Origin of the sequence: Streptomyces sp. NPDC006923, from assembly GCF_040635655.1 — a bacterium.
Taxonomy (GTDB): Bacteria; Actinomycetota; Actinomycetes; order Streptomycetales; family Streptomycetaceae; genus Streptomyces.
Window position 1 is genome coordinate 1 of the sequence record NZ_JBEYIF010000017.1, and the last position, 111,601, is coordinate 111,601.

Below are 111,601 nucleotides of genomic sequence, written 5' to 3' on the forward strand. Positions count from 1 at the left end.
CCATAGTTCGTCCGGCACGAGCCGACGCGACAGATCAACCCTCACGGTGCAACATCATGCCGCACCAGCACACGACCACGTGAGACATCCTCTAAAATCTTCGCTTCAGGGCTGTCCACTTCATACCGGGACTTTCGATTTCAGGCAGCGTACAATTCCTTTCCCACACCACGGAAACTGGAAAATTCCAACAGCCGACGCAATCGTCGACGGGAAGCTGCCGCAACATGCCCTCCGTAGAAAAATGTCAGCGCGCATAAATCGTCAAGAGCAGAGTGAGGGCACTTCGCACGCCGCAACAAAAAGGGAGAGAACCATGTCCACTCAATCGACCGCTCCGGCACATGTGGCCCCTCCTCTGGGGAGTTGGGTAGCACCGGACTACGAGGTAGTCGCGGAGTTCACCGACCTGATGCCGACGGGCGTCACCGTGACCGACGAGGGGCGAATCTTCGTATCCTTCCCTCGATGGGGCGACGACGTCCCGTACACGGTCGCCGAAGTCGTGAATGGCCAGGCGGTGGCGTATCCGAGTGCCGAGATCAATAAATGGGCTCCGGAGGGCAGTGCCGACAGCCTCGTTTCCGTGCAGAGCGTGATCACCGATCCTCATGGACATGTGTGGCTGCTTGACACGGGGAGCCATTCCTTCGCACCGTGGGTCGAGCACGGGCCAAAGCTCATGGAGGTCGATCCGGCCGACGATCAGGTCGTTCGTATCGTGCGCCTCGACGCCGAGGCGCTGAACCCGACGACCTATCTCAATGATGTGCGTTTCGATTTCTCCCGTGGAACGGACGGATACGCCTATGTCACCGATTCTCAGCCCGAGGGCGCACTCATCGTGGTCGACCTCGGATCGGGGCGGAGTTGGAGCCGGCTGAGGGGTGACACGTCCACCAGGGCGACGGACGGCTTTCGCGCGATCGTCCAGGGAATAGTGCGTGAAAATTACGCGGTCGGCGCCGACGGTATCGCGCTCAGTGCGGACGGTTCCGTTCTGTACTATTGCCCGCTTTCCGGCCGGCGTCTCTACAGCGTGCCGACCAGTGCGCTGATCGACCGCTCGCTCGGCGACGAGCAGGTGGCCGCGACCGTCGTGGACCTGGGTGACAAGGGTGCCTCCGACGGGCTGGAGTCGGACACCGTCGGCAACGTGTATGCGACAGCCTACGAACACAGCGCCGTCCTCAGGCGTGCCCCGGACGGTGGCTGGTCGACGCTTCTGCACGGCCCCGCTCTGCTGTGGCCGGACACACTGGCCCTGGCCTCGGACGGCTACCTCTACGTCAGCGTGAACCAGTTGCCCAGAACGCCGCTGTTCAACAACGACGTCGACGACCGCGTACCCCCGTACCAGATCATCCGTGTCCAGGTCGGCGCGCGCCCCATACGCCTGACCCGAGGCAGCGGAAGAAGCTGATCGCACAGTGCCAGGGGCAACGAGATCAGCTCGGCTCAGCTCTCTTCATCGGCTTGCTCGGCGCGGGCACGCAGAAGGTCCTCGATGACGACGAGTCGGCGTTCCAGTTCTTCGATGTCGCTCCGAGTCGCATTCTTCTCCCCCCGCCGAAGTACGACGACAAGCCGTCCGTCCGGCTCCAGCCGGGAGTGGGCCACACTGCTGATCTCGCTGCCGGTCTGTTCGCGTACGGCGTCGCCCAGTTCATCGGAACGCAATCCGAGACGTCTGATCGCCTTCTGCACGGGCTTTCCGTCCTCGATGATCGTGGTCGGTGTCCCTTCGACAACATGAGCCACGCGCTCGTCGACCACCAGCCAGCGGTTGATGGCAGCGTTGGCCGCGACCAAGGTGACAGCACCGATCGCGCCGCCCGTAACACTTTGATCGTCCCCGATGATCGCATTCTGGACGACATTCGACAGAAGAAAGATGACCACGAAGTCGAATGCGTTGAGGCTGGCGAGACCACGCTTTCCCGTGAGGCGGAACAGTATCAGAATAAGGACATACACCATCAGCGTCCGAATTACTTTTTCGGCGACCGGGATGTGTAGTTCGAAGATATCATCCCACATTTCAGACGCCTCTCTGCTCACTTCGACCGGCTGCGCACACAGGTGACCGTCGTTGAGACGGGGAACGCACCGCACCACAGTGCACCATGCCGCTCCGGCCAGGGGTGCAGCTCGCCAATAGCGGGGCCCGAATCACACGCAGCCGGCCCCGAGATCACTGCCGACGGCCATCACCCGTTTGCGTGCGTGGCACTCGCCTCTTTAGATGGATAGATAGGGAAAAAGCGCCAGCCACCCAGCACACACGGACTGAAGGGCCGACATACCACGCTGCTCAGGACCTGTCCGGTCGGCCTCTTCACCGGCATCTTCCGCTACGGCCCGCACGCCTTGGACAAGGCACTGTCGGGCTGACGGTCAAGGAGACCAGCATGTCCAAAATCGTATGCGTTCTGTACGACGACCCCGTCGACGGATACCCCCCGGCATACGCCCGGAATTCGATCCCCGAGATCGAGAGGTATCCGGGCGGGCAGACAGTCCCGACACCGCACGACATCGACTTTGTGCCGGGCCATCTCCTGGGCTGCGTCTCAGGTGAGTTGGGCCTGCGCCCCTTCCTCGAAAAGGAGGGCCACACCCTGGTGGTCACCAGCGACAAGGAAGGGCCCGACTCGGTCCTCGACCGCGAACTGCCCGACGCGGACGTCGTGATTTCCCAGCCCTTCTGGCCCGCCTACCTGACGGCCGAACGCCTGGCGAGGGCCCCCCGGCTCAAGCTGGCGATCACGGCGGGCATCGGCTCCGACCACGTCGACCTGGACGCGGCCATGGAACACGGCGTCACCGTCGCCGAAATCACCTACAGCAACAGCATCAGCGTCGCGGAGCACACGGTGATGCAGATCCTCGCGTTGGTACGCAACTACATCCCCTCCTATGAGTGGGTGGTCAAGGGCGGCTGGAACATCGCCGACTGCGTCGAACGCTCCTATGACCTCGAAGCCATGAACGTGGGAATCTTCGCGGCCGGACGGATCGGCCGGGCCGTCATGCGCCGGCTCAAGCCGTTCGGTGTGAAACTCCACTACAGCTCCCGCCACCGGCGTACCGAACTGGAGGAGGAGCTGGATCTCACCTACCACCAGGACATCCGCTCGATGGTGCAGGTGTGCGATGTCATCTCCATCCACGCACCGCTCGTACCCGCCACCGAGGAGCTGTTCGACGACGAGCTCATCGGTTCGATGAAGAAGGGCTCCTACATCGTCAACCCGGCTCGGGCGGAGATTGTCGACCGTGACGCGGTAGTCCGCGCCCTCACCAGCGGTCAACTCGCCGGCTACGCGGGCGACGTGTGGTTTCCCCAGCCCCCGCCGGCCGACCACCCCTGGCGCACCATGCCCCATCACGGGATGACACCGCACATGTCGGGCTCGTCGCTCCCGGCACAGGCCCGGTACGCCGCCGGAACGCGGGAGATCCTGGAGTCCTGGCTGGAGGGCCGACCGATCCGTGACGAGTACCTCATCGTCGAGGGCGGCAAGCTCGCCGGCACAGGGGCGCTCTCCTACAGCACGGAGAACAACAGGACGTGACGGCCCTCGCGGCTCTACGGATTCAGGGGCCCTCGTAGCGCCTGGAATCCAGGTCCCCGGCCACCGGGATGATTCCCTGGGCGGCAAGGGCGGTGGCGGCCGTGCCGGTGCGGGCCAGGCCGGTGACCACATGCCCGAGGCCGGCCATGTACCGTGCGACGGCGCCGCCCACGAAGCCGGTGGCGCCGATGACGAAGGTGTTCATCGGCCGGTTCCTCAGCCGGGCAGGGCGCTGAGTTCGCCGCCGTCGGCGAAGAGGATGGCGCCGTTGACGTAGCTGCTGGCCGGGCTGACCAGGAACGAGACGATGCCGGCGATCTCGCCGGCATCGCCCGCTCGCCCGCGCGCGTTGGTCTTGTCCAGGACCCCGCTGTGCTCCCCGAACAGCGCCGAAGTGCCCTCGGTGTGCACAGGGCCCGGGGACACGGCGTTGACACGCACGCCGGACGGGCCGAACTCGGTTGCCCAGTAACGGGTGAGAATCTCCACCCCGGCCTTGGAGGCGCCGTAGGCCGCTCCGATCGGTGCGGGCATACGCGCCGCGCTCGACCCGATCAGCACGATCGAGCCCTGTCCACGCTGGACCATGCCGGGCGCCAGCGCGCCTACCAGCAGGAACGGGGCCCGCGTATTGACCGACATCTGTCGGTCGAAGCTCGCGGCGTCGGTCGCGGAAGTCGGCGCGAACTCGTACAGGCCCGCGTTGCTCACCAGGACGTCCACATCGCCGGCGCTTGAGGCCAAGCGCAGTGTGTCCTCGGCGTCGGTGAGATCTGCGGCGACAAAGCGGGCGGTGCCCCCCGCTGCCGCGATCTCCTTCACCAGGGCCTCCCCCCGGGCCTGGTCCCGCCCGTGCAATACGACCCGGGCTCCCTGCCGGGCCAGGTTCTGCGCGACGGCCTTGCCGATGCCCGACGTCGCCCCGGTCACCAGTGCGGTGCTGCCCTGCAAAGCAGTGCTGATGCTCATCGCCATCTCTCTTGCCGTTGTCACGACGCGCACCGCGCGGACACACGCGGGACGCCCTTGCCTCATCACTATGCATGGCAGATGTTCTGTTTGCAAGAACATCTGTCGGGTAACGCCTAGGTGCTAGATTGGCCGGGTGAGCGAATCCACTCCCGACACCAAGAAGCGGCGCGGCGAGACCGAGGATCTGGCGCTGGAGACCGACCTGGGCTGGTCGATCCGCATGGTTTCCGCCGCGTTCCGCCGCGTCGCCACCGAATCCGTCGCCGAGCTGCCGGGGGGCCCGCGCGGATATCTCGTACTGGTGGCCCTGGCCAGTGGCGAGCCCCCCTCACAGCTCGCACTCGCCAAAGAGATCAGCCTGGACCGCACGGTGATGACCTATCTGCTCGACGACCTCGAAGCGCACGAACTGATCTCTCGCAGGCCCGACCCGCGCGACCGGCGCGCACGCCAGGTACTCATCACCGACACCGGACGCACCCGCCTGAAGCGCGTGCGTCACAGCCTCGCCGCCGCCGAGGCGCGGCTCCTTGTCGATCTCGGCGCCCAGGACGCCGACCAACTGCGCACCCTGCTCTCCCGCGTCGCACGGACCGCCCAGCGAGACGCGGTAGCGCCGGAGGAAGCGGACTGCTGAACAGCAGCGTTCGTCGGCCTCCCAAGACCGTGAAGAACCGGCTTCACCCCGACGTCAGCCCGATCGACGGGAGCACCGAGAACGAGGTGACCAGATTGCTCGGCCTCGGCGCCACCAGGACGGACAGGCGCCAGGGCTCAGACCGGCGAAAAAGAGCGCCGCACCCGGTCTCGGCATGGGGACGCGGGTGCGGGACGGTCAGCCGGTGGCCGTCCGGGATGCCCCGAGGTCGGAGCGGTGCCGATCAATGATCCCCTCGACGATTCTCATCAGCCGCTCCCCCACCTGATCGATGCTTCCGTTCTGCGCGCTGACCTGCGCGCCTTCGAGCACGAAGGTGATCTCGGCCGCCGCCTGCTCGGGGTCGGGCAGCCCGGCATCGGCGCACATTCCGACCAGTCTGCGGGTCTGGTGGGCCTTGTGCTTCTCGATCACTTGCCGTGCGGGATGGGAGCGGTCGGGCAGTTCGGCGATGGAGTTGATGAACGGGCAGCCCCGGTGCGAGATCGCCGGCAATCCCTCGGCGATAAAGCGGGCCAGGCCAAGGATCTGCTCCCTGGGCCGGCCGGGGTATTCGGCCTCGACCCGGTCGAAGGCCGCCTGGTAGTCGGCGGCGACGATCCGCAGCCACTCCGCGACCAGCGCGTCCTTGGTTTCGAAGTGCCGGTAGATCGCCATCTTGGTGGTCTCGGCCCTCTCGGCGATCGCCTGGACACCCACTCGCCGGATCCCCTCGCTCTGGAAGAGCTCTTCCGCCGCGTCGAGGATGCGCTCACGGGGCGGCAGTTTCGCCACCCTGCTCGGCCTTCTGGCGATCGCTGCCATGACTGCTCCGTGACGTCCGGTCGGGCAGGGCCCCTCCACGCCTGCTACGGTACCAGTCCGTTCCTTGCGATACCGTTGGGTATCATCAGGTACCCAACGGTATCGCTCCTTCCGCTGGGAGTGACAGTGAGAGTTACCGAGTACGTGAGCTTCGACGCGGTCGGGCTGGCGGAGCTGGTGGCCAAGGGCGAGGTGGCCCCCGCCGAACTGGAAGCAGCCGCACGCGAGGCCGCGCAGGCGGTCAACCCGCGGATCAACGCCATCGTGGAGACATGGCAGGCCGACGACGAACCCGCCCCCGGGGGCGCACCCCTCGCCGGGGTCCCCTTCCTGATCAAGGACATCGGGGTCTCCATGGCCGGGAGGCGAATGGAACTGGGCAGCCGTCTCGCGTCCGGCCATGTCGCCGGCGCCGACTCCTCCCTGATGCTGCGCTTCCGTCGCGCCGGCCTCGTGACGTTCGGTCGTACCGCGACACCGGAAATGGCCTACAGCATCACAACGGAACCCGTGCTGTACGGCGCGACCCGCAACCCCTGGGACCTGGAGCGGAGTGCGGGCGGATCCAGCGGGGGCTCCGGTGCGGCGGTCGCCGCCGGAGTGGTCCCGATCGCCCATGGCACCGACGCCGCCGGGTCGCTCCGCATCCCCGCTTCCTGCAACGGCCTCTTCGGGCTGAAGCCCACCCGTGGCCGGGTCTCCATGGGTCCCGACTTCGACGAACTCTTCAACGGCCTGGCTGTGCACGGCAGCGTCAGCCGCACAGTTCGCGACAGTGCCGCGCTGCTCGACCGGATGCGCGGCCCGGAGCCGGGCGACCCCTACTTCGCCCAGCAGCCGTCCCGGCCCTACGCGGAGGAAGTCACCCGGCACCCGGGCTCACTGCGGATCGGTGTCCTCCCCCACGCATGGGGCGGACGCCGCACCACCGCGCCAGTGGCCGACGCCCTCTCTCACACCGTGCGTCTGCTCGAATCCCTCGGTCACCAAGTGGAAGAGGTCAAGGTCGGCCTCGGGGCCGGCTGGGAGGAGTTCGTCCTGGCCAACGCCCGTCTGACGACGGCGAATCTCACGGCCTCGGTCGACGCTCTGGCTGCCGCCTTCGACCGGCCCATCGACGCCTCGACACTCGAACCGTCCACCCTTGCCGGCTACCACTACGGGCAGCTTGTCACCGGCGCCCAGTTCGTCACCGCTCTCGCGATCCGGAACCGGGTCGCTCGAAGCCTGGCACGGTACTTCGAGGCATACGACGTCCTGCTCACCCCGACTCTGCCGGAGCTTCCCATGCCGTTGGGCAGCTATGCCGAGGGCGCGGAGGCGCTGGACGGCCTTGGCTGGATCGACCGCCTCAACGACCGCTCGCCGTTCACCATGCCGTTCAATGTGGCGGGCACGCCCGCCATGTCCGTGCCCCTGACGGCCGACGCCGGGACGGGGCTCCCGATCGGTATGCAGTTCGCTGCCGGTTTCGGGCTCGAAGGCCGCCTCTTCCGCCTCGCCGGCCAACTCGAACAGGCAGCTCCCTGGTCGGGCCGGACCCCCGGGGTGTGGGCAGGGAACCACGCCGGCCACTGAGGGGGTCCGTACCGTACGCGAACGTCCGGTCAGCGCACCCGTCCTCGGGGCTTCAGCGCCACCGGCGGGAGGTGCGGGGCCGACAGCCGGCCGCCGTCGTAGCCCGTCACCTCGCCGAAGCGGGAGCCCTCCATCCAGTCCTTACGGGCCTGCTCGACTTCCTCGTGGGACCGCCCGATGAAGTTCCACCACATCACGATCTCCTCCTCGAAGGGCTCACCGCCGAGGAGCATCAGACCCGCGTCGGACTCGGCGCGGAGCGGGAGTTCGGAGCGGCCGCAGCCGAGGTAGAGCATCGAGCCCGGCGCCAGGGGCACGCCGTCGACCTCGGCCTCGCCGGACATCGCCAGCACGGCGTACTCGAAGTCGGGATCGAGCGGCAGGCGTGCCTCGCTGCCCCGGGCGAGGGCCAGATCGGCACCGACGAGCGGGGTGTATGCCGTGCCCGGCGAGGCGGCGCCGTCCAGCGTACCGAGGATGACGGTGGCCGCCAGGCCCGGCGCCGTGACGACAGGCAGTTCGGTGTGGTGCTGGAAGTGCGGCTGGACATCGCGGTGCGCGCCGGGGAGTGCCACCCAGAGCTGGGCGCCGTGCAGGAAACGGGCGTGCGAGCGGGGGCTCTCCTCGGAGTGGGAGATCGCACGGCCCGAGGTCATCAAGCCCAGTTCGCGGGGGCGGACGGTCTGCAGGCTGCCGAGGCTGTCGCGGTGCAGCACTTCGCCGTCGTGCAGCCAGCTCACGGTCTGGAGCCCCATGTGCGGGTGGGGCGGCACCTGCATTCCGGGCTCGTCGGCGATGTCGTCCGGGCCGTAGTGATCGACAAATGCCCACGCGCCCACCATGCGGCGGCCGAGGTTGGGCAGCAGCCTCCGGACCTCGGTCGACTCGCCGAGCTGGACCCGGCGGGGGCTCAGCAGCTCACGTACGGGCTCGGCGACGACAAAGCCCCGGCCGCCGCAGACGGTGAGAGGGGCCTGACGGTCAAGATTGCTCATGGTGCCCAACCTAGATCCTGTGGCGTGCGGAGATGGGGTACCCACGCCATAACAGTAGTGGAATGTTCAACCACCTTGCGCTGTTGACAGCCTGTGCGGGGCGCGGACCGCGGTGATACCGCGGAGCGTCCCACCGGCAGGACGGGAACAAGGAGGGCAAGTGGAGAGTACCTACTACGAGTTCGGAACGGCCGCCGAGCGGTGGGACCGCGCGCGGCTCTTCTTCGACACCAAGGAGTACGGTACGGCCGCGCGCATCCTCGAAGGGCTGGTGGCCGAGGTCCCGGAGCAGACCGCCACGCGTCTGCTGCTGGCCCGCGCCTACTACCACTCGGCGCGGCTGGGCAAGGCGGAGACCGAGCTGCGCGCCGTCCTGGAGCGCGACCCGGTGGAGCACTACGCCCGGATGATGCTGGGCCGCACGCTGGAGCGGCAGGGCCGGGCCGAGGAGGGGGCGCCGCATCTGCGGATGGCCGCCGCGATGTCCGGCGACTTCCCGGAGGCCGGGTCCTCCCGGGCGTAGCCGACGACGGAGCGGGTCAGCCGCGCGTCTCGCCGGCCCCTCGCAGGGCGGCGAGACGACGGCGTGCCGGGCCGAGGGCGCGGCCCCGGCTCGGCACCCCGGCCCAGGGCCGGGTGCGGGCCTGCTCCAGCACATTGGCCACCGTCCAGCGGCGGGCGGTGACCTCGGGGTCCTTGAGCTGATCCCAGCTCATCGGCGTGGCGACCGGGGCCTCCTCCCTGGCGCGTACCGAGAAGGGAGCGACGGCCGTCTGCGCGTAGGCGTTGCGCTGGATGTCCAGATAGAGGCGCCCGCCGCGCGCCGCGGTCCGGACTTCGGTGGTCAGCCGGTCCGGATCCCGGGCCGCCAGAGTGCGCGCGGCCCCGGAGGCGAAGTCGCGCACCTCGTCGAAGCCGGTACGGCCGTCCAGCGGGACGATCACATGCAGCCCGCGCGATCCGGTCGTCATCAGGGCGCTCGGCAGTCTCAGTTCCCCGAGCAGCTCCCCCAGCAGAGCGGCCGCCCGGCGTACCGTCTCGAAGTCGTCCTCGGCGGGGTCGAGATCGAAGACCAGCCGGTCGGGAAAGTCCGGCCGGTCCGCGCGCGACTGCCAGCGGTGGAACGTCAGAGTCGCCTGGTCGGCGAGGTACACCAGGGTCGCGGTGTCGTCGCACACGGGATGGGTGACGGTCCCGCCCTTCTTGGCCAGCTCGACCGTGCGGATCCAGTCGGGACAGCTCGCCGGGGCGTTCTTCTGCATGAACTGAGGGCCGCCGAGCCCGTCCGGGTGGCGCTCCAGCATCAGCGGTCTGCCCCGGAGCTCGGGCAGCATGAAGGGCGCGACGCTCCGGTAGTAGTCGACCAGCCCGGCCTTGGTGAGGCCGGGGCCGGGGAAGAGGACCTTCTCCGGCCGGTGGATCTCGACGGTCCGGCGCCCGGCCCGTACGCGTCGCGTGCTCATGCGTCCGCCGCCTCTCGGTGATCAGCCGGACCAGGTCCAGTCGGCGACTTCCGGCAGGTCCGTCCCGTGCTCGCGGATCCAGGCGTGGTGACGGGTGCGTACGTCCGCCATGGCCTGGCGTACGGCCGCCGACCGGACGCCCAGTCCCGGCACCCGGTCGACCACATCCATGACCAGCCGGTACCGGTCGAGATCGTTGCGGACGACCATGTCGAACGGAGTGGTGGTCGTCCCTTCCTCCTTGTAGCCGCGCACATGGAGGTGATGGTGTCCCTCACGGCTGTACGCGAGGCGATGGACCAGCCAGGGATACCCGTGGTACGCGAAGATCACCGGTTTGTCCGTGGTGAACACCGAGTCGTACTCGAAGTCGGTCATCCCGTGCGGGTGCACCTCGTGCGGCAGCAGCCGGGTCATGTCGACGACATTGACCACCCGGACGGCCAGTTCCGGCAGATACCGGCGCAGCAGGTCGGCGGCGGCCAGTGTCTCCAGCGTGGGTACGTCCCCGGCGCAGGCCAGCACGACGTCCGGCTCCCGGGAGCCGTCCTCCGTACCGGCCCAGGTCCAGACTCCCGCTCCCCGGGCACAGTGCGCGCGTGCCTCGTCGAGGGTGAGCCAGTCAAAGCCGGGCTGCTTGCCGGCCACGATCACATTGACGTAGTCGCGGCTGCGCAGCGCGTGGTCGGCGACGGACAGCAGGGTGTTGGCGTCCGGCGGCAGATAGACCCGGACGACCTCGGGGCTCTTGTTGAGCACATGGTCGACGAAGCCGGGGTCCTGGTGCGAGAAGCCGTTGTGGTCCTGGCGCCAGACATGCGAGGTCAGCAGGTAGTTGAGGGAGGCGACAGGGCGGCGCCAGGGCAGCCGCCGGGAGGTCCTCAGCCATTTGATGTGCTGGTTGACCATGGAGTCGACGATATGGGCGAACGCCTCGTAGCAGGAGAACAGACCGTGGCGGCCCGTGAGGAGATAGCCCTCCAGCCAGCCCTGGCAGAGATGCTCGGAGAGCACCTCCATCACGCGTCCGTCGTGTGCGAGATGTTCGTCCGTGTCCAGGGTTTCGGCCTGCCATGCCTTGCCGGTGACCTCATAGAGGGCTTCCAGCCGGTTGGAGGCGGTCTCGTCGGGACCAACGACCCGGAAGTCCCGGCGTTCCGCCGTGGCTTCCATGACGGACTCCAGCAGCGAGCCGAGCACCCGGGTGGGTTCGTGCATGACGGTGCCGGGTTTGTCGACGCGTACCGCGTGCCGTTCCAGTGGCGGGATCGGCAGGTCTCTGAGCAGCAGACCGCCGTTGGCGTGCGGGGTGGCCCCCAGCCGCCGCGTGCCCTCCGGTACGGAGTCGAGTACGGCGGGGTACGGCGCGCCGGTCTCGTCGAACAGTTCGCCGGGACGGTAGGAACGCAGCCATTCCTCGAGCTGGCGGAGGTGGCCGGGGTTGTCCCGGACGCCGCTCAGCGGGACCTGGTGGGCGCGCCAGGTCCCCTCGACGGGCACTCCGTCCACCTCGCGGGGGCCGGTCCAGCCCTTGGGCGTACGCAGGACGATCATGGGCCAGACCGGCCGTTCGGTGATCCCGTTCTCGCGTGCGTCCCGCTGGATGGCGGCGATACGGTCCAGAGCGCGGTCCATGGCCTCGGCCATCGCGCGATGGACGGTCAGGGGATCGTCGCCGGTGACATGGAGCGGCTCATGGCCGTAGCCGCGCAGCAGCGAGTCGAGTTCGGCCATGGGCAGCCGGGCGAGCACGGTCGGGTTGGCGATCTTGTATCCGTTGAGATGCAGGACCGGCAGCACAGCGCCGTCGTGCACCGGATCGAGGAACTTGTTCGCGTGCCAGGACCCGGCCAGGGGGCCTGTCTCCGCTTCGCCGTCGCCGATCACACAGGTGACGAGGAGCCCCGGATTGTCCAGCGCGGCGCCGTAGGCGTGGGCGAGCGAGTAGCCGAGTTCGCCGCCCTCGTGGATGGAGCCCGGGGTCTCGGGTGCGACATGGCTGGGTACTCCGCCGGGGAAGGAGAACTGCTTGAACAGCCGTTCCATGCCTGCCCGGTCCCGGCTCACGTCCGGATAGGTCTCGGAGTAGGTGCCGTCCAGCCAGGAGTTGGCCAGGACGGCGGGCCCGCCGTGTCCGGGGCCCCAGACGCAGAGGGCGTCGAGGTCCCTGGCCCTGATGACCCGGTTGAGATGGGTGTGCACGAGATTCAGGCCCGGTGAGGTGCCCCAGTGCCCCAGCAGCCTGGGCTTGATGTGTTCCGGCGCCAGCGGCTCCTGGAGCAGCGGGTTGGCCATCAGATAGATCTGGCCCACGGCCAGGTAGTTGGCGGCACGCCAGTGGGCGTCGAGTGCGGCCAGTTCGGTATCGGTGATGCCGGCCGGGGTCGGTGCGGTGGTCGCCTCGCGCATGCTCATCTCCTGGTGGTCCCGCCTCCGGGTCTCAGCCCCGGTCGTCGGCCGGGTCGGCGCCGTGCCACACGGTGGTGACATTGCAGAACTCGCGGATGCCGTGCGCCGACAGCTCGCGTCCGTATCCGGAGCGCTTCACCCCGCCGAAGGGAAGCGCGGGATGCGAGGCCGTCATGCCGTTGAAGAAGACTCCGCCCGCCTCCAGGTCCCGCACGAAGCGGCGCACGTCCTCCTCGTCCCGCGTCCACACATTGGAACTCAGTCCGAACGGTGTGTCGTTGGCGAGTGCCACGGCCTCGTCCAGACCGGCGACGCGGTAGAGCGTGGCGACCGGGCCGAATGCCTCCTCGTGGTGGATCCGCATGGCGTCGGTGACGTCGGCGAGGACCGTGGGCGCGTAGAACCAGCCGCGTTCGTGCTCCTTCGGCCGCTGTCCGCCGCAGAGCGCGGTCGCTCCCCGGCTCAGGGCGTCGTCGACGAGTTCCTCCAGATCGGCGCGGCCCTGTTCGCTGGAGAGCGGCCCCACGTCGGTGGACTCGTCCAGCGGGTCGCCCACGGTCAGATCGCGCATCCCGGCGGTGAAGCGTGCCGCGAAGGCGTCATAGACGTCCTCGTGCACGATGAACCGCTTGGCGGCGATACAGGACTGGCCGTTGTTCTGCACCCGGGCCGTGACGGCGGTCCTCGCCGCCCGCTCGATGTCCGCCGAGGGCATGACCACATAGGGATCGCTGCCGCCCAGTTCCAGGACGGTCCTCTTGACCTCGTCCCCCGCGATCGCCGCGACCGCGCGACCGGCCGGCTCGCTGCCGGTGAGAGTCGCCGCGGCCACCCGGCGGTCACGCAGGATGTCCTCGATCGCGCCGGAGCCCACCAGCAGAGTCTGGAAGCACCCGGCCGGGAATCCGGCCCTGCGGAACAGGTCCTCCAGATACAACGCGGTCTGCGGGACGTTCGAGGCGTGCTTGAGAAGGCCGGTGTTGCCGGCCATCAGAGCGGGCGCCGCGAACCGTACGACCTGCCAGAGCGGGAAGTTCCACGGCATGACCGCGAGGACCACACCCAGCGGGCGGTAGTGGACGCTCGCCCGCGACGCCCCTGAGTCCTTCACATCGGCGTCCGACGGATGCTCCTCGGCCAGCAGTTCCGCCGCGTGCCCGGCGTACCAGCGCATCGCCTTCACACACTTGGCGGCCTCCGCGCGGGCCGCCGCGATCGGCTTGCCCATTTCGACGGTCATCGTGCGGGCGATCTCCGGCTCGTCCTGTTCCAGCAGGTCGGCGGCCCGGTTCAGCAGCCGTGCCCGCTCGTCGAAGCCGGTGAGCCGGTACTGCCGGAAGGCGGCGTCGGCGGTCGCGACACGGCGCTCGATCTCCTCGGCTCCCAGCGCGTCGAAGGTCTTGAGCGTCTCTCCGGTGGCGGGGTTCACCGTCGCGATGGACATGGGCGATTCCTCCTCGACTCGACAGTCCGACCCTTCCGTGACCTGACCACCCGCGCAACACGGGAGTCGCGTGTCCGGTGATCGGCCGCGACGAGGTCCTGTCCGCGCGGTCTTCGGTGTGTTCGTTGCACGGCACCGCCCGCCCGGTCGACGGAGGCGGGCGCTGACCCGCCGCGGTGCCGTCGTTCAGGGGCGCCGCGAGCCGTCGGACGTGGCGGGCCGGCGTCCACGGGACTGGGGGTTCCCCGGCGCCCTGCGCCGCTCCGCCCGGCGCCGCAGCAGCCGGCGCTCCTCCTCGTCCGTACCGCCCCACACTCCGGCGGTGCGGCCGGTGTTCAGCGCCCATTCGAGGCACTGCTTCTCCACCGGGCAGCCGTGGCACACCGCTTTGGCGCGCTCAGCCTGTTCGGCGGCGGGCCCGGATTCACCGACCGGGAAGAAAAGCTCCGGGTCGGCGTCGACGCAGGCCGCGTTCCGCAGCCACTCCCAGGTGTCCGCGTCCGGGTTCATGTCCAGCTGGGCTGTTGTCAGCCGCACGGTCGATCAGTCCTCTCCTCGCACCACGTTCCAGTCCTGGTCTGCCTTCTCCTGCCGTTCCCGGCCGTCTCTCGGCCGGCGCTCCCACCGTGTGGTCCGCGCGGGAACGCAGGTACGTATGCGCTCTGCGCGTCCGACGCGTGCCGCCGGGGGCCGAGGCCCTGGATCGTCGCTCATCTCCGCCTCCTTCCGCTTCCCTCTGCCGGTGTACGCCCGCCCTGGCGGGCCCTCGCCCTTCGGGTACCCGATGACTCGCTCCGAAACAGCGAGGGCCCGTTCCCTTTCCGGGACGTGCCTGCGGCCGGGGCGTCGAAGCCGTCCGGCCGCAGCGAAGACAGGGGCGGGTGGCGGGGCTCGACGCCCGGCCACCCGCCCCTTGGTCCGACAGACACGTCCGACAAGTACGTCGGACGTCGCTCAGCGGACTGCCTGTTCCATCAGCAGCCGCAGTCCCGCGGCGATCGATTCGGCGTCGATGCCCGCCGCGCGGAGTTCCTCCTCCGGCGTGGCCGAGCCCGGCATGTTGCGCACCGCCAGCCGTACGAACCGCTTCGGCGCGGGACGGCCGTCCGAGAACACCTCGGCGACCGCGTCCCCGATACCGCCCTCCGGGTGGTGGTCCTCCACCGTGATCAGACAGTCCGTGTCGGACGCCGCCGTCTGGATCGTACGTTCGTCGACGGGCTTGACCGAGTAGAGGTCGACGACCCGGACGGGGATGCCCTCCTGGGCCAGCAGGTCGGCCGCCTTGAGGCATTCATGGACGGTGGTACCGGCCGCGATCAGCGTCGCGCGGTCCGCGTCCGACCGGCGCAGCACCTTGCTCCCGCCGACGGGGAACTCCTCGTCGGGGCCGTAGATGACCGGGGTCTTACCGCGCAGCGTGCGCAGATACCGGACGCCCGGCAGCGCGTGCATCGCCGCCACGAGCCGCGCCGTCTGGTTGGCGTCGCACGGGTGGAGCACCGTACTGCCGTGCACGGCACGGAACATGGCCAGGTCTTCCAGGCCCATCTGGGAGGGTCCGTCCGGACCGATCGCGACTCCGGCATGCGAGCCCACCACATTGATCGAGGCCCGGCTGACGGCCGCCATGCGCAGGAAGTCGTGCGCACGGGTCAGGAAGGCCGCGAAGGTCGACGCGTACGGGACATGTCCCAGCGCCTGCATGCCGACGGCGGCCGCCACCATCTGCTGCTCCGCGATGTAGCACTCGAAGAAGCGCTCGGGATGTTCCTTGGCGAAGAACTCGCTGCGGGTGGAATCACTCACCTCGCCGTCCAGCACGACGACGTCGCCGCGGGCCGTGCCGAGGGCCGCGAGGGCCTTGCCGTACGCGTCGCGAGTGGCGACAGAGTCGCCCAGGTCGTAGCGGGGCAGATCGACGGCGGCGTTGTGTCCGCCGCCGGGGGCCGGTGTGGCGAGCGGCTCGGGCTTCGCCACCCGCACCCGGATCGACCGCCGGCCGCCCAGCTCCTCGATGGCGCTCTCCGCGTCGGGCAGCGGTTTGCCGTGCATGCCCTCGCGGTCCTCCACGGCGGCGACGCCCCGTCCCTTACGGGTACCCGCGATGATCGCGGTCGGCCTGCCGGACGTGGACCTGGCCTCGTTGAACGCGGCGTCGACGGCGTCCATGTCGTGTCCGTCGATCTCGACGGTGTGCCAGCCGAAGGCCCGCAGCCTGCGGCCGTACGCGTCCAGATCCCGCTGGTGGCGGGTGGGTCCGCGCTGGCCGAGCCGGTTGACGTCGATGACGAGGGTCAGCGAGTCGAGATGCTGGTCCCCCGCGTGCTCGGCCGCCTCCCAGATGGAGCCCTCGGCCATCTCGCTGTCACCGCACAGCACCCAGACGCGGAACGGAGCGGGTCCGAGGCGCTGCCCGGCGAGCGCCATCCCCACGCCCTCGGGCAGGCCCTGGCCCAGCGATCCGGTGGCGACATCGACCCAGGGGAGCCGGGGCGTCGGGTGGCCTTCGAGCCGGCTGCCGAGCGTGCGGTAGGTGAGGAATTCCTTTTCGTCGATCGCGCCCGCCGCCAGATACATGGAGTACAGCAGCGGCGAGGCATGGCCCTTGGAGAAGATGAGCCGGTCGTTGCCCGGATGGTCGGGGCGGTCGAAGTCGTACCGCAGATGGTTGGCGAGCAGGTCCGCCATGAGGTCCGCCGCGGACATCGAGGAGGTCGGGTGGCCCGACCCCGCCGCGTCCGCGACACGTACGGAATCAACCCTCAACTGCTGCGCCAGCTCTGTCAGTTGTTCGCTGTTCATGTCACTCCTTACCGGCTCCGCCGGGAGACCTCACGAGTTCGGGCGACGACGATTCGAGCGGCACCGCGCCGGATCTGACGAGGCCGAGCTGCACGGCCTGCCGCGGCAGAGCCGCTTCAAGAAGCCAGTCGGCGGCGACGCGCGCCCGGTTTCCCGGCATGGCCGCCAGGTGGTAGCCGCGTGTGACGGCCGCCGCGAGCGGTCCCGACAGCGGCACGCCGAGCGGGTTGGCCGCCGCCTTGACTCCTCCGAGGTCCACGACGAACCCCAGGTCGTTGTGTTTGTAGGTCCCCCGCTCTCCGTGCCCGAGGGAGGCGGCCACATTGCGGCCCGCCATCTTGCCCTGCCGGCCGGCGTGCTGGGCGGTCATCGGGGTGAACTTCCCGGGCCTGGAGAGGTCCGGGACGGCCGCCGCGTCACCGCACGCGAAGACCTCCGGGTGGCCCGGCACATTGAGCTGCGGGTCCACCAGCAGCCGGCCCCGCTCCACGGGGAGCCCCAGCTCGGACACGAGTGGGTCCGGCCGTACGCCCACACACCAGACGAGGGTGTGTGTTTCGATGAACTCGCCGTTGTCCAGTGTGATCCCGGTCGGGCCCGCCTCCTTCACAGAGGTACCGGTCCGTACGTCCACACCGCGGGCGCGCAACACCCGGTCCGCGGTCTCCGACAGCCTGCTGTCCAGCTCGGGCAGGATGCGCGGAGCGATGTCCAGAAGCAGCCAGCGCGGTCTGGGTTCGTGCTTCCAGATCAATTGTTTCCGGACCAGCGCGTCAGTCAGAAGTTTACCCTGAGCGGCGACTTCGGTCCCGGTGTAACCGGCGCCGACCACGACGAACGTGCAGCGCGCGGCACACTCCCCGCGGTCGCGGGCGGTGGCGGCCAGCTCGGTCTGGCGGATCACGTGGTCGCGCAGATAGAGCGCTTCCGGGAGCCCGCGGAACCCGTGCGCGTACTCGGCGACGCCGGGGACCGGCAGCAGCTTGTTGACACTGCCCACGGCGAGGACAAGACGGTCGTACGCCAGCTCACCCCGCTCCCCCTCCGGCCCGGTGTAGGAGACGCGCCGCGCGTCCAGGTCCACCTGACCGGCCTCGCCCAGCACGAGCCGTACCCGCGGCAGCGCCCCGGTGAGAGAGACCGTCACCCGGCGGGGCTCCAGGATTCCCGCCGCCACCTGGGGCAGCAGCGGGACGTAGAGGAAGTAGTCGGTCGGGTTCAGCAGGACGATTTCGGCCTCGTCCCGTACCCGGCGGGAGAGTGTGCGGGCGGCCTCGAAGCCGGCGAATCCGGCCCCGACGATGACAACGCGTTCTCGGCTCACGTTCGACTCCGGAGGGTGACATATCGGGTCGTACGGATGGACTGATCCCGTGCCCGCCGATGGCGGTGACAAACACCGGAGGCGCCCGAATACGCCGTGCGCACCGTGCGGCACCACGCTTCACCTGCGGTTTGACACGGCTGCGATTGGTGGGAGGGTGGTGGAAACGGACAAGCCGCCTCCGGGCAGGACGACGACGCGGATCGTCTCCCGTGGACTGTCGGTTGCCGACGCCCCGGACGGGTACCGGCACTTCGACGCCCGCGACGGTGGCCGGACGGGAGTCATCCCTCACCCGGCCGCCTGAGCGTTCGCGGGAGACAGGCGAAGGCAGGAGAACGACGTGAGCGGCGACAGCGGCGAAACGATGGGCGACGAGGTCTACCAGCCGGACGACGAGGACGTCATCGAGGACGAGGGCATTCTCGATCCCGAGGACACACTCATCGACCGGGGTGCGGACCCGTTCGACGAGGGCTGGTCCCCGCCGGAGCGCCCCCTGGGTGTCGAGCACACCGGGACGACCGCCGCCGAGCAGCGCGAGGGCGAATCGCTGGACCAGCGGCTCGCGGAGGAGATCCCCGACACCGAGGTGCCCGAGGGGGACGGCATCGGTGATCTGGCGTACGGAGACGGCGAGACCCGGGACGACGAGGTGGGCTACTACCGGTCCGGCCGGCTGGTGGCTCCGGACGAGGGTGCCCACGAGGACCGCGAGAAGGACATGATCGCCAGCGATGTCGGAATCGACGGCGCCGCCGCGTCGGCCGAGGAGGCGGCGGTGCATCTCATTCCCGATCCTGACGACGTCAACGACATTGATGACATCGACGGCATCAACAACACCGACACCCCACTGGCCTGAGGCACGGGCTGCCGTCGGGTGCGCCGCACACCTGGCAGGGGCGAAAGCCCCGCCGGTGTGCGGCGCTTCGGCGTCAGACAAGGGCCGGGGCGGGGGTGGGCGCGGGCTGGTTCTGCGCCGCGTCGGTCCCGGTGAGAGGGATCCAGGGCCGCCTCGGGATGTTCTGAGGAGCCAGCACACTCCTGGTGAACCAGATGACTTTGCCATGGGCGGTGGCGCAGGTCCCCCAACTGTCGCTCAGTGCCCCCACACGGGCGAGGCCCCCGCCGCCCGCCGTCAGCAGCCGGGGCATACGGGGGCCGTTGTCCTCGACCGACGCGGTGAGGCGACGGCCGGCCCAGCGGAGTTCCACCACACATCTGTTGTCGTCGCCGACATGGCGGACAACATTGTTCAGGAGTTCGTCGATGCCCCTGCACACGGGCTCGACTTGCAGTTCGAGCTTCCAGTGCCGAAGGTGCGCGGCGACGATGCGCCGGATCTGCGGAACGCGCTCCGGAGAGGCGTGCAATTCCACCACGTAATGCTGGTCGAGTGGAACTGTCATGGTCCAGGCTCCTCACAGAGAGGCCCACATGCTTCACCACGTTGTGCCAACGACCCCCGAGCACGAAGCGTGAGCTGACGACACTTCTGGGTCTCCAACAGATTGCCTCCGCCGGACGGCACCCGCAACACGGGCGCACAGGCGCGCGGCCGGCGCCCCCACCGCCGTCGCGACCGCCACGCGAACCACCGTGCTGCCGGCCCGCGCGGCTACCTGCTCTCCAGCCGTAGCTGGACTTCTTCCTCCTGGTCGCCGGAGGCTGTGCCGACAACACGCACCGCGAAGGCGGAGGTCAGAGCCTTCCGCAGGCTCTCCACCGCCGTGTAGCCGCCCTGGAGGGTGGCCGTGACCGGCTCCGTCAGCCGCGCGGGACCCGGCTCGGTGCCGACGTCGGACACATCGAATGTCGCGGTCCACACGGTCGGGCGTTTGCCCGGTACGTCCTGTGGCACGTCGTCGGCGGCCCGGTCGCAACCGAACGCCGTCCTGAGCACGCCAAACACCGCGCGCGCGTCCTCTTTCGCCTGTCCGCTGATCGCCACCACGACCTGGGCCTCGGGATGGTCCGCACTGTTCACGTAGATCTTTCCTCTCTTCACGGGCGCGAGGACCCCGGCCATCACAAGATCGCTGCCGGGCGTTTCCCGCGCCTGATCACTTCCAGGCTCTCCCCGGCGCGCCGAGTGTGCGACTGGAGCGGTCACCCGGAGGCTTCATCCGGAACGGGCTGCTCCGGGTGCACGCCGCCGGAGTTCGGGCTCCCCCGCCGGCCCGCTCCGGACTCGTCCGCGTCGGGGACACTCCGGTCGTCCTCGTCCGGCTCGTCGGGCCGGACCGGTGTGATGTCCAGCGGGTCGGGACCGGGCTGGTTCTGCTGGTCGGGCATGTCCCTCGGTATGGCGGTGCCATGCTCGCCGGGACCTTCCATCCGCCGATCACTCACGGCTCTCCTTCCCTCATGACCTGGGGTGTCGGTCGTCGCGGCGAGGCGGGTACCCGCTCGCCGCGCGGGCAACCACGTGACGCGCCGTGTGCGAGCCGGAGCAGGGGGTAGACGGAGCACATGACCGTCGCGAAGACCAGCGTTCTCGTCCTTGACTCCGCAGAACCCGTGGAGCTCGCGGAGTTCTACACGACGTTTCTCGATGCCGAGTCCCGGATCGGCAAGGATCCCGACTTCGTGGAGATCGTCGGCCACCACGGAGTTCATCTGGCGATCCGCAGGGATCACGGCCACGCGCCCGCGAGCTGGCCGCGCCCCGAGAGCTCCCAGCAGGCTCATCTGCGGATCCTGGTGGCGCGGGAGGACATCGACGAGGCGGAGCGCGAGGCGATCAGCCTCGGAGCGAGGCCGCTGGAGACCAAGGACAACGGCGGTCCCCGCGATGTGCGTATCTACTCGGATCCGGCCGGCCACTCCTTCACCCTGGCCGTCCAGCCCTGACCCGAACGCCGCCGTGGGGCGGTGCCCCGGAGGTACGGGCACCGCCCCACGGCGTCGGCGGCGGAAGGTCCCGGCCGCACCCGGCCTGCTCTCAGCCGCTGAAGTCGCTGAACTCCTGGACGAGCGCGGCGCAGAACGCCTTGAGATCGTCCGGATTGCGACTGGTGATCAGGGTGCTGGGCGCCGACGTGCAGACCTTGACCTGCTCGTCCACCCAGGTGGCGCCGGCGTTGCGGAGGTCGGTCCGCAGGCTGGGCCACGAGGTCAGCGTCCTGCCGCGCACCACATCGGCCTCGATCAGCGTCCACGGTGCGTGACAGATCGCCGCGACCGGTTTCCCCGCCTCGAAGAAGTCCTTCACCAACGCGACGGCCGCCGGGTCGGTGCGCAGGAAGTCCGGGTTGGCGACCCCACCGGGCAGCACCAGCGCGTCGTACTCGCCGACGGTGCTCGCCGCCACAGTGCGGTCGACGGGGAAGGTGTCGCCCTTGTCGAGGTGGTTGAACGCCTGTACCCGACCGCCTTCCGTGGAGATCAGCGCGCGTTCGCCGCCCGCGTCACCCACCGCCTGCCAGGGTTCGGTCAGCTCGACCTGCTCCACACCCTCGGGAGCCACGAGAAATGCCACTCGCATGTGATCCACGTCCTCTCTCGTACGCCGCGGCGTCCTCCGCCTGCCCCGCGTCACCTTCTTCACACCGGGACCCGGACGGCCGCCCAGAAGATTCTCGCCCATATGGGGCATAGAGGCGCGCCGAGATCCCGGGCGGCGACAGCGCGGGATCCGGTGGTCTCAGCGAGGAGCCGCGTCGGCGGCGGTCGCGGTACGCAGCCGTGCGCTCAGCGCCGCCACCTGCCGGCGCAGACGGCCCAGCGGGGTGGGCGGCAACTCACGTGCCGCGCCACGGGCGTAGTACCGCTCGACATAGAACTGTCCGGCGGACAGGACCGTGGTGACGATGATGTACCAGATGGTCGCCACCATCAGCAGCGGGATGACCTGGTAGGTGCGGTTGTAGACGAGCTGTACCGAGAACAGCAGGTCCTGCACCGCGAGGACGCTGACGATACTGGTCCCCTTGAGCGTGCCGATGAGCATGTTGCCCGCCGTGGGCACGATGGAGCGCATGGCCTGCGGCACGATGATGCGGCGCAGTACGCGCCACCGGCTCAGCCCGAGCGAGGCCGCCGCCTCCGTCTGGCCGGCGTCGACGGAGAGGATGCCGCCGCGTACCACTTCCGCCGCGTACGCCGCCTCGTGCAGTGTGAGGCCGACCAGAGCGGTGAGACCGGCGCCGAAGAGGTTGACGGTCTTGAAGGTGAGGAATTCGGGCCCGAAGGGGATACCGAGGCCGAGTGTGGGATAGAGAGCGCCGATGTTGAACCAGAACAGGAGCTGGACCAGCAGCGGGGTGGACCGGAAGATCCATACGTAGCCCCAACTGATCGTGCGCAGCACGGGGTTCGCGGACAGCCGCATCACGGCGAAGAGGGTGCCGATCAGGAAGCCGAGCGCCATCACGGCCGCCGTCAGCCAGAGGGTGAGCAGCAGTCCGTCCAGTACGGCGGGTGTGGTGAAGTACTCGCCGACCACGCTCCACTGGAACCGCTCGTTGCGTATGACGGAGTTGACGACCATCGCGAGGACGAGCAGGGCCACGGTGGCCGACAGCCACCGCCCGAGGTGGCGGCGGGGCACGATGCGGGTGAGCTCGTCGCTCTCCGGCGGGGACGTGGCCCGTCTCGGGGATCCCGGCTCTGACGCGGGCAGGACATCGGGCGACACGGTCATGAGGGCTCCGGCGGGAGATGCGGACGGCGGTGGACAACGACGAGCGGCAGGCGCCGCACCTCTCGGTGCGCCGGCCGGCCAGGACGTCATCACGCGTACCGCGTCCCTCAACACGGCAGAAGCGACTCGGTGTTCACTCCGGAGTCGCATGCCCCCTCATCGTAGGTGCGGGGACCGAACGTCTGTCAAGAAGGACCGATCCCGCGTTCCGCAGGAGCGACCGGGAGGCAAGGGCCACAGTGCGAACGGCTGTTGACTTCGCCGGACGACCCGTGCTCAATTGGCTGCATGCAGAAGCAGCTACCGTTGGTCACACGCGGTCACATCGACTTCGGTCGAGTGTGGTCCGCCTCCTGTTGCGTCTGACCCGGCAGCGGGCCGCCTGACCGGCCCTTCCCTCCCTCGGTGACCCCGTCGCGGGCCGTTCTCACCGCTCCCACCGGGCGCACGCTGCCGCTCTCCCGTTGATTCCGACGCTTCTCGTGTCATCACGCCTGCCCCGGTCCTTCATCGGTTTTGCCGTGTCCGCGCGGTGTCCGGAGTGCCTTCGGTGTGCCTTCCGCCGGCGCTCGGCCTCCTGTTCCCGGCTACTTCGGCCTGCCCGGCTTCCGGGCTTTCCGGGCTTCCGGGCTGCCCGTCTTCTCGCCTTCTGACCTCTTGGCTTTCACACCGCACGAAAGGCCCGTCATGCCCGCTGGTGTTTCCTCGCTCTCTCCGCCGACGGAAAGGTACGGCCCCGTGCGCGGCCCGGCCCCGAAACGCCGCCGTGTCCCCGGTCGCGTCCGGCATACGGCCGCCGTACTCGCGGCCGCCCTGCTGCTGCCCGTCCTGGCGGCCTGCGGGACGGACCCGGCTTCCGGGCAGGTGGCCGGCGCCCCCGCCGCGCCCGCGCCCTCGGACGATGTCACCGCCTCACTGGGAAAGAGTGCGGCGCTGGCGGAGCTGCTGCCGGAAGACGTCCGTACACGCGGCAGTCTGCGGATCGCCAGCTCCGTCGGAGCACCGCCCAGCGCCTATCTGCCGAACGCGTCGAGCCGGCGACCGGTCGGACTCGACATCGACATCGCCGACGCGGCCGGCAAGCTCCTGGGGCTGCGGCTGGAGCGGGAGGAGGCCGGATTTGAGACCATCCTCCCGGCGCTCGGCAGCGGCAAGTACGACCTGGGGACAGGGAACTTCGGCGTCACCGACGAGCGCCGCAAGACCATCGACTTCGTCACCTACATCAATGACGGTCAGGGCTTCGCCGTCGCCAAGGACGACCGGAGCCTGGACAAGGTGACCAGCCTCGGCCAGTTGTGCGGCAAGACCGTCGGGGTGAGCGCGGGCACCACCTTCGAGGCAACCCTCAACGCCCAGAAGAGTGTCTGCGCGGACGCCGGCAGGAAGCCGTACACCGTCAAGGTCTATTCGGAGAACGGCACCCTGCTCACCAGCCTCCAGCAGGGCCGTGTCGATGTGGTCATGTCGACCATCAACGGGCTCCGTTACCAGGCGGCGCAGCCCGCGGCGGGCGTCAGGTTCCTGGGCGAGTTCCACCGGCTCGATGTCGGCTTCGCCTTCAAGAAGGGCTCGCCCCTGCTCAAGGCGTTCCAGGCCGCCGTCAATGAGCTGATCAGCGACGGCACCTATGACCGGATCCTCAAGAAGTGGGGCACCGGCGATTCCGCGATCGAGGAATCCCAGATCAGTCCGCCAGAGCAGCACTGACCGGCAGGAGCCCCGATGCCAACGACAACCGGCGCGGATCCCATGATCGACGTGCGTGGCGTCCACAAGAGTTTCGGCGCGCTCGACGTGCTGCGCGGGGTCGATCTCCAGGTCCGCGCCGGAGGGGTGACCGTGGTGCTCGGTCCCTCCGGCTCCGGCAAGTCGACGCTGCTGCGCAGCATCAACCACCTCGAAAAGCTCAACCAGGGGTACGTCAGCATCGACGGCGAGCTGATCGGTTACCGCCGGTCCGGCTCCAAGCTGCACGAACTCAAGGAGCGGGAGGTCCTCAAGCAGCGTCTGCGCATCGGCTTCGTCTTCCAGAACTTCAATCTCTTCCCGCATCTCACCGTGCTGGAGAACATCATCGAGGCCCCCGTCCAGGCGCTGCGCAGACCTCGTGGGGCCGCCGTCGAACAGGCCGGACGGCTGCTGGAGCGGGTGGGTCTCGCCGACAAGGCCGACGCCTATCCGCGGCAGCTCTCCGGTGGCCAGCAGCAGCGCGTGGCCATCGCCCGGGCCCTCGCGCCGGAGCCGAAGGTACTCCTCTTCGACGAGCCCACCTCGGCGCTCGATCCCGAGCTGGTGGGTGAGGTGCTGGACGTCATCAAGGATCTGGCCCGTTCCGGCACCACGATGATCGTCGTCACCCATGAGATCGGCTTCGCCCGGGAGGTCGCCGACACCGTCGTCTTCATGGACGCCGGTGTGATCGTCGAGCAGGGTCCGCCGGCGGAGGTGCTCGACCGCCCGCGGCACGAGCGCACCAGGGCCTTCCTGTCGAAGGTCCTCTGAACCGGTCCGCGTCCCGCCCGCCTCCCCGTCAAGGAGCCTCCGTGAAGTTCTCCGTCCTCACGATCGTCGGGCACTCCCCGCACCCGCTCACCGGGGAACTCGCCTCGGCCGCCGACCGTCTCGGTGAGGTGGTCGAGCTGGGCGTCGAAGCCGAGCGGCTCGGTTTCGACGCGTATGCCGTCGGGGAGCGGCACGCCGGGCCGTTCCTCTCCTCCAGCCCGACGGTGATCCTCGGCGCGCTCGCCGCCCGCACGTCGCGCATCCGGCTGCTGACCGGTGTGACCGTGGTGGCGATCCTGGATCCGGTGCGCGTCGCCGAGGACTACGCGACGCTGGATCAGCTCTCCCGCGGTCGTGTCGAACTGGTCATAGGCAAGGGCGCGGAGGCCGGGCACTTCGACCTGTTCGGTCTCGACGAGGAACGGCAGTGGGAGTACCAGGCGGAGAAGTACGAACTGCTGCGCAGGCTCTGGCGGGAGGAACACCTCGACTGGGAGGGCCGGTTCCGCCCGCCGCTCAAGAACGTCACCACGGTGCCCCGTCCGTACGACGGTCCGCCGAGGGTGTGGCACGGCTCGGCCACGAGCCTCAACTCCACCGAACTGGCCGCCAGGCACGGCGACCCGCTCTTCACCGCCAATGCCATCCAGCCCCGGGAGGCGTACGCCAGGCTGCTGCGGCACTATCGCGAGAAGTTCGAGGAGTACGGACACGATCCGGCGCGCGCCCATGTGGCCGCGGGCTCGGGCGGGCTCTATGTCGCGAACACGACGGAGGCGGCCGTCTCCGGTTTCAGGGAGCAGTACGAGGCCCGGGTGCGTCAGTCGTTCAAACCGCACCTGGTGGGAAAGGCCGGCTACAACACGCCCTTCCGCACGATCGAGGAGGCGGTGGAGAGCGGGCCCCAGCTCATCGGCAGTCCACAGCGGATCATCGACAAGATCCTCGGCTACCACGAGGTCTACCGGCATGATCTGCAGTCCGTCACCGTCGACGGATTCGGGCTGAGCCTGCCCGAGCAGCGCGAGCAACTCCAGCGCTTCGCCGAGGAGATCGCCCCGGTGATCCGCCGGGAGGCACCCACCGCGCTGTGGGAGGAGAGCGTCACGCCCTGATCGCCGGGCGGCCCGGACCGGCCCGCCCGGCTCGTACGCCCGAAAGGGTTGTCGACGCCTCCACGCGTGTGTCGTACGCGGCAGGTCGGACACGCGAGAGGGTTCGCCGAAGAGACTCGCGGGTGTGACGGACAGCCACGGAGAAGACGCGCGGGACGGTCAGGATTCAGGCGAGACCGCCAGTGTCCCCGTCGTCGTGCCCAAGCTCGACGCGGAACAGTCGGCGCTGCTGCGGACGGTGGGACGCGAGTGGGAGCGGGTGTCCGGCCCCCCCGGCAGCCGGCACCACGCGCTGCCGGTCGATCCGGAAGCCGTGAGCTATCCGGAACCCGCGCAGGTCGTCCCGGCACGCTTCGGCCGTTTTGTGAGCGTCACCACGCTCGGCGCGCAGCCGCACAGGCCGGAGGCGGGCGGCGCGGCGAAGCACGGTCACGAGTCCGTCTGGGAGGACATGGCCCTGTCCGGCCGTATCGCCCTCCGGCTCCGTCGTGTGCTCCTCGGGGCGCCACTGGAGAGCACGGCGGTGGCGCGGGAACGCATGCGCAAGCTGGTGGCGCTGCCGGTGCTCTCGGCGGACGCGCTGTCGTCGGTGGCGTACGGCCCGGAGGCGCTGCTGGTGATTCTGGTGCTCGGCGGCGCCGCGGGACTGGCCTACTCGGTGCCGGTGGCGCTGGCGATCGTCTTCCTGATGCTCGCCGTCGGGGTCTCGTACCGTCAGACGATCCGCGCGTATCCGCACGGCGGCGGCTCCTACATCGTCGCCACCGACAACCTCGGACGCGTGCCGGGGCTGATGGCGGCGGCCGGGCTGATGACCGACTACATCCTCACGGTGGCCGTCTCCGTCTCGTCCGGGATGGCGGCGGTCACCTCGGCGCTCCCCTGGCTCGCCGACGATGTCGTGCCGATCGGTCTGCTGGTCATCGCGCTTCTGCTGGCGGGCAATCTGCGGGGAGTCCGGCAGGCCGGCGCGCTGTTCGCCGCGCCCACCTACGCCTTCATCATCGCCGTGCTGTCGCTGGTGGTCGCCGGGCTGTACGACGCCTCGGACCGCGGCTTCGAGCCTGTCCCGCCGCCCGCGCTGCCCGCCGTCGAGGGGGTCGGCGTACTGCTGGTGATGCGGGCCTTCGCGTCCGGAGCGACCGCGATGACCGGTATCGAGGCGATCTCGAACGCGGTGCCCGCGTTTCAGCCCGTGGCGTGGCGCAACGCGCGTACCGCGTTGACCTGGATGATCGGACTGCTCGTTGTGATGTTCGCCGGCACGATCGCCGTCGTCCACTTCTCGGGTGTCGTCCCCGAGGCCGGCGAAACGGTCCTGTCGCAGCTCGCCCGCCGCACCTTCGGCTCCGGCGGAATGTATGTGTTCATCCAGGCGGCGACGGCGCTGGTGCTTCTGCTCGCGGCCAATACGGCGTACAACGATTTCCCGCGCGTGCTGTTCCTGCTGGCGCGGGACGACTTCGCGCCACGGATCTTCCTGCGACTCGGGGACCGGCTGGCCTTCAGCAACGGAATCATCGTGCTCTCGGTGGCGGCGGCGTTGGTCTATGCCGTCTTCGAGGGCAGAACGGCGTCGCTGATCCCGCTGTACGCCGTCGGTGTGTTTCTCGCCTTCACACTGTCCCAGAGCGGAATGGTGGTCCACTGGTGGCGCGGGCGCGAGCGGCACTGGCGCAAGAGCCTGTGCTTCAACGCGATCGGCGCGCTGCTCTCGGCGGCCGTGTTTGTCACGGCGGGCATCACCAAGTTCACCCAGGGGGCGTGGCTGGCCATTCTCACTGTCGGTGTGTTCCTCCTGGTGACAACACGGATCCACCGGCACTACGACACGGTGCGGGAGGCGCTGCGTCTGCATCCCCAGTCCATCGAGATCCCCGGCCGCACGATGTCGCCGCGGCCCGACGGCGATCCCTCGGCGCTGCCCGCCGCCGTGGTCCCGCCGCGCGAGCAGCAGGACGCGGAGGCCGAGACCACGCCCGAGGAGATCCGCCATCTGTCCGTCGTCGCGGTCGATGTGCTGCACCAGGCCGGTATGCGGGCACTGGCCTACGCCGCCTCGCTCCAGCAGCCCGTCCTCGTCCTGCATGTCAGTCCCAGTGAGGAGGACGCCGAGCGTTTCCGGGAGAGCTGGCTGCTGTGGGGCGGCCATCTCCCGCTCAGGATCATCATTTCCCCTTATCGTGCGATCGTGGCGCCGCTGATCAGCTACATCGAGTCGCTGCACCACCAGCGGCCGGATCTGACCATCACGGTCATCCTTCCCGAGATCGTGGTACGCCACTGGTGGCACCGGATCCTGCACAGTTGTCTGGCGGGGCGGCTGCGGCGCGCGCTGCGTCCGCTGCCGAAGATCGTGGTGACGACCGTCCCCTTCCATGTGCAGGACTTCCCCGGGTAGGACCGGGTATGGGCCGCCGGACGGTCCTGCGGCGCCCGGCCTCAGCCGGTGGGCGCGGGCAGGTCGGGGCCGATGGTGAGGGTCACCGAGCCGGCGGCCGCCTCGGCGGAGAGGGCCGGCTCCAGGCCGGGGAATCTCTCGGCGAGCGCACCGGCCTGGGCCGCCAGGCCCTCGGGGTAGGTGAGGGTGGTACGCCCGGACGGCTCCGGTGCGTTGCCGGTGGCGGCGATCACGAAGCCGAGCGCGCTCAGCCGGGCGGCGGTCTCGCGGGCCCTGCCGGGCACGCCGGTGCCGTTGAGGACGGTGACCCGGACGCTGCTCGCCGACGGGGGCAGGCGGCCGGCCGCCCTCCTGAGCCGGTCCTCGGTGATCTCACGGTCGTGGCTGAGTGCGGTGAACAGCGTCTGGGAGGCGGACGGGTTCCAGACGACATTGGCCTTGTCGCTGGGGACGTCGCGTTCCCGGGGGTAGTTGGGGACGGTCAGGAAGGTGATGCGGTCGGTGGGCATGCCCTTGAGGCCGGCTGCCAGTTCGTACAGGGGCTTGAGGCCGGCCAGATCAGGATCGGTGGTCAGTGACTTGGTCGCCGAGTTCATGAATCCGTAGAGGGCCTTGGGGCTGTACAGCTTGGACTTGGCCTTGGCGGCGAGGGCCCGCATGAACTCCTGCTGGCGGCCGATGCGTCCGATGTCCGTGCCGTCGCCGAGGCTGTAGCGGGCACGTACATAGCCCAGTGCCTGGTCGTCCTTCACGTTCTGGCACCCCGCCCTGAGGTCCAGGTGCGCCTTCTCGTCGTGTATCGCCCGCTTGGGACAGACCTCGACGCCGCCGAGCGCGTTGACCATGCCGGTGAAGCCACGGAAGTCCATGATCATGAAGTGGTCGACGCGGACCCGGGTGTTCTGCTCGACGGTCTTGATCGCGCAGGCGGCGGCCTTGGCGGTGTCGCCGGTGGAGCCACCGATCGCGAACGCTTCGTTGATCTTGAAGTGATGCGGTAAGGAGGAGCGTCCGTTGCCCTGGGCGCAGGCCGGGATCCGCACCCAGGAGTCCCGGGGGAACGACACCACCGTGGCCCATTTCCCGCTGCCGCCGACATGCACCAGCATCAGGGTGTCCGACTGCATGGTGGTCAGCTCCTTGCCATAGGAACCGTTCAGCCCCTTGCGGCTGTCCGAGCCGATGACCAGGATGTTTTCCCCGCCCTGGGTGGCTCTGGGCCGGTTGTCGCCGAGTTCGCCGTCCACACCGGCGCCGTGGATGTTCCCGCTCAGCCGGGTGTAGAACCAGCCGCCGGCGCCGGCCGTACCCAGCACCAGGGCGGCGGCCGACAGACCGAGCAGGCGTCCGATCCGGCGTCGCGGCGGCCGTCTGCGCTGGTTGCCGCCGTGCGGTGAGGCCGAGCCGTGTGCCGTCCTCAGGTCTGCTGCGTCCACCGCGTCAAGCTCCTTGCTGCGTGCCGGGCACGGGATGAGGTCGGGCCGGGGTGCGCGGGGGAGCCGCGGTCCGGCCCCGGGCGCCCGGCGCCGACGGGCGCGCGAGTATGACGTGGGGACCTGTCGCGGCGGCGAGGCGGGCGGAGTTGAGTCTGTGGGCGTACATCGTCAGCAAAAGGTAGACGATCCCGGGCGCCGCGATCAGCCGTTGCCCAAAGCTGCTGTCGAACTGTCCGACGGTGAACGGCCGACCGGGGCCGGGGAGTACGCCAGGACTCCCCCGTACATCGGACGGCTCTGCCGGGTGGCCCGGGGCCGGGGGGTGCCGTGTAGTGGGTGGTGCGGCCGCGATCGGCGGTCGGCGCGCTGCCGTTGGGGCGGCCGGACATGAGGAGTCCCGATGAGGATCGGCACCAGGACAGCGGCCGGCGCGGCCGTTCTGTGCGCCGCGGCCGTCGCCGGATGTTCCGACAACGGAAACGCCGGATCACCGGCCTCCACATCACCCGCTCCGGTGGCCTCGGTGGCTTCGGTGACCGCGTCGTCCTCCGCCGAGAGCGCGCGGACGGTGTCCGTCCACGCCGGGTCGCTCGGGAAGATCCTCGTCAACGGGAAGGGCCACGCGCTCTACCTCTACGAGGCGGACAGGACAAAGAAATCCACCTGTTCGGGAGAGTGCGCGCGGACCTGGCCGCCGCTGATCGTCACCAGAGCGCCGAAGGCGGGCGGCGGCGGTGTCAAGCAGGCCCTGCTGGGCAGCGTCAGCCGCAGCGACGGCAGCAGGCAAGTCACCTACAACGGCCACCCCTTGTACACGTTCAAGGGCGACAAGAAGGCGGGCGTCGCGAACGGCCAGGGCGACCTCTCGTTCGGCGCCAAGTGGTACGTCCTCGACACCGCGGGCAAGAAGAACACCACCCCTCAGCAGAACAGCGGCGGCTACTGACCTGCGGCACCGGGCAGGGGCCGACGGCTCGGAGACACCCTCATCGTCCGCTGCCCCTCGGCCCATGGTGCAACAGGAGAAGCGATGTCATCAGACACCTCCGCCGCGTCCCCCCGCCCCCGGCGGCCCCTGCGTCTCCTGCGCGGCGCGGCGCGGCTGCTGGCCGCGGCCGGACTCGCGGTGGACGCCTATCTGCACGCCCACCTGGCCGACCGGTACGACGAGGTGTCCGCGAGCATCAGCCAGGGCGACCTGTTCCGTATCGAGGCCGGCCTGGCCGCGCTCGCCGCCCTCCTGGTCCTGGTCTGGCGCCGAGTCCCGTCCGACGCCTTCGCCTGGCTCGTCGCCGCGGGCGGGCTGGCGCTTCTGCTGATCTACCGTTACGTCGACGTCGGCCGGCTGGGCCCGGTCCCGGACATGTACGAGCCGGTCTGGTTCGGCCAGAAGGTACTCGCCGTTGTCGCCGAGGCGGTCGCTGTGCTCGCGACCACGTTTCTCCTGGTCACGTTCCGTCACCGCCGGAGTCGCCTGAGCCGTCGAAAGCACCGGAGCGGCCGCGCCTGAGCGCGAAAACCCCGGCTGAGTGGCGGCGGCGCCCCGGCGGGCGTGGAATGGATCAGGAGAGACCGGTCTCTGTCAGGAGGGCCCGGTCCCCATGGGGTGAGCCCGAGCCCGGGAGTACACGTGTCCGTCGTGCCGCTGACCGACATCTTGTCCGACGCCTTCAAAGAGCGTTACGGCGTGCCGGCCATCAATGTGTTCAATGACCTCACCCTGGAAGCGGTCCTCGCGGCCGCGGTGGAGAACGCGTCACCACTGATCGTGCAGACGTCCGTCAAGACGGTGAAATCAATCGGCAGTGATGTGCTCTTCGCCCTGTGGACGTCGATGACAGCCGGTATCGAGGTGCCCGTCACGCTGCATCTGGACCACTGCCCGGAGCGCGAGGTCATCACCGAGTGCCTGCGGCGGGGCTGGAACTCCGTCCTGTTCGACGCTTCCCATCTGCCGGTGGAGGAGAACATGCGGCAGACGGTCGAGGTCGTCGCCGAGGCCCGCCGGCACGGCGCCCATGTGGAGGGTGAGATCGAGTCCATCACGGGGGTCGAGGACGACATCGGCACCGACAGCGTGGCTCGCCAACAGGATCTGGAGGTCACTCTGGAGTTCCTCAGAACGACACAGGTCGACGTCTTCGCACCCGCCATCGGAAACGCTCACGGCAGCTACAAGCACGCCCCGGTACTCGATTTCCAGCGCGTCTCCGACATCGTGGCGGCCCATCCGCTGCCGATCGCACTCCACGGCGGCAGCGGACTCTCCGACGAACAGTTCAGCGATCTCATCTCCCGGGGGTGCGCGAAGGTCAATATCTCGACCGCGCTCAAGGAGACCTTCATGAAGTCGGGCCTGGCCTTCCTCGAATCGGCTGCGGAAAAGCAGAAATGGGACCCGCCCTCCTTGTTCCGGTCCGTCCGCCAGGACGTCATCGGTATGACCGGCTCACTCATGACCCTTTTCGGCAGCGCCGGCCGGGCCGGGTGACACCGTGCCCGCCCTGGTCTTCGACTGCGACGGTGTCCTCGCCGACACCGAGCGTTACGGGCATCTGCCCGCGTTCAACCAGACGTTCCAGGAGTTCGGCCTGCCCGTGCGGTGGAGTGACAGCGACTACGCGGAGAAGGTGAAGGTCGGCGGAGGCAAGGAGCGTATGAAGACCCTCCTCACCCCCGACTTCATCGCCGCGGTGGGCCTGCCCAGCGACCCGGAAGCGCTCGACGAGCAGGTCGCCCGGTGGCACCGGCGCAAGACCGAGATCTACACCGGGATCATCGCCGGTGGGCAGATTCCGCCCCGGCCGGGTGTACGACGGATCGCCGCCGAGGCGGACGCCGCCGACTGGACGCTGGCCGTCGCGTCCACGTCGGCCGAGCCCTCCGTACGCAGCGTGCTGACGCACGCCATGGGGCCCGGCCTGGCCGCACGCTTCAGCGTGTTCGCCGGTGACATCGTCCCGCGCAAGAAGCCGGCGCCGGACATCTACGACTACGCGGTGGATCAGCTCGGGCTGGACCCGGCGGACGCCGTCGTGATCGAGGACAGCCGCAACGGACTGCTCTCGGCGCTGGGCGCGGGGCTGGGATGCGCCGTCACGACCAGCGCCTACACCGGGCTGGAGGATTTCACCGGAGCGTGGCTGGTGGTGTCGTCCCTCGGCGACCCGCCGCCGGAAGCGGTCACCACGGAGGTGCTGAGCGATCCGTTCGGTTCGCGCCCGCGCCCCTTCGTACGGCTCGCCGATCTCGAATCCCTGCGCGCCGCCGCAGGCGCGAAGTGAAGATGTCAGGAGAGTCAGGAGCCGCCATGTCATCGACAACAGACAGTGATCTTGAGTTCGTTGTCAGAACCGTCGCGCGGACGGCGGTGGACCGGGAGCGCGAATTCAGCGAACTCGACGCCGTCGTGGGTGACGGGGACCTCGGATACTCGCTCGCGCGCGGCTTCGAGATCGTTCTCGCCGACTGGGACTCGCTGGACCGCAGCTCTCCCTCGGCGTTCCTCAAGAAGGTGGCACTGGTGATCTCCAAGCGGGTGGGCGGGACGTCCGGCCCGCTGTGGGGTACCGCGTTCCTCCGGGCGGCGGGCGCCGTCAGCGGCCGTTCGGAGCTGAACGGTGAGGACGCCGTCGCCATGCTGCGTGCCGCCGCCGAGGGCATCAAGGCCCGGGGCAAGTCCGACCTCGGCGACAAGACGCTGCTGGACGCGCTGATCCCGATGACCGACGCGCTGGAAAAGGCGCTGACGACCAGCGAGGGCCCGGCGGCGGCCGGTGGCGCCGGGCTCGCCGAGGTCGTGGCCTCGGCGGCACGTACCGCCGCTGAGGCGACCACCCCGATGCGGGCCAGGCGAGGCCGCCCGAGCTACACCGGCGAACGCAGCATCGGGTCCCCCGACGCGGGAGCCATGGCGATCGCCATCATGGCGGAGCGCGTCGCCGCCGAATGGGCGGAGCGCGCGTGAACCGCTCGTGGCCCGTCCCCGCCCGCCGAGATCCAGGAGCGATCGCATGAAGAAGTTCGTCAACGACCCGAAGAACTATGTGCCCGAGATGCTGCAGGGGCTGGCCCTGGCCAACCCCGGCACCCTGCGGTACGTGCCGGAGTTCAACCTGATCATGCGCGCCGACGCGCCCCGGCCGGACAAAGTCTCCCTCGTCCAGGGATCGGGCTCCGGACATGAGCCGTCGCACGTCATGACGGTGGGACCGGGGATGCTCGACGCCGCGTGTCCGGGCGACGTCTTCTCCGCGCCGCCCACCGACTACGTCTATGAGACGGTCCGGCTGGTCGCGTCTCCCCAGGGCGTCCTGTTGCTGGTCAACAACTACACGGGCGACCGGATGGCCTTCGAGATGGCCGAGGAGCTGTCGGCGGCCGACGGAGTCACCGTCCGTACGCTGTTCATCGACGACGACGTGTCCGTACAGGACTCGACCTACACGGTCGGCCGCCGCGGAGTGGCGGGCAACTTCTTCGTGATGAAGGCCACCGGCGCGGCGGCCGAGCGCGGCGCCGGGCTCGACGAGGTGTACCGGATCGGCGAGAAGGTCAACTCCGTCACCCGCACCATGGGCATGGCGCTCACCGCGTGCACACCCCCGGCCAAGGGATCCCCGCTGTTCGATCTGCCCGACGACGAGATCGAGATGGGCGTGGGAATCCACGGCGAGCCAGGCCGGCGGCGCGAGAAGATGAAGCCCGCGGACGCCATCGTGCGCGAACTCCTCGACGCTGTCGTCGAGGATCTGCCCTATGTCTCCGGCGACGGGGTCGCGCTGATGGTCAACGGCCTCGGCGGCACTCCGATCGGCGAGCTCTATCTCGTGTACGGGCTTGCCCACAGGCAGCTCGCCGAACGCGGCATCGAGGTCCGCCGCAGCTATGTCGGTGAGTACTGCACCTCGCTCGACATGGCCGGCGCGTCCCTCACCCTGGTCCGCCTGGACGACGAGATCACCGATCTGCTGGAGGCCCCCGCCGAAATCCCCATCCGGGTCTTCTGAGGGTTGTGCCGTAAATTCCCGGTGGATCAACGCGTCGCGGCAGCGGACGCGTCGCGGGACCGGGGGCGGGACGCTGTGCCCCGGTGCTGCCGTGCCGCCACCCGGCAGCCATGGCCGGAGCGGCACCGGTGAGCATCACACCGCTCCATCGTGACCCGCTTCGGGGTAGCCTGCTGTATCAGAACGCGGCCGGAGCACCAGGTGTGTCTGCCTTGGGACATCGGCCGGCGTGTGCGGCTCGTCGTTGTGTTCCGACCGGTCAGTTACGCGGCACACGCCGGAGGGTCCTTCCTGTTCCCCCAATAATCCGCCCCCCTCTCGCAGACGTTCTCGCGGCTCGTCCCGGCCCGTGGATCCGCCGTGACGACCTTCTCTCCCCGTCCCCGGCGCGCCGACGGGACCCCTGGTCCGACCCGAGGCGCGGTGCCGGGCACGCGAGCCCGGCACGATCCAGACGAGAGGCCCGAACAGCGACATGGCACGCACCCGGGCAAGGCCCTTCCGCACCGACGAGACGGCGAACAGATCCATGCCGGAACTCCCGCGGGGCATCGCCGTCGCGTCGGCGGTCTTCCCCTATGTGCTGGTCGCCGCCTATTCCCTGGCCGCTCTGCTGACCGGCCCCGGGCTGCGCTGGCTCTCGATGCTGGCCACGGCACCGGCGCTGGCGGCCGCGCGTTACGGGCCCCACGGCGTGGTCGCGTTCGGCGCCGCCTCGTTCGTCATCGCTGCGGTCCTCGGGCTGCGCCCCGGATCACCGTCCGTGGAGGACCAGGCCGTCGCACTGGCGGCGCTGGCCGTGGTCACCACGGCCAGCGCGCTGCTGAGCGCGCTGCGGCAGCGCAGGGAACGTGAACTGGTCGCGGTCAGATCCGTGGCGGAGGCGGCGCAGCAAGCCATCCTCGCGCCTGTGCCGGAGCGCGTGGGCCCCCTGCGCATCGCCGTGCGGTACAGCGCGGCGGCCGCCGAGGCCAGCATCGGAGGGGACCTGTACGGAGTCGTCCTGACCCCGTTCGGGCCGCGCGCCATCATGGCCGACGTACGGGGCAAGGGGCTGCCCGCGGTCAGTACCGCCGCACTCGTACTGGGCATCTTCCGCGAGGCCGCGCACAACGAACCGAATCTCCTCCATGTCGTCGACCGGATCGAGCGAAGCCTGCGCCGCAATCTCGCCGGCGACGACTTCGTGACCGCCGTCATCGTCGGATTCCCCTCCCCGTGCAGGCTCCAGATCGCCAACTGCGGCCATGTGCCTCCGCTGCTCGTCCACGAGGGGACCGTCACCACCATCGACGCGGAACCGCCGGTGCCACCGCTGGGGCTGCTGGAACTCAGCGACGCCAAGCCCTGTCTGACGACCCTCCCCTTCACGGAGGGTGACCAGCTTCTCCTGTACACGGACGGGGTGTCGGAGGCCCGCGACCACAACGGCGCGTTCTTCCCGCTGGAGGAGCGGCTGCGGCAGCATCTCTCGGCCGACTCGACCGAGATGCTGGACGCGCTGCTGGACACGCTGCGTGATCACAACGCCGGCCGGCTCGACGACGACGCCGCGCTCCTGCTCATCCAGCTCCCCGCCCGGTGAGCGGCCGGTCCGGGCGGCGGCTGCCGCGCGGTTGACTCCGTGTGCGGTGCTCCCGTACCGAGCACCTCATAAGGCCCCGCGGCGGCGCGGACTCACCGGTGGCGGCGACCGGCCGGGCGGTGTTCACTTTTATCCGGACGGCTTACTCGACGGATGTCCGCCGCAACGGATCCACCCGGTCCTGGAGGCTACTGACGTGTTACGCGCACTGTGTCGTCACAAGGCCACGCGCCGTGGAGCGGGCGGGGCCGGCGGGGCGCTGTCGGCCGCCCTGCGGGGGGCCGCGGCGGGTATGGCGGGTACCACCGCGCTCGACATGACCAGTTATCTCGACATGGCTCTGCGCGGCAGGCCCGCGAGCAGCACGCCGGAGGTCACGGTGGAGCGGCTGTCGGAGAAGTCCGGGATCCCCGTCCCCGGTTCCGGTGAGACACGGCAGAACCGGATCGCCGGTCTGGGTCCGCTGACCGGTCTCGCGGCGGGTGTGACCATGGGAGCGCTCATGGGCCTCGCCCGGAGCGCGGGATGGCGGCCCGGGTTCCTCGCGGACGGTGCCGTGGCCACGATCGGTGCGCTGATCGGCACCAACGGGCCCATGACCGTACTCGGCGTCACCGACCCGCGTACCTGGACCGCGAAGGACTGGGTGGCCGATGTCGTGCCTCATCTCGCCTACGCCGTCCTGACCGTGGCGGTCCTGGACGGTCTGGACCGGCCGGGGCAGAGGCCGGGCGCGAGGCGACTCCGCTGCCGGACGGCCCGGAGGTAGCACGTTCAGGCGGCCGGTGGTCTTCTCCCGTCCGACGGGGTGAAGGAGAGCACCAGGGTGGCCGCCAGCAGAGCGGCCGGCAGAACGGGTGCGAAGGGGCGTGCCCAGGTGACCAGGGCTCCGCCCAGGGCGGCGCCCAGCGGCAGCACACCGATCAGGACGAGGTTCGACCGCTGCAGCCGCCGTGTGGTGACCAGCTCGGCCAGGATCCCGGTGAGTGTGCCGGTGAGGTACGTGGTGGAGACATCGGGGGCCCCCGCGACACGGATCAGCCCGCTCTGACAGCCCATGGCCAGGGACGCCGTGGCCAGCAGACCGAGCTGCGCCGCCGTGTCGGGGGTGCCGCCGACCGCGAGCCAGCCGGCGAGGAATCCGCAGACGAGCAGAAGCTCTCCGGCCAGTGCCGTTCTGGCGCCGTCCCAGCGGAACGGCCTCTCCCGTGCGGGCCGGATGCCGCACCAGGCCCCGGCCAGGATGCCGCACGCGTATCCGGCGAGCGCCACCACCACATGCCAGGCGAGCGTCAGATTGTCGGACCCCACCGCCAGGCCGAGCAGGGCGAGGTTCGCGGTCATCACACTGGTGAAGACGCCTCCGAGAGCCATAAAGCTGATCGCGTCGACGGCGCCGGTCACCAGCGTGAGCGCCACCACCGTCGGCGAGGGCACGGAACCCTTCTGACGCCTCAGCCAGCCGGTTGTCGTCGCGCCGCCGGCCGCACCGGGCTCCGCTGCCATACACGGCTCCAATCCCTGATTGTCGAGACCCGGTCGCCGGGCGTCGGCGTATGCGCCGCGCGCCGCTCTGACCCGAATGCCAGCAGCGTTGGCGCCGCCCAGGAGACATTCATACGTTAAGGACTGTCCCGTAATCACCGGCAGGCGCGCGACGACAACCAGGGCGTCCCGCCGCGTTGTCGGAACGCCCGAAGACATTCAAGTATGCGGGCCCCTCTCCGCCTTGCGGCGCACCGCGTCCGACACCACGCGCTGATTCACCGGGGATGACAGGCCGGCCCTTGGGGCTGTCTCACAGAAAAGGAGCATGCCGTGATACCCGTGGGTCTCCCGTCCCGAATTCCGGGAGGGTCTCATCCGTGTACGACTGAATCCCCGGACGAGCGGATCGACCTCCGCGGCCCGGGCATACCGGGCCCACCGGTCTCCAAAATCCTTGACCAGGCTGTCGACCCCGGCTCCTCCCGGCGCCCGGTGACACCACGGGTCGTCCATCTCGTCGGTCCGGCCTTCGTCGCCGCCCTCGCCTATGTGGATCCCGGAAACGTCGCGGTGAATCTCACCGCGGGCGCCACCACCGGATATCAGTTGATGTGGGTCATCGTGTCGGCGAGCGCCTGCGCGATGCTGTTGCAGTATCTGTCCGGGAAAATCGGACTGGCCACCGGTAAAAGCCTTCCGCTGCTGTGCCGTGAGCGCTTCGGCTCAACGGCGCGACGCCTCCTGTGGTGCCAGGCGGAACTCGTCATAATAGCCACCGAGATCGCCGAATTCGTCGGCGCGGCGATCGGTATGTCCCTGCTGTTCTCCACGCCGGCCTGGCTCGCCGTGCTGCTGGCCGCCGCGGCTTCGCTCGCGGTGGTGACGCTGCGGCGCCGCGGTCACTCCCGCGGCTTCGAACTGGGCGCGGCAGCCGCCCTGATCCTGGTCGGCGGCGGCTTCCTCTTCGACATCCTGGCCGTCGGCCACCAGTCCCCGGCCGGGCTGACGGCCGGTCTGATACCGGGCCGGCTGGACGGCGAGACCCTTCCGCTGGTCCTCGCGATGATCGGCGCGACGGTGATGCCGCACGCGCTCTATCTGCACTCCGCCATGGTGCGGCCGGGCCGGGACGCGCACACCGCGCGCAGCGACCCGGGCGGTGTCCGGCGGGGCCTGCGCGTCGACTGCCTGCTCGGGCTGGGGACGGCGACCCTGGTGAGCGTCTCGATGGTCGTGCTCGGCGCCGGACTGGCCGTCGCCGGCGGCGCCTGGCAGGGAGATCTGTACGGGGCCCACGCCGAGCTGACCGCGCAGGTGGGCGGGGCCGCCGCACTGGCCTTCGCCATCGCGCTGCTGGCCTCGGGGGTCTCGTCCTGCGGTACCGGCGCGCTCGCCGGTGATGTGATCGTGGCGGGCCTGCTGACCCGGCGCGTCCCGCCCACGCTGCGCCGGACGGTCACTCTGGTCCCCTCGGTGGCGCTGATGCTGACGGGGGTACCGATGACCGCGCTGCTGATAGCCAGTCAGGCTCTTGTGTCGCTCGGTGTCCCGGTCGCGGTGCTGCTGCTGGTGCTGTTCAGCCGCGACCGAGCGCTGATGGGGCCGCTGGCGAACCGGCGGTCCACCACTCTCGCCGCCGCGTCGATCGGAGTAGCGGTCACCGTCCTGGCGTGCGCCACTCTGCTGATGCTGCTCTGAGCGGCCGGTGTTCCCGTACCACGTACCGGCCGGCAGCGGCCCCTTCCGACACGGCCGCCGTGAGCGCGCCATCCACCACCCCAGCAGGAGTACCGTCATGGCCCAGTCCCCGCACGTACGGTCCCTGATGGCGCAGCCGCACACCACGAGCACCGCGGCCGGCACCATAGGCGAGTTGACGCAGGCGAACTTCACGGCGCTCAGCCGTCTCTCCATCCGCCGCCTCGTACTGGCGCCGCTGGCGGTGCGCGAACCGCACTGGCACGCCAACGCGAACGAGCTCAGCTACTGCGTACGGGGCGAGGCGCTGGTCTCGATGTCCGGCAACGGAAACGAACACCACAGCTTCACCATCGCGGCGGGCCAGATGTTCTTCGTCCCTTCTGGCGCTCTGCACCACATCGAGAACACCGGCCGCGAGGAGGCCGAGTTCATCACCGGCTTCAGCCACGAGCGCCCGGAGGACTTCGGTATGTCCGGCGCCTTCGGAGCGATGACCGACGCGGTGCTCGGAAACACCTACGATCTGCCCGCGTCGGCGTTCAGCGGGCTGCGGCGCGGACCGGCCGACACGAACATAGGCACCCGGCAGGCCCCCGCGCAGATCCCTCCCGACGCGCGCAGAAAGGATCCGTACAAGTTCGACGTCGACGCGATGCCGGCGCCGGTGGCCTCCGCCGCCGGTTCCGCGAGAATCGCGAAGACGCCGTACTGGCCGGTCCTGGAGAACATCTCCATGAACTCCCTGCGCATCACCGACGAAGGCATGCGTGAACCGCACTGGCACCCGCTCACGGCGGAGATGGGATATGTGCACGAGGGCCGGGGACGCATGACGCTCCTCAGCCCGGGAGGGGAGGTCGACACCTATCTGCTGAGCCCGGGCGATGTCTATTTCGTCCCGAGGGCTTATCCCCACCACATCGAGGACATCGGTGAGGGAGAGCTGCACTTTCTGGTCTTCTTCGACCGGAGCACCCCCGGCAACATCGGCTACAAGGCGTCCGTCGGCGGATTCAGCAAGGAGGTCCTCGCGGCGTCGTTCGGCATCACGCCGGACGACATGGCCGATCTGCCGTTCACCCCGGAGGATCCCCTGCTGGTCTCCCGCCGGAATCCGGTCGACCCGGTCCGCTGACCGGCCCTCGCCGGTCTCCCGTGCGCAGCGCGGCCGAACGGGTGGTGGTCACCGCCCGGCCCGTGTCACCGGCGGCCCGGACCCGTCGGGCACATGAAAGATGCGGAGATGCCGTACTCACCTGATGCTGCCGGGATCCTGCTTCAGGCTCTGGCTTCGGCTGACGATCCGCCGCAGTTGCTGCCCGCCCGCGAGCAGATGGCCTTCACCCTGGGATTCCACATCATCCTCGTGCCGTTCGGCGTGGCTCTCACGGCTCTTATGCTCATCGCCAACTACCGCGGTCTGCGCCGCGGTGACGAACAGGCCCTGCTTCTCGCACAGCGCTGGTCGAAGGTGGCGGCCGTACTGTTCGCCGTCGGAGCGGTCACCGGCACCGTACTGAGCTTTGAACTCGGGATTCTCTGGCCCGGCCTGATGGGCCGCTACGGCGCGGCCTTCGGCTTCCCCTTCGCGATCGAAGGCATCTTCTTCTTCCTGGAAGCGATCTTCGTCTCGATCTACATCTACGGCTGGAAGCGGCTTCCGCCCTGGGTGCACTTCTGGACCGGCGTGCCCGTCGTCCTGGCGAGTATCGGTGGCACCTGCGCGGTCGTGGCGGCCAATAGCTGGATGAACCAGCCTGGCGGCATCACGATGCGCGACGGCCGTGTGGTGGAGGTCCGTCCGGCGGAGGTGTTCTTCAACGGGGCCTTCTGGTTCGAGAGCATCCATATGCTGCTGGCCGCGTACATCGTGGCCGGCTTCTCGGTGGCGGGCGTCTACGCCGTGGGAATGCTGCGGGGCCGCCGCGACAGCTACCACCGGCTCGGGTTCCTCATCGGTTTCGTTGTGGCCGCCTGCGCCATGCCCGTACAGATCTTCGTCGGCGACATCGTCGCCCGCCAGGTGTTCAACAGCGAGCCCGCGAAGTTCGCCGCCATCGAACTGCTGCCCACCACCGGCGATCATGTCCCCGAGACGCTCGCCGGGGTGCTGATCGACGGTGAGGTCCGCTACGGCCTTCAGATCCCGGACCTGGCCTCGCTGCTGGCGGACTTCAGACCGTCCACCGAGATCCGGGGGCTCGACGCGATCCCTCCCGCGGTGCGGCCCGAGGACGCGGCGGTGAGCATCGTCCATCTGGCCTTCGACATCATGATCGGGACGGCGTTCGCGCTGTTCGCGCTCTCCCTCTGGTTCGCCTGGCTGTGGTGGCGCCGGCGGGAGGTCCCCACCAACCGCCTGTTCCTCCGGTGCGTCGCCGTGAGCGGAGTCGTCGCGGTGGTGTCACTGGAGAGCGGCTGGGTGGTCACCGAGGTCGGACGGCAGCCCTGGACCGTTGTGGGCATGCTGCTGACCAGGGACGCCGTGGCGACCCAGGGCAATCTCTGGCCCTTCTTCGCCGCGGCCCTGGCCATCTATCTCGCGGTGGGCATCGGCGCCGTACTTGTGCTGCGGTCTCTGACACGACGCTGGCGGGACGGGGGCGACGACGCGGTCGACGTCCCCTACGGCCCCGACCGGCCGCTCACCGGCGCGCACACGGGAGAGGACCGGTAGACATGAGCGATGCGATCGCGGTCATTCTGTTCGTCGGCGTCATCGCCTACGCGCTGTTCGGCGGGGCCGACTTCGGTGCCGGTTTCTGGGACCTGACCGGCGGTGGAGCGGCACGCGGCAGCAGGCCCCGCCGTCTGATCGATCTGACGGTCGGTCCTGTCTGGGAGTCCAACCACACCTGGCTGATCTACTGCCTCGTCGTGCTGTGGAGCGGCTACCCCGCCGCGTTCGCGGCCATCACCACGACGTTGTACATTCCGCTGGGCCTGGCCGCGCTGGGTATCGTGCTGCGCGGAGCGGGCTTCGCGTTCCGCAAGGCATCGTTGCGTACGCCGGAGCAGCGGGTCTACGGAGCGGTGTTCGCGCTGTCGTCGGTGGTCACCCCGTACTGCTTCGGAAGTCTGGCCGGGGCGATCGCGTCCGGGCGGGTACCGGCCGGCGGGAAGGGCGACCCGCTCGGGAGCTGGCTCAACCCGACCTCCGTGCTCGGCGGGGTGCTGGCCGTGCTGGTCTGCTCCTACCTGGCCGCGGTGTTTCTGACCGCCGCCGCGCGGCAGAGCGAGAGCCCCGACCTCGAAACGTGGTTCGGCCGGCGCGCGCTGCTCGCCGGAGCCGTCACGGGTCTGGTCAGCCTGGCCGGGATCTTTGTGCTCCAGGCGGACTCGCCCCGCCTCTTCCACGAGTTGAGTCACCGTGGACTGCCACTGCTGATCATCTCCGCGCTGAGCGGCCTGGCCAGTCTCTTCCTGCTCAGGACCAGAAGAGCCGGCGCACTGCGCATGCTGGCGGCGCTGGCCGTGGCCGCCGTCGTCTGCGGGTGGGGCGTCGCCCAGTATCCGTATCTGCTGGGTACGCATCTCAGCCTCGCCGAAGCCGCGTCGCCCACACCCACGTTGTGGGTGCTCGCGGGTGTCGCCGGCGCCGCCGCACTGCTCATCGCCCCGTCTCTGGCGTTCCTCTACGTCCTGCACAACCGCGGCAGGCTCGGCACAAGGAACTGACCGCGGCGATGAGGGGCGGCGCCGGGACCGGTCCCGGCGCCGGACTCAGGACGCTTCGACGGCCGTCTTGATGCGGTTGCCGAAGGCGGGCGCGTCCTTGCGGGAGGCGCTCAGGGCGAGACCGACGAGGAGCTTGCCGAGGCCGTGTCCCTCAAGGACGTTGTAGATCCGCACCCTGGTTCTTCCGTCGGCGAGGGATTCCAGGTCGTAGCCGCCCTCGCTGGCGGTGATGAGGTTCTTGGAGACCTCGGTCCAGCGCAACGTGCGGGGCGCTTCGAACTCGGTGATACGGAACTCCCGCCCGGTCGTCATCCCGGCGTCCTTGACGGTGCTGCGGAAGACGGTCCCGACGGCGGTGGGGCCTTCGGGGGTCTTCACGATCTCCTTCACCCGGGGACTGAACTTCGGATCGTTCCTGCCGTCGGCGAGGAAGGCGAAGACCTCCTCGATCGGCCGGTTGATCTCCGTGGTCGCCTCGAACTGTCCTGCCATGCCCACTCCTCGATTGGAAAGTCAACGTAGGGTACGCGGACGCCCACCCGCTCGGGTGTGTTTTGGCAGGAGCGTCAGCACACTTCCCGCGAACGTCTCAGGCCGGACGCTCAGTGCGGGACCAGCCGGGTCAGCCCCTCGGTCAGGATCTCGACGAGGCCGGACAGCGATTCCTCGAAGTAGAAGTGTCCTCCGCGCAGCACACGTGCGTCCGCCTCGCCGGTTGTGCAGTCCTTCCACAGGGCCGCGTCGTCGGGCGTGACCGCCGGGTCACGGTCACCCGCGATGCTGACAACGGGGCAGGTCAGCGGAGCGCCCGGCGCGTAGCGGTACGCCTCCGCCATCCGCAGGTCGCCGCAGATCACCGGGAACGCGAACTCCCAGAGCTCGTCGTTCTCCAGCAGTGCCGCGCCCGAGCCACCGAGATGTCTGAGGTAGTCCCGGATCTCGTTCTCCTCGAACGTGAGGCCCCGGGGAGTGCGGGCCGGCGGGGCCTTGCACGCGGACACGAAGAGCGCGGCCGGCGGTGAGGAGGTACGCCACTGGAGCCGGCGGGCGACCTCGAAGGCCACCAGGGCGCCCATGCTGTGTCCGAAGAAGGCGGTGGGCCGGTCGAAGCCGGTGATGTCCTCGGCGCCACGCAGAATCTCCTCGGCCAGCTCGGGGATTCCCGCCGGGATCGGCTCGCCGTAACGGTCCTGCCGGCCCGGATACTGGACGGCGACCAGCTCAATCCACTCCGGCAGCAGCTCCGCCCAGCCGTGAAAGGCACTGGCGGCCCCGCCCGCGTGCGGAAAACACACCAGCCGCAGCCGCGCCGCAGGGCGCGGGACGAACCGCCGGATCCAGTCCTGCCGGGGCACACGGGTCATCGTCCGCTCCTTCGCCGTTCGAACCCGGCCATCACGCCGTGCGGGTGACTGTCCATCCGATCGGAGACGATATCCGGTCGCGCCTCCGGGGACCCGGTCAGCCGTACCCCGCCGGGCCCGGCGCCCGGCGGGCGCGTCCACCCGGACGAAGGTGGCGCCCGGCCGGTTTATCGAAACGGCCCTCTGGTGACTCGTAGTCGAGGCGAACGGTCGGCGGAAAGGAACAGAGATGAACGAGGCAGACGCGGAACGCGTCCAGGCGGCGGCACTGCCCGAGGACGACGTGGTGGCCATCCTTCTGCGCCAGCACGCCCGCATCCGGGACCTCTTCGCGGAGGTGAGGAGCACGCGGGGGGAGACCAAGCAGCAGGCGTTCGACGAGCTGCGGGCGCTGCTCACCGTGCACGAGACGGCCGAGGAGATGATCATGCGCCCGGTCGCGAAGGACACGGCGGGCAAGGAGGAGGCCGACGCCCGCAACCAGGAGGAGAAGGAGGCGAGCAAGGCACTCGCGGCGCTGGAGAAGATGGACATCGGCAGTGCGGAATTCGACGCCCGGTTCGTTGAGCTGGAGCGGGCCGTGTCCGACCACGCCGAACACGAGGAGCGGGAGGAGTTCCCCGCTGTGCGCGCCGCGCGCTCGGAGGCACAGCTCAGGGAAATGGGCGCACGGCTCATGGCGGCCGAGAAGATCGCGCCCACCCGCCCGCACCCGGCGGTCGCCGGTTCACCGATGGCGCAGTGGACTGTCGGCCCCTTCGCCTCGCTGGTCGACCGGACCAGGGACGCGATCACGGGCGGCGGCATGCCGGGCAGGTGACCCGGCCCGGCGCCCCTTCCCGGCGTCTGTCCCCCGGCGGCGGACCGGGGGACATCGGGAAGGGCGGGGCGGAGAGCCGTGTACGGACGGGACGCCGGGAGGCCGGAGAACTCGGCACCGAAAACGAGACGGCCCGCCGACGCCTCAAGCACCTGAGGATTCCTCTAGGGCCCTCAGGCGCGCACAGCCCGCCAAAAGGCTGGAAAGCGCTCCAGAAAGCCTACGATCCCGAGCGCGCCCCGAGAACACTGTGTTCCACCGCGCCCGAGGGAAGATCGCTCCTTCCCGCGGACCGGGCAGTCAACTCCACGAGACCGGCCCGGAGCTCGGCGGCGGGCTCTCCCAGGACGATGGCGCTAATGATCAGCTCCATCATCAGGCAGTCATACTCATCGCCCATGCCCCGATAACGCTCACCATCGGCCTCTACCACAGCAGAGACGATCCTCCTCCCGCCACCAGCCAGGGGAGCAAAGGTCGCTTGATAGACACCGTGACCGGTCCAACTCCGATGCATGAACAGGACAGCACCTTCAGCGAAGACGTTCCACTTCTCATCCATGTCCCGGGCTCGATAACCATGCCGGATCCGGTCCCAGTCCTCGTCAGTCCAGACACGATCCGGCAACTGGGAGACCCGGCTGGGCACGTTCATCGGCTGGAGCCGCCGGAACGACTCTCGGGTGAGCGGGACTTCGGCAGTCATCACGCCATCCTACGGACGCACCGCTTCAACAGGACGGCGACCACCGCCTCTCAGCCAAGGCCCCAGCTTCGGACGCGTCATGGGGTCGGCGGCACCCGACACCTCCCCATCGCCGGCCCGGGCCATGACGTGCCCGCCGACAGCCTCGACTGCGGCGAGCACGTTGTCCCGTTGGCGTTCGGGAGAGGTGGCGGCGGCGGACATCTGCGAGAGGGGCGGAAACCCGCCGGGCAACGACCGCATCCGTCATAGGCTCGTTCGATCACTCTCTCCGCCGTACCACACACCTCCGCCGTACGCCTCAGCCTCGATAGGTCTCCAGCAGTCGCAGCCACACCTCGCTGATCGTGGGGTACGCCGGAACGGCGTGCCAGAGGCGGTCGATGGGCACCTCGCCGACCACCGCGATCGTCGCGGAGTGGAGCATCTCCCCGGCGGCCGAGCCGACGAAGGTGACGCCGCGGAGGATCTCGCGGTCCAGGTCCACGATCATGCGTGCGTGGCCCGTGTAGCCCTCGGCGTAGAGGCTCGCGCCCGAGACGGCGCCCATGTCGTAGTCGACCGCGCGGACGCGGTGGCCCGCCGCCTCGGCCTCGGCGAGGGTGAGGCCGACCGAGGCGACCTCCGGATCGGTGAACACGACCTGCGTGACGGCGGCATGGTCCGCGGTGGCCGCGTGCGCTCCCCACCGGTCGCTCTCCAGTACGGGTACTCCCTGGGCCCTGGCGGCAATGGCGGCGCCCGCGATACGGGCCTGGTACTTGCCCTGGTGTGTGAGCAGCGCGCGGCGGTTGACGTCACCGACGCCGTAGAGCCAGGTGCTGCCCTCGACCCGGCAACTGTCGTCGACCGTGAGCCAGGAGCCGGGCTCCAGCCCGACCGACTCCATGCCGAGGTCGTCCGTGCGCGGGGCGCGACCGGTGGCGAAGAGCACCTCGTCGGCCTCGATCCGCTCGCCGTCCGCCAGCACGACGGTCACGGGTCCGGTCCCGCCGTCGCGTTCTACCGCGGCGACCGACGCCCCGGTACGGACCGTGGCGCCGGCTTCCCTCAGCGCCGCGACGACCAGATCACCGGCGAAAGGTTCCATCCGGGGCAGCGGACGGCTGCCCCGGACCAGCAGTGTGACCTCGGACCCGAGCGCGTGCCACGCGGTGGCCATCTCCACACCGACCACTCCCCCGCCGACGACCACGAGCCGTCCCGGGACATTCTGGGAGCTGGTCGCCTCACGGCTTGTCCAGGGCTTGGCATCGGCGAGTCCCGGCAGGTCGGGCAGCAGCGCCCGGCTGCCCGTGCACACGGCGACGGCGTGGCGGGCGGTCAGGGTCCGCTCGTCGCCCTCCGGACCCGTGACCGTCACCTTCTTCGTCCCGGCCAGCCGTCCCTGCCCCCGGTAGACGCGCGCGCCGATGCCGTCGAGCCACGCGACCTGGCCGTCGTCCTTCCAATGTGCCGCTATGTCGTCGCGGTGGGCCAGCACGGCCGAGGCGTCGAGCGGTCCCCGCACGGCCTGGCTCAGCCCCGGGACGCGGCGGGCCTCCGCACGCGCGATCGCCGGGCGCAGCAGCGCCTTGCTCGGCATACACGCCCAATACGAGCACTCGCCACCGACCAGCTCGCTCTCCACGACCGCCACGCTCAGCCCGGCGGCTCTGGCGCGGTCGGCCACGTTTTCCCCGACCGGTCCCGCGCCGAGCACCACAACGTCATATTCCATCGCTTCCGTCATGCGCTCAGTCTGGTGCGGGAGGGGTCGCATGGCCAGACGATCTTCGGGAATGGGCGAGGAATACCGAGTGGACACCGGCGGTTGTCGCAGTCGGCTCACCACGGAATGGGAAGAGGTAGCGGTCATGACCACCATGGAACTCACCAAGGAAAACTTCGACCGGACGGTGTCGGAGAACGACTTCATCCTGATCGATTTCTGGGCTTCCTGGTGCGGCCCCTGCCGCCAGTTCGCCCCGGTCTACGAGAAGGCCTCGGAGCGGCACGAGGATCTCGTATTCGCCAAGGTCGACACGGAGGCACAGCAGGAGCTGGCCGCCGCGTTCGACATCCGCTCGATCCCCACGCTGATGATCGTCCGGGACAATGTCGCGGTGTTCGCCCAGCCCGGCGCACTGCCCGAGGCGGCGCTGGAGGACGTGATCGGCCAGGCGCGCGCCCTGGACATGGACGAGGTCCGCAAGTCGGTCGAGGAGGCGGAGGCGAAGGCCAAGAGCGCCGGATCGGTCGGCGGAGCCGATGGCGCGGACGGCGCCGTCTGACCGGACGGACACGGTCCGGTGCGGCCCTCGCCGTACGACGGGCGCCGGGTACTGCCCGGCGCCGGGCCGGCGGGGTCGAGGCGCGCGGCATGCGGGCCGCCCGCCGCACCCGCCGCGGCGCCAACTCCGCGTAGGAGTCCAGCAGTCCGGGCGCATCTCCTCTCAGCGTTCGAGAACGAGCGCGAGGCCCTGTCCCACACCGATGCAGAGCGCCGCCAGGCCCGTCCCGGCTCCCGCCGCGGCGAGCTGATGGGCGACGGACCCGGCGAGGCGGGCACCGGAGGCGCCGAGCGGATGGCCGATGGCGATGGCGCCGCCGCGCGAGTTGACGACGGCCGGGTCGAGATCGGGCCACTCGGCGAGACAGCCCAGCGACTGCGCGGCGAAAGCCTCGTTGAGCTCGAATGCGGTCAGGTCGGCGAAGGTACGTCCGGCCTTGGCGAGGGCCCGCTGTACGGCGTCGACCGGGCCGAGGCCGAAGAGCTGCGGCTCGACACCGGTGACGGCGGAGGTACGGATCCGGGCGAGCGGCTCCCGGCCCGTCTCGCGCAGCCCGTCCTCGTCGGTGAGAAGCAGTGCGGCGGCGCCGTCGTTGAGCGGTGAGGCGTTCCCGGCCGTGACCGTCCCAGTGCCGTCGGTGCGGAACGCCGGTTTCAGCTTGGCCAGGGCCTCCATCGAGGTGCTGTCACGGACACACTCGTCGCGTGGGAGCTCCACATCGCCGTACTGGACCACCTCGCCGTCGTACAGACCGGCGGCCCACGCGGCGGCGGCCTTGCGGTGGCTGGCGAGGGCGAACGCGTCCTGCTGCTCGCGGGTGATCGCGTGCTTGTCGGCGATCAGTTCGGCGCCCTCCCCGAGCGGGACGGTCCATTCGGCGGGCATCTTCGGGTTGGTCATCCGCCAGCCCAGCGTGGTCGAGTGGAGCTGCTCGTGTCCGGCCGGATAGGCCCGCCCCGGCTTCTGGAGGACCCAGGGCGCCCGGGACATCGACTCCACACCGCCCGCCACGACGACCGACGCGTCACCGAGGGCGACGGCGCGGGCGGCTTGGATGACCGCTTCGAGCCCCGAGCCGCAGAGGCGGTTGACGGTCACACCCGGTACGGACACGGGCAGCCCGGCCAGCAGGACCGCCATCCGCGCGACATCGCGGTTGTCCTCCCCGGCGCCGTTCGCGTCACCGAAGACGACATCGCCGATCCTGGCCGGGTCGAGATCGGGGGTGCGCCCGACCAGCGACCGCAGGACATGGGCGGCGAGGTTGTCGGGCCGCACGGAAGCCAGGGCGCCCCCGAATCTGCCGATCGGGGTACGGACCGCGTCGACGATGTAGACGTCGCGAATGCTCATCGGGTCTCCGGCTCCTCTGCCACGGCGGCGACGTGGTGGTTCGCGTGGTGAACGATGGTTCACCACCGTCCGGGCCCGAGTCTCTGCCCGGCGCGGGACCCTGTCAACGGGCCTCCGGCGGCCGCCGTCACCGGGGCGGACCCGTGGGCGCGGGCCGCCGGCGGATCCGCGCGCCCCTCCCCCGGTCAGGCCGGCGGGGCGGGCACAACGCGGACCGACAGGCCGTAGTCCAGTTCCTCGCCGTCGATCAGCAGCGCCTCCACCGTGCGGGTCTCGGGATCGATGTCCGCCTCCACGCCATTGCCCGCGTAACGCGGGTAGCCGGACGAGCCGGTGTCACCGGTGGCTTCGACGAGGGCGGAGCGCAGGGCGTTCTCCGAGGCGGGCGGGCCCTCGTGGTCCTCGGTGAACTCGGCCACCAGCAGAATCTCGAAGCGGCGCGGAACGGTAGTCATAAGGCTGACGCTAACCAGGCCGGGGCGGCGGCGCACCTCGCCGCACCCTCGTCCCGGCGGGCTGCGGCGCCCGTACGGCGACCCGCTCCACGGGCCCGGCCGTGCGGGTTCTAACGTCTTGCGGATGACGTCCTTCATCGATGCCGGCAACGGCGGCACCCACCGCGACCTCGACTTTCCCGGCCGCAGCGGACCGACCGCCACAACCGAGGCAAAGCCCCGCGAGGTGGGCCCGGTCCGCACCTCGTACGCCCCGGAACACGACGGCGACCCCGATCCCGGCGAGATCGTCTGGACCTGGGTGCCCTACGAGGAGAACGACGGGCGCGGCAAGGACCGTCCCGTGCTGGTGGTGGCCCGTGAGGCGGCCGGCACACTGCTGGCCGTACAGCTCTCCAGCAAGCGCCATGCCCACGACCGGGAGTGGGTGCCGATCGGGGTGGGCCCCTGGGACCGGGCCGGCCGGGAGTCCTGGGTGGCCGTGGACCGGGTGCTGCGGGTCCACGAGAAGGGAATGCGGCGCGAGGCGTGTGCCCTGGACCGGGGCCGGTTCAATCTGGTGGTGAACCGGCTGAGGGAGCGCTACGGCTGGCAGTGAGCCGTCCCCGGCCGTGAACCCCGGCCGGCGCCTTCGCGCCACCGCCGGGGTTCGCGACGGGCCCGGGCCTGTCCGACGGGGCAGCCGGGGGCCGTTTCAAAAGTCCCGTCCGGTTCGCGGCGCCCGGCACATACGCTCGCCGCGTTGTGGTGGCCGCAGGCGTCAAAAACACGCCCTACGGCCCGATCCGCCCCGCGAAGACCTGGTGGAACGCTCCCAGCGTCGGCGCGCCGGCCGTCCGGTCCAGCACCGCGAAGACCACCTCGTCGAAGTGGTGCGCGAACCGTCCTTCGCCGGTGAGCGGCGTCCGGAACGCCTCCGCGACCCGCACCGGGTCGTTGCGGAAGACACCGCAGCCCCAGGCGCCCAGTACCAGTCGGCGGTAGCCGCGCTCCACCGCTGTCTCCAGCACTCGCTCGGCGCGTGCGGCCAGTGCGGCCGGGATCCGCGGCACGTCCTCCGGGGCGCGCTGCGCGATCACCCCCGCGTTCGGCGCGGGCGAGGTGAGAAAACCGACCTGGAACGGCGTGTCGAGCAGCCGGCCCCGGTCGTCGCGGAAGACCGGCACACCGGGCGAGTGAATCACCCGGTCGGTGTAGAACGGACTGGGATCCGCTCGGTGGTGCGCGTAGAACCCGGGCGCGCGCAGGAGGGTGACATACAGGGCGGAGGCCCGGCACAGCGCCTCCTCCTGGGCCTGGGCGCCATTGAGATATCCGCCGCCGGGATTGCGCGCGGAGGCGAAGTTGAGGACGGCCACCCTCTCCGGTCCGGCCGCCGTCAGCCGCCGGGCCGCCTCCAGACTGCTCTCGCCGGTCACCTCGACAATGGCGCCCGGGCGCGTCGTGCGGTCCGTGTCGGGGGTGACCGGCACCGGCTCGGGGCCGTACATCCCGGTCCCCGCCAGAGCCGCGTCGCGGGCCTCATGAATCGCCACGTCGCGGCCGTCCGGCGCACGGTACTTCCCCGTTCGGACGATCTCCTCAGTTTCCTTGGCGATGCCCCGCAACCGCGCGCTCATACGGGAATGCTGCGTGAACGATCTCATCCGGGGCAACCGCTTTTCTGACGAAATACTGACCGCAAGGGCACTCTTGTGCGAAGCAGCAAGAGTCCCGTTAGGTTGGACGGAGCGCTCCACTCCGACCCCCGGAGCGGAGTCGGTCACGGTCTTCGACAGGAGGATCCGGCCATGCCCACCGACAGTTTCAACGACGACGGACCAGTACTCGGCGAGAACGACGCCGAAGATCTTTTGCGTGGCATCTGTTTCAAGACGGGCCCGCCCAAAACCGTGGGTGTCGAACTGGAATGGCTCGTCCACGACCTGCACTCCCCCGAACGACCCGTCCCGGCCGGCCGTCTCAAAGAGGCATTCGACGGCCTGCGGACCCTGCGCCTGCGATCGGCGCTCACCTTCGAACCCGGCGGCCAGCTCGAACTCAGCTCGGCGCCCGCCGCGTCGCTGATGGAGTGCATCACCTCCACCGCCGCGGACCTCGACACCGTACGCCCGGCACTGCGTACGGCCGGACTCGCTCTCGCCGGTCTCGGACAGGATCCCTGGCACTCACCGGAACGGATGCTGCGCGAGCCGCGCTATGACGCCATGGAGGCATATCTCGACCGGATCGGTCCCGCGGGCCGCGCCATGATGCGGACCACCGCCTCCATCCAGGTCTGTCTGGACGCGGGCCACGAGGAGCCGGGACCCCTCGGCTACGGCAGACGCTGGCAACTCGCGCATCTGCTGGGCGCGGTGCTGGTGGCCGCGTTCGCCAACTCGCCGATACGGGAGGGCAGACAGACCGGCTGGCGCTCCACCCGGCAGGCGATGTGGGCGCAGTTGGACCCGGCCCGCACGTCCGCCCCGTCAGGACGGCGCGAGCCGCGTGCCGCCTGGGCCGCGTACGCCCTCGACGCGCCCGTCATGTGCGTCCGGGCCCCGGAGGGTCCCTGGACGGTGCCCGAGGGACTCACCTTCCGGGACTGGATCCGGTCAGGGCTGCCGCGGCCGCCACGCCTCGCCGATCTCGAATACCACCTCACCACGCTCTTTCCGCCCGTCCGGCCGCGCGGCCATCTGGAACTGCGGATGATCGACGCGCAGCGCGGAGAGGACGGGTGGATGGTGCCGCTCGCCGTCACCACGGCGCTGTTCGACGATCCGGCGGCCTCCGAGACCGTCTACCGCGCCGTCAAGACACTCGCCGAGACGGCGGGCTCCCGGCCGGCGCCGCGCAACCTGCTCTGGGTCAACGCCGCGCGGTACGGGCTGGCCGACCCCGAGCTGCACGCCGCCGCGACGGCCTGCTTCGCCGTCGCCATGGAAGCACTTCCACGCATGGGCGCTTCAACGGCCGTGCAGGAAGCGGTCGCCGCCTACAACGACCGCTATGTCCTGCCGGGCCGCTGTCCCGCCGACGATCTGCGCACGCCTGTGACCGGGAAGGACCTCCGCACATGACCGACACCGCCGAGACCGCCGAGACCGTCCGGGCCGCCGATATGACGGCCGATCAGCTCCGGCGGCGCGCGGTCGACGCACTGACGGCCGCGCGGGACCGCACCGCGCTGCTCACCTCCTGCGTCGACGACCACGATCTGACCGCGCAGCACTCGCCGTTGATGTCCCCGCTGGTCTGGGATCTGGCACACATAGGCAATCAGGAAGAACAGTGGCTGCTGCGGACAGTCGCGGGCCGCGACGCCGTCCGGCCCGAGATCGACTCGGTGTACGACGCCTTCGAGCATCCCCGGTCCGCACGGCCCACACTGCCACTGCTGCCGCCCGCCGAGGCACGGGCGTACGCCTCCGACATACGGGGCCGCGTCCTGGACGTCATCGAACGCACCCCCCTGCACGGCGGTCCGCTGCTGGACGCCGGCTTCGCGTTCGGCATGATCGCCCAGCACGAGCAGCAGCACGACGAGACGATGCTCATCACCCACCAGCTCCGCCAGGGGCCCGCCGCGCTGACCGCGCCACCGCCGCCGGTCGGCGACACCGCCGGGCTGCCCGCCGAAGTGCTCGTGCCGGCCGGGCCGTTCACCATGGGCACCTCGACCGAGCCCTGGGCGCTGGACAACGAACGCCCCGCACACCAGCGGCTCGTTCCCGCCTTCTTCATCGACACCGTGCCCGTGACCAACGGCGCCTATCAGCACTTCATGGACGACGGCGGCTACACGGACGAACGCTGGTGGGCCCCGGAGGGCTGGGCCCAGATCCGCGAGCACGGCATCGCAGCGCCGCTGTTCTGGCGGCGCGAGGGCGGGCAGTGGCTGCGCAGGCGCTTCGGAGCGGTGGAGCCGGTACCGGCGGACGAGCCGGTGCTCCATGTGAGCTGGTACGAGGCCGACGCGTACGCCCGCTGGGCGGGGCGGCGGCTGCCCAGCGAGGAGGAGTGGGAGAAGGCCGCCCGGCACGACCCGGTCTCCGGCCGGTCACTGCGCCACCCGTGGGGTGACGACGACCCCACTCCTGAGCGGGCCAATCTGGGCCAGCGCCATCTCCAGCCGGCCCCCGCCGGAAGTTATCCGCGCGGCGCCTCGCCGCTCGGCGTACGGCAGTTGATCGGAGACGTCTGGGAGTGGACGTCGAGTGACTTCCTGCCCTATCCGGGCTTTGTGTCCTTCCCGTACCGCGAGTACTCCGAGGTGTTCTTCGGCAGCGCGCACAAGGTGCTGCGCGGCGGCTCGTTCGCGGTGGACCCGGTGGCCTGCCGCGGCACGTTCCGCAACTGGGACCTGCCGGTCCGCCGTCAGATCTTCTCCGGTTTCCGTACCGCGAGGGATGTCTGATGTGCCGTCATATCGCTTTCCTGGGGCCGCCGTCGGCGCTCGGCGAGGTGCTGGTCGCGCCCGCGCACGCGCTGTACCGGCAGTCCTGGGCGCCGCGCCGGCAGCGGAACGGGACCGTCAACGCGGACGGTTTCGGTGTCGGCTGGTACGCGGAGGGCGATCCGTCGCCCGCGCGCTACCGGCGCGCCGGCCCGATCTGGGCCGACCTCGGCTTCACCGACCTGGCGCGGGTAATCCGTACCGGCGCCCTGCTCGCCGCGGTACGGGACGCGACCGCGCCGGGCGCGGACGGGGAGGCGGCCGCGGCGCCCTTCGCCGACGGCCCCTGGCTGTTCAGCCACAACGGCGCGGTGGGCGGCTGGCCGGGGAGTCTCGCGGCGCTGGCCGTGTCGCTCCCGCCGGAGGAACTGCTCTCCCTGTCCGCCCGCAATGACTCAGCGGTGGTGTGGGCGCTGCTGCTGCACCGGCTGCGGGCCGGCGACGAGCCGGGGCAGGCGCTGGCCGACACCGTTCTCGATGTCGCGACGGCCGCCCCGGCGTCCCGGCTCAATCTGCTGCTGACCGACGGCGACCGTATCGCGGCGACTGCCTGGGGGGACTCGCTGTGGTACCTGGCCGGCCCCGGCCACCGCTCCGTGGTGGCCTCGGAACCGTACGACGACGATCCGGACTGGCGCGAGGTCCCCGACCGCACCCTGCTGGTCGCGACCCGCACCGACGTATCGCTCACCCCCCTCAAGGAGCCACCCGCGTGAGCCCGTTCCTGTTGACCCGCACCCTGCCCGAGGACGCCACCGACGCCGCTCTGCGCGCCGATGTGCTCCAGGGGCTGACCCGTACCCCCAAGACACTGCCGCCGAAGTGGTTCTACGACGCCCGGGGCAGCGAACTGTTCGAGGAGATCACCCGGCTCCCCGAGTACTACCCGACCCGTGCCGAGCGGGAGATCCTGGTCGCCCGCGCGCCGGAGATCGCCGCGGCGACCGGCGCGCGCACCCTGGTCGAGCTCGGGTCCGGATCCTCGGAGAAGACCCGTCATCTGCTGGACGCGCTGACGGCGCTGCGCAGCTATGTGCCGGTGGATGTCAGCGAGAGCGCGCTGACCGGGGCCGCGGAGTCACTGCTCGCCGAGCGGCCAGGACTCCATGTGCACGCGCTGATCGCCGACTTCACCGAGTCGCTGGTACTGCCGGAGACCCCGGGGCCGCGGCTGGTCGCGTTCCTCGGCGGCACGATCGGCAATCTGTTGCCCGCAGAGCGCGCGGCCTTCCTGGCCTCGGTCCGGGCGCTGCTGGCGCCCGGCGACGCGCTGTTGCTCGGTACGGATCTGGTGAAGGACGAATCCGTACTGGTCAGGGCCTACGAGGACGCGGCCGGTGTGACGGCCGCGTTCAACAAGAACGTCCTGCTGGTCATCGACCGGGAACTGGGCGCCGATTTCGATCCGGGCGACTTCGACCATGTGGCGCTCTGGGATCCCGGGCACGAGTGGATCGAGATGCGGCTGAGGGCGCGCCGGGCGCTCACCGTGAAGGTCCGCGAACTCGATCTCGTGGCGCACTTCGAGGCCGGTGAGGAGGTCCGTACGGAGGTGTCGGCGAAGTTCCGTCAGGACGGCGTCCGGGCCGAGCTGGCCGGTGCCGGGATGGAGCTGACGCACTGGTGGACCGATGAGGCGGGCAGATTCGCGCTGTCGCTCGCGACGGCGGTCTGAGCGGCCGTGAGCCACTCCGCGTCCTGAGCCGCGGTGCTCCGGGCGGCGGCTGCCGCGCCCTGGACCATGGCGGTCCGGGCGGCATGGGCCAGTGCGCGGCGGTCGGTGTGGCGCCCGGCGGGGATCAGCGGCAGGACCGTGATCTCCGCCGTGAGCCCGCCGGCCGCCACGACCCGCCACAGCGAGGCGGGCAGGGTGTCGTCTCCGACGAAGGAGGGCGCTCCGGAGGGCCGGCCGTCCGCCGCGCGGTAGGTGATGCGTACCGGCCGGACGGCGGTGCCCGCGTCCAGCGCGGACTGGAAGACGGCCGAGGTGAACCGGCCGTGGTCCTGACCGCACCAGGTGCATGCCTCGGGGAAGACGATCACCCGTGATCCGGCGGAGAGCGCGGTGGCGAGGGTCCGTACGGTGCCCGGCAGGGCCCGCAGCCGCTCGCGCTCCACGAACAGCGTGCCGCCGCGGGCGGCCACCGCTCCCAGCACGGGCCAGCGGCCTATCTCGCTCTTGGCCAGCATCCGCCCCGGGAAGACAGCGGCGATCAGCGGTATGTCCAGCCAGGAGATGTGGTTGGCGACCACCAGTACGCCGGTCCCGCGGCCGGGCTCGGGCTCTCCGGCGAACCGTATGCTCACCCGCAGCCCGAAGCACCGGATCACCGTGTGCGCCCAGCGCCGGGTCAGCCGGTCCCGGGTGGCCGCGTTCAGCAGGGCGACGAGCGGTGTCAGTGACACTCCGGCCACTACGAGGGTGACCCCCGCCAGCAGCCGGCTCACCGCGACGAGCGGGCCGGTGGGCGCTCCGTGGTGGGTGGAACAGCCGCCCGGGGTGCAGGGCGCTGTGGGCAGCCAGCCGCTCATGCGGGCACCAGCGAGAGGAAGTGGCGCAGGTAGCGGGGGTTGGCGCGGTTCATGGACAGCAGCACATACAGGTCGGCCACGCCGAACTCCGGGTCGTGCGCGGGTGCGCCGCACACCCAGGCGCCGAGGCGCAGATAGCCGCGCAGCAGAGGCGGCAGTTCGGAGGAGGGTGCCGCGGCGGCGCTGGCGTCGGGCGTCCAGAGCCGGTGCGGGGTGACCCAGTACTCCTCGGGCGCCAGGTGCTTGTTCTTGACCGTGGCCCAGGTCGACGCCGCCAGGGCGCCGCCGTCGGCGAGCGGGACCGAGCAGCAGCCCGCGAGCCAGTTGTGTCCGCTGACGGTCATGTAGCGGGCGAGTCCCGCCCAGATCAGGGCGATCACTCCGCCGGTGCGGTGCAGCGGATGGACGCAGGAGCGGCCGACCTCGACCAGGTCGTGCCGGATCGGGCCGAGCCGGGTCAGGTCGAATTCGCTGTCGGAGTAGATCCGGCCGGCGGCGCGGGCGCGGTCGGGCGGCAGCAGCCGGTACGTCCCGACCACCTCGCCGGTGTTCTCCTCCCGGACCAGCAGATGGTCGCAGTACTCGTCGAAGGCGTCGATGTCGTACCCGGGCTCGGGTCCGTCGAGCCGGGCACCCAGCTCACCGGCGAAGACCAGATGCCGCAGCCGCTGCGCGGCCCGGATGTCCTGCTGGTCGCGGGCGAGCGAGACCACATAGCGGGGCTCGGCGTCGGCGCGGCCATGGCTGGAGAGGGGTGCGACGGATGAGGCGGGGGCGGCCAGCGGGGCGGGCGCGACGGTGGACATGGCAGACTCCTTTGCCGGTGGAAAAGCCGGGCGACCGGGGCGCGGCGCTGACGCGTCGGCCCGGCCCCTTGTTTCTTCCGTGAGCGGCTGGATTTGACATGACCACACGGCGGAGTGCGGATGTGAGACGGCTGAATGGCGGGGGCGGGGCGGCGGCCGGCCGCCGGCGGGCCCTGGACCCGTGCGGGCCTCGCCCGCCCGCCGTGGGGGTCAGCCGGAGGCCAGCTCGGCGCTGATGCGCTCGGAGGCGGCCCGCGCGGCCTCCTCCGGGTCCCTGCCCTCCAGGACGGCGGTCATGTAGGGCTTGATCGGGTTGTCCGCCTCGACATTCGCCCACTGCGAGGAGTTGGGGGTGGCCCGGCCGCGCGCCGCCCCCTCGGCCATCGCGGCCGTGCTCTCGTCACCGCGGACGACACCGGCGAGCGACGCCTTGTTCGGCACATAGCTCATGGTTCTGGCGAGTTCCGTCTGCCATTTCTCGCCCGCCAGCGCCTTCACCACCTCGACGGCCGCCGAGTGATGGCTGGAGTGCTTCGGCACGATCAGGTCGGAGCCGCCGGTGAAGACGGCTCCGGGCTTGTCGGCGGTCTTGCCCGGGATGGGGAAGAAGCCGAGCTTGCCCCGCAGCCCCGGGTTCTTCTCCTCGATGATCCGTGCCGAGCTGGGAGTGGCGACGATCTGGGCGACATCGCCCTGGGCGAAGACGTCCGCCTGTGGCGGCTTGGCCTCGTCGGAGTTCTTCGGGCCGTTGCCCAGCGACTGGAGGTCCTTGTAGAAGGCCATCCCCCTGAGCGCGGCGGGCGAGTCGATCGTGCCCCGCCATTCGCCACCGGTCTCGACCGCCAGTTCACCGCCCTCGTCCCAGATGAAGCCCGCGAGGGTGTACCAGTCCTGTCCCGCGAGATAGATGCCCTGGTTGCCGCCGCTGTTCAGTTCGGCGGTGTCCGCCAGCCACTGCTCACGGGTCTTGGGCGGCTCCTCGATCCCGGCGCGTGAGAAGAGCTCCTTGTTGTAGATCACGATCCGGTTGGCCGCGTACCAGGGGATGCCGAACTGCGCGCCCTTGATGCTGCCCGGCTGGGCGAGGCCCGGCAGCCAGTCCTCGCTGCCCAGGTCGCGTACCGACTCCAGGGTGAGATCCCGCAGGTTGCGGCTCTCCGCGTACTGGGCGACCTGGGTGTTGCCGACCTCGATGACATCCGGTGCGTCCTCGCTGTCGATCGCGGTCAGCACCTTCTCGCCGATTCCGGTCCATTCCTGGATCTTGATGTCCAGTTCCACGGAGGGGTGTTCGCTCTCGTACGCGCTCACAAAGCGCTTGAGGAAGTCGTCCGAGACGCTGTCCTTCATCAACCAGACAGTGACCGTGGTGGAGTTGATGCCGCCCGGCAGCGTTCCGCAGCCGCCGAGCGCGACGGAGGACACAAGGGCCAGGGTGCAGACGAAACAGCGGTTCTTCACGTAGGTCAACCTTCTGGCGTGTTGGCACGGAGAGGGAGCCCGACGTGGGGGAGCGAACGCGGTTCGCACCGGGTGGGTGGGATTTTGGTATGTACCAATGGGTCGGTCAAGTCGTGACACAAACCGGCGAGGAGCGGGCGCCCGTACGGCGCCCGCCCCCCCCTGCCTGCCGTCCGGTCCCGCCGGACCGGTCACTGGCCGCCGGGCACCGTGTCCTCGAAGGTGGTTCCCGCGGCACGGTAGGCGCTGACCTTGGCGCTGACCTGCGCCGGAGTCAGTAGTTGATCCTTGACATGCAGGACGTAGTCGACTTTCTGGTCGTACGCCCTCGGTGTGGTGCTGGCCTGTCCCGCCAGATCGATCAGCCACTGGTTGAAATTGATCGACATGGGCCGCTCGGGCAGATAGCGGGCATCGTGCGTGCCGAAGTGCTGTCCGTCGACGTAGTAGGTGATGGCGCTGTTGTCGATGGTGACGACGAGGTCGTGCCAGCCCGCGTAGCTCGTGCGGGCCTCGGAGTGCTGGTTGACCGCCTCCCAGGGATCGGGCCGGTAGGTCTCCCAGGACGTGGTGTAGAGGATGTTGGACGGCTCGCCCCAGCCGCCGTTGGGGAGATATTCGAAGTCGTACTCCGCGTAGTTGTCCGCCATCGGGGCCGTCAGGTCGTTGATCGTGAAGAAGGTCTGCACGAGATGGTCGCCGTCCGGACCCGACGTGGGCGTGTCGGAGAACTTCACCCGGGCCGCGTAGGTGCCGTTCTTGAACTTCATGGCCCGGGTGAGCACTTCGGTCTGCTCGGTCGACGCACCCGTGCCCGCGGTGGAGGTCTCCAGGTTCATGACCGAGTTCGTTCCCTCCTTGGCGAAGGTCACGTTCTCGGGTGCCCAGGTCGCGCCGGGCACGCCGGGCCCGCCCGAGTTCGAGCGCACACTCCAGCCGTGTGAGCCGATCGCCGGATCGGTGTGCGATGTGTAAGTGAAGTCGTCGAAGAGCGCGGCTCCGCCGGCCGGGGGGTCGGTGGGCGGGTCGGTGGGCGGGTTCGTCGGACCGCCCGGGTCGTTGCCCGCGGGCGCCGTGCCCCAGACGAGGGCGCCGCCCACCGTCGCGGTGGCCCTGGTCCAGTCGCCGTACGCGGTCTGCGCGGCGCCGAAGCTGTAGTCGTCGCTCTGGTTGAGTGACGCCCAGTTGGAGCGGTGGAAGCGCAGTTGCATGTCGCCCGTGTCGGCGCCCGCCGCGAGGGAGCCCGCGCCGGCGGTGAAGCCGATCTCCAGATAGCGGTCGGCGGTCGCGGTCGGGGCGGCCAGGGTGCCGAAGGTGCCGGTGATGTTGGCGCAGCCCTTCACCGCCCAGGAACAGGCGAAGGTGTACGAGGCTCCGGCGTCGGCCTTGAAGTAGTAGCGGATTTTGACCGTGCTGAGGGAGACGGCGGAGCCGGAGGTGTTGACCACCTTGAACCAGGGCTCGGCCTGGTCGGATCCGGTGGAGCTCTGGCGGTACTGGACCTTCACCGACGGGTCGGCGGCGGCGGCCGGCAGCGCGGTCAGCGCGGCACAGCCCAGTCCGGCCGCCGCGCCCAGGGCGACGGCGGTACGTATCCGTGCGGCGGTGCTCGCTCGTCTGGTCATCGACCGGATTCCTCTCCTGGCGGGGGATGGAGCGGGGAGTGGTGCGAAGGGTCGTGCGGGGGACGGCCCGGTACGCGGAGCGCGTCGAGCCGGGTTCTGTGGTGGGCCAGCCGTCGCAGAAAGCCCGGCCAGTCCCGGTGCGCGGACCAGGCCGTCTCGGCGAGCGCGCAGAGCCGCGGGAAGGCCAGATACTCGGCGTGCGCGCCGGTGGGGACGTACTCGCTCCACAACTGCGCCTGGGTGCCGAGGACTCTGGCGGCCGCCTCCGGTTCCCAGCCGGCGGGCGCCGGTTCGAGGTCGTACACATCGCGCAGGGACACCACACCGCCGGGCTGGCCCGGCGGTTCGTCGGGGCGCTCGCTCTGCGGGTAGTCGAGATACGTGGAGCGGTAGGGAGCCATGATCACGTCCTGGCCCCGGCGGGCGGCGGTGAGTCCGTGCTCGGCGGCGCGCCACGGCACGGCGGTGAAGGCGGTGGGCAGATCACTGCCGGACTCGGTCCAGCCCAGCGGGCGCCGACCGTTCTCGGTCAGAAAGCCGCCCACCCGGTCCATGAACCAGCCGTGCAGTGCCTCCGGTCCGGCGAGCCCCTCCGCCACGGCCCGGCGGCGCGCGGCGGCCGAGCGCTGCCACTCGGTGGTCGGGCACTCCTCGCCGCCGATGTGCACATGCGGGGAGGGGAAGGTGTCCATGACCTCGCCCAGTACGGTGTGGCAGAAGTCGAGGACCTGGTCGTGGACGCCGAGGACGTTCTCGCACACGCCCCAGCGGTCCCATACGGTGAGCCGGCGCGAGGGGTCGTTGCCGAGTTCGGGGTACGCGGCGAGTGCGGCCCGTACATGACCGGGCATCTCGATCTCCGGTACGACGGTGACCCCCCGGGCCGCGGCGTACGCGACCAGGCCGCTGAGCTCCTGGCGGGTGTACGCCCCGCCGTGCGGCTCGCCGCCCACCCCGGTGAGTCTCGGGAAGGCGGCGACGGGCATCCGCCAGCCCTGGTCGTCGGTGAGATGCAGATGCAGCACATTGAGCTTGTGCAGGGCGAGCAGATCGGTGAAGCGGCGCAGGAAGGAGACCGGCCGGAAGCGCCGGGCCACATCGAGCATGGCACCGCGCCAGGCGAACCGCGGCACATCGGTGATCTGGACACACGGCAGCGACCATTCCGTGCCGCGCACCGGCTCGTGCGACAGCGCACCCGGCGGCAGTAACTGACGGATCGTCTGAACACCGCGCAGCAGGCCCTCCCGGCGTCCGGCGCGCAGGAGCACCGCGTCGGAGCCGACGGTGAGTCCGTACCCCTCCTGTCCGAGACCGCCGAGGGCGGGATCGAGTACGAACACGATCCGGCCGTCGTCGGCGGCCGGCAGCGGCAGTCCGGTGGCCGGCGCGAGCAGGGTACGGAGCAGCGCGGCGGCGTCGCGCGCACCGCCGGGGGCGGCCCGTACGGCGGTATGTTCGTCGAAGGTGAACCGGCCCGGCAGCGAGGTCAGTTGGGAAGGTCCCGGGATCAGCGCGATCCCGGTGCGGTGTGTGGCGGCCCGTGCGGCGGGCTGGGCGAAGGCGGTCATCTCAGTGGTCCCCTATCCCTTCACGGCGCCGCTGGTCGTGCTGGAGGCCACGCGTCCCTGGAGGATCAGGAAGAGCAGCAGCACGGGCAGGGCGAAGAGGGTGGAGGCGGCCATGGTGGCGCCCCAGTCGGTGCCGAAGACATTGGAGAAGGAGGACAGCCAGACGGGCAGGGTCCGGTCGTCCTGGTTCTTGATGATCAGCATGTTGGCGAAGGCGAACTCGTTCCACGCCGTGATGAATCCGAAGAGTGACGTGGCGAGCAGGCCGGGAGCCAGCAGCGGCAGGGTGATCCGGCGGAACGCGACCGCGCGGGTGCAGCCGTCCACCTGGGCCGCCTCCTCCAGCTCGACCGGGATGGCGGTGAGGAAGCCACGCAGGGTCACGATGGTGAATGGCAGTGTGATCATGAAGTAGATGAGTGTCAGCATGGACAGGGTGTCGAGCATCCCGGTGTCCCGCGCGATGACATACATCGGGATCAACAGCGCCTCCCAGGGCGCCACTTGAGCGATGAACACCATCAGGATGAAGCCTCTGCGGCCCCTCCAGCGCAGCCGGGCGACGGCGAACGCCGCACCGAGCGCGACGATCAGGGCGAGCAGCACACAGCCGCAGGTGACAAGGAGGCTGTTGCGCCAGAAGATCCAGAAGCCGTCGGCGCGCACGGCCTCGGTGAAGTGGTCCAGGGTGAGTGAGGTGGGCAGGAAGACCGGGGTCTCGGACTGGATGTCCCCGGTCGGCTTGAAGGCGGTCAGCACCATCCAGTACACCGGGAAGACGGAGAGGACGAAGACCACCAGCGCGGCGGCGTGCAGCGGAAGGCGGCGGAGCCGTCGGTGGGTCATACCTCGCCCTCCTGCCGGAACATCTGCCGGAAGTAGACGACCAGCACGGCGACGAGCAGGAGCACGGTGAGGGTGGAGGCCGCCGCGCCCAGGTCGTAGCGGTGCAGGGACTGGGCGATCCGGTACGCGTAGACGGGCAGTGTGGTGGTGGCGTCCCCGGGACCGCCCTTGCTGATGGCCCAGATCTGGGCGAAGCAGCGGAAGACCCAGATGACTTCGAGGCAGAGCACCAGCCCGAAGATCGGCCTCAGCACGGGCAGGGTGACGGAGCGGAAGATCCGCGCCACACCCGCGCCGTCGAGGCGCGCCGACTCGTACAGTTCTGCGGGGACCGTGAGCAGCGCGGCGTGCAGGGTGATGGCGGCGAACGGTACGGACTGCCAGACCACGAGCAGCACCAGCACGGTGAAGGCGGCGGCGCCGTCGGCGAACCAGGAGTAGTTCTCGTACGACTCGAAGCCGAGCCGTACGAGCAGCCAGTTGACCACGCCGAGCCGGGACGAGAACAGCCACTGGAAGACGGTGGTGGTGGCGATGACCGGGCAGGCCCAGGCGAGCACCAGTCCGCTCATCACCAGCAGCCGCATCCGCCGGCCGAGATGCTGGAGCATCAGCGCGACCAGGGTGGCGAGCACCATGATCAGGACGACATTGACCGCGGTCCACCAGAAGGTGCGGCGTACGACCTCCCAGACTTCGCCGTCGCCCAAAATCTCCCGGTAGTTGGCGAGCCCCGCGAACGGGGCGCCACCGCGGATGAGTTCGCCCATCCCGTACCGCTGGAACGAGATGACCAGATTGCGGACCAGCGGATAGCCGAGCAGATACGCGGTGCCGAGCACGGTGGGCGCTATCAGGAGATACGGCCAGACGGCTCGGGGAACCGCTCTCATGAGCCGAGCGTCCTGGTGATGCTGTCGGACGCGTCCTTCGCCGCCTTCGCGGGATCGCCGCCGGTCAGCACCTCCGTCAGATACTGCTTGATGGGGTTGGTGGCCTCGACGGCGGCCCACTGCGGTGAATTGGGAGTGGCACGGCCGCGCGCGGCGCCGGCGGCCATCGCGGCGGTGCCCTCACTGCCCTCGACGGCCTTGGCGAGTGTGGTCCTGTTGGGGACATAGCTCATGGTCTTCGCCATGTCCGTCTGCCACTTGTCCCCGGTGAGCGCCTTGATCACCCGGTAGGCGGCGTCCTGGTGCGCGGACGCCTCCGGGACGATGAGGTCGGAGCCGCCGGTGAAGACCGCTCCGGGTTCCCCCGCCGTCTTGCCCGGCACCGGGAAGAAGCCGATCTTCCCGGCCAGCGCGGGGTTGGCCTCCTCGACGAGCTTCGCGCCGCCCGGTGTCGAGATGATCTGTGCGACATCACCCTTGGCGAAGACCTCCGCCTGCGGGGGCTTGGCCTCGTCGGAGTCCTTGGGGCCCTTGCCCAGCGCCTGGAGACGCCGGTAGTAGTCCATCCCGGCGAGCGCCTCGGGGGTGTCCAGGGTGCCCTTCCAGCTTCCACCGGACCGGACGGCAAGTTCGCCGCCCTCCTCCCAGACAAAGCCGGCGAAGGTGTACCAGTTCTGCCCCGGCAGGTAAATGCCCTGTGTGCCACCCTTGTTGAGCTTGGCCGTGTCGGCGAGCCAGGCTTCCTGGGTGGCGGGCGGTCCGGTGATGCCGGCCTTCGCGAAGAGGTCCTTGTTGTAGAGGACGACACGGTTGGCCGCGTACCAGGGGATGCCGTACTGCTTCCCGTCCACCTTCCCGGGTTCGGCGAGACCGGGCAGCCAGTCGGCGCCGGCCAGATCCTCCTTGCGGCCGGTGAGGTCCTTGACCCCGCCGCTGGCTGCGTACTGCGCGACCTGGGTATTGCCGACCTCGATGACATCCGGGGCATCGGTGCTGGCGAGGGCCGCGGTGATCTTCTCACCTATGCCGTCCCACTCCTGGATCTGGATGTCCAGGCCGATGTCCTTGTGCTGCCGCTCGAAGTCCTGGGTGAACCGCGCCAGGAAGTCCTCCGTGACACTGTCCTTCATGATCCAGACAGTGAGCTTCTCCGGTCCGTCCGCGGTGTCGGAGGCGGAGCTGCAGGCGCTGAGGGCCGCGGTCGCCGCAAGGACTGCGGAACCGGCGATGAAGCGGATCTTCACGGACCACCCCGATGAGAGATTGACCAGTTGGCCAAGTGGTAAGACGCGTGACCAGAAGGTGGCATGGACCACTGATACCGTCAAGACCCCCGGAAAATAAGGGCGTTACCTGCCCGAGTCACCGCAGCGGCGGTTACGATATTGCTTACCAGTTGACCAGTTGGACCGATGCGGATGAAAGAGGTCATGCCCATGGGGAGCGGCTCGTCGGGTGCCGTACTCAAGCGGGAGCGGGTACGGGAGTATCTGCTGGGCCTGATCGAGGCCGGCAGCGCGGGTGACGCGATCCCGTCCGAGCGCACTCTCTGCGCCGAACTCGGCGTGTCACGCCCCACTCTGCGCGGCGCCGTCGACGAACTCGTCGCCACCGGCCAGCTCGTCAGACAGCACGGGCGCGGCATGTTTGTCGCGCCCGCCAAGATCACTCAGGAACTCACCCCGGACGACACGGCGTTTGTCGTCCCTCGCGCCTCCGGCACCTGGTCCAGCAGGATCCTGGAGCGCACAACGTTCAAGGCCGGCGCCAGAATCGGCCGCAAGCTGCGTGTCTCGCCCGCCGCCGAGCTGATCTACATCGCCCGGCTGCGGCTGGTCGACGGCTCCCCGATCGCCATCGAGCACCTCCATATCCCCGCCGAACTGGCACCCGCGCTCACGCCTCAGGAGCTGGAGTCGGGCGAGCTGTACGACCATCTGCGGGAGCGCCATCAGCTCCATGTCCACGAGGCCACCCAGTCGATCGAGCCCACGGTCGTCAACGAGGCGGAGGCAGCGGTCCTGGACGTCCCGGCCTTCTCCCCCGCCCTGCTCATCGAACGCCTGACCCTGGACACCTCGGGCCGCCCGGTCGAGTATGTCCACTCCCTCTACCGGGGCGACCGCTACAGAATCGTCTCCCGGCTCTCCCTCGGCACGCCAACGCCGCGCCCACGCCCGGAGGGCCACCACCCGGGCATCCCGCCGGGCGACTTCGCGCACGACGGCATCATCAGGTCCTCGACGACGGGAGACGCGTACTGAGCATCCGGTGGAGGCGGCGTGGAGCAGCAATCCGCCGGACGCGTGCCGACTGGGCTCCGAGCCGTACACCCAGGGTGTCGGTGTGTCCTCAGCTCCGCGCGTCGTCCCAGTAGTCCGTGAGCATCTCGCCCGGCCAACCGGGCTCGCGCACTTCGCCACGCGGGCCCATCTCCGTCAAGTACGGGGCGAGGTCGAATGAGCTGTACTGAGATTTGTGGAGTCCCTGATGCCAGGGTTACCGTCCTGGCGAAGGAGAACCACCAGCACCATGGCAGCACCCCGTAAATACCCCGACGAGCTCCGCGAGCGCGCGATCCGTGAGGCCCGCGCCACCGGCAGCCGTGGAACGAGTCCGACTCCGTGATGAGCGAGTTCTACACAGGTTTCGCCGAGACGCTGCAGAAACTCATCGACCAGCAGGTGGCGCGCCGGGCGAAGTTCCTTGCCGCGCAAAAGGCAGAGAAGAGGTAGGTGTCGCATGTTCCTGATGGGCGCGTTGCTGGCTGCAAGTCTGGTCACTGCAGCGGTGGGCATCCTGGTGGTTCTTATCCTGCTGAGCCACCCGCCGCTGCCTGTGCCCAGGACCTACGCGCTTGTCGCCTTGATCCTGGCTTCCTCGGCGGTGGCGGTGTACTGCTACGGCTGGTTCTCCGTCAGCACGGGGGGCCCTTTTCCCGAACTGTGCACGAGCCGGAACGACGCTGGCGCCGACTTGGCGGCCATCAAGCAACAGTACTGGCCCCTTCGGAACGCCTGCGTGTATTCCGACGGGTCGACCGTGGAGTACGTCTCGATGTCGGTCACCGTGTTCGTATGCCTATTGGTGGGTGCCGCCCTCGTCTCGGCCGGCACCTCCGTATACCTGCGCAAGCGAGTCAGAAACCCTTCTGGAGTGATCTCATGAACACCGATTTCTCGCGCCGCACCCTGCTCAGAGGATTCACCGGTGTCGCCGCCGGAGCCACACTGTTCGCCACGGGGGAGGGCCTGCTCGCTCCCGGCACCGCCCAGGCCGCCGACGCCTCGTGGAACGAGTCCAGGTCAGCGAACGGGTGGGAGGTCACCGGCCCGTCCGCGCACAGCACCGCGTCCGTGAGCTCGAAGAGCGCGTCCTGGCGAGCGTAGAGGCATTCGTAAAACTCGACCCGAAAGCGGGACAAGATGCCCAATGCGTCGCCTGCGGGCGCGTCGACCGGGAGACTCATACGCAGCGGCCGTTCTCTCGTGCTTCGTGACTCGACATCCCGAAGCGTGGAGGACGGCCGCCCCTGCTGTCCCGGGAAGAACCGCAGATCAGCAAGTCGGGTGACCTGCGAGGATAAACGCCAAGCTGACGTCATGACTGCCAAGCCGCCCATCCCTGGCCTGCATTCGATGAGCGTGCTCATTGCCGCAGATCCGGCCCAAGTCGCCCAGGTACGCCACACGCTGCGGGACGCGTTGAGGGACTGGGACATGGGGGAACTGGCCGAGGACATGGAAGTGATCGTCAGCGAACTTGTCAGCAACGCCATCCGGCACGGATCAGGAATCGGCGTGGGAGTAGGGCTGGCAGCCCAGGACGGGCTGGCACTGCTTGAGGTCGCTGACGGCACCGATGGCCAGCCAGCCGACCGTCGGCCCGAAGACGAAGACGAAGACGGCCGCGGCCTGCTGATTGTCCGCGCACTCGCCAAGGACTGCGGGTGGCGGACCAACGACCGAGGCGGTACGACCGTCTGGGCGACCATGCCTCTCACCTCGCCACAAGGAGTTCCGTACAAGGCCTGACCGCCGTACCCGGGCGGGAACACCAGCCGGGCAACGCGAATGGTCAAAGAAGGACCCCTCCGCCATCACGCCGGAAGTGCGGCCACCGACGGAGCTCCGTCGTCCACGCCCGACTCGACCGCGAATGGTTCCCCGGCCGGGCACGCCGTCACGTCGGGCTCCACCGCTCTGCCCCCGCCGGTGCGCGCTCACCCCGTGCACCGCACCAACGGCGTGAGCAGTTCCAGCGCCTCCTGCCAGCGGAAGCGGTCGGCGCCGCCGCCGGCGTCGGGCTTGTGCGGCTCGGCGCCGCCGAACAGGACGCCCATCTCGCGGAGTTGGCCGAGGCTGCGTCGATACGCCGGGTGCGCGGCCTGGGCCGCGTTCAGATACGGCAGTGCGGCGATCGGGATGCCCATGCCGTACGCCTCGCAGAGGATGCCCACGGCGAGGGTGTCGGAGATCCCGGCCGCCCATTTGTTGATCGTGTTGAAGGTGGCCGGGGCCACCGCGATGGCGTCGGGCGGTGGGAGCGGGCGCGGGTCGCCCGGGCTGCGCCAGGCGGAACGGATGGGGAATCCGGTCTGTCCTTCGAGCGCGGCCCGGTCGATGAATCCGAGCGCCAGTGGCGTGGCGACCACGCCCACGTCCCAGCCCTGGTCCTGCGCCGCCGCGACGAGTTTTCCCGCGTCGGGCGCCACTCCCGCCGCGCACACGACGACGTAGAGGAAGGGCTTCTTCGGCTTGTCGGTCACTCGGGGCTCCCGGTCGGCGGCTGACATGGTCCGGCCCAGGCAGCGTACGTCGGCGGTCCGTGACCGCGTCAGGGGGCGGCCTCCGACCGGCACCGGACCGTCCGGCTCCGGACGTCTCGCGGAGCGCCGCGTGGTGGGGCACGGTGGAGTGACACGGCGACGCACGTGACACGTGAGGAGAACGACTCCATGTCCAATCACATCTACCGGGTCACCGAGATCGTCGGAACCTCCCACGAGGGCATCGACGATGCCATCCGCAAGGGCATCGACCGCGCGTCACTGACGCTGCGCGGCCTGGACTGGTTCGAGGTGACGCAGGTCCGCGGCCATATCGTCGACGGCGACATCGAGCACTACCAGGTCGGGCTGAAGGTCGGTTTCCGCCTTGAGGACGGCGCCTGATCCCGGGCTCAGGTCCGGCCGTGCAGTCCGGCCGTCAGGTCCGGCCCTCGCGCTCCTGTGCGTCCTTGAGCGCCCGGGAGGTACTGGCCCAGTGTGCCCGTACGACCCGGAAACCCGCTCGTTCGGCGGCATCGCAGACCAGCTCGTCGTCGTCCACGAGCATCCGTATCCGCCGGGTCCCGGCGAGGCGGCGCAGCACCTCCAGCTTGGTCGTACGGGCGGGGCGCCGGTCGCTGTCGCGGCGCATCCAGAGCCGGCCCTCCGGCAGCCCGTGCGCGGCCAGCCAGGCGAGGGTGTCCCGGCGGCAGCGCTCGGGACGGCCGGTGAGATACACGACCTCGTCCTCCTGCGCGGCCTCCAGCACCAGCCGTACCCCCTCGGCCAGGGGTGTGTCCTCGCCGGCCGCGCCGAAGAAGCCGTTCCAGTCGCGCGGCTTCCGCTCCAGGAAGTGCTGGCGGTGGCCGGTCTCGGCGAGGGTGCCGTCCAGATCGAACACGGCCAGGGCTTTGCCGCTCTCTGTCATCTCTGCTCTGTCATCTCTGTCATCTCTGTCATCTCTGCTCTGTCATCTCCGTCTGATCGGACGCCGGAGTCCGGTGGCCGCGGGAATCCTGGGGCGGCCAGGCGGTTGAAACGGTAGTGAGTATCGAAGCGACGACCCTGTTCTCCGTGCTGGACCGGTCCCGTACCCGGGAGGGCCAGGACGGGCCACGCGCACTGCGCGACACCGTGAGCTTCGCCCAGCGCGTCGAAGCGCTCGGCTATCACCGCTTCTGGGTCTCCGAGCATCACAGTGTGCCGGGTGTCGCGGGCTCCGCGCCGACCGTCCTCGCGGCCGCCGTCGCCGCCGCGACCTCCACGATCCGGGTCGGTACCGGCGGGGTCATGTTGCCCAACCACCAACCGCTGGTCGTGGCGGAGCAGTTCGGTGTGCTGGAGTCCCTCTTCCCGGGCCGGATCGACATGGGACTCGGCCGTTCCGTGGGATTCACCGACGGGATACGGAAGGCGCTCGGCCGGGACAGGGGGGACGCCGAAGACTTCCCCGGGCAGCTCGCTGAGCTTCTCGGCTACTTCACCGGCACACAGACCGCGCATCCGCAGGTCCATGCCCTTCCGGCCGAGGGGCTGCGGGTGCCCGCCTTCGTCCTGGCCACCGGGAAGGGCGCGCGGGTCGCGGCCGAGGCCGGGCTGCCGCTGGTCATCGCGGCCGTCCGGGGCGAGGACGCCATGCTGCGGGCGATCGAGGAGTACCGCCGGGACTTCCGCCCGTCCGGCTGGGGCGAGCGGCCGTATGTGGTGCTGTCCGGCACGGTCGCGGTGGCCGCCACCACCCAGGAGGCCCGGGATCTGCTGCTCCCGGAGGCATGGTCGACGGCGTACTCGCGTACGCACGGCGCGTTCCCGCCGCTCATGCCGGCCGAGGCGGTTCTCGCCACCGCGATGACCGAGCGGGAGCGCACGCTGTTCGAGGAGGCCCGGCGCGGACATCTGTACGGTACGGCGGACGAGGTGGCGGCCGGTCTGGAGAAACTGCTAGCACGCAGTGAGGCGGACGAGTACCTGGTCACGACGAGCACGTACGACCGCGCCGCGCTGCTGGACTCGTACCGGCGGTTGGCGGCCGTGCTCGGGCTCAGCCCGCTGCCCACGCCTGTCTGACGACGCCGGGGCCGCGCCTCCTCCCGGCGCAGGCCGAAGGGAGGCCGACGCCGAGAGAGGCGGCCGGAGAGAGGCGTCGCGCCCCGTACAGGCCCTAGCGGGAGACCTTGCGGACCGCCCGCAGCCATTCCTTGTTCATCGCCGTGATCGACGGCAGCGGAATGCCCTTCGGGCAGGCCGTGGCGCACTCGCCGGCCAGGGTGCAGCCGCCGAAGCCTTCCTCGTCCATGGTGGCGACCATGTCGAGGACCCTGGTCTCGCGTTCCGGCGCGCCCTGCGGGAGGACGTTGAGATGGTTGACCTTGGCCGAGGTGAAGAGCATCGCGGAGCCGTTGGGGCAGGCCGCGACACAGGCGCCGCAGCCGATGCACTCGGCGTGCTCGAAGGCGAAGTCGGCGTCGGGCTTGGGCACCGGAGTGGCGTGCGCCTCGGGCGCGGCGCCGGTGGGGGCGGTGATGTAGCCGCCGGCCCCGATGATCCGATCGAAGGCGGACCGGTCCACCACCAGGTCCTTGACCACGGGGAAGGCCCCGGCCCGCCAGGGTTCGACGTCGATGGTGTCGCCGTCGTTGAAGTGCCGCATATGGAGCTGGCAGGTGGTGGTGCGCTCGGGGCCGTGGGCGTCGCCGTTGATGACAACACCGCAGGCGCCGCAGATGCCCTCACGGCAGTCGTGGTCGAAGGCGACCGGCTCGTCGCCCTTGAGGATGAGGTCCTCATTGAGGGTGTCGAGCATCTCCAGGAACGACATGTCCTCGGAGATGCCGTCGATGCCGTAGGTGACCATGGCGCCGGGTGCGTCGGCGTCCGGCTGACGCCAGACGCGGAGGGTGAGCCTCATGCGTAGCTCCGCTGGGTGGGGTGGACGTTCTCGAAGACGAGGTCTTCCTTGTGCAGGACGGGCGCCGTGCCGGTGCCGGTGAATTCCCAGGCGGCGGCGTACGAGAACTCCTCGTCCCGGCGTTCGGCCTCACCGCCCTCGGTCTGTGACTCCTCGCGGAAGTGCCCGCCGCAGGATTCGGTGCGGTGCAGTGCGTCGAGGCACATCAGCTCGGCGAGCTCCAGATAGTCGACGATGCGATTGGCCTTCTCCAGCGACTGGTTGAGCTGCTCTCCGGTGCCCGGCACCTTGATCCGGCGCCAGAACTCCTCGCGGATCTGCGGGATGCGGTCGAGCGCCTTGCGCAGGCCCTCGTCGGTGCGGGCCATGCCGCAGTGGTCCCAGAGCAGTTCGCCGATCTCCTTGTGGAAGGAGTCGGGCGTACGGTCGCCGTCGACGGCGAGCAGCAGCCGCAGCCGGTCCTCGGTCTCGGCCACGGCCTCGGCGACCGCCGGGTGCGAGTCGTCGATCTCGTCCTGGTGAGGATGGCGGGCGAGATAGTCGTTGATGGTGGACGGCAGGACGAAGTAGCCGTCGGCCAGGCCCTGCATCAGCGCGGACGCGCCGAGGCGGTTGGCGCCGTGGTCGGAGAAGTTGGCCTCGCCGATCGCGAACAGGCCCGGCAGGGTGGTCTGGAGGTCGTAGTCGACCCAGAGCCCGCCCATCGTGTAGTGGATCGCGGGATAGATGCGCATCGGCACCTCGTACGGGTCCTCGGCGGTGATCCGCTCGTACATCTCGAAGAGGTTGCCGTACTTCTCCTCGACGGCCCTGCGGCCGAGACGGGCGATCGCGTCGGCGAAGTCGAGATAGACACCCTGGCCGCCGGGTCCCACTCCGCGTCCCTCGTCGCAGACGTTCTTCGCGGCCCGGGAGGCGATGTCGCGCGGTACGAGGTTGCCGAACGACGGATAGATCCGCTCCAGGTAGTAGTCGCGCTCGTCCTCGGGGATCTCGGCCGGTGGCCGGTGGTCGCCACGCGCCTTGGGCACCCAGATCCGGCCGTCGTTGCGGAGCGACTCGCTCATCAGGGTCAGCTTGGACTGGTGCTCCCCGGAGCGCGGGATGCAGGTGGGGTGGATCTGGGTGAAGCAGGGGTTGGCGAAGTAGGCGCCGCGGCGGTGTGCCCGCCAGACGGCCGTCGCGTTGCTGTTCTTGGCGTTGGTGGACAGATAGAAGACATTGCCGTAGCCGCCCGAGGCGAGGACCACCGCGTCCGCGAAGTACGAGGACACCTCGCCGCTGATCAGGTCGCGCGCGACGATGCCGCGGGCCCGTCCGTCGACGACGATCAGATCGAGCATCTCGGTGCGCGGGTGCATCTCGACGGCCCCGGCCGCGATCTGCCGTGACAGCGCCTGGTAGGCGCCGAGGAGCAGTTGCTGGCCCGTCTGGCCACGCGCGTAGAAGGTACGGGAGACCTGCACACCGCCGAAGGACCGGGTGTCGAGGAGGCCGCCGTACTCGCGGGCGAAGGGCACGCCCTGGGCGACGCACTGGTCGATGATCTCGACGGAGACCTCGGCGAGCCGGTGGACATTGGACTCGCGGGCCCGGAAGTCGCCGCCCTTGACGGTGTCGTAGAAGAGGCGGCGGACGGAGTCGCCGTCGTTGCGGTAGTTCTTCGCGGCGTTGATCCCGCCCTGGGCGGCGATGGAGTGGGCGCGGCGCGGTGAGTCCTGGTAACAGAACTGGACGACGTGGTAGCCCTGTTCGGCGAGGGTGGCGCCGGCGGCACCGCCCGCCAGACCGGTACCGACGACGATCACGGTGTGCTTGCGGCGGTTGGCCGGGTTGACGAGTCTCGCCTCGAAGCGCCGCCGGTTCCAGCGTTCCGCGACGGGTCCGTCCGGGGCCCTGGTGTCCGCGATCGGGTCGCCCGTGGCGTATTCGCTGTAGTTGTTGGGTTCGTTCATGTCAGCTCACCACTCCGGTCATGACGGCGACGGGGACGGCGATGAAGCCCGCGGTCAGCACCAGCGCCAGCAGATTGGCGGTGCCCTTGAGGACCCGGTCGCGGGCGGCGCTGCCGACCCCGAGGGTCTGGGCCGCGCTCCAGAAGCCGTGGCGGACGTGCAGTCCGAGGGCGAGCATCGCGACGATGTAGATCACGTTGCCGTACCAGGTGGAGAAGGTCTCCAGGACGTTCTGGTACGGGTGGCCGGGCTGGAAGCCCGAGTGCACGGTGCCGGTCGTCAGGTCGAGGATGTGCCAGACGATGAACAGGGCGAGGATGATCCCGCCCCAGCGCATGGTGCGGGTGGCATAGCTGGCGCGCGGCCGCTTGTGCACGTACTTGTTCGGACGGGCGGCGATGTCCCGGCGGCTGAGCTGGTAGGCGCAGACGCCGTGCAGGACGACGGCCGCGACCAGGACCACTCGTATGATCCAGAGCGCCCACTCGTAGTGCAGGAGCGGTTCGCCCAGGGTCCGCAGCCAGTGCGCGTAGTCGTTGAAGGCGCCGAGCCCGAAGAAGATCTTCAGGTTGCCGTACATGTGCGCCACCAGATAGCCGAGCATGATCAGGCCGCTCACGGCCATGACGGTCTTCTTCCCGACCGTCGAGTCCCAGAGGGTGCGGGTCGTCGACGGCCGTCTGTCCGTCCGCGTTGCCAGAGCCATGGACAGCACGCTAGGCGGGTCTGGACCAGAGGTCCAAGACATGGCCCGGCTCATATCCATAGGCCGTGCCTATCATGGTGGTATGCAGTTCCAGCAGCTTCTCTACTTTGTGGCCGTCGCCGAGACCAGACACTTCACTCGCGCCGCCGAGCAGGTCCATGTCTCGCAGCCCTCGCTGTCCCAGCAGATCAGGGCGCTGGAGAGGGAGCTGGGAGCCGAGCTGTTCCGCCGCGCGCGCGGCAATGTCGCCCTCACCGACGCCGGTGAGGCGCTCCTTCCCCTCGCCCGGCGCATCCTCGCCGACACCGAGACCGCCCGGCACGAGGTGCAGGAGCTGGTCCAGCTACGGCGCGGCCGGGTCAGACTGGGCGCGCCGCCGAGCCTGTGCACGGGTCTGCTGCCCGAGGTGCTGCGGGCCTTCCACGATCTGCATCCGGGCATCGAGCTGCTGATCGAGGAGAGCGGCTCGCACGATCTCGTCCGGGCGCTGGCACGCGGCGCGCTGGATCTCGCACTGGTGGTGCTGCCACTGCCGACGCCGTCGCCCGCGCTGACCACCGTCGAGCTGCTGCACGAGGATCTCGTCGTGGTCTCCTCGGCCGCCGCCGCGGCCCCCCGGCGGCCGGTCAGGATCGCGGATCTCCAGGGCCAGCCGCTGGTGATGTTCCGGCACGGCTACGACCTGCGCGAGCTGACCGTGGCCGCCTGCCGGGCCGAGGGGTTCGAGCCGTCGTTCACCGTGGAGGGCGGCGAGATGGACGCCGTCCTCGGTTTCGTACGGGCCGGTCTCGGGGTGGCGGTCGTGCCGAGCATGGTGGCCGCGCGGGCGCGCGATCTACGGGTCACGGCCCTGGCGAGGCCGGGACTGAGCCGTACGATCGCGCTCGCCCACCGCAGCGATGTCGCCCCGCCGCGTGCCGCCCGCGAACTGCAGAAGGTGCTGCTGGCGACCCGGGCCGCGGCCGGAACGGAGGGACCCGCGCCGGACCGGCCGGCGGCCGGGCCGGCGGCTCAGACCGCGTCCGCGAGCGACAGGGTGTGAAGCCGCTCGGGCGGCCCCGGCCTCGCGTAGTACCAGCCCTGCGCGGTGTCACAGCCGATCCTGCGCAGATGCTCCGCCTGCGCCCCGGTCTCGACGCCCTCCACCGTCACGGCCAGCTCCAGGCTGTGCGCCAGCGAGACGATCCCCTCGACGATCTTCAGATCCACCGGGTCAGCCGGGTGCTGCTGCATGCCCTGGGTGAACGACCGGTCCAGTTTCAGCACACTCACCGGCAGCCTGCGGAGATTGGCCAGATTCGAATAACCCGTGCCGAAGTCGTCGAGCGCTATGTCCACGCCCATCTCGGCGAGCTGGCGCAGCGGTTTGAGCAGATCCTCGTCGGCGCCGATCAGCGCCGACTCGGTGACCTCCAGGCAGAGCGCGGCCGGCGGCAGACCCACCCTGTCGAGCACCTCCACGGTGTCGGCGACCAGCCCCGGATGGTGCAGTTGCGTGGGGGACAGATTCACATTGATCCGCAGCGGCGGACCGGCCGACCCCTCGGGCAGTTGCTGCTGCCAGAACCGGGCCTGCCGTACGGACTGTTCCAGCACCCAGCGGCCGAGCGGCACGATCAGCCCGGTGTGTTCGGCGAGCGCGATGAACCGGTCGGGGCCGAGTATGCCGTGCTGCGGATGGGACCAGCGGACCAGCGCCTCCGCGCCGTGCACGGTGCCGTCCTCGAGATGGACCAGCGGCTGGTACTCGATGAAGAACTCGCCGCGCTCCAGCGCCGCGGGCAGCGCCGTGGTCAGTCCGTGCCGGGTGATGGCGCGGGCGTCGGCCTCCGGGTCGGCCACCTCGTAGCGGTTGCCGCCCGCCGCCTTGGCCCGGTACATCGTGATGTCCGCGCTGCGCAGCACCTCCGCGGCGCTGCGCTCGGCGACCGGACCCTCCACGATGCCGATGCTGCCGCGCACCGTGAACTCGCGGCCCTCGATACGGATGGGGGTGGCCAGGGTGCCGAGGATCCGGGAGGCCAGGTCGGTCACACCGCGCTGGGTGTCGGGGCCGGTGGTGAGCGCCACGAACTCGTCGCCGCCCAGCCTGGCCACCATCTCGCCCGGTGCCGTCGCACAGCTCTGGAGCCGGTCCGCGACCTCGACCAGCAGCCGGTCCCCCGACGAGTGGCCGAGGCTGTCGTTGATGGCCTTGAAGCCGTCGAGGTCCAGATAGCAGAGTCCGAAGCGGGCGCCGTCGCCCGCCGCGAGGGTCTTCTCCAGACGCTCGAAGAACAGCGTCCTGTTGGGGAGTCCGGTCAGGGCGTCATGGGTCGCCTCGTACCGCAGCCGCAGATTGAGCAGCCGCCGCTCGGTGGTGTCCTCCATCAGCGCGAGCTGGTACTGGGGGGCGCCCTCGGCGTCGCGCAGCAGTGAGACCGTGAGATTGGTCCAGAGCACGGTGCCGTCGTTGCGGTAGAACGGCTTCTCGATACGGAAGTGTTCGCGCTCGCCGCGCACCAGTTCGCCGTACATCCGCCAGACCTGGGGCACGTCTTCGGGGTGCACCCACTCGCTCACATTCCGGCTGCGGACATGGTGTTCGAGCCCGCCGAACATCTGCGTGAGGGTGTCGTTGACCTCCAGGACATTGCCGTCGAGATCGGCGATGCCGATGCCGATCGCCGCGCCCTCGAACACTGCGCTGAAGCGGGCCTCCGTGGCGTGCAGCGCGTCCTCGGCGTCGTTGCGCGCCGCGAGCGCGGAGCGTGCGATGGCCTCCTGCTCGGCAAGGGTGCGCTCGCGCAGCGCCTGGGCGAAGCCGGCGGCCAGCGAGTGCTGGAGGCGGGCGCAGCGGGCTCTGCCGTCCTCGGCGGACAGCTCCTCGGCGCCGCAGTAGAGCACCAGATAGGAGTCGACCACACCGAGCGTACGGCCGAGGGCCTCGGGGTCGGTGCAGTGCGCGGCCACCAGGGCGGCCCCGACGCGTTGTGCGGGCGCCGTGTCGAAGTGGCGCGCGTGCAGCGCCTCGTTCAACTCCCGCGCCAGCGGCAGCAGATGCGTTTCGAACTCGGGACGCGTCAGGGACGTGGCCGTGGCCGGGAAGATCGCCCGGCTCCAGATCGTCACGAACCGCCTGAGTCTGTCCTCCAGGCCGTCCGGGTCCGCCGCGGAGCCCGTTGTCTGCGACGGCACCATCACGCTTTGCGTCCCACTCCGGCGAAGCCCGAGAAGGCGTAGGGGTCTTCCTGTTCCGCCGGGCAGTCGGGCCGCCACTCCGCCATGGCCACCAGACCGGGCTCGACCATCTCGAAGCCGTCGAAGAACCGGGCGGTCTGTTCGCGGGTGCGCATCACCAGCGGGTTGCGGATGTTGCGGTAGACCCCGACGGCGCCGCCGGCCTGCTCCTTCGAGAGCGGGATGCCGTCGTACGAGGCATGCGTGAGGATCACCAGGCTGCCCGGCGCGAGCGCGTCACGCAGCTCGGCCACCGCGCGGTACGGCTCGTCCTGGTCCTCCAGGAAGTGCAGCACGGCGACGAGCAGCAGCGCCACGGGCCGGTCCAGGTCCAGCAGCCGGGCCGCCTCCGGACTGTTCAGGATCTGCTCGGGCTTACGGAGGTCCGCGCTGACGACACCGGCGTTCTCCCGGCCCGCGAGCACCGCCTGGCTGTGCGCGACGGCGACCGGGTCGTGGTCCACATAAAGCACCCGGGCACCGGGGACGGCGGCCCCGGCGACTTCATGGACATTTCCGAAGGTGGGAATGCCGGAGCCGATGTCGAGGAACTGGCTGATGCCTTCACTCAGCGCGAATTCCACCGCGCGGCGCAGGAACGCGCGGTTCGCCTTCATGATCTTGGGAAGCCCCGGCATGAACTCCATTGCCTGGCGGGCCGCTTCCCTGTCCACCTCGAAATTGTGCGAACCGCCCAGATAGTAGTCGTAAATGCGGGAAACGCTCGGCACCGATATGTCGATGCCCTGCGGGGCCCAGGCGGGTCGCTCCATCGATGTCTCCAACAAGTCGCCACGGGGGTGCGGCCATGTACCAGGCCGGTTGTTCGAGCCGAGGCTACTGATCGACCGCCAAGAGGGCGAGCCCAAACGGAAATTAGCGGTCCGTTCTTGGTCACACGCCGGCGGCACGTGCGCCCGGCACACCGTCACGTGGAGGGGCGTGACGGCGTGCCGGCGGGCCGCGAGCGTGGTGTGAAGACTACTTCGGCGCACCCACCAACTTGGCATTCGGAGAAACCGCGAACCAGGTGCCGCCAACGTCCTGACCATTGGTGTCGCCCGGCTTTGTGTCGCCGCTGAAGGTGTAGATGGGCCAGCAGTCGACGCTCTGCTGCTTGATTCCGTCGGGCCTGTCGAAGGTCACGAAGCCCTTCTTGATGATCCCTTCGGTGTCATTTTTGTCGACGGGGGCGACAACCGGCCACTTCTCAAGGCAAGCGCCGGTGCAGGCCGACTTCATCGGCCAGGCGGAGTCCTTCTTGAACCGGTAGACCGTCATTCCGCGCGAATCCACCACGATGTCGCCGAGCTTGGGGTCCTTGCGGACCGACAGCCCCGGCAGGTCTCCGGCGGTCACCTCGGTCGCGGAGGCCGGGGCCGCCTTCTTCCCGTCGGGGGCCGCGGCGAACCAGGTGCCGCCCACGCCCTGGCCGTTGGCGTCACCGGGGCTGGTGTCCTTGGCGTACCGGTACATCGGCCAGCCGGCGATGGTGAGCTGCTTGGTGCCGTCACTCCGGGTGACCTCGCCGAGGAGTGCGGGGTCGGTGCCGGGCGCCGCCTCGGCGTCGTCCGCGGAGACGATGGGCCAGGCGGTGGCGCACTCACCCGCGCAGTTCGACGTGGGCGGGTTCGCCGTGTCCTTGTCGAAACGGTAGAGCGTGAAGCCCTCACTGTCCGTGACGACTTCGCCGAGCTTCTTGCTGTCCCACACGGCGAGTTGACCGGCCGGCTTGGCCGCCGCGGCGTCCGTACCGGAGCCGTAACCGCTGTCGGCGCCGTAGCCGCCGTCGGCCGGCTGGGCGGCCGGTGCGGCCGCGCCGACCGACTGGCCGTTGGTATTGGTGCCCTGCTCCTGACCGCACGCCGTCGTCAGGGACAGCACGGCCACCGCGGTGACCGCGAGCGAGGCGTTCCGCCAGGTGTTCATGTCCACTCCTGCTGTTCATGGGGCTGGTTGAGGCGCCGGGGTGCGCTGCTCATGGCCCTAAGTACGGGCCGGGGGCGGCATTGTGTTCAACGCGGCTGAAAAAAATTCCCGCGCCCAAACCTGCGGTCGCCAAATTCCGCCCATCAGAGGGAATTTGAATGATTTCTGGCGTGCCAACGCCAGAGGAAGAACAAGCTCCTGCCCGTGTACGGATCGCTCGTCGGACGGCTGTTGGCAGCCGCCGCACTCATCTCTCTGTCGGCCGCCGCCGCGCCCGCCCGGGCCGACAGCTGCGCCTACGCGTCGCTCGGCCCCGGCGGTTCGGCATGGGCGGTGGCGGGCATCGGCGACTGCCCGCCACCACCACCGCCACCGCCGCCACCGCCGATCCCCACCCCGCCGCCTCCGCCGGAGCCGCCACCTCCAACACCTCCACCACCACCTCCACCGCCGCCGCCATCACCCGAGCCACCGCCATTACCCGAGCCACCGGCGCCGCCCGAGCCACCACCGCCGCCGTCCGCCGAGCCCGACCCGCCGCCACCGCCGCGTGTCGCCCCCGAGCCGCCTCCGGCGCCTCGCCCGCCGCCACCGCCCGCCCCCGCCGTCAGGCCCTCGCCGACTCCGACCCCGACGCCGACCAGGCCGTCACCGACCCCGACCGTCCGGCCCACGCCGTCCGCCGTCGCCCTGCCCGCCTATCGCAGGGCGCCGCGTCAGCAGCCCCGGGGCGGCCCGTCCCCCGTCCTGCTGATGCTGGTGATCACGGCCCCGGCCGTGCTCGCCGTAGCCGTGCTGCGCCCCCGCTCCCGCTGATCCACGGAGACTCCATGTCGGAATGGCTCGTTCTGAGCATCGCGATGGCCGCCGCCTGCATCGTCGTCCTGACCATCGTCGTCATCAACAACCGCCGTGTCGGGGAGGACGACGACCCCACCGAGACCCCCGATGTCATGGACTACATGACGATGATGATCGGGGTGATCTACGCGATCGTGCTGGGCCTGGCGATCGCCGGCGTCTGGGAGGCCCGCGGCTCGGCCCAGGAATCCGTACGCCAGGAGGCCCAGGCCCTGCACGAGATCCAGCAGCGGGTCCAGGTGTATCCCGCCGATGTCCGTGAGCGGATCCGCGACGACGTCGACGCCTATGTGTCGTATGTCGTCGACACCGAGTGGCCGCACATGTCCGAGCACGAGACCCTCAGCGCCAAGGGCACCGAGCTGTTCGACGAGCTCCGCCGCGAGGTGACCCAGTACGCGCCCCGGACGGATCTGGAGGGCCAGGCGTATCAGCCGCTCCTCGACCAGGTGGCGGTCGCCGACGACGCCAGGGGCGCCCGAGGGGAGAGCGCGGGAGCCACCATGCCCGGGGTCGTCTGGTTCGGCCTCATCATCGGCGCGGTGGTCACGGTGGGACTGATCTTCGTCCTGCAGATCCGCCGTACGTTCCGCGAACTGCTGCTGGCGGGGCTCTTCAGTGTCCTGATCGCCTTCCTCCTCTTCCTCATCTGGGACTTCGACGCCCCGTACGGCCGCGGCATCTCCGCGACGGCGGGCCCCTTCCTGAATCTGTTCCCGCAGATCGACTCGTGAGGATCCCGGGGGCCGGCCCTGCCGCGTGAGCGGCAGGGCCTTCACATGCCTCCGGGGCCTGGGAGTCCACCGCGGCGTGGGCGGGTGGGCGGGTGGGCGTCCGCCAGTCGGGCGACACCCCTGCCCCATTCGCCCGCCACCGATCGCGGATGTGGTAAAGCGCTTCTAATGTTTCCGGCACGAGGTGCATTCCCTGCCATGTGCGGACAAAGGCTCCGCAACTGCTCCTCGGGGACCGGAGGACTGACCATGCGCGCGATACGTGTCGCATCCGCCGCTCTGCTGGGAGTGGCCGCACTCGCAACGACCGCACCCGACTCCGCGGCCACGGTCAACGCCAGCACGACCCCGTTCGGCTACACCGTCTCCCCCACCACGGTCATGGCCGGGGGCAAGGTGACCCTGGCCGTCACCAAGTGCAGTACGCCCGCCATCGCCACCTCCGGTGTCTTCGACACCGTCATCATTCCGTCCGGCAGGACCGCCGCAGCCACCGTCGACTGGGACGCCAAACCCGGTGCGAAGTACCAGGTGACCTTCACCTGCAATGGTGTGTCGGGCACGACCAACCTCAGCATCGCGAGGACCACCCGTGCTCCGGTCGCCACGCCCAGCACGACGGCCAACGGGACCGCCGTCCCCGCCCCGGCCGGGACGACCACGGCCGCCGACCCCGCCGCGGCCGTGCCCGCGGTCGGCGCCGCCACCGTCCCACCCGGCGGCGTCCAGGGCGGGATCGGCGGCAGCGCCGGAGAGATGAACACGACCGAGATCGCCGCCGGCACCGCCCTGGTGCTGATGGCCGCCGTCGGCACCGTCTTCGTCGTACGCCGCCGTGTGTACGGCCGCCGGCACTGACCCCCGCCGTACGGCCGGGCAGCCGCCCACCCGGCCGTACGGCACACGACACGCCCGTCGCCCCAAGTCCGCTGTCAGGACTCGGGGTGACGGGTGGTCGGGGCGTTTCCACGCCCCCGGAGGGCCGACCGGGAGGTTCGGCCGGTCAGACCCTCGCACCACTCAGCCGGCGACGGCGGGCGACAAACAGCGAACCGCCGACGGCCGCCGAGGCGACCAGTGCGGAGCCGATCGCCATCTCCGTCGAACTGGGACCGACCGATCCGCCGAGACCGCCCAGCGCGCCCAGTCCGGCGAGCACCTCGAACTGGTGGGTCACCACGCGGTTGTCGTCGTTGCACCGGACGGCCAGGTTGTAGCGGCCGGGGGTGGCGTTGTCGCGGATCCGGGCCGTGGCCCTGGAGAGCCCGGTCGAATTCACCGACAGATCCGCCCTCGGAAAGGCGTTGGACGTGACGGTGCCCCCGCGGGCGCAGCCCTGGGCCGTGATCTCGATCGTGCCGCCCTGGTGGACCGAGAACGGGTTGACGGTGACATTGGACGGGCCGCTGTTGGCGCCGGCTGACGGAGCGGCGAGCGCCAGGGCCGCGCAGGCGGTCGCGGACACCGCGAGAGCGCGTGAAGCACGCATCGTTGAACCTCCAGAGGAAGGCGCCCCAAAGCGGTGCTCCGGGAGATTCGACGAGTACGCCCTCCATCACGAACCCTCACCGGGATGATCATTCTCCGCACTTCGGCACTGGTCCACCCCGGTGAGGCGACACGCCGTTCGGAGGCGCTCACGTCCGGTGGAGCCGCAGGTCACGGACCGTCAGAAATTTTTATATGCCGATTACTCGGATGGACCATCGCCACCGGGCGCCACCACCCATTCGCACTCCAGTGATCGCCGCCACGGCACGGTGCGCTTAGCGTGCCAGCAGGCGCCCACGAAGGGAGAACCATGGGCCCGTACCACGGCGGCCCGGAGTCGAGGAAACGCTCCCCCTGGGGCATTCTGGCTCTCGTCATGCTCACCGGCCTCGCGATGATGCGGAACGGGGTGGACGTACCGCTGGGACCGCCGCAGCCCGCTTCGGCGGCGGCGCTGGACGGCCGGCCCGATCCGGCGGCGATCGCCACGGATGTCGCGATCGTCAAACCGCTGCCCTACGCCCCGATGGCCCGCTTGCGGATTCCCGCGATCAAGGTCGACGCCCCGGTGGTGGACGTGGGGCTGGACCAGGACGGCTGGATCGCGGCTCCGCCGCCGCAGGACCCCAATCTGGCCGGCTGGTACCAGAACGGCGTCGCGCCCGGCCAGCGGGGCACGTCGGTGGTGGTCGGCCATGTCGACAACCACGCGGGCCCGGCCGTCTTCTACGGGCTCGGTTCGCTGCAGAAGGGACAGCACGTCGAAGTGACCCGCTACGACAACCGGGTCGCGGTGTTCGAGGTCTACGGGGTCGAGGTCTTCGCCAAGAACGACTTCCCCGGCGCCCGCGTCTACGGCGACACCGGCCACGCCGAGCTGCGGGTGATCACCTGTGGCGGTGGTTACTCGAAGGCGAACGGTTACGACGGCAATGTGGTCGTCTTCGCCCGGATGGTCAGCACCCACTGACCATCCGGGCCGACGGCCGTACGGCTCATCGGTACGGCACGGCGATGCGGTAGCCCTCGTCCAGCAGCCAGGGCAGATAGCGGCGCAAGGCCGCCACGCTCTGCGAGCGGTTGCCGCCCGCGTCGTGCGACAGGACGACGACCCCCGGCCCCGCGCCGTCCAGGATCCCGCTGACGATCTTGTCGGTGCCGGGGGCCGTCCAGTCCAGGCTGTCGACGGTCCAGGCCAGCGGCTCCATCCCCAGCTTGGCGCCGATCTCGAAGAGGTGCCGGTTCCAGGCGCCGTAGGGCGCGCGGTACCAGAGCGGTGGCGTACCGACCGCCTTCTCGATCTCGTCACTGGTCCGGACGAGCTGCGAGCGGATCCCGGACGGAGGAAGGCTCGGCATCAGCGGGTGCGACCAGGTGTGATTGCAGACGAGATGCCCGTCGTCGGCGATCTCGCGCGTCAGGTCCGGGTATTCCTCGACCATCTCGCCGCAGACGAAGAACATCGCGCGCACGTCGTACTGCCGCAGTGTGCGCAGGATGTCCGGGGTGTAGCGGGGGTCGGGTCCGTCGTCGAAGGTCAGCACCATGGAACGGCCCAGTTCCGGCAGTTCCAGGAGGGGCTCCTTGCGTACCTGGAGCGCGGGCCTGCTGTAACGGGGCGCGCCCCCCTCCATCATGGGTTGCAGCCGGTACGAGGAGGGTTTGAGCGGCGCGCTCGCCTTCGGTCCCGCCGCCTTCGGCCCCGCTGTCGGGAGGGGGGTCGCCGGCCGGCCGGGCGCCTCCGCGTGTCCCGCGGTCAGCATCCGCGTGGTGACAGCGACGCCCAGACAAGCGGCAATCCGCAAGACGGCACGGCGCCCCGGAATCATCTGATCCTTTTTCATGACCAATGGCTCGCACGGCGGATGGTCCGTGCCGCTCAGCAACACCGGTTATCCGGGTGAAAGCACCCGATGGGACCAGCAGTTGCGGCTCCCGGCCCCGGTTGACGGGCGGCAGTCTCTCACGAATGGCCGATGGCCGAACGCCGCCGGCCGACGGGGGCGGTGGGGCCGTGGGGCCCAGCGAACGGGACGCGCCGTCGCGTGGGTCACCGGGGTCCCACGACATACCGGCCCGCTCCCCCACCACTCCGGCACTCGTGATCAGCGCGCGGGAGCACCGCCGACGGAGCGCTCACCCGGAGCGGATAGCCTGCCTGCCGTGACTGAGCAGCCAACCAAATTCGAACGCGGCACCGACGGCCCCAAGGTGATCGTCGCCGGCGTGGACGGATCGCAGTCCTCGTTCCGCGCGGCCGCGTACGCCGCCGGTCTCGCCCGGCGGCAGAACGCGCTGCTCGCCCTCGTCTATGTGCAGCCCGTGCTGGCGTCGGGCGCCGTCCTCGGCGCCCCGGTCGCGGAGACGACCGGGGCGATCGCCGAGGGGCTGATCGAGGAGATCCGCTCGGCCACCGAGCAGGCCAGAGGGGTCTGGGACGTCCGCTGGGAGTTCCACACGTTCCACGGCGATCCGTACAGCGGACTGGTCACCGCGGCCGACGAACTCAAGGCGGACGCCGTGGTCGTCGGCGCCTCGGAGTCGGCGGGTCACCGGATCGTCGGCTCGGTGGCGGTCCGGCTGGTGAAGGCCGGCCGCTGGCCGGTGACGGTCGTCCCGTAGGGCGCTCGGAGCGCCCGGGAGTGCTCGCGGTCCTCGCACGGGCCCCGGGCGCCGGGGAAGGCCGTCAGCGGCCCATCGTGAGGCCGTCGGCGGCGGCGCCCCGGTCCAGGACCGCCTCGCTGATCTCCGACTGGACCTCGCGGTAGTCGTCCCGGTCGGGCGACTCACGGACGGCCCGCGGCAGATTGACCACACGTCCGGCGTCGAGGTCCATCATCTGCGGGATGAACTCCGCCTTCCTCACCTGCCAGCGCTGCCCCTTCGCGGCCGGCGGCGCGAAGGTGAACCGCCCGATCGAGCCGTAGTTGCCCCGCGGGTCGAAGGCGCCCGAGTCGTTGAACATCGTGCCGGCGATCTGGTCGCCCATGCCGTAGATGATCCAGGTGCCGTTGACCTTCTCGTACGGCTGCGGGACATGAGCATGGGTGCCCAGGATCAGATCGATGTCGGGACGGCCGCCGGTACGGGAGGCGGTGAGCTTCTTGCCGAGGCCGATCTGGTCCTCGTCGGGGTCGGTCTCCCACTCGGTGCCCCAGTGCAGGCTGACCACGACGACATCCGCGCCGGCCCGCCGGGCGGCCCGGGCATCGGCGACGATCTTCCGCTCATTGATGAGACCGACCGCCCAGGGCTGTCCGTCGGGCATCGGGAACCCGTTGGTGCCATAGGTGTAGGCGAGCTGGGCGATCTTGGCGCCGCCCGCCGTCAGCAGGGCCGGGCGGGCCGCCTCGGCGGCCGACCGGGCCGAGCCCGCGTGCTTGACGCCCGCCTTGTCGAAGGCGTCGAGGGTACGGCGTACACCGTCGGCGCCGTCGTCGAGCGCGTGGTTCGAGGCGGTGGAACACGCGTCGTAGCCAGTGGCGCGGAGCCCCTGGGCGATCTCGGGCGGTGAGGTGAAGGCCGGATAGCCCGTGTAGGGCTCACCGTCGGCGGCGTAGACGGTCTCCATGTGACAGATCGCCACATCGGCGCCGGACACCACCGGCTTCACATCGGCGAGCATCGGCCCGAAGTCGTGGCCTTCGCCGTCCGCGTCCTCGTTCGCCTGGCTGATGACGGAGTCGTGCGGCAGGACATCGCCCGAGGCGACGAGTGTGAAGCCGCGCTGCGCCGCCGGCCCGCCGGCCCCGGCGGAGCCGTGGTGCGACGGCCGGCCGGAGGTGTCCTGCCCGCCGCAGGCTGCCGCGGTTCCGAGGAGCAGCGCCGCAGCGGCCACCGCTCCCTGTCGCATGCGCTTTGTCATCGGCCAGGCTCCGTTTTCCGGGGACATCAATGCAATGAATCCATATAGTCCGATAAGCGGATGTCAAGGAACTCGCTTGACAAAACGCCCGAATCAACCCGAACGCCTCCGCCGGGACCGTTCACCGCACCGCTCGCCGCAGTGAGCGACCGCTCGTCGCACACCTCTGTGCGCCGCCTGTCCCCGGGCGGCGTGATGCGTTCGGATACGCCAGGCGGCGACGACTTCCGCGCGACAGCGACCACGCCGAGAAAGGGCGTTCACGATGACCACCGCCACGGCCACGGGGACCGCCGACGAGCGGGCGCTGACGGAGCTTCAGCGCGACCACGGCCCCGCCCTGCTGCACTTCCTGCTGGGCCTGACCTACGGCGACCGGCAGCGCGCCGAGGATCTGCTCCAGGAGACCCTGGTACGGGCCTGGCAGCACCCCGAGGCGTTCGACGGGCCCTTCGAATCCATGCGGCCCTGGCTCTTCACGGTCGGCCGCCGGCTGGCGATCGACGCCCGCAGGTCCCGGCTGGCACGGCCTCCGGAGGTCAGCGATGTCATCCTCGCCGCCACGCCCGACCCGGAGGACCACACCGAGAACACGGTCGCGGCGCTCGACATACGGACGGCGGTGAAGGCCCTGAGCCGCGAACACCGGGCGGTCCTCGTCCAGATCTACTTCCGCGGGCTGAGCGTGCGCGAGACGGCGCAGGTGCTGGGGATTCCGCCCGGCACCGTCAAGTCGCGTTCGTACTACGCCCTGCGCGCTCTGGGCCGCTCACTGCCCGGCTACAGCAGGTCGTCCTCGTCGAAGAGCGCGAGCAGCGACGACGCGTCCGCCACCTCCAGATAGGCGGCGCCGCACGCGTCGCAGCGGCCGAGATGATCCGCCACCCGCCGGTCCTCCTCGGGCGCGAGCGCTCCCAGCACATAGGCGCCGAGGAAAGAGCGCACATGCGGGCCGGAATCACCCGCTCCGCCACCCGCCGCGTCCCCCTCGGCCCCACCCGTCACAATCCGCTCCTCTCCGCCGCCCGATCCTGCTCTTCTGGCCACGCGAGGCGGCCGCCGCCGGTTCAATGCTCCCTGGAGCAGACTTCGGGGACGGGAAGGAAGGCGGAAAGCGATGCGTCCGGAATGTACCGAGGGGGCCGGTGGCGGCGGCCTCATGGTGCCGATGGCTTGGATGTACGCCGAGTACATCGCCGACGAACTGCTGCGCACCGGCGATCTGATGCCGCCGGCGACGCTCGAATACCGGGCCGGCCGGGGCGCGCTGGCCTTGACCATCTTCCTTTCCGACGGATCGGGGGACGGTACAGGGCTGGTGACCCGGATGGAGGAGTGGCGCTCGCTCACCGCGTACGCGCCGTGCTGGCGGGACTGGGTCTGCGGGCGGCTCGACCGGCTGGAGGCGACGGCCTTCGAATCCCGCTCCGGGTCCCGCGATCCGGATCTGGCGCTGGCCGGCGCCGCGTGGAGATGGCTGGAGGAGACGGAGCTGCTGGCACCCGATCTCAGTGCCATGGGCCCGGGGGGCGACGTCACGTACACCGTCGCCGAGGAGGAGGGCCCGCAGGTGTGGACCCCGGCCTGGCAACTCGGCCTGCCCCTGGGCCATCTCGCGATCCATCTGTTCTGATCCGCCTCCCGCGCGCGCCCCAACGCGCGTAGACCGTCCCCGCTCCGGGGCCGGGACTCAGGTGCCGTGCACCCCCGCGCGGTACTTGGGGATCCGGACCGTGACCTTCATCCCCGCCCCGACGCCCGTCTCGATGACCAGGCCGTAGTCGTCGCCGTAGACCTGCCTCAGCCGTTCGTCCACATTCAGCAGGCCGATTCCGGTGGACGCGCCGCCCTCGCCGCGCAGGATCCGGCGCAGCACATCCGGGTCCATACCGACCCCGTCGTCCTCGATCACCACCTCGGCCTCGGAGCCGGCGTCCAGCGCGCTGATGGTGATGCGGCTGGTGGCGGCGGCCCCTTCGAGACCGTGCTTGACGGCGTTCTCCACGAGCGGTTGCAGACACAGGAACGGCATGGCGACCGGCAGGACCTCCGGCGCGACCTGAAGGGTGACCGACAGCCGCTCGCCGAAGCGCGCACGTACCAGGGCCAGATACTGGTCGATGGAGTGCAGTTCGTCGGCGAGGGTGGTGAAGTCGCCGTGGCTGCGGAACGAGTAGCGGGTGAAGTCGGCGAACTCCAGCAGGAGTTCCCGGGCCCGGACGGGATCCGTGCGGACGAACGAGGCGATGGCCGCGAGGGAGTTGAAGATGAAGTGCGGGGAGATCTGAGCGCGCAGCGCCTTGATCTCCGCCTCGATCAGCCGGGTGCGGGACCGGTCCAGCTCGGCCAGCTCAAGCTGTACGGAGACCCAGCGGGCGACCTCGCCGGCCGCCCTCGCCAGTACCGCCGAGTCGCGCGGCGCGTAGGCGACCAGAGTGCCGAGGACGCGGTTGTCGACGGTCAGCGGGGCCGCGACACCCCAGCGCAGCGAACAGTCGAGATCGTCGCAGCCGCCGGCGAACGCCGTGCCACGACCGCTGCTCAGCACCCCGTCGACCTGGTCCATCACCTGGGTGCCGTGGTGCTCGCCGGGGCCGTCCCAGGCGAGCACCCGCTCCCGGTCGGTGAGGCAGAGCGCGTCGGTGCCGAGCAGGGAGCGCAGCCGGCGGGCCGCCTTGCGCGCGCTCTCCTCGGTGAGGCCGGCCCGCAGTGGCGGGGTGGCGAGTGAGGCGGTGTGCAGGGTCTCGAAGGTGGCGTGCTCCACGGGGGTGCCGACATCGCTGGTCCGCTCCGGGCGCGCCGTACGGCGGCCGAGCAGAAAGCCGCCGGCGAGCAGCAGCGGGCCCAGCGCGATCAGCGCGGCGAGAGCCGCTCCGCTCATCGCGTGCCTCCCGTGCCGCCCGTACCACCGCGTGCGCCGGACATCAGGGCCTCCGGCAGGTGGAACCGGGTCATGGCGGCGTTGGTGCCGGGCGGTATCCGGCTCCGGGTGGCCAGGGACACCAGGATCATGGCGAGAAAGCCGACAGGGACGGACCAGACGGCGGGCCAGGCGAGCAGCGCGTGCGGCCAGCCGGACCGTACGGCCCCGCTCACCGTGACCACCGTGGCCACGAACGCGAGACCGCCGCCGAGCAGCAGCCCGGCGACCGCGCCCGGCGGAGTGAGCCGCCGCCACCAGATCCCCAGCACCAGCAGCGGGCAGAACGACGAGGCGGAGACCGCGAAGGCCATGCCCACGGAGTCGGCCACGGGCATCCCGCTGACCAGCAGTGAGCCGCCGAGCGGTACGGCCATGGCGAGCGGGGTGGCCAGCCGGAAGTGCCGTACGCCGCGCGACGGGAGGACGTCCTGGGTGAGCACGCCCGCGACCGCCATGGTCAGCCCGGAGGCGGTGGAGAGGAAGGCGGCGAAGGCCCCGCCCGCGACCAGCGCGCCAAGCAGTTCCCCGGCCACTCCCCCGACCGCCCGCTCCGGCAGCAGCAGGACGGCGGCGTCCGCGTCGGTGCCGTGCGGGAGTTCCGGTACGTACAGAGCGCCCAGCGCGCCGTACACGGGCGGCAGCAGATAGAAGGCGCCGATCAGCGCCAGCACGATGACCGTGGTGCGGCGGGCGGCCCCGCCGTTGGGGCTGGTGTAGAAGCGCACCACGACATGGGGCAGGCCCATGGTGCCGAGGAAGGTCGCCACGATGAGCCCGTAGGTCGCGTACAGGGGATGATCGGCGCGGCCCACGACGGCGGCCGTCAGATCGAGATCGACGGCCGGCCGTCCGTCGTTCTGCCAGGCGAACAGCAGGAACACCGCGGGGACGAGCAGCGCGGTGAGCTTGAGCCAGTACTGGAATGCCTGGACGAAGGTGATGCTGCGCATCCCGCCCGCCGCGACCGCGACCACCACGACCAGCGCGACAAGCACCCCGCCCAGCCAGTCCGGAGCCCCGGTCAGGATCTTCAACGTCAGCCCCGCGCCCTGAAGTTGGGGCACCAGATAGAGCCAGCCCGCACCGACCACGAACACGCTCACCAGCCGGCGCACCGGGCGGGATTCGAGCCGGCCCTCGGCGAAGTCGGGCAGGGTGTAGGCGCCGGAACGGCGCAGCGGGGCGGCGACGAAGACCAGCAGCACCAGATAGCCGGCGGTGTAGCCGACCGGGTACCAGAGCATGTCGGGTCCGTGCAGCAGCACCAGCCCCGCGACGCCGAGGAAGGACGCGGCGGACAGGTATTCGCCGCTGATCGCGGCGGCGTTGAGGGCGGGCCTCACCGTGCGCGAGGCGACGTAGAAGTCCGACGTGGTACGGGATATCCGCAGGCCGAAGCCGCCGACGAGAATGGTGGCGACCACGACGGCGGTGACCGCCGTCACCGTGAAGCTCTGGCTCACGGAAGGGGCCGGCCCTTCACCAGCCGCGCGAAGTCGCGCTCGTTGCGTTCCGCGCGCCGTACGTACCACCAGGCGAGGAGCGTCAGCAGCGGATAGGCGGCGAAGCCGAGCACGACCCACACCGCGGTCGCGTCGCGCAGTGTCGCGAAGGCGAGCGGCAGGGTGCCGACGACCAGCGTGAGGACCCCGAACGCCGAGAGCCCCGCCCGGAGCTGACTGCGCATCAGGGAACGCACATACGCGTCACCGAGCGCGGTCTGTTCGTCGATCTCGGCCTGGGCGCGGTAGCGGGGCAGCGGACGGACGCGGCGGGGCTCGCCGACGACGATCTCGCGCCGCGGCGCGGGGCCGCGTGCGGGCTCCCCCGTCATGTTGTCTCCTCCCCCGCCGGGCCGGCGCGCGCTCCCGTCCTACGGACGGACGGCGCCGCTCGCGCGACACGCCCCAGGGCCCGGAGTGTACGCAGCCCGGCGTTCCCTCGGGAAGGGCCTGGTCAGCGCCCGGCCTGCCGCATCAGCAGATCCCGCAGCGCACGGGCGTGACGCCGGCTGACGGCCAGCTCGGCCGCGCCGACGCGCACCGTCATGGCGCCCGCGTCCAGCCGCAGTTCGTCGATCCGGGCCAGGGAGACAAGATGGCGGCGGTGGATACGGACGAAGCCGCGGGTCCGCCAGCGCTCCTCCAGGGTGGTGAGGGGGATCCGTACGAGATGGCTGCCGGTGCCGGTGTGCAGCCGCGCGTAGTCGCCCTGCGCCTCGGCGTACGCGATGTCGTCGACGGCGACAAAGCGGATGACACCGCCGAGTTCGACGGGGATCTGATCGGACGCGGGGGCCGGCGCGGGCCCGCGGCCCACCAGTTCGGCGACCCGGCGGACCGCCTCGGCGAGCCGCTCCCTGCGGACGGGTTTGAGGACATAGTCGACGGCCTTCAGATCGAAGGCCCGCACGGCGAAGTCCTCGTGCGCGGTGACAAAGACGATCAGCGGGGGTGCCGCGAAGCCCGCGAGCAGTCTGGCGACATCGAGTCCCGTCAGCCCGGCCATATGGATGTCGAGGAAGACGACATCGACGGCGGCGGCGTCGTCGGCGCCCGCGTCGAGCGCGGCGCCGATGCGGCGCAGCGCCTCCGTGGCGCTGGTGGCGCCCTCGGCGGCGCGGATCCGCGGGTCGGCCCTGAGCAGATACAGCAGCTCTTCGAGGGCCGGTTCCTCGTCGTCCACGGCCAGTACACGCAGCATGACGCCGGAGTGTAGGCGCTGGTACGGGTATGAGAAGTCCCGCCGTCCACCGGCCGCGCCGCCCGGGTGGGCCAGGACCCGGCGGACTTGAGTGATTCGGCGTTCCGCCGCGTACCAGACACCATGCGGACCTTGGACCTCCATCGCAGTGCCGGCGCCTACGCGCTGGGCGTGCTCGACGCCGCGGACGCGTTCCGCTTCGAGGATCACCTCATGGACTGCGCGCGGTGCGCGCTGCTGCTCGCGGACTTCGGACGGGTGAAGAGCCAGCTCGACGAGTACGCGCGGCAGACCCCCGAGGAGGTGTCGCCGTTCGCGGCGGCGGGCCCGGGGCTGCTGGCCGGGATGCTCGACCGTACGTCCGCCGGGCGGCGGGCCGGCCGCAGGAGACGGCTCGCGCTGGTGGCCGCGGCGGCGGTGCTTGTGGCGGGCGGTCCGCTCGCCGTACTGGCCGCAGACCCCCGGCCGGGTCCGGTGTCCGGGGCCACCCGCTGGACGGCGACGGACGGCGCGGCCGTGGTGACGGCCGCGGAGAAGACCTGGGGGACGGACGTCGGGCTGGAGCTGGTCCGGCCGGCCGCCTCGGGGGTGTGCGCCCTGATCGCGGTGGGGCTGGACGGGTCGCGGGAGACCGTGACCACCTGGGCGGCGCGGGCGGGGCAGGCCGGACCGCTGATCACCGGCGGCGGCGCGGCGCTGCGGCCGGACGAGATCGACCACTTCGAGGTACGGACCGCCGACGGACGGCGGCTGATGACCATCGGCTCATGACCGCCTGACCGTGAGGACCGGCGCGGGGCCGGGTCTCGTGCCGGTGGCGGCCCGCTACTTGAGAAGCCGGGACATCCTGCGGTCGGCGAGCGGTTTCCCGCCCGTCTGGCAGGTGGGGCAGTACTGGAGCGACGAGTCGCTGAAGGAGACCTCTCTGATGGTGTCGCCGCAGACCGGGCATGCCTCACCGGCCCGGCCGTGCACCCGCAGTCCGCTCTTCTTCTCCGCCTTGAGCCGCCCGGCGGCCACGCCGCGCGAGCGCTCGACGGCCTCCCGCAGAGTGGAGCGCATCACCTCGTACAGGACGGTGATCTCGTCCTCGGAGAGGTTCTTCACCGGCTTGAACGGCGACATCTTGGCGGCGTGCAAAATCTCGTCGCTGTAGGCGTTGCCGATTCCCGCGATCAGGCTCTGGTCCCGCAGGGCACCCTTGATCTGCCGTCGCTCTCCCGCGAGCAGCCGGGCGAAGGTGTCCCGGCCGAAGGATTCGTCGAGCGGATCGGGGCCGAGCCGGGCGATGCCGGGGACGTCCGCCGGGTCGCGTACGAGATGGACGGCCAGCCGTTTGGTGGTGCCCGCCTCGGTGAGATCGAATCCGTCTCCCCCGCCGAGGACGACCCTGAGGGCGAGCGGTCCTTTGCCCGGCCGTGGCGGTTCCGCCGGGAACGAGTCCTTCCAGCGCAGCCAGCCCGCACGGGCGAGATGGATCGCGAGATGGAGTCCCGCGTCGCCCGCGACGATGTCCAGGTACTTGCCGTGCCGGGCGATGGCGGTGACCGTGGCGCCCTCCAGGGCGGAGAGCGGCGGATCATAGGTCTTGAGGACATTGATCGTGAGGGGCAGGACCCGGACGATCTCCTTGCCCACGAGCTGGCCGTCGAGGAATTCTCGCAGCGCTTCGACTTCGGGTACTTCCGGCATGCGTCCAGCGTGCCGCAGGGCCCGTACAACTGCCCGGTGGGCCGGTGCGGCGGGTGATCCGGCGCATACGGCGGTCCGGCGCATACGGTGAGTCGCTGAGCCGGACGAGCCGCCGCGGCCGCCGCGGCCACGAGTCGTCCGCCAGAGGTGTGCGGGGCCGCTGCCCCGCACCGTCGGAAGAAATCGGAAGAAAGGGGCCCCAGGTGCCCGTACGCGATCGCCGCGCCGTCGTCCAGCCCGCTCTGATCCTCGACCGGACAGCCGCACGGCCCCGCGCGGCCGTTCTGCTGCTGCACGGCGGGCGCTCGGAGAGCGAGGAGCCGCCGAGTTCGCTGAATCTTCCGGCCGCGCGGATGCGGCCGTTCATCCGCGCGGTGCTCCGGGCCACCGACGGATACGACGTGGTGGTGGGCCGGGTGCGCTACCGGCACCGGGGCTGGAACGGCAGCCGCGCCGACGCGGCCCGGGACGCGCGCCGGGCGCTCGACGAGCTGGAGGAGCTGGCCGGGTCGGTGCCGGTGGTCCTCGTGGGGCATTCGATGGGCGGCCGCGCGGCGCTGGCGGTCGCCGGACACGATCTGATCAGCGGTGTGGTGGGGCTCGCGCCCTGGTGTCCCAGGGGCGAGCCGGTGGAACAGCTCGCCGGCCGCAGGGCGGTGCTTCTGCACGGCACCGGCGACCGGGTGACCGATCCGCGCGGCAGTGTCGAACTGGCCGCGCGCGCCCGGGAAGCGGGCGCCGAAGCCTGTGCCGTACTGCTCGCCGGCGGCGACCACGCGATGCTGCGCCGGGCCGGCACCTGGCATGCGCTGGCGACCGGCTCGGTCACCGCCCTGCTGGGCATGGACCCCTTTCCCGACAAGGTGCGGCAGGCGTTCCTCCAGGGCGACGGCGAGGACCCGGCGCATCAGGCGTAGGAAGCGGGCCGGCGCCGTTCAGAGGGCGTAGACGCGCCGTGCGGTACCGGCGAAGACCGCGTCCCGCTCGGCCCCGCTCAGTCCGTCGGTCACGGTGCGGGCCGCGTCGAGCACCTCCCCGTAGGTGGCGGCCAGCCGGCACACGGGCCAGTCGGAACCGAACATCAGCCGGTCGGGCCCGAAGGCTTCGAGCACGGTGCCGGCGTACGGGCGCAGCCCGTTGGCCGTCCAGGAGTCCCAGGCCGCCTCCGTGACCATCCCGGAGAGCTTGCACACGGTGTTGGGCCGGGCGGCGAGGGTCCTGAGGTCCGTGGCCCAGGGCTCCATCCCGCCCGCGGCGATCGGGGGCTTGCCGAGATGGTCGAGGACAAAGGTCAGTTCCGGCAGCAGCCTCGCCGCCTCGGCCGCGGCGGGCAACTGATGGTCCTTGACGATCAGGTCGTACACCAGGCCCTCGGCGGCGACCGCCGCGAGGCCGCGGCGTACCTCGGGGCGGAGCAGCCACTCCGGGTCGGGCTCGCCCTGCACCTGGTGGCGGATGCCCACGAGCTTGTCGCCGCCGGGCAGCCCGCGCAGCTCGGCGAGGGTGTCCGCCACGCCGGGCGCGGTGAGATCGGTCCAGCCGACGACGCCCGCGACAAGATCGCTGCCGTCGGCGGCGGTGAGGAACTCCGGGGTCTCCCCGGGCACGTCGACGGTCTGGACGAGGACGGTGGCCGTCACCCCGGCGGCGCGCGCCTCGTCCTCCAGATCCTCCAGGGTGAAGTTCCGGCGGATGGGCGCCATCGCGGGGCCGGTGATCCAGCCCTGGTCGCGCACGGACAGATCCCAGATGTGGTGGTGGGCGTCGACGACGGGCGGCTGTGTCATCAGGCGTCAGAGCTCCCAGACGACGGGCAGTCCGGCACCGGCGCCGCCCGTGGAGTAGTCGTGCACGACATCGAGCAGCTCGGCCATCCTGGCCTGCCAGGCGACATTGACCGGGAGCTGGTCCAGTTCGGCCAGGAGGCGCCCGTAGTCCTCGCACTCCAGCAGATGGAAGAGGTCCGTGCCGCTGCGCCAGATGGTCCAGGAGGTGGCCCCCGCCGCGCGGATCGCGGCGGTGAGCGCGGGCGGCACCTCGCGGTGCGCGGCCTCGTACTCCCCGACGCGGTCGGCGCGGACCTTGGTGTGCAGAGCGACTCTCATGACAGGGTCCCGTCCTCGGCCAGCAGTCCTTCGTCGCGCAGTTCGGCCCACAGGTCCTCGGGGACGGTACGCGCGGCCTGCGCGGCGGCGTCCGTCACCTCCGCCGCCGACCGGGTGCCGACAAGGACGCCGGCGACCGCCGGATGGCGCAGGGGGTAGTGCAGGGCCACGGCGCGCAGGGGGATGTCGTACCGCCGGGCGACGGCGTCCATGCGCAGGGCCCGGTCGAGCAGGGCCGGCGGGGCCGCGGCGTAGTCGTAGGTCGCGCCGGGGCGCGGGTCGGCGAGCAGCCCGGAGTTGAAGACTCCGCCGACAACGACGCTCCTGCCGCGCGCGGCGGCCTCGGGCAGCAGCTCGGTGAGGGCCGACTGGTCGAGCAGGGTGAAGCGGCCGGCGCACAGGACGACATCGACGTCGGTGTCCCGGAGGAAGCGGGTGAGCATCGTGGTCTGGTTCATACCGGCGCCGATGGCTCCGACCACCCCTTCGGAGCGCAGTCGCTCCAGGGCCGGATACGCCTGCTCGAAGGCTTCTTCCTCATGGCTGTCGGGGTCGTGCAGATAGACGATGTCGATGTGGTCGAGGCCGAGCCGGCCGAGACTCTCGTCGATGCTGCGGCGTACCCCGTCGGCGCTGAAGTCCCAGACACGGCGGTGCGTCGCCGGTACGGCGAATCCATTGGCGAGGTCGTCACCGACCGGCACGGTCTCGGCTCCCGGTACGGGTTCGAGCAGCCGGCCCACCTTGGTGGAGAGGGTGTAGTCGCTCCGCCTCCTGGTGCGCAGCGCCTCGCCGAGCCGCCATTCGGAGAGCCCGAGACCGTAGTGCGGCGCGGTGTCGAAGTAGCGGATGCCCGCGTCCCAGGCGGCCTCGACCGCGGCCGCCGCCTGGTCGGGTCCGACCGGGGTATAGAGATTGCCGATCCCGGCCGCCCCGAAGGACAGTCCGGTCACGCTGACCGCACTGCGTCCGAGCGTGGTGTGCCGCATACCGCTGCCGCCTCCCGATGTGCCGACGCCGACCGCCCTGTCGCCGGTCGCCGCGTCGCGGATCGTCCGATGGCCGACCGGCCCGTCGTCGGTCGACCGTCTCCGATCACGACGAATATTCATCGGATGACTGGGTGCCGTCAACACCTCTGGAGCAGCTCTCTGTGGTTCCCGCTCCAGAAGCTATCCGATCTATCAGATGACCCGGAGCAACTCTTCCAGTTCGTCGGTCATGGCGCGCGCAAGCCGTTCGAGGTCGGGGACGGCCTTGCCGTCGGCGACCAGCCCGACATGCACCCGCCCGCCGTAGGTGGACAGCGCCACCGCCAGGGACTGGCCGCGCGCGAGCGGCGCCATCGGATACACCTCGCGCAGCGGGCAGCCGCCGAGCGAGAGCGTCGAACGCGGCAGGGGCACGCTCGTCACGAGGATGTCGAAGAGCATTCTGGCCGCGCTGCCGGCCAGCGGCGCGGCGAGCCGGTGGGCGAACGCCGGCAACTGGTCGGCGAGTACGGCGACCGCGCCGGCTCCGCGCGACGGTCCGCCGGACTTGTTGCGCGCCATGCTCCCGTGGACGGCGTCGAGCCGGGCCCGGGGATCGGCCTCGGTGACCGGCAGCGCCAGCAGATAGGCGGAGAGTTTGTTGCCCGTACCCGGGGGGCCGCCGGGGCTGCGCCGGGAGACCGGCACCAGGGCCCGCGGCGGGGTGACGGGCAGCCGGTCCCCCCGGGCCAGCATCCAGCGCCGCAGGGCTCCGGCCACCGTCGCCAGCAGGACGTCGTTGGGGGTACCGCCCACCGCTCTGCGGATCCGCTGGACATCCTCCAGATCCAGCACGGCGGTGGCGAGCCGCCTGGTGCCGCTGGACCCCGCGGTGAGCGCGGGAGTGCCGCGCGGGTCGAGCCTGCTGGCCCGGACGACCGAGGCGCCGATGCCGACCGCCCGGCCCAGCTCCACGATCCGGGCCAGGGCCTGGTCGGCCACCTGCCAGGGGCCCGGCAGCCAGGACGTGGGCGGCACCGGGCGCACCCGGTGGGTCCCGGCCGACCGGGCGTCGGCGATCTGGTCGAAGATGCCCGCGCCGATGGTGACGGCGCGCATCCCGTCGGCCAGGGCATGGTGCAGCTTCACCAGGACGGCGAAGGGCCGGCCGTCCTCCCCGGCACCGCCGGTGGTCTCGCCCTCCGGAGTCAGGACGTACATCTCCCACGGCGGAATGCCGCGTTCCAGCGGACGCTCCATCAGCTCCCCGGCCGCGCGTGTGGCCTCCGCCGCGAAGTCCCCCTCGGGCAGCGGCAGCCACCGTACGTGCCGGAGCACGTCGAACCCCTTGTCCACCGCCCAGGCGGAGCCGCCGACCGGCAGCAGGACGTCCCGTACCCGCATCCGCAGCCGGGGGACGGCCGCGGCGCGCGCCGCGAGCAGCTCCAGTACGCCCGCGCCACCCGCCGTCCCCCGCACCGCGGTGAAGACGGCGAGCGCGCCGAGGTGCATGGGATGGTCCGCGGATTCGAGGTGCCAGAAAGCCAGATCGATGGGTGCCAGCAACTCGATGGTCAAGGGGATCCCCAGATCCTAGAAGGCGGGGACCGCAGTCATACGACTGCGGTCAATTACGGTCAAATACGATCAGGCTACGTACAGTTAACGACGAATGGCGTTCAATGTGACGGACGGTCCCGGACGATGAACTCGGACCACACACATTTGCCACTGCCGCGCGACTCCACCCCCCATTCGTCCGCCAGTTCGTCCACGAGCAGCAGCCCGCGCCCCGAGACCCCGGCGGCCCCTGCTTCGCGACGCCGCGGCAGCGTGCTGGACCGGTCCTCGACCTCGATCCGCAGCCGCCGTTCCGCCCCGGGCAGCACCCGTACGGTCACGACCGCCCCGCTGTCGGTGTGCACCAGCGCGTTGGTGGTCAGCTCGTCCGCCACCAGCTCGATCTCGTCGGAACGGTCCCTCGCTCCCCAGGCGCCCACCGCCGCCCGGATCATGTGCCGGGCGGTGCGCAGCGCCTCGGGGTCGCCCTGCGCGACATGCTGCCGGAGCCGTCCGCCGGCGGGCGCACGCGCGCCGCCGCGGCGTAACAGCAGGAGGGCGACATCGTCCTCGCCCCCTCGCTCGTCCACGACTTCGGACAGCCGGTCGGCCAGGAGCTGGAGATCGCGGGGACCGTCCCGCACCAGCGCGGCCAGCACCCGCATCCCGTCGTCCAGATCGGCGCCCGGCTGCTCGACCAGTCCGTCGGTGTAGAGCACCAGGGTCTGTCCCGCGTCCAGTTCGACGGTCCTCACCGGGTAGTCGAGCCGTCCGAAGACCGCCGAGAGGCCAAGAGGCATCCCGCCCGGCACCGGCAGCCGGCGGCAGCTTCCGTCGGTGTCCCTGATCAGCGGGTCGACATGGCCGGCCCGGACGAACCGGGCCACGCCCGTCGCCAGATCGGCCTCCACATAGGTGCAGGTGGCGAAGCGGTCGGTGTCCAGCTCGTGCAGGAAGACCGAGGCCCGTGCCATCACGGTGGCCGGCGCGTGCCCCTCGGTGGCGTACGCCCGTAGCACGATGCGCAGTTGCCCCATCACGGCGGCGGCATGAGTGTCATGGCCCTGCACATCTCCGATGACCGCCCCGACCCGGCCGCCCGGCAGCGGGATGATGTCGTACCAGTCTCCGCCGATGTCCCGGCCGAGCCGGGCCGAGCGGTAGCGGACGGCGATCTCGGCGCCCGGCACAGCGGGGATCCGGCGCGGCAGCATCGCCTGCTGGAGCCCCTGCGCCAGATCGTGGTCCTGTTCGAAGAGCACCGCGCGCTGGAGGCTCTGGGCCACGGTGCCGCCGAGGACGGCCAGCAGCTCGCGGTCCTCCGCGGTGAATCCTTCCTTGCCGCGGTAGAACAGCCCGAGCGCGCCGAGGGGACGGCCCCCCGCGATCAGCGGGAGATACGCGGCGGCCGTGATACCGAGCTCACTGATGTGCGGCCAGAGCAGCGGGTACGAGACGGCGAACTCCCGCGCGGATTCGATGAAGCGCGGTGTGAGCGTGCGTAACACCTCACTCATCGGATATCCCTCGTCGGTACGGGTGACGCGCGTCCCCGGCACATGGGCACCCTCGGGCCCGTCCGCGACAAGGTGGATACGCCTCGCCTTGAGCAGCCCCATGACCAGGCCGGTCGCGCCGAGACGCGCCAGGGCGCGGGACCCCTTCAGCGCGTCGACGACGTCCTGGACGGTCCTGGCGTGGGCGAGCGCGGCGGTGGTGAACTCGACGGCGCCGGTCCGCTCCCGGCGCGCCGTGCCCGGTTCGAGGCGGGCGGTGGATTCGGCGAGTTCCTGGGCGGCGTCGCGGACGACACCGATGACCCGATGGGGCCGCCCGGCGACATCACGCCGGATGAAACCCCGCACATGGGCCCAGTGCGGCGAGCCGTCCCGCCGCCGGATCCGCAGATAGGCGCCGCAGTTGACGCTGCCGTCCCTGAGCGCGCGCGCCACCACGCGGTTCAGCCGGACACCTTCCGGGTGCGGGATCCGCGCGGAGAGACTGCGCGGCCGGCCGTCGTACTCGTCGGGGCGCAGGTCGAACAGGCTGAGGGCCGACTCGTCCAGATGCATCAGCCCGCTGTCGAGATGCCAGTCGAAGGTGCCCATCGCGTTGAGCGCGAGGCTGGTGTGCGTATCGGCGGGCCAGTCGTCGGGGAGCGACAGAAAGCCCGCTGCCCGCTCAGTCATGGGGAAGCCCTGTCATCGTCTGCCGGATTCTTCGCGCGGTCCTGTCAGCACGGACATGTCCTGTCAGCGCAGGGACGGAGTGGGACCGGCCAGTGGCCTGTCCTTGGCCCGGGTCCCCGGGTCCACGACGAGCGGGAGCGGCGCGGCGTCCGAGTCGAACGGCGAGTCCGACGGCATGGGGCAGCCGGGCGGGATGGTGAGGGTCTCGTTCGAGATCTCACCGGGCGGCAGGATCTTCGGAGTCGGGCAGTCCGACGCGGCGCCCCGGCCGGCCCCCGTACCGTTTCCGGGGCCCGTGCCCGTGACCGAATCCGGGGCCGAACGGGTCGGCGACGTCGGCACCGAGCTGACGGAGGGCGCGCCGGACGCGGCGGCCTCCGTGGGCGGTGTCACCGCGTCCGGATCGGTGATGTCGGCGTCCGCGTCGTACGGCGGTGGGACGTTGGGAGCGCTGTCCTCGTCACCGTCGGCGCCGATGCTCCGCTCGATCCAGGTGTTGTCGAGCGAGTTGACGATGGTCAGGCTGTCGACCGCCTGCGCCGTGCGGTTGATGACGATGACCCGGTCGGGCTTGTAGTCCGGCCAGGGTTCGCCCCGGTGCACGACGGAGCCCTGCGCGGCGACCGGCGGGCGGAGCGGATTCCCGGCGGCGCACCGCACCCTCGGCAGCCCGTGGTCGTCCACCATGACGGCGGTGCCGGACTGGAGCACGGACTGGAAGGCGGTCGCGGACCCGTCGCGGTAACCGTGGGCCGTCACCCGGGTGTCGGCCCGCAGGAACACCGGGGTGAGGTCGCGCAGGAAGCTCGGTACCGACCCCCGGCCGATGCCCGCTCCCTGGGCGAAGGCCCGTGCCTTCGCGCGGTCCTCGGTGAGAAAGCGGACCTGCCGCTCCACATCACAGCTCGCCAGGGACGGAACGCCTCCGTAGAGGCCCGGCGTGGAACCGGGAAGGGCGCGCGGAGTCCGTGGAATGGTGTTGTCGGGGCGGGCGCCCGGCGCCGAGGGCCGGGGCGACGGCTTGTCACCGGCCGCCGCGGCGACGGTCGACGGTGTGAACGGATCGGGCCCCCGGGCCCCGGCCGACTGGAGGAAGAGCTCCTTGACGCCCGACGCGCCCCCGGCACCGTCGCCCCTGCCGCAGCCGGCCGTGATCAGAACGCCTGCGGACAGCGCGGCGAACGCCGCATACCGACGACGGATGGGTGAGCGCACCAGAGTCTCCCGCCTGTTCCTCCTGAGATGTTCTTTCCATGTCTGCCGGATCCGCGGCGGCCCCGCAAGCGGGACCGGGGCCGCCGAGCCCCTGACCTGAACACGTTCAAGGTGCGGCGGAACATCTTCGGTGGTGGCGCACGCGTCCCGGCCGAGCCGCCGCGCGGGATGTCCGCGCTGGTCAGCCGGATCGTGCCGGGCGGCGAGCCGGCGGCCGTCGGCGGCGCCCGCGTCCCGCGGAGGAGCCGGGCGGCGCCCCCACTCCAGGTCTCCTCGCACTACGCCGCCGGTGGCCGGCCCCGGCCCACCGGGCCCCGTACGCGACGGCGGACGGGCAAGCGTCGGCCGTACGCGCGGCGTCCCGCACCCCGGCCTTCGCGGGGGTACGGGACGCGGCGCGCTCCGAAGCGTGTCCGGCGGATCGGCTCCGCCTCAGTCGATACCGGGCAGGATGTGCGGCTCGGCGAGGTCGTCCTCGTAACCGGCCAGTCTGATCGGGGCCGATCTGGCCCAGACCTCCAGATTGCCCAATTGCTTGGGCCTCCGTTTCCGATCGCCGGTTTCCTTGGGTCTCTGCTCATGTTTGGTCAGATCTGGTCTCACCGCGCACTCCTCTGTGTCGCGCAACACTGGAACAGGGGTGGTTACGTCGCGGTGGCGCCGTCACTCGAACGGGACCGCGGCCGTGGTAATGGACCTGTCCCCGCACGACCGTGGAAATGGTGTGTCCCCGGCTTGGCCGTCCGTGCACACAAGGGTAACCAGATGAGCGCTTCCCCGCTCTGTGGGGCCGCCGTTCGGGTGATGTTCCGGACAGCGGAAGGGCTCCGGCCGCCTACCAGTTGGCGGGTGCGTAGTCCTTGAGGAAGCAGCCGTAGAGGTCCTCGCCGCTCTCACCGCGCACGATCGGGTCGTACACGCGGGCCGCGCCGTCGATCAGATCGAGCGGAGCGTGGAAACCCTCGTCGGCGAGGCGCATCTTATCCGGGTGCGGGCGCTCATCGGTGATCCAGCCCGTGTCCACGGCGGTCATCAGAATGCCGTCGGACTCGAACATCTCCTGGGCGCTGGTGCGGGTGAGCATGTTCAGCGCGGCCTTCGCCATATTCGTGTGCGGGTGTCCCGCGCCCTTGTAGCCGCGGCTGAAAACGCCCTCCATCGCGGACACGTTCACCACATAGGCGCGCTTGGCCCCGGCCGCCGCCATCGCCGGACGCAGCCTGCTGATCAGGATGAACGGCGCGGTGGAGTTGCAGAGCTGCACTTCGAGCAGTTCCACCGGGTCCACCTCGGAGACCGTCTGCACCCAGCTGTTGGTGTGATGCAGATCGGGCACCAGACCCCCGGCGTCGATCGCGGTGCCCGCCTCGATCCTGGCAAGCGTGGCGGAGCCGCCCACCAGCGCGAGACCGGTGATGTCCGAGGCGCTCAGGCCGTCGCGGCCGGTGCCGCCCGCCGGCAGCACCGCCTGGGCGCCGCTGCCGAAGGCCCCGATGACCTGGGAGGCAGGGAGTTCGCCCGCGGGCAGCGGGGCGGACTCGGCGGCGAGCAGTTCGCTGTACGCCTGCGAAGAACGGCGCACCGTCTGCGCGGCATTGTTGATCAGGATGTCCAGCGGGCCCTCGGCCGCGACGGAGTCGGCGAGCGCGACCACCTGCGCCGGGTCCCGCAGGTCGATCCCGACGATCTTGAGGCGGTGGATCCACTCGTCGCTGTCCGGCATCGCCTTGAAGCGGCGGACGGCGTCGCTGGGGAAGCGGGTGGTGATGGTGGTGTGCGCGCCGTCGCGCAGCAGCCGCAGCGCGATGTACATACCGATCTTGGCCCGGCCGCCGGTGAGCAGCGCCCGGCGTCCTGTGAGGTCCGTACGCGCGTCGCGGCGGGCGCGGTTCTCGGCCGCGCACTCCTGGCAGAGCTGGTGGTAGAAGGCGTCGACCTGGGTGTAGCGGGACTTGCAGATGTAGCAGGAGCGCGGGCGCTGGAGGATGCCCGCGATCTCGCCGCCGGCCGAGGAGGAGGGCAGCAGACCCTGCGTCTCGTCGTCGATGCGCTCGGCGGAGCCGGTGGCGGTGGCCTCGGTGACGGCCTTGTCGTGGGCGGTCTTGGCGGCCCGGCGCTCCTGGCGGCGGCGCTGCTTCACCGTCCGGTAGATCCCGGCGGTGGCCTGCCGGACCGTGATCGCGTCGGGGTGGTCGACCTCCAGCTTGTCGAGTTCGTCGAGCACGCTCAGGCAGACGGCCAGGCGCTCGGGATCGATGCCGGGACCGTACACCCGGCTCTCGCCGTACGGGGCGCTCTCGCCGTACGCCGGGCTGTCCTCTGTCACCGTCATCGCTGCTGCCGTTCCTCGATCACTCGTACGCCGGAGTCCCACATGGGGGCGTTTATGGGCTATTGGGGTGATCCCCGGAGGTCAGGAGCATACCGACACGCCGAGGGCTCTCCAAAATCCCGACATCTTATCCGGTCCCGGCGCGCCGGGTTTCCGGCCGCTCCGTCGCCGCGAGGGCGCGACGGCGGAGCGGCCGGCCGGGCAACTCGCTCAGCCGGGGAGGCGTGCGGCGAGGAAGGCCGTCGGCCGTCGCAGCCGGAAGCCCAGCGCCTCGTAGAGCCGGATGGCGCCCGCGTTGTCCGCCGCCGCGTGCAGGAAGGGCGTCTCGCCGCGGGACCGGATGCCGTCGGCCACGGCCAGGATGAGCCGGGCAGCGAGGCCCTGGCCCCGGAATTCCGGGGCGGTGCAGACGGCGCTGATCTCGGTCCAGCCGGGCGGACGCATCCGTTCCCCGGCCATCGCCACCAGCCGGCCCTCGCGGCGGATGCCCAGATACGTGCCCATCTCGATGGTGCGCGACATGAAGGGGCCCGGCCTGGTGCGTTCGACCAGGTCGAGGATCTCGGGCACATCGGCGGGGCCCAGGCGCACGGCCTCTTCGTCCGGAGCCGTGACCAGCCCGGCGTCGACGTACTGCACGCCGTCGGCGCGGAAGGTGATCTCCCAGTGCTCGGGGGGCGGGCTGCGGAATCCGGCCAGGGCGATGGAGCCGCCGGGCCCTGCGAGCGCGGCGGCGTCGGCCCAGTCGTCGGCGTCCGGGTCGTCCGGCAGTGCCAGCCACGGCGACACATCGGGCGGATAGCGCAGCAGCCGGCCGCGCCGCTCGGCGAAATGGGCGTGCGGTCCGGTCAGCGCGGCTCGGGCGGGGCTGTCCAGCGGATGTGCCTGCTGAAGGCCCGCATCCGCCGGCTCCGCCTCGGACTGTCGGGTTGTCATGCGTCGACCTCAATCACGATCTTGCCTTGTACATGTCCGCCTTCCACCGCGCGCAGCGCTTCGTCCGCCCGCTCCAGCGGGAACGTCCGCGTCACATACGGGTCCAGCTCGCCGTTGACCGCGAGCTTCGCGACCTCGTCGAGGACCGCGGCCGTCCGCAGCCGTACGACGGCGGCGCCGCCGAGGGTCGGGACCGTTCCCTTGTCCGCCGCGCTGATCAGCTTCGTACGGTCCGCGAGCAGCTCGGCCACGGCCTTCAGATCGGCGCCGCCGACCAGGTCGAGTACGGCGTCGACACCGTCGGGCGCGGCGGCCCGTACCCGCTCCGCGAGCCGCGGGCCCGGTGCCACATGGACGACGCCCAGGGATGCGACGAACTCCTTCTTGCCCTCGCTCGCCGTGCCGACGACGCGGAGGCCGAAGGCGCGCGCGATCTGCGCCGCGGCGACTCCGACGCCCCCGCCGGCGCCGGTGATGAGCAGGGTCGCACCGGCCGGCAGATCCGCCTGGCGCACGGCGTCGTACGCGGTCGCCGCCGCGACCGGCAGCGCCGCCGCGTCCGTGAACGACAGCGCGGCCGGCTTGTGTGCGGTCACCTCCACCGGCAGCAGGGTGTACTCCGCGTATCCGCCGGTGAGGGTCGAGCCGAACACCGCGTCCCCGACGGCGAACCCCTCGACGTCCGGGCCGACCGCCTCGATCACGCCCGCCGCCTCGCTGCCGAACACGGCGGGCAGCTCCGCGGGCGCCGAGCCCGGCCGGCGATAGCCCTCGCGGAGCTTCCAGTCGACGGGGTTGACGCCGGCCGCGCGGACGGCCACCAGCAACTGCCCGGGGCCGGGCACCGGCGGCGGCCGGTCGACGAGGGACTCCGTCTCCGGACCGCCGTGCCGGGTGAAGACGTACGCCTTGGGCATGTGACTCCTCGCTCTCGCCGGTGGCCGCGGTTGCCTCCCGGACAACAGCAAGTGCAAGTCGGATCACCCGGCCCGCTATTCCCGCGCCGGCGGTGTTCACCGGATCGTGCGGCCCCACGCCGCCGCGCGACGCGTCTCAGACCACTCTCTGTCCCTTGCCGAGCGCGATGATCCCGTTCTTGGAGACGGTGTACAGCTCCTCGTCGCGGCCCGGGTTGACGCCGATCGTCGCGCCCGGCGGCACGTCCACGTTCTTGTCGAGGATCGAACCGCGCACCACCGCGCCCCGGCCCACGCGCACGTTGTCGTGCAGCACGGAACCCTGCACCACCGCGCCCTCGGCCACCACCACGCCGGGCGAGAGGACGGAGCGGGTGACCTGGCCGCGGATGACACAGCCGGGGCTGACGATCGACTCGCTCGCGATGCCGCCCGCCACGAAGCGCGCGGGCGGGAGCTGGCCGGGGTGGGTGTAGATGGGCCAGCGGCGGTTGTCGAGATTGAACACCGGCTGCTGAGAGATCAGGTCCATGTGCGCGTCGTAGTAGGAGTCGAGCGTCCCACATCGCGCCAGTAGCCGTGCTCGCGAGGCGTCTCGCCCGGCACCTGGTTGTCCTGGAAGTCGTAGACCTGGGCCATGCCCCGCTCGGTGAGCATCGGCAGGATGGAGGCTCCCATGTCGTGCACCGAGTTCTCGTCCTCGGCGTCCCGGTGCAAGGCGTCGACCAGGACCTTCGTGCTGAAGAGATAATTTCCCATGGAGGCGAAGACACGCCCGGGGTCGCCCGGCAGGCCCGGCGGATCGGCCGGTTTCTCCAGGAACCCGGCCACCTGGATGCCGTCGGGCGCCGGAGTGATGACGCCGAACGAGGAAGCCTCGGCGCGCGGCACTCTGATGCCCGCGACGGTGACGCCCGCGCCGTTGTCGATGTGCTGCTGGAGCATCTGGCGCGGATCCATCCGGTACACATGGTCGGCGCCGAACACCGCGATGTAGTCGGGCTGTTCGTCATGGACGAGATTGAGCGACTGGAGGATCGCGTCGGCGCTGCCGAGATACCAGCGCGGTCCCAGCCGCTGCTGGGCCGGGACGGGCGTGACGTAGTTCCCGAGCAGGCTGGACATCCGCCAGGTGGTGCTCACATGGCGGTCCAGGGAGTGCGACTTGTACTGCGTCAGCACACAGATGCGCAGGATGTCGGCGTTCACCAGATTCGACAGGACGAAGTCGACGAGGCGGTACGTGCCGCCGAACGTCACCGCCGGTTTGGCCCGGTCCGCTGTGAGCGGCATCAGGCGTTTGCCTTCTCCGCCCGCCAGTACGATCCCGAGCACCGAAGGTCCACCACGCATCGCCGCTCCCTCTATTCGGACTTGAGAAGCTCCTGGTACACCTCGTACGTACGGCGGGCCACCTGATCCCAGCCGAATTCCCGTACGGCACGCTCCCGTCCTGCTGCCCCCATCCGGGCCGCCGACTCCGGATCGTCGAGCACCCGGTTGAGGGTCTCGGTGAGTCCGGACTCGAAGGTGTCCGGGGCGTGCTCGTCGTACGGCACCAGCAGCCCCGTACTCCCGTCGTCCACGACCTCCGGGATGCCGCCGACCGCAGAGGCGACGACGGCGGTCCCGCAGGCCATCGCCTCCAGATTGACGATGCCCAGCGGCTCGTACACCGAGGGACAGACGAACACCGCGGCGTGGGTGAGGAGCTGGACCACATCGGGGCGGGGCAGCATCTCGGGGATCCAGTACACGCCGTCCCTGGTCCGCCTCAGCTCCTCGACCAGCTCACGGAACTCCCTGCCGATCTCCGGAGTGTCCGGCGCGCCAGCGCACAGCACGAGCTGGGCGTCGGGGTCGAGCGCGCGGGCGGCGCGCAGCAGATGCGGGACGCCCTTCTGGCGCGTGATCCGGCCGACGAAGAGCACAAAGGGACGGTCGGGATCGAGGCCGATCCGCTCCAGTACGGCGGTGCCGTGGTCCGGGCGGTAGAGGTGGGTGTCGATGCCGTTGTGGACGATGTGCACCCGGGCCGGATCGAGGGCGGGATAGCAGGCGAGGATGTCGTCGCGCATTCCTCTGGAGACGGCGATGACGGCGTCGGCGGCCTCGACGGCCGTGCGCTCGGCCCAGCTCGACAGCGCGTAGCCGCCCCCGAGCTGCTCGGCCTTCCAGGGGCGCAGCGGCTCCAGGGAGTGGGCGGTCACCACATGCGGAATGCCGTACAGCAGCTTGGCGACATGGCCGGCCAGATTGGCGTACCAGGTGTGGGAGTGGACCAGCTCGCGTCCGTCGAGCGCGGCCGCCATCGACAGGTCCACCGAGAAGGTGCGCAGCGCGTCATTGGCCCCGTCGAGTCCGGTGGCGGCCCGGTGGCGGACCACCCCCGCCTCCCCGGGCGCGCCGCTCTCGCTCTCGCCCCAGCAGTGCACCTCCAGGTCGGCCAGCCGACGCAGCTCCCGTGCCAGGAACTCCACGTGGACGCCCGCGCCGCCGTAGACATCCGGCGGATACTCCCGGGTCAGCAGCCCCACTTTCACGCCATACCCCCGCCCTCGTCCGGCGATCGCAGCCCTGACATGGTCACCCGGAAACCCCCTGTACGGAAGACCGCTGCGGCGCCCGGTCGAAGACACAGTCTCCGCAGAGCCCGGCCGCCGGGCAGCGGTAGTAGAGACAGCAACTGCGGCGCCGGAACGCCCCGGCCACCGTACCGCCCGTCGCGGACAGGTCCGGGTGGCGGAAGAGCTCGGCGGCGAGCGCGCCCGCCCGCTCCGCCGCCTCCGGCCTCCCGTGCCGCTCCGCCCAGCCGCTCAGTTCGCGTACGGCTCCGGCGAGCGCGGAGCCCGCGTTTCCCCACAGCAACCGGGGCGAGACATGGCCGTCTCGCCGCAGGGCCTCGGCGAGCGGGACGAGATGCCCGTGCTGCACCACGTCGCGGACGCTCTCCGCGGTGCCGGGCAGCCACCGGAGTCCGGCCAGCAGGAAGTCGTGGGGCGAGGTCGCGTCCGGATTCCAGTGCAGCCGCTCCGGGGCCAGGTCAGGGACGGCGCCGCCCAGGACGGCGCAGCCGACCGCGATCGACCAGAGCCGGGCGGCGAATCCGAGCTGCGCCATGGAGGCGGCGATCCGGCGCTCCGGTGCGCGCAGCCGGGCCCCGACCTTGTCGACCCGGGCCGTCAGCGGAGCGATGCCGCCCGCGTAGATCCCGGCCAGCGGGACCTGCCCGTCGCCGGGCGTCCCGGTCCGCAGCGCGAAGAAGCCGCCCACCGCGGCGACCTCTGCGAGACCGACCGGGCCGACCCGGTCCGCGCAAGCCGGCCGGGCGCCCTGGTCCGCCTGGTCCGCCTGGTCCACTGTTCCTCCTCCTCGTCCGTCGTATGCCGCCGCCCGGACCGTCTCATGTCCTCGCGACCCCACCGGCCGCTGCCGCTTCACCGGCACCACAAGGGCCTCCGGTCACGGGTCGATCGCTCCCCCGACCTGGGCTACCGCCCGAGGGAGGACATCCGGTCCGGTCCCGTACTACAACAGCAGTACGCCGGATTGACCTCTTCAGGACGACGACTCAACCGCCCGGACGAGAGATCGTGGAAGGCATGAGTGCCCTCGCGCTGTCCGTTCTGCTTTCGCTGGTCTCCGCGGTCGCCTACGCGTCCGGCGCGATCCTGCAGGAACGGGTCGCGGCGAACACACCCGACCGCCCCTACGCGCCTCTGCACCACGGGATGTGGTGGGCGGCCGTGTCGCTGAACGGTGTGGGCGCGGTCCTCCATGTCGCCGCGCTCGCCTACGGACCGCTCAGCCTCGTACAGCCGCTCGGTGCGCTCACCATCGTCTTCGCGCTGCCCATGGCGGCGCTCTTCGTGGGCCGCAGGGCAGGCCGCACCGCCTGGCGCGGCGCGATCATGGCGGCCGTGGGACTGGCCGGTCTGCTCGCCCTGACCGGTGGCACGGATCCCCGCTCGCTGGACGGAGCGGAGCGGCTGATCCTGGCCGGTGCGACCTTCGGCGGGGTCGGGCTGCTCTTCCTGACCGCCCAGCTCGTGGGCCGGCCCGCGGTACGGAGTGTGCTGCTGGCCGCCGCGGCCGGCGCCGCGTTCGGTATCGCCTCGGTCTTCACCAAGACCGTGGCGGTGGACTGGACCTCCGGCAGCCCTTCGGCGCAGGTGCCGAACCTGCTGGTGATCGCGGTCCTCGCGGTGGTCGGGCTGCTGCTCTCCCAGGCGTCCTACCGGGGCGCCGGGCTCGCGGCCCCGCTGGCGACCGTGACGGTCGTCAATCCGGTGGTGGCCGCGGCCGTGGGCCTCACTCTCTTCGGCGAGGAGTTCCGGTACGGCGTGACGGGGACGGTGCTCGCGCTCTGCGCCGGAGCCCTCACGGCCGGCGGACTGATCCTGCTCACCATGGGGCGGCCCGGCGACCCGCGTGACGAGTCGGAGTCGTCTTCGTCCAGGACCGGGGCCGGCCGGTCCCCGCATGGCGCCGGGCCACGCCCCGGTACGTCCTCAGACCGGGACGCCACCCGCTCGGAGGTAGTCGAGGGGGTCGATGTCGGTGCCGTAACCCGGCCCCGTACGCACCTCGAAGTGGAGATGCGGTCCCGTGCTGTTGCCGGTGGAGCCTGACCGGGCGATCCGCTGGCCGGCGCCGACCTGCTGGCCCTCCCGCACATTGAGCGCGGAGAGATGCGCGTACTGGCTGTACTTGCCGTCCGGATGGCGGATGACGACCTGGTAGCCGTACGAGCCCGCCCAGCCTGCCGAGATCACCTGCCCGGCGGCGACGGCCTTCACGGAGGTGCCGGTCGGGACCGGGAAGTCCACACCGGTGTGATAGCCGCTGGCCCAGGATCCGGGCTTGTGGTAGGGCGTGCC

At 70.5% G+C, this 111,601-nt stretch carries 109 protein-coding genes and 4 pseudogenes (1 of these 113 cut by a window edge); 48 read left to right on the forward strand and 65 right to left on the reverse strand.

The genetic code is table 11. The features are described 5' to 3' along the window. The first annotated feature begins 412 nt into the window (after positions 1-412). Positions 413-1,423 carry an L-dopachrome tautomerase-related protein gene (locus ABZ707_RS27175; RefSeq protein WP_360179862.1) on the forward strand — a complete coding sequence of 337 codons (1,011 nt, stop codon included), beginning with the start codon at positions 413-415 and terminating at the stop codon, positions 1,421-1,423. 35 nt (positions 1,424-1,458) lie between these two features. On the opposite strand, the gene ABZ707_RS27180 is transcribed toward ABZ707_RS27175, so the two are convergent. Further along, positions 1,459-2,040, reverse strand: a complete 582-nt coding sequence (locus ABZ707_RS27180) for a YetF domain-containing protein (RefSeq protein ID WP_360179864.1) — start codon at positions 2,038-2,040, stop codon at positions 1,459-1,461. A gap of 371 nt (positions 2,041-2,411) precedes the next feature. Here ABZ707_RS27180 and ABZ707_RS27185 point away from each other — a divergent pair, with 371 nt between their 5' ends. Next, positions 2,412-3,578 carry an NAD-dependent formate dehydrogenase gene (locus tag ABZ707_RS27185; protein WP_360179866.1) on the forward strand — a complete coding sequence of 389 codons (1,167 nt, stop codon included), beginning with the start codon at positions 2,412-2,414 and terminating at the stop codon, positions 3,576-3,578. Positions 3,579-3,600: 22 nt separating this feature from the next. Here the strand turns inward: ABZ707_RS27185 and ABZ707_RS27190 are convergent, their stop codons facing one another. Together ABZ707_RS27190 and ABZ707_RS27195 are read right to left on the reverse strand one after the other, a co-directional pair. Beyond that, positions 3,601-3,783, reverse strand: coding sequence for an NAD-dependent epimerase/dehydratase family protein (locus ABZ707_RS27190; RefSeq protein WP_360179868.1), 183 nt, complete (start codon positions 3,781-3,783; stop codon positions 3,601-3,603). 11 nt (positions 3,784-3,794) lie between these two features. Continuing rightward, positions 3,795-4,547: an SDR family oxidoreductase gene (locus tag ABZ707_RS27195; RefSeq protein WP_360179870.1), complete on the reverse strand. Its 753-nt coding sequence runs from the start codon at positions 4,545-4,547 to the stop codon at positions 3,795-3,797. A gap of 136 nt (positions 4,548-4,683) precedes the next feature. Between ABZ707_RS27195 and ABZ707_RS27200 the strand changes: the two genes are divergently transcribed. Further along, entirely contained in the window at positions 4,684-5,187 is a 504-nt protein-coding gene (locus tag ABZ707_RS27200; RefSeq protein ID WP_360179872.1) for a MarR family winged helix-turn-helix transcriptional regulator, read from the forward strand. An 11-nt stretch (positions 5,188-5,198) separates the two neighbouring features. Then, positions 5,199-5,438 (forward strand): annotated as a pseudogene (locus ABZ707_RS27205) (VOC family protein); the annotation flags it as partial. On the opposite strand, the gene ABZ707_RS27210 reads toward ABZ707_RS27205, so the two are convergent. After that, positions 5,386-6,012: a helix-turn-helix domain-containing protein gene (locus ABZ707_RS27210; RefSeq protein WP_360179874.1), complete on the reverse strand. Its 627-nt coding sequence runs from the start codon at positions 6,010-6,012 to the stop codon at positions 5,386-5,388. The pseudogene ABZ707_RS27205 and the gene ABZ707_RS27210 sit on opposite strands and share 53 nt — an antisense overlap. A 126-nt stretch (positions 6,013-6,138) precedes the next feature. Here ABZ707_RS27210 and ABZ707_RS27215 point away from each other — a divergent pair, with 126 nt between their 5' ends. Continuing rightward, on the forward strand, positions 6,139-7,590 hold the full coding sequence (locus ABZ707_RS27215; protein ID WP_360179876.1) for an amidase: 1,452 nt from the start codon (positions 6,139-6,141) through the stop codon (positions 7,588-7,590). A gap of 29 nt (positions 7,591-7,619) precedes the next feature. Here ABZ707_RS27215 and ABZ707_RS27220 read toward each other — a convergent pair whose 3' ends face one another. Next, a complete protein-coding gene (locus ABZ707_RS27220) occupies positions 7,620-8,585 on the reverse strand; it encodes a pirin family protein (RefSeq protein ID WP_360179878.1) in 966 nt (321 codons plus the stop codon). 160 nt (positions 8,586-8,745) lie between these two features. Between ABZ707_RS27220 and ABZ707_RS27225 the strand changes: the two genes are divergently transcribed. Then, the gene (locus ABZ707_RS27225) at positions 8,746-9,108 is read left to right on the forward strand and encodes a tetratricopeptide repeat protein (RefSeq protein ID WP_360179880.1); all 363 of its coding nucleotides are present in this window, start codon (positions 8,746-8,748) and stop codon (positions 9,106-9,108) included. A gap of 16 nt (positions 9,109-9,124) precedes the next feature. On the opposite strand, the gene ligD is transcribed toward ABZ707_RS27225, so the two are convergent. From ligD to ABZ707_RS27255, 6 genes are all read right to left on the reverse strand, one after another. Next, positions 9,125-10,048, reverse strand: coding sequence for a non-homologous end-joining DNA ligase (gene ligD / locus ABZ707_RS27230; protein WP_360179881.1), 924 nt, complete (start codon positions 10,046-10,048; stop codon positions 9,125-9,127). 21 nt (positions 10,049-10,069) lie between these two features. Then, positions 10,070-12,457: a phosphoketolase family protein gene (locus ABZ707_RS27235; RefSeq protein ID WP_360179882.1), complete on the reverse strand. Its 2,388-nt coding sequence runs from the start codon at positions 12,455-12,457 to the stop codon at positions 10,070-10,072. Between the two features lie 31 nt (positions 12,458-12,488). Beyond that, entirely contained in the window at positions 12,489-13,901 is a 1,413-nt protein-coding gene (locus ABZ707_RS27240; RefSeq protein WP_360179884.1) for an NADP-dependent succinic semialdehyde dehydrogenase, read from the reverse strand. Positions 13,902-14,087: 186 nt separating this feature from the next. Next, positions 14,088-14,411 carry a WhiB family transcriptional regulator gene (locus tag ABZ707_RS27245; protein ID WP_360180087.1) on the reverse strand — a complete coding sequence of 108 codons (324 nt, stop codon included), beginning with the start codon at positions 14,409-14,411 and terminating at the stop codon, positions 14,088-14,090. A 444-nt stretch (positions 14,412-14,855) separates the two neighbouring features. Further along, positions 14,856-16,706 carry a transketolase gene (locus tag ABZ707_RS27250; protein ID WP_360179886.1) on the reverse strand — a complete coding sequence of 617 codons (1,851 nt, stop codon included), beginning with the start codon at positions 16,704-16,706 and terminating at the stop codon, positions 14,856-14,858. Between the two features lies 1 nt (position 16,707). Beyond that, positions 16,708-18,030, reverse strand: a complete 1,323-nt coding sequence (locus ABZ707_RS27255) for an NAD(P)/FAD-dependent oxidoreductase (RefSeq protein WP_360179888.1) — start codon at positions 18,028-18,030, stop codon at positions 16,708-16,710. Positions 18,031-18,397: 367 nt separating this feature from the next. On the opposite strand from ABZ707_RS27255, the gene ABZ707_RS27260 reads away from it, so the two are divergent. After that, on the forward strand, positions 18,398-18,895 hold the full coding sequence (locus tag ABZ707_RS27260; protein WP_360180089.1) for a DUF5709 domain-containing protein: 498 nt from the start codon (positions 18,398-18,400) through the stop codon (positions 18,893-18,895). Positions 18,896-18,968: 73 nt separating this feature from the next. Here the strand turns inward: ABZ707_RS27260 and ABZ707_RS27265 are convergent, their stop codons facing one another. From ABZ707_RS27265 to ABZ707_RS27275, 3 genes are all read right to left on the reverse strand, one after another. After that, entirely contained in the window at positions 18,969-19,442 is a 474-nt protein-coding gene (locus ABZ707_RS27265) for an ATP-binding protein (protein WP_360179890.1), read from the reverse strand. A gap of 209 nt (positions 19,443-19,651) precedes the next feature. Next, a complete protein-coding gene (locus tag ABZ707_RS27270; RefSeq protein ID WP_360179892.1) occupies positions 19,652-20,020 on the reverse strand; it encodes a hypothetical protein in 369 nt (122 codons plus the stop codon). Positions 20,021-20,142: 122 nt separating this feature from the next. After that, on the reverse strand, positions 20,143-20,385 hold the full coding sequence (locus ABZ707_RS27275; RefSeq protein WP_360179894.1) for a hypothetical protein: 243 nt from the start codon (positions 20,383-20,385) through the stop codon (positions 20,143-20,145). A gap of 120 nt (positions 20,386-20,505) precedes the next feature. On the opposite strand from ABZ707_RS27275, the gene ABZ707_RS27280 reads away from it, so the two are divergent. After that, positions 20,506-20,886, forward strand: coding sequence for a VOC family protein (locus ABZ707_RS27280; RefSeq protein ID WP_360179896.1), 381 nt, complete (start codon positions 20,506-20,508; stop codon positions 20,884-20,886). A 91-nt stretch (positions 20,887-20,977) separates the two neighbouring features. On the opposite strand, the gene ABZ707_RS27285 is transcribed toward ABZ707_RS27280, so the two are convergent. Both ABZ707_RS27285 and ABZ707_RS27290 read right to left on the reverse strand, forming a co-directional pair. Next, positions 20,978-21,520, reverse strand: coding sequence for a type 1 glutamine amidotransferase domain-containing protein (locus ABZ707_RS27285; protein ID WP_360179898.1), 543 nt, complete (start codon positions 21,518-21,520; stop codon positions 20,978-20,980). Positions 21,521-21,679: 159 nt separating this feature from the next. Beyond that, the gene (locus tag ABZ707_RS27290) at positions 21,680-22,678 is read right to left on the reverse strand and encodes an amino acid ABC transporter permease (protein ID WP_360179900.1); all 999 of its coding nucleotides are present in this window, start codon (positions 22,676-22,678) and stop codon (positions 21,680-21,682) included. 813 nt (positions 22,679-23,491) lie between these two features. Between ABZ707_RS27290 and ABZ707_RS27295 the strand changes: the two genes are divergently transcribed. The 4 genes from ABZ707_RS27295 (at position 23,492) to ABZ707_RS27310 (ending at position 28,699) form a co-directional block, all read left to right on the forward strand. Next, the gene (locus ABZ707_RS27295; RefSeq protein WP_360180091.1) at positions 23,492-24,388 is read left to right on the forward strand and encodes an ABC transporter substrate-binding protein; all 897 of its coding nucleotides are present in this window, start codon (positions 23,492-23,494) and stop codon (positions 24,386-24,388) included. Between the two features lie 15 nt (positions 24,389-24,403). Further along, entirely contained in the window at positions 24,404-25,183 is a 780-nt protein-coding gene (locus ABZ707_RS27300) for an amino acid ABC transporter ATP-binding protein (protein WP_360179902.1), read from the forward strand. A 41-nt stretch (positions 25,184-25,224) separates the two neighbouring features. Beyond that, complete coding sequence (locus ABZ707_RS27305) at positions 25,225-26,298, forward strand: LLM class flavin-dependent oxidoreductase (RefSeq protein ID WP_360179904.1); 1,074 nt, start codon at positions 25,225-25,227, stop codon at positions 26,296-26,298. A gap of 538 nt (positions 26,299-26,836) precedes the next feature. Then, positions 26,837-28,699 carry an APC family permease gene (locus ABZ707_RS27310; RefSeq protein ID WP_360180093.1) on the forward strand — a complete coding sequence of 621 codons (1,863 nt, stop codon included), beginning with the start codon at positions 26,837-26,839 and terminating at the stop codon, positions 28,697-28,699. A 41-nt stretch (positions 28,700-28,740) separates the two neighbouring features. On the opposite strand, the gene ABZ707_RS27315 is transcribed toward ABZ707_RS27310, so the two are convergent. Next, complete coding sequence (locus ABZ707_RS27315; RefSeq protein WP_360180095.1) at positions 28,741-30,015, reverse strand: LCP family protein; 1,275 nt, start codon at positions 30,013-30,015, stop codon at positions 28,741-28,743. 520 nt (positions 30,016-30,535) lie between these two features. On the opposite strand from ABZ707_RS27315, the gene ABZ707_RS27320 reads away from it, so the two are divergent. The 8 genes from ABZ707_RS27320 (at position 30,536) to ABZ707_RS27355 (ending at position 37,498) form a co-directional block, all read left to right on the forward strand. Then, positions 30,536-31,081, forward strand: coding sequence for a hypothetical protein (locus tag ABZ707_RS27320; RefSeq protein WP_360179906.1), 546 nt, complete (start codon positions 30,536-30,538; stop codon positions 31,079-31,081). Positions 31,082-31,165: 84 nt separating this feature from the next. After that, positions 31,166-31,645: a hypothetical protein gene (locus tag ABZ707_RS27325; protein ID WP_360179908.1), complete on the forward strand. Its 480-nt coding sequence runs from the start codon at positions 31,166-31,168 to the stop codon at positions 31,643-31,645. A 120-nt stretch (positions 31,646-31,765) separates the two neighbouring features. Beyond that, a complete protein-coding gene (locus tag ABZ707_RS27330) occupies positions 31,766-32,626 on the forward strand; it encodes a class II fructose-bisphosphate aldolase (protein ID WP_360179910.1) in 861 nt (286 codons plus the stop codon). 4 nt (positions 32,627-32,630) lie between these two features. Beyond that, positions 32,631-33,419, forward strand: a complete 789-nt coding sequence (locus tag ABZ707_RS27335; RefSeq protein WP_360179912.1) for an HAD-IA family hydrolase — start codon at positions 32,631-32,633, stop codon at positions 33,417-33,419. Between the two features lie 26 nt (positions 33,420-33,445). Continuing rightward, positions 33,446-34,102, forward strand: a complete 657-nt coding sequence (gene dhaL, locus ABZ707_RS27340; protein WP_360179914.1) for a dihydroxyacetone kinase subunit DhaL — start codon at positions 33,446-33,448, stop codon at positions 34,100-34,102. Positions 34,103-34,148: 46 nt separating this feature from the next. Beyond that, a complete protein-coding gene (gene dhaK, locus ABZ707_RS27345) occupies positions 34,149-35,144 on the forward strand; it encodes a dihydroxyacetone kinase subunit DhaK (protein WP_360179916.1) in 996 nt (331 codons plus the stop codon). Between the two features lie 475 nt (positions 35,145-35,619). Continuing rightward, positions 35,620-36,729 carry a PP2C family protein-serine/threonine phosphatase gene (locus ABZ707_RS27350; RefSeq protein WP_360179918.1) on the forward strand — a complete coding sequence of 370 codons (1,110 nt, stop codon included), beginning with the start codon at positions 35,620-35,622 and terminating at the stop codon, positions 36,727-36,729. 292 nt (positions 36,730-37,021) lie between these two features. Next, on the forward strand, positions 37,022-37,498 hold the full coding sequence (locus ABZ707_RS27355; protein ID WP_360179920.1) for a hypothetical protein: 477 nt from the start codon (positions 37,022-37,024) through the stop codon (positions 37,496-37,498). Positions 37,499-37,503: 5 nt separating this feature from the next. On the opposite strand, the gene ABZ707_RS27360 is transcribed toward ABZ707_RS27355, so the two are convergent. Next, complete coding sequence (locus tag ABZ707_RS27360; protein WP_360179922.1) at positions 37,504-38,235, reverse strand: YoaK family protein; 732 nt, start codon at positions 38,233-38,235, stop codon at positions 37,504-37,506. Between the two features lie 474 nt (positions 38,236-38,709). On the opposite strand from ABZ707_RS27360, the gene ABZ707_RS27365 reads away from it, so the two are divergent. The 4 genes from ABZ707_RS27365 (at position 38,710) to ABZ707_RS27380 (ending at position 43,596) form a co-directional block, all read left to right on the forward strand. Beyond that, positions 38,710-39,915, forward strand: a complete 1,206-nt coding sequence (locus ABZ707_RS27365) for an Nramp family divalent metal transporter (protein WP_360179924.1) — start codon at positions 38,710-38,712, stop codon at positions 39,913-39,915. Positions 39,916-40,012: 97 nt separating this feature from the next. Further along, on the forward strand, positions 40,013-41,053 hold the full coding sequence (locus ABZ707_RS27370; RefSeq protein ID WP_360179926.1) for a cupin domain-containing protein: 1,041 nt from the start codon (positions 40,013-40,015) through the stop codon (positions 41,051-41,053). A 108-nt stretch (positions 41,054-41,161) separates the two neighbouring features. Next, the gene (locus ABZ707_RS27375; protein WP_360179928.1) at positions 41,162-42,595 is read left to right on the forward strand and encodes a cytochrome ubiquinol oxidase subunit I; all 1,434 of its coding nucleotides are present in this window, start codon (positions 41,162-41,164) and stop codon (positions 42,593-42,595) included. A gap of 2 nt (positions 42,596-42,597) precedes the next feature. Beyond that, positions 42,598-43,596: a cytochrome d ubiquinol oxidase subunit II gene (locus tag ABZ707_RS27380; RefSeq protein ID WP_360179930.1), complete on the forward strand. Its 999-nt coding sequence runs from the start codon at positions 42,598-42,600 to the stop codon at positions 43,594-43,596. Positions 43,597-43,641: 45 nt separating this feature from the next. Here ABZ707_RS27380 and ABZ707_RS27385 read toward each other — a convergent pair whose 3' ends face one another. After that, positions 43,642-44,088, reverse strand: coding sequence for an SRPBCC family protein (locus ABZ707_RS27385; protein ID WP_360179932.1), 447 nt, complete (start codon positions 44,086-44,088; stop codon positions 43,642-43,644). A gap of 110 nt (positions 44,089-44,198) precedes the next feature. Then, a complete protein-coding gene (locus ABZ707_RS27390) occupies positions 44,199-44,960 on the reverse strand; it encodes an alpha/beta fold hydrolase (RefSeq protein ID WP_360179934.1) in 762 nt (253 codons plus the stop codon). A 229-nt stretch (positions 44,961-45,189) separates the two neighbouring features. Between ABZ707_RS27390 and ABZ707_RS27395 the strand changes: the two genes are divergently transcribed. Then, complete coding sequence (locus ABZ707_RS27395; RefSeq protein ID WP_360179936.1) at positions 45,190-45,780, forward strand: hemerythrin domain-containing protein; 591 nt, start codon at positions 45,190-45,192, stop codon at positions 45,778-45,780. Between the two features lie 220 nt (positions 45,781-46,000). Here the strand turns inward: ABZ707_RS27395 and ABZ707_RS27400 are convergent, their stop codons facing one another. Beyond that, positions 46,001-46,486, reverse strand: coding sequence for a hypothetical protein (locus ABZ707_RS27400; protein ID WP_360179938.1), 486 nt, complete (start codon positions 46,484-46,486; stop codon positions 46,001-46,003). 301 nt (positions 46,487-46,787) lie between these two features. Beyond that, complete coding sequence (locus tag ABZ707_RS27405) at positions 46,788-48,218, reverse strand: NAD(P)/FAD-dependent oxidoreductase (RefSeq protein ID WP_360179940.1); 1,431 nt, start codon at positions 48,216-48,218, stop codon at positions 46,788-46,790. Positions 48,219-48,342: 124 nt separating this feature from the next. On the opposite strand from ABZ707_RS27405, the gene trxA reads away from it, so the two are divergent. After that, positions 48,343-48,759 (forward strand): thioredoxin, encoded by a 417-nt coding sequence (trxA, locus tag ABZ707_RS27410; RefSeq protein WP_360179942.1) that lies wholly within the window; start codon positions 48,343-48,345, stop codon positions 48,757-48,759. Between the two features lie 162 nt (positions 48,760-48,921). On the opposite strand, the gene ABZ707_RS27415 is transcribed toward trxA, so the two are convergent. Both ABZ707_RS27415 and ABZ707_RS27420 read right to left on the reverse strand, forming a co-directional pair. Beyond that, on the reverse strand, positions 48,922-50,112 hold the full coding sequence (locus tag ABZ707_RS27415; RefSeq protein ID WP_360179944.1) for a thiolase family protein: 1,191 nt from the start codon (positions 50,110-50,112) through the stop codon (positions 48,922-48,924). A gap of 185 nt (positions 50,113-50,297) precedes the next feature. After that, complete coding sequence (locus tag ABZ707_RS27420) at positions 50,298-50,567, reverse strand: hypothetical protein (RefSeq protein WP_360179946.1); 270 nt, start codon at positions 50,565-50,567, stop codon at positions 50,298-50,300. A gap of 124 nt (positions 50,568-50,691) precedes the next feature. Between ABZ707_RS27420 and ABZ707_RS27425 the strand changes: the two genes are divergently transcribed. Beyond that, positions 50,692-51,165 (forward strand): type II toxin-antitoxin system PemK/MazF family toxin, encoded by a 474-nt coding sequence (locus tag ABZ707_RS27425; protein WP_360179948.1) that lies wholly within the window; start codon positions 50,692-50,694, stop codon positions 51,163-51,165. 175 nt (positions 51,166-51,340) lie between these two features. Here ABZ707_RS27425 and ABZ707_RS27430 read toward each other — a convergent pair whose 3' ends face one another. Then, entirely contained in the window at positions 51,341-52,186 is an 846-nt protein-coding gene (locus ABZ707_RS27430) for a TIGR02452 family protein (protein ID WP_360179950.1), read from the reverse strand. Between the two features lie 171 nt (positions 52,187-52,357). Between ABZ707_RS27430 and egtA the strand changes: the two genes are divergently transcribed. The 4 genes from egtA to egtD are packed head-to-tail and all read left to right on the forward strand — an operon-like array spanning position 52,358 to position 56,683. After that, positions 52,358-53,632 (forward strand): ergothioneine biosynthesis glutamate--cysteine ligase EgtA, encoded by a 1,275-nt coding sequence (gene egtA / locus ABZ707_RS27435; RefSeq protein ID WP_360179952.1) that lies wholly within the window; start codon positions 52,358-52,360, stop codon positions 53,630-53,632. Between the two features lie 41 nt (positions 53,633-53,673). After that, a complete protein-coding gene (gene egtB, locus ABZ707_RS27440; protein WP_360180097.1) occupies positions 53,674-54,969 on the forward strand; it encodes an ergothioneine biosynthesis protein EgtB in 1,296 nt (431 codons plus the stop codon). Continuing rightward, the gene (gene egtC / locus ABZ707_RS27445; RefSeq protein ID WP_360179954.1) at positions 54,969-55,724 is read left to right on the forward strand and encodes an ergothioneine biosynthesis protein EgtC; all 756 of its coding nucleotides are present in this window, start codon (positions 54,969-54,971) and stop codon (positions 55,722-55,724) included. Before egtB ends, egtC begins: the two co-directional genes overlap by 1 nt. Further along, on the forward strand, positions 55,721-56,683 hold the full coding sequence (gene egtD, locus ABZ707_RS27450) for an L-histidine N(alpha)-methyltransferase (RefSeq protein WP_360179956.1): 963 nt from the start codon (positions 55,721-55,723) through the stop codon (positions 56,681-56,683). The genes egtC and egtD overlap by 4 nt, the downstream gene beginning before the upstream one ends. Here the strand turns inward: egtD and ABZ707_RS27455 are convergent. The 8 genes from ABZ707_RS27455 to ABZ707_RS27490 all read right to left on the reverse strand — a co-directional run bounded on the left by ABZ707_RS27455 (position 56,578) and on the right by ABZ707_RS27490 (position 65,971). After that, the gene (locus ABZ707_RS27455) at positions 56,578-57,540 is read right to left on the reverse strand and encodes a lysophospholipid acyltransferase family protein (RefSeq protein WP_360179958.1); all 963 of its coding nucleotides are present in this window, start codon (positions 57,538-57,540) and stop codon (positions 56,578-56,580) included. The two genes, egtD and ABZ707_RS27455, sit on opposite strands and share 106 nt — an antisense overlap. Continuing rightward, positions 57,537-58,346, reverse strand: a complete 810-nt coding sequence (locus tag ABZ707_RS27460; RefSeq protein WP_360179960.1) for a GNAT family N-acyltransferase — start codon at positions 58,344-58,346, stop codon at positions 57,537-57,539. The genes ABZ707_RS27455 and ABZ707_RS27460 overlap by 4 nt, the downstream gene beginning before the upstream one ends. Positions 58,347-58,556: 210 nt before the next feature. Beyond that, a complete protein-coding gene (locus ABZ707_RS27465) occupies positions 58,557-59,807 on the reverse strand; it encodes an extracellular solute-binding protein (RefSeq protein ID WP_360179962.1) in 1,251 nt (416 codons plus the stop codon). 191 nt (positions 59,808-59,998) lie between these two features. Continuing rightward, positions 59,999-61,432, reverse strand: a complete 1,434-nt coding sequence (locus ABZ707_RS27470) for a cellulose binding domain-containing protein (protein ID WP_360179964.1) — start codon at positions 61,430-61,432, stop codon at positions 59,999-60,001. Further along, positions 61,429-63,003: a beta-N-acetylhexosaminidase gene (locus ABZ707_RS27475; RefSeq protein WP_360179966.1), complete on the reverse strand. Its 1,575-nt coding sequence runs from the start codon at positions 63,001-63,003 to the stop codon at positions 61,429-61,431. The genes ABZ707_RS27470 and ABZ707_RS27475 overlap by 4 nt, the downstream gene beginning before the upstream one ends. A gap of 12 nt (positions 63,004-63,015) precedes the next feature. Next, positions 63,016-63,849, reverse strand: a complete 834-nt coding sequence (locus tag ABZ707_RS27480) for a carbohydrate ABC transporter permease (RefSeq protein ID WP_360179968.1) — start codon at positions 63,847-63,849, stop codon at positions 63,016-63,018. Beyond that, the gene (locus ABZ707_RS27485) at positions 63,846-64,742 is read right to left on the reverse strand and encodes a sugar ABC transporter permease (protein ID WP_360179970.1); all 897 of its coding nucleotides are present in this window, start codon (positions 64,740-64,742) and stop codon (positions 63,846-63,848) included. The genes ABZ707_RS27480 and ABZ707_RS27485 overlap by 4 nt, the downstream gene beginning before the upstream one ends. Beyond that, positions 64,739-65,971: an extracellular solute-binding protein gene (locus ABZ707_RS27490; protein ID WP_360180099.1), complete on the reverse strand. Its 1,233-nt coding sequence runs from the start codon at positions 65,969-65,971 to the stop codon at positions 64,739-64,741. Before ABZ707_RS27490 ends, ABZ707_RS27485 begins: the two co-directional genes overlap by 4 nt. On the opposite strand from ABZ707_RS27490, the gene ABZ707_RS27495 reads away from it, so the two are divergent. Together ABZ707_RS27495 and ABZ707_RS27500 are read left to right on the forward strand one after the other, a co-directional pair. Next, entirely contained in the window at positions 65,871-66,086 is a 216-nt protein-coding gene (locus ABZ707_RS27495) for a hypothetical protein (protein WP_360180115.1), read from the forward strand. The genes ABZ707_RS27490 and ABZ707_RS27495 overlap by 101 nt on opposite strands. Positions 66,087-66,178: 92 nt before the next feature. Then, entirely contained in the window at positions 66,179-67,006 is an 828-nt protein-coding gene (locus ABZ707_RS27500; RefSeq protein WP_360180101.1) for a GntR family transcriptional regulator, read from the forward strand. An 88-nt stretch (positions 67,007-67,094) separates the two neighbouring features. On the opposite strand, the pseudogene ABZ707_RS27505 reads toward ABZ707_RS27500, so the two are convergent. Continuing rightward, positions 67,095-67,199 (reverse strand): annotated as a pseudogene (locus ABZ707_RS27505) (S-adenosylmethionine-dependent methyltransferase); the annotation flags it as partial. A 285-nt stretch (positions 67,200-67,484) separates the two neighbouring features. On the opposite strand from ABZ707_RS27505, the gene ABZ707_RS27510 reads away from it, so the two are divergent. Then, on the forward strand, positions 67,485-67,910 hold the full coding sequence (locus ABZ707_RS27510) for a hypothetical protein (protein WP_360179972.1): 426 nt from the start codon (positions 67,485-67,487) through the stop codon (positions 67,908-67,910). Further along, positions 67,907-68,131, forward strand: a complete 225-nt coding sequence (locus ABZ707_RS27515; protein ID WP_360180117.1) for a hypothetical protein — start codon at positions 67,907-67,909, stop codon at positions 68,129-68,131. The genes ABZ707_RS27510 and ABZ707_RS27515 overlap by 4 nt, the downstream gene beginning before the upstream one ends. Here the strand turns inward: ABZ707_RS27515 and ABZ707_RS27520 are convergent. Then, positions 68,062-68,211, reverse strand: a pseudogene (locus ABZ707_RS27520) (transposase); the annotation flags it as partial. The gene ABZ707_RS27515 and the pseudogene ABZ707_RS27520 overlap by 70 nt on opposite strands. Positions 68,212-68,344: 133 nt before the next feature. Between ABZ707_RS27520 and ABZ707_RS27525 the strand changes: the two are divergent. Next, on the forward strand, positions 68,345-68,776 hold the full coding sequence (locus ABZ707_RS27525) for an ATP-binding protein (RefSeq protein ID WP_360179974.1): 432 nt from the start codon (positions 68,345-68,347) through the stop codon (positions 68,774-68,776). 188 nt (positions 68,777-68,964) lie between these two features. Here ABZ707_RS27525 and ABZ707_RS27530 read toward each other — a convergent pair whose 3' ends face one another. Continuing rightward, positions 68,965-69,537 carry a flavoprotein gene (locus tag ABZ707_RS27530; RefSeq protein WP_360179976.1) on the reverse strand — a complete coding sequence of 191 codons (573 nt, stop codon included), beginning with the start codon at positions 69,535-69,537 and terminating at the stop codon, positions 68,965-68,967. 162 nt (positions 69,538-69,699) lie between these two features. Here ABZ707_RS27530 and ABZ707_RS27535 point away from each other — a divergent pair, with 162 nt between their 5' ends. Then, a complete protein-coding gene (locus ABZ707_RS27535) occupies positions 69,700-69,915 on the forward strand; it encodes a dodecin (protein ID WP_319683125.1) in 216 nt (71 codons plus the stop codon). Positions 69,916-69,949: 34 nt separating this feature from the next. Here ABZ707_RS27535 and ABZ707_RS27540 read toward each other — a convergent pair whose 3' ends face one another. Beyond that, on the reverse strand, positions 69,950-70,438 hold the full coding sequence (locus tag ABZ707_RS27540) for a hypothetical protein (protein WP_360179978.1): 489 nt from the start codon (positions 70,436-70,438) through the stop codon (positions 69,950-69,952). Between the two features lie 122 nt (positions 70,439-70,560). On the opposite strand from ABZ707_RS27540, the gene ABZ707_RS27545 reads away from it, so the two are divergent. Continuing rightward, positions 70,561-71,577 carry an LLM class flavin-dependent oxidoreductase gene (locus ABZ707_RS27545; protein ID WP_360180103.1) on the forward strand — a complete coding sequence of 339 codons (1,017 nt, stop codon included), beginning with the start codon at positions 70,561-70,563 and terminating at the stop codon, positions 71,575-71,577. 94 nt (positions 71,578-71,671) lie between these two features. Here the strand turns inward: ABZ707_RS27545 and ABZ707_RS27550 are convergent, their stop codons facing one another. From ABZ707_RS27550 to ABZ707_RS27560, 3 genes are read right to left on the reverse strand one after another with little or no spacing between them, the layout of a single operon-like run. Beyond that, positions 71,672-72,418 (reverse strand): succinate dehydrogenase/fumarate reductase iron-sulfur subunit, encoded by a 747-nt coding sequence (locus ABZ707_RS27550; RefSeq protein WP_360179980.1) that lies wholly within the window; start codon positions 72,416-72,418, stop codon positions 71,672-71,674. After that, a complete protein-coding gene (locus tag ABZ707_RS27555) occupies positions 72,415-74,373 on the reverse strand; it encodes a fumarate reductase/succinate dehydrogenase flavoprotein subunit (RefSeq protein ID WP_360179982.1) in 1,959 nt (652 codons plus the stop codon). Before ABZ707_RS27555 ends, ABZ707_RS27550 begins: the two co-directional genes overlap by 4 nt. Before the next feature lies 1 nt (position 74,374). Next, positions 74,375-75,079: a succinate dehydrogenase gene (locus tag ABZ707_RS27560; RefSeq protein WP_360179984.1), complete on the reverse strand. Its 705-nt coding sequence runs from the start codon at positions 75,077-75,079 to the stop codon at positions 74,375-74,377. 82 nt (positions 75,080-75,161) lie between these two features. On the opposite strand from ABZ707_RS27560, the gene ABZ707_RS27565 reads away from it, so the two are divergent. Next, positions 75,162-76,121, forward strand: coding sequence for a LysR substrate-binding domain-containing protein (locus ABZ707_RS27565; RefSeq protein ID WP_360179986.1), 960 nt, complete (start codon positions 75,162-75,164; stop codon positions 76,119-76,121). On the opposite strand, the gene ABZ707_RS27570 is transcribed toward ABZ707_RS27565, so the two are convergent. The 3 genes from ABZ707_RS27570 to ABZ707_RS27580 form a co-directional block, all read right to left on the reverse strand. After that, positions 76,091-78,262: an EAL domain-containing protein gene (locus tag ABZ707_RS27570; RefSeq protein ID WP_360179988.1), complete on the reverse strand. Its 2,172-nt coding sequence runs from the start codon at positions 78,260-78,262 to the stop codon at positions 76,091-76,093. The two genes, ABZ707_RS27565 and ABZ707_RS27570, sit on opposite strands and share 31 nt — an antisense overlap. Then, on the reverse strand, positions 78,259-79,071 hold the full coding sequence (locus tag ABZ707_RS27575; protein ID WP_360179989.1) for an SAM-dependent methyltransferase: 813 nt from the start codon (positions 79,069-79,071) through the stop codon (positions 78,259-78,261). The genes ABZ707_RS27570 and ABZ707_RS27575 overlap by 4 nt, the downstream gene beginning before the upstream one ends. A gap of 208 nt (positions 79,072-79,279) precedes the next feature. After that, entirely contained in the window at positions 79,280-80,227 is a 948-nt protein-coding gene (locus tag ABZ707_RS27580) for an SCO0930 family lipoprotein (RefSeq protein ID WP_360179991.1), read from the reverse strand. Positions 80,228-81,057: 830 nt separating this feature from the next. Here ABZ707_RS27580 and ABZ707_RS27585 point away from each other — a divergent pair. Then, the gene (locus ABZ707_RS27585; protein ID WP_360179993.1) at positions 81,058-81,822 is read left to right on the forward strand and encodes a hypothetical protein; all 765 of its coding nucleotides are present in this window, start codon (positions 81,058-81,060) and stop codon (positions 81,820-81,822) included. Between the two features lie 249 nt (positions 81,823-82,071). After that, entirely contained in the window at positions 82,072-82,680 is a 609-nt protein-coding gene (locus ABZ707_RS27590) for a hypothetical protein (protein WP_360179995.1), read from the forward strand. 145 nt (positions 82,681-82,825) lie between these two features. On the opposite strand, the gene ABZ707_RS27595 is transcribed toward ABZ707_RS27590, so the two are convergent. Further along, the gene (locus ABZ707_RS27595) at positions 82,826-83,311 is read right to left on the reverse strand and encodes a hypothetical protein (protein ID WP_360179997.1); all 486 of its coding nucleotides are present in this window, start codon (positions 83,309-83,311) and stop codon (positions 82,826-82,828) included. 312 nt (positions 83,312-83,623) lie between these two features. Between ABZ707_RS27595 and ABZ707_RS27600 the strand changes: the two genes are divergently transcribed. Further along, positions 83,624-84,283, forward strand: coding sequence for a class F sortase (locus tag ABZ707_RS27600; RefSeq protein ID WP_360179998.1), 660 nt, complete (start codon positions 83,624-83,626; stop codon positions 84,281-84,283). Between the two features lie 25 nt (positions 84,284-84,308). Here ABZ707_RS27600 and ABZ707_RS27605 read toward each other — a convergent pair whose 3' ends face one another. Next, complete coding sequence (locus tag ABZ707_RS27605) at positions 84,309-85,157, reverse strand: polysaccharide deacetylase family protein (RefSeq protein ID WP_360180000.1); 849 nt, start codon at positions 85,155-85,157, stop codon at positions 84,309-84,311. Between the two features lie 319 nt (positions 85,158-85,476). On the opposite strand from ABZ707_RS27605, the gene ABZ707_RS27610 reads away from it, so the two are divergent. Beyond that, complete coding sequence (locus tag ABZ707_RS27610) at positions 85,477-85,935, forward strand: universal stress protein (protein ID WP_360180002.1); 459 nt, start codon at positions 85,477-85,479, stop codon at positions 85,933-85,935. Between the two features lie 64 nt (positions 85,936-85,999). On the opposite strand, the gene ABZ707_RS27615 is transcribed toward ABZ707_RS27610, so the two are convergent. After that, positions 86,000-87,178 (reverse strand): CapA family protein, encoded by a 1,179-nt coding sequence (locus ABZ707_RS27615; protein ID WP_360180004.1) that lies wholly within the window; start codon positions 87,176-87,178, stop codon positions 86,000-86,002. A gap of 265 nt (positions 87,179-87,443) precedes the next feature. On the opposite strand from ABZ707_RS27615, the gene ABZ707_RS27620 reads away from it, so the two are divergent. After that, on the forward strand, positions 87,444-88,022 hold the full coding sequence (locus ABZ707_RS27620; protein ID WP_360180006.1) for a sigma-70 family RNA polymerase sigma factor: 579 nt from the start codon (positions 87,444-87,446) through the stop codon (positions 88,020-88,022). Here the strand turns inward: ABZ707_RS27620 and ABZ707_RS27625 are convergent. After that, positions 87,959-88,183 (reverse strand): zf-HC2 domain-containing protein, encoded by a 225-nt coding sequence (locus ABZ707_RS27625; RefSeq protein ID WP_360180008.1) that lies wholly within the window; start codon positions 88,181-88,183, stop codon positions 87,959-87,961. The two genes, ABZ707_RS27620 and ABZ707_RS27625, sit on opposite strands and share 64 nt — an antisense overlap. A 112-nt stretch (positions 88,184-88,295) precedes the next feature. On the opposite strand from ABZ707_RS27625, the gene ABZ707_RS27630 reads away from it, so the two are divergent. Then, on the forward strand, positions 88,296-88,811 hold the full coding sequence (locus ABZ707_RS27630; RefSeq protein ID WP_360180010.1) for a hypothetical protein: 516 nt from the start codon (positions 88,296-88,298) through the stop codon (positions 88,809-88,811). 57 nt (positions 88,812-88,868) lie between these two features. On the opposite strand, the gene ABZ707_RS27635 is transcribed toward ABZ707_RS27630, so the two are convergent. The 4 genes from ABZ707_RS27635 to ABZ707_RS27650 all read right to left on the reverse strand — a co-directional run bounded on the left by ABZ707_RS27635 (position 88,869) and on the right by ABZ707_RS27650 (position 92,804). Then, positions 88,869-90,059 (reverse strand): histidine kinase, encoded by a 1,191-nt coding sequence (locus ABZ707_RS27635; protein WP_360180012.1) that lies wholly within the window; start codon positions 90,057-90,059, stop codon positions 88,869-88,871. Continuing rightward, a complete protein-coding gene (locus tag ABZ707_RS27640) occupies positions 90,056-91,564 on the reverse strand; it encodes a cation acetate symporter (RefSeq protein ID WP_360180014.1) in 1,509 nt (502 codons plus the stop codon). Before ABZ707_RS27640 ends, ABZ707_RS27635 begins: the two co-directional genes overlap by 4 nt. Beyond that, the gene (locus ABZ707_RS27645) at positions 91,561-91,935 is read right to left on the reverse strand and encodes a hypothetical protein (RefSeq protein ID WP_360180015.1); all 375 of its coding nucleotides are present in this window, start codon (positions 91,933-91,935) and stop codon (positions 91,561-91,563) included. The genes ABZ707_RS27640 and ABZ707_RS27645 overlap by 4 nt, the downstream gene beginning before the upstream one ends. A 122-nt stretch (positions 91,936-92,057) precedes the next feature. Then, complete coding sequence (locus tag ABZ707_RS27650) at positions 92,058-92,804, reverse strand: LytTR family DNA-binding domain-containing protein (protein WP_360180017.1); 747 nt, start codon at positions 92,802-92,804, stop codon at positions 92,058-92,060. Between the two features lie 123 nt (positions 92,805-92,927). Here ABZ707_RS27650 and ABZ707_RS27655 point away from each other — a divergent pair, with 123 nt between their 5' ends. After that, positions 92,928-93,575, forward strand: a complete 648-nt coding sequence (locus ABZ707_RS27655; protein WP_360180019.1) for a zf-HC2 domain-containing protein — start codon at positions 92,928-92,930, stop codon at positions 93,573-93,575. 54 nt (positions 93,576-93,629) lie between these two features. Here ABZ707_RS27655 and ABZ707_RS27660 read toward each other — a convergent pair whose 3' ends face one another. Then, positions 93,630-94,496: a DNA-formamidopyrimidine glycosylase family protein gene (locus ABZ707_RS27660; protein WP_360180021.1), complete on the reverse strand. Its 867-nt coding sequence runs from the start codon at positions 94,494-94,496 to the stop codon at positions 93,630-93,632. 242 nt (positions 94,497-94,738) lie between these two features. Between ABZ707_RS27660 and ABZ707_RS27665 the strand changes: the two genes are divergently transcribed. Then, entirely contained in the window at positions 94,739-95,413 is a 675-nt protein-coding gene (locus ABZ707_RS27665) for an alpha/beta fold hydrolase (protein WP_360180105.1), read from the forward strand. Between the two features lie 18 nt (positions 95,414-95,431). On the opposite strand, the gene ABZ707_RS27670 is transcribed toward ABZ707_RS27665, so the two are convergent. From ABZ707_RS27670 to ABZ707_RS27725, 12 genes and pseudogenes are all read right to left on the reverse strand, one after another. Beyond that, on the reverse strand, positions 95,432-96,283 hold the full coding sequence (locus tag ABZ707_RS27670; RefSeq protein ID WP_360180023.1) for an amidohydrolase family protein: 852 nt from the start codon (positions 96,281-96,283) through the stop codon (positions 95,432-95,434). A 6-nt stretch (positions 96,284-96,289) separates the two neighbouring features. Next, positions 96,290-96,601, reverse strand: coding sequence for an L-rhamnose mutarotase (locus ABZ707_RS27675; protein ID WP_360180025.1), 312 nt, complete (start codon positions 96,599-96,601; stop codon positions 96,290-96,292). Beyond that, positions 96,598-97,590: an aldo/keto reductase gene (locus tag ABZ707_RS27680; protein ID WP_360180107.1), complete on the reverse strand. Its 993-nt coding sequence runs from the start codon at positions 97,588-97,590 to the stop codon at positions 96,598-96,600. The genes ABZ707_RS27675 and ABZ707_RS27680 overlap by 4 nt, the downstream gene beginning before the upstream one ends. 195 nt (positions 97,591-97,785) lie before the next feature. After that, positions 97,786-99,150: a wax ester/triacylglycerol synthase family O-acyltransferase gene (locus ABZ707_RS27685; protein ID WP_360180027.1), complete on the reverse strand. Its 1,365-nt coding sequence runs from the start codon at positions 99,148-99,150 to the stop codon at positions 97,786-97,788. 101 nt (positions 99,151-99,251) lie between these two features. Then, complete coding sequence (locus ABZ707_RS27690) at positions 99,252-101,321, reverse strand: SpoIIE family protein phosphatase (RefSeq protein ID WP_360180029.1); 2,070 nt, start codon at positions 101,319-101,321, stop codon at positions 99,252-99,254. 63 nt (positions 101,322-101,384) lie between these two features. Next, complete coding sequence (locus tag ABZ707_RS27695; protein WP_360180031.1) at positions 101,385-102,536, reverse strand: DUF6777 domain-containing protein; 1,152 nt, start codon at positions 102,534-102,536, stop codon at positions 101,385-101,387. 835 nt (positions 102,537-103,371) lie between these two features. Next, positions 103,372-104,868: an SDR family NAD(P)-dependent oxidoreductase gene (locus ABZ707_RS27700; protein WP_360180033.1), complete on the reverse strand. Its 1,497-nt coding sequence runs from the start codon at positions 104,866-104,868 to the stop codon at positions 103,372-103,374. Positions 104,869-105,078: 210 nt separating this feature from the next. Next, on the reverse strand, positions 105,079-105,804 hold the full coding sequence (locus ABZ707_RS27705; protein ID WP_360180035.1) for a GNAT family N-acetyltransferase: 726 nt from the start codon (positions 105,802-105,804) through the stop codon (positions 105,079-105,081). Then, entirely contained in the window at positions 105,801-106,721 is a 921-nt protein-coding gene (locus ABZ707_RS27710; RefSeq protein ID WP_360180037.1) for an NADP-dependent oxidoreductase, read from the reverse strand. Before ABZ707_RS27710 ends, ABZ707_RS27705 begins: the two co-directional genes overlap by 4 nt. 136 nt (positions 106,722-106,857) lie before the next feature. Next, positions 106,858-108,074 (reverse strand): annotated as a pseudogene (gene glgC, locus ABZ707_RS27715) (glucose-1-phosphate adenylyltransferase). An 11-nt stretch (positions 108,075-108,085) separates the two neighbouring features. Next, positions 108,086-109,264 carry a glycogen synthase gene (glgA, locus tag ABZ707_RS27720; RefSeq protein WP_360180039.1) on the reverse strand — a complete coding sequence of 393 codons (1,179 nt, stop codon included), beginning with the start codon at positions 109,262-109,264 and terminating at the stop codon, positions 108,086-108,088. Between the two features lie 43 nt (positions 109,265-109,307). After that, entirely contained in the window at positions 109,308-109,994 is a 687-nt protein-coding gene (locus tag ABZ707_RS27725) for a (2Fe-2S)-binding protein (protein ID WP_360180109.1), read from the reverse strand. Positions 109,995-110,323: 329 nt separating this feature from the next. On the opposite strand from ABZ707_RS27725, the gene ABZ707_RS27730 reads away from it, so the two are divergent. Then, positions 110,324-111,352, forward strand: coding sequence for a DMT family transporter (locus tag ABZ707_RS27730; protein WP_360180041.1), 1,029 nt, complete (start codon positions 110,324-110,326; stop codon positions 111,350-111,352). Here ABZ707_RS27730 and ABZ707_RS27735 read toward each other — a convergent pair. Further along, a protein-coding gene (locus tag ABZ707_RS27735) for a peptidoglycan DD-metalloendopeptidase family protein (protein ID WP_360180043.1) crosses the window boundary here: on the reverse strand, positions 111,233-111,601 show its end. The gene runs 930 nt beyond the window's last position; the window shows 369 of its 1,299 coding nt (coding positions 931-1,299); the start codon falls outside the window, past its right edge; the stop codon is at positions 111,233-111,235. The genes ABZ707_RS27730 and ABZ707_RS27735 overlap by 120 nt on opposite strands.

Coding starts and splice junctions, on each gene's coding strand:
- ABZ707_RS27175 (WP_360179862.1), top strand. CDS start 413: ATGCCGACGGGCGTCACCGTGACCGACGAGGGGCGAATCTTCGTATCC.
- ABZ707_RS27180 (WP_360179864.1), bottom strand. CDS start 2,040: ATGTGGGATGATATCTTCGAACTACACATCCCGGTCGCCGAAAAAGTA.
- ABZ707_RS27185 (WP_360179866.1), top strand. CDS start 2,412: ATGTCCAAAATCGTATGCGTTCTGTACGACGACCCCGTCGACGGATAC.
- ABZ707_RS27190 (WP_360179868.1), bottom strand. CDS start 3,783: ATGAACACCTTCGTCATCGGCGCCACCGGCTTCGTGGGCGGCGCCGTC.
- ABZ707_RS27195 (WP_360179870.1), bottom strand. CDS start 4,547: ATGAGCATCAGCACTGCTTTGCAGGGCAGCACCGCACTGGTGACCGGG.
- ABZ707_RS27210 (WP_360179874.1), bottom strand. CDS start 6,012: ATGGCAGCGATCGCCAGAAGGCCGAGCAGGGTGGCGAAACTGCCGCCC.
- ABZ707_RS27220 (WP_360179878.1), bottom strand. CDS start 8,585: ATGAGCAATCTTGACCGTCAGGCCCCTCTCACCGTCTGCGGCGGCCGG.
- ligD (WP_360179881.1), bottom strand. CDS start 10,048: ATGAGCACGCGACGCGTACGGGCCGGGCGCCGGACCGTCGAGATCCAC.
- ABZ707_RS27235 (WP_360179882.1), bottom strand. CDS start 12,457: ATGCGCGAGGCGACCACCGCACCGACCCCGGCCGGCATCACCGATACC.
- ABZ707_RS27240 (WP_360179884.1), bottom strand. CDS start 13,901: ATGTCCATCGCGACGGTGAACCCCGCCACCGGAGAGACGCTCAAGACC.
- ABZ707_RS27245 (WP_360180087.1), bottom strand. CDS start 14,411: ATGAACCCGGACGCGGACACCTGGGAGTGGCTGCGGAACGCGGCCTGC.
- ABZ707_RS27250 (WP_360179886.1), bottom strand. CDS start 16,706: ATGAACAGCGAACAACTGACAGAGCTGGCGCAGCAGTTGAGGGTTGAT.
- ABZ707_RS27260 (WP_360180089.1), top strand. CDS start 18,398: ATGGGCGACGAGGTCTACCAGCCGGACGACGAGGACGTCATCGAGGAC.
- ABZ707_RS27265 (WP_360179890.1), bottom strand. CDS start 19,442: ATGACAGTTCCACTCGACCAGCATTACGTGGTGGAATTGCACGCCTCT.
- ABZ707_RS27280 (WP_360179896.1), top strand. CDS start 20,506: ATGACCGTCGCGAAGACCAGCGTTCTCGTCCTTGACTCCGCAGAACCC.
- ABZ707_RS27285 (WP_360179898.1), bottom strand. CDS start 21,520: ATGCGAGTGGCATTTCTCGTGGCTCCCGAGGGTGTGGAGCAGGTCGAG.
- ABZ707_RS27290 (WP_360179900.1), bottom strand. CDS start 22,678: ATGACCGTGTCGCCCGATGTCCTGCCCGCGTCAGAGCCGGGATCCCCG.
- ABZ707_RS27300 (WP_360179902.1), top strand. CDS start 24,404: ATGCCAACGACAACCGGCGCGGATCCCATGATCGACGTGCGTGGCGTC.
- ABZ707_RS27310 (WP_360180093.1), top strand. CDS start 26,837: ATGCGCAAGCTGGTGGCGCTGCCGGTGCTCTCGGCGGACGCGCTGTCG.
- ABZ707_RS27320 (WP_360179906.1), top strand. CDS start 30,536: ATGAGGATCGGCACCAGGACAGCGGCCGGCGCGGCCGTTCTGTGCGCC.
- ABZ707_RS27325 (WP_360179908.1), top strand. CDS start 31,166: ATGTCATCAGACACCTCCGCCGCGTCCCCCCGCCCCCGGCGGCCCCTG.
- dhaL (WP_360179914.1), top strand. CDS start 33,446: ATGTCATCGACAACAGACAGTGATCTTGAGTTCGTTGTCAGAACCGTC.
- dhaK (WP_360179916.1), top strand. CDS start 34,149: ATGAAGAAGTTCGTCAACGACCCGAAGAACTATGTGCCCGAGATGCTG.
- ABZ707_RS27350 (WP_360179918.1), top strand. CDS start 35,620: ATGGCACGCACCCGGGCAAGGCCCTTCCGCACCGACGAGACGGCGAAC.
- ABZ707_RS27355 (WP_360179920.1), top strand. CDS start 37,022: ATGGCGGGTACCACCGCGCTCGACATGACCAGTTATCTCGACATGGCT.
- ABZ707_RS27360 (WP_360179922.1), bottom strand. CDS start 38,235: ATGGCAGCGGAGCCCGGTGCGGCCGGCGGCGCGACGACAACCGGCTGG.
- ABZ707_RS27370 (WP_360179926.1), top strand. CDS start 40,013: ATGGCCCAGTCCCCGCACGTACGGTCCCTGATGGCGCAGCCGCACACC.
- ABZ707_RS27375 (WP_360179928.1), top strand. CDS start 41,162: ATGCCGTACTCACCTGATGCTGCCGGGATCCTGCTTCAGGCTCTGGCT.
- ABZ707_RS27380 (WP_360179930.1), top strand. CDS start 42,598: ATGAGCGATGCGATCGCGGTCATTCTGTTCGTCGGCGTCATCGCCTAC.
- ABZ707_RS27385 (WP_360179932.1), bottom strand. CDS start 44,088: ATGGCAGGACAGTTCGAGGCGACCACGGAGATCAACCGGCCGATCGAG.
- ABZ707_RS27390 (WP_360179934.1), bottom strand. CDS start 44,960: ATGACCCGTGTGCCCCGGCAGGACTGGATCCGGCGGTTCGTCCCGCGC.
- ABZ707_RS27395 (WP_360179936.1), top strand. CDS start 45,190: ATGAACGAGGCAGACGCGGAACGCGTCCAGGCGGCGGCACTGCCCGAG.
- ABZ707_RS27400 (WP_360179938.1), bottom strand. CDS start 46,486: ATGACTGCCGAAGTCCCGCTCACCCGAGAGTCGTTCCGGCGGCTCCAG.
- ABZ707_RS27405 (WP_360179940.1), bottom strand. CDS start 48,218: ATGACGGAAGCGATGGAATATGACGTTGTGGTGCTCGGCGCGGGACCG.
- trxA (WP_360179942.1), top strand. CDS start 48,343: ATGACCACCATGGAACTCACCAAGGAAAACTTCGACCGGACGGTGTCG.
- ABZ707_RS27415 (WP_360179944.1), bottom strand. CDS start 50,112: ATGAGCATTCGCGACGTCTACATCGTCGACGCGGTCCGTACCCCGATC.
- ABZ707_RS27420 (WP_360179946.1), bottom strand. CDS start 50,567: ATGACTACCGTTCCGCGCCGCTTCGAGATTCTGCTGGTGGCCGAGTTC.
- ABZ707_RS27425 (WP_360179948.1), top strand. CDS start 50,692: ATGACGTCCTTCATCGATGCCGGCAACGGCGGCACCCACCGCGACCTC.
- ABZ707_RS27430 (WP_360179950.1), bottom strand. CDS start 52,186: ATGAGCGCGCGGTTGCGGGGCATCGCCAAGGAAACTGAGGAGATCGTC.
- egtA (WP_360179952.1), top strand. CDS start 52,358: ATGCCCACCGACAGTTTCAACGACGACGGACCAGTACTCGGCGAGAAC.
- egtB (WP_360180097.1), top strand. CDS start 53,674: ATGACGGCCGATCAGCTCCGGCGGCGCGCGGTCGACGCACTGACGGCC.
- egtC (WP_360179954.1), top strand. CDS start 54,969: ATGTGCCGTCATATCGCTTTCCTGGGGCCGCCGTCGGCGCTCGGCGAG.
- ABZ707_RS27455 (WP_360179958.1), bottom strand. CDS start 57,540: ATGAGCGGCTGGCTGCCCACAGCGCCCTGCACCCCGGGCGGCTGTTCC.
- ABZ707_RS27460 (WP_360179960.1), bottom strand. CDS start 58,346: ATGTCCACCGTCGCGCCCGCCCCGCTGGCCGCCCCCGCCTCATCCGTC.
- ABZ707_RS27470 (WP_360179964.1), bottom strand. CDS start 61,432: ATGACCAGACGAGCGAGCACCGCCGCACGGATACGTACCGCCGTCGCC.
- ABZ707_RS27475 (WP_360179966.1), bottom strand. CDS start 63,003: ATGACCGCCTTCGCCCAGCCCGCCGCACGGGCCGCCACACACCGCACC.
- ABZ707_RS27480 (WP_360179968.1), bottom strand. CDS start 63,849: ATGACCCACCGACGGCTCCGCCGCCTTCCGCTGCACGCCGCCGCGCTG.
- ABZ707_RS27485 (WP_360179970.1), bottom strand. CDS start 64,742: ATGAGAGCGGTTCCCCGAGCCGTCTGGCCGTATCTCCTGATAGCGCCC.
- ABZ707_RS27495 (WP_360180115.1), top strand. CDS start 65,871: ATGATCCAGACAGTGAGCTTCTCCGGTCCGTCCGCGGTGTCGGAGGCG.
- ABZ707_RS27500 (WP_360180101.1), top strand. CDS start 66,179: ATGGGGAGCGGCTCGTCGGGTGCCGTACTCAAGCGGGAGCGGGTACGG.
- ABZ707_RS27510 (WP_360179972.1), top strand. CDS start 67,485: ATGTTCCTGATGGGCGCGTTGCTGGCTGCAAGTCTGGTCACTGCAGCG.
- ABZ707_RS27515 (WP_360180117.1), top strand. CDS start 67,907: ATGAACACCGATTTCTCGCGCCGCACCCTGCTCAGAGGATTCACCGGT.
- ABZ707_RS27525 (WP_360179974.1), top strand. CDS start 68,345: ATGACTGCCAAGCCGCCCATCCCTGGCCTGCATTCGATGAGCGTGCTC.
- ABZ707_RS27530 (WP_360179976.1), bottom strand. CDS start 69,537: ATGTCAGCCGCCGACCGGGAGCCCCGAGTGACCGACAAGCCGAAGAAG.
- ABZ707_RS27535 (WP_319683125.1), top strand. CDS start 69,700: ATGTCCAATCACATCTACCGGGTCACCGAGATCGTCGGAACCTCCCAC.
- ABZ707_RS27540 (WP_360179978.1), bottom strand. CDS start 70,438: ATGACAGAGAGCGGCAAAGCCCTGGCCGTGTTCGATCTGGACGGCACC.
- ABZ707_RS27550 (WP_360179980.1), bottom strand. CDS start 72,418: ATGAGGCTCACCCTCCGCGTCTGGCGTCAGCCGGACGCCGACGCACCC.
- ABZ707_RS27555 (WP_360179982.1), bottom strand. CDS start 74,373: ATGAACGAACCCAACAACTACAGCGAATACGCCACGGGCGACCCGATC.
- ABZ707_RS27560 (WP_360179984.1), bottom strand. CDS start 75,079: ATGGCTCTGGCAACGCGGACGGACAGACGGCCGTCGACGACCCGCACC.
- ABZ707_RS27565 (WP_360179986.1), top strand. CDS start 75,162: ATGCAGTTCCAGCAGCTTCTCTACTTTGTGGCCGTCGCCGAGACCAGA.
- ABZ707_RS27575 (WP_360179989.1), bottom strand. CDS start 79,071: ATGGAGCGACCCGCCTGGGCCCCGCAGGGCATCGACATATCGGTGCCG.
- ABZ707_RS27580 (WP_360179991.1), bottom strand. CDS start 80,227: ATGAACACCTGGCGGAACGCCTCGCTCGCGGTCACCGCGGTGGCCGTG.
- ABZ707_RS27585 (WP_360179993.1), top strand. CDS start 81,058: ATGTCGGAATGGCTCGTTCTGAGCATCGCGATGGCCGCCGCCTGCATC.
- ABZ707_RS27590 (WP_360179995.1), top strand. CDS start 82,072: ATGCGCGCGATACGTGTCGCATCCGCCGCTCTGCTGGGAGTGGCCGCA.
- ABZ707_RS27595 (WP_360179997.1), bottom strand. CDS start 83,311: ATGCGTGCTTCACGCGCTCTCGCGGTGTCCGCGACCGCCTGCGCGGCC.
- ABZ707_RS27600 (WP_360179998.1), top strand. CDS start 83,624: ATGGGCCCGTACCACGGCGGCCCGGAGTCGAGGAAACGCTCCCCCTGG.
- ABZ707_RS27605 (WP_360180000.1), bottom strand. CDS start 85,157: ATGAAAAAGGATCAGATGATTCCGGGGCGCCGTGCCGTCTTGCGGATT.
- ABZ707_RS27615 (WP_360180004.1), bottom strand. CDS start 87,178: ATGACAAAGCGCATGCGACAGGGAGCGGTGGCCGCTGCGGCGCTGCTC.
- ABZ707_RS27620 (WP_360180006.1), top strand. CDS start 87,444: ATGACCACCGCCACGGCCACGGGGACCGCCGACGAGCGGGCGCTGACG.
- ABZ707_RS27630 (WP_360180010.1), top strand. CDS start 88,296: ATGCGTCCGGAATGTACCGAGGGGGCCGGTGGCGGCGGCCTCATGGTG.
- ABZ707_RS27635 (WP_360180012.1), bottom strand. CDS start 90,059: ATGAGCGGAGCGGCTCTCGCCGCGCTGATCGCGCTGGGCCCGCTGCTG.
- ABZ707_RS27645 (WP_360180015.1), bottom strand. CDS start 91,935: ATGACGGGGGAGCCCGCACGCGGCCCCGCGCCGCGGCGCGAGATCGTC.
- ABZ707_RS27650 (WP_360180017.1), bottom strand. CDS start 92,804: ATGCTGCGTGTACTGGCCGTGGACGACGAGGAACCGGCCCTCGAAGAG.
- ABZ707_RS27655 (WP_360180019.1), top strand. CDS start 92,928: ATGCGGACCTTGGACCTCCATCGCAGTGCCGGCGCCTACGCGCTGGGC.
- ABZ707_RS27660 (WP_360180021.1), bottom strand. CDS start 94,496: ATGCCGGAAGTACCCGAAGTCGAAGCGCTGCGAGAATTCCTCGACGGC.
- ABZ707_RS27670 (WP_360180023.1), bottom strand. CDS start 96,283: ATGACACAGCCGCCCGTCGTCGACGCCCACCACCACATCTGGGATCTG.
- ABZ707_RS27675 (WP_360180025.1), bottom strand. CDS start 96,601: ATGAGAGTCGCTCTGCACACCAAGGTCCGCGCCGACCGCGTCGGGGAG.
- ABZ707_RS27680 (WP_360180107.1), bottom strand. CDS start 97,590: ATGCGGCACACCACGCTCGGACGCAGTGCGGTCAGCGTGACCGGACTG.
- ABZ707_RS27690 (WP_360180029.1), bottom strand. CDS start 101,321: ATGACTGAGCGGGCAGCGGGCTTTCTGTCGCTCCCCGACGACTGGCCC.
- ABZ707_RS27700 (WP_360180033.1), bottom strand. CDS start 104,868: ATGACGGTGACAGAGGACAGCCCGGCGTACGGCGAGAGCGCCCCGTAC.
- ABZ707_RS27705 (WP_360180035.1), bottom strand. CDS start 105,804: ATGACAACCCGACAGTCCGAGGCGGAGCCGGCGGATGCGGGCCTTCAG.
- ABZ707_RS27710 (WP_360180037.1), bottom strand. CDS start 106,721: ATGCCCAAGGCGTACGTCTTCACCCGGCACGGCGGTCCGGAGACGGAG.
- ABZ707_RS27730 (WP_360180041.1), top strand. CDS start 110,324: ATGAGTGCCCTCGCGCTGTCCGTTCTGCTTTCGCTGGTCTCCGCGGTC.